Annotated in this window: 96 protein-coding genes, 1 tRNA gene, 4 pseudogenes and 1 riboswitch (2 of these 102 cut by a window edge); of the genes and pseudogenes, 28 read left to right on the top strand and 73 right to left on the bottom strand. The window is 58.5% G+C overall.

Going from position 1 to position 115,343, the window contains the following annotated elements; all coding sequences use genetic code 11:
* The 4 genes from N4R57_19890 to N4R57_19905 form a co-directional block, all read right to left on the bottom strand.
* On the bottom strand, positions 1-207 hold the 5' portion of the coding sequence (locus N4R57_19890) for a hypothetical protein (protein ID UYV37190.1). Its footprint begins 108 nt before the window's first position; 207 of the gene's 315 nt are visible here — the first part of the coding sequence; its start codon is at positions 205-207; its stop codon lies off the left edge, out of view.
* The gene (locus N4R57_19895; protein UYV37191.1) at positions 194-523 is read right to left on the bottom strand and encodes a hypothetical protein; all 330 of its coding nucleotides are present in this window, start codon (positions 521-523) and stop codon (positions 194-196) included. The genes N4R57_19890 and N4R57_19895 overlap by 14 nt, the downstream gene beginning before the upstream one ends.
* A gap of 14 nt (positions 524-537) precedes the next feature.
* Positions 538-1,929: a DUF2793 domain-containing protein gene (locus tag N4R57_19900; GenBank protein ID UYV37192.1), complete on the bottom strand. Its 1,392-nt coding sequence runs from the start codon at positions 1,927-1,929 to the stop codon at positions 538-540.
* A 172-nt stretch (positions 1,930-2,101) separates the two neighbouring features.
* On the bottom strand, positions 2,102-2,770 hold the full coding sequence (locus N4R57_19905; protein ID UYV37193.1) for a class I SAM-dependent methyltransferase: 669 nt from the start codon (positions 2,768-2,770) through the stop codon (positions 2,102-2,104).
* A gap of 500 nt (positions 2,771-3,270) precedes the next feature.
* On the opposite strand from N4R57_19905, the pseudogene wecB reads away from it, so the two are divergent.
* Together wecB and wecC are read left to right on the top strand one after the other, a co-directional pair.
* Positions 3,271-4,391, top strand: a pseudogene (gene wecB / locus N4R57_19910) (UDP-N-acetylglucosamine 2-epimerase (non-hydrolyzing)).
* 57 nt (positions 4,392-4,448) lie between these two features.
* Positions 4,449-5,705 (top strand): UDP-N-acetyl-D-mannosamine dehydrogenase, encoded by a 1,257-nt coding sequence (wecC, locus tag N4R57_19915; GenBank protein UYV37194.1) that lies wholly within the window; start codon positions 4,449-4,451, stop codon positions 5,703-5,705.
* 85 nt (positions 5,706-5,790) lie between these two features.
* Here wecC and N4R57_19920 read toward each other — a convergent pair whose 3' ends face one another.
* From N4R57_19920 to N4R57_19945, 6 genes are all read right to left on the bottom strand, one after another.
* Positions 5,791-8,214, bottom strand: coding sequence for a hypothetical protein (locus N4R57_19920; protein UYV39627.1), 2,424 nt, complete (start codon positions 8,212-8,214; stop codon positions 5,791-5,793).
* Entirely contained in the window at positions 8,112-11,096 is a 2,985-nt protein-coding gene (locus N4R57_19925; GenBank protein ID UYV37195.1) for a heparin lyase I family protein, read from the bottom strand. Before N4R57_19925 ends, N4R57_19920 begins: the two co-directional genes overlap by 103 nt.
* Before the next feature lie 297 nt (positions 11,097-11,393).
* Positions 11,394-13,373: a CAP domain-containing protein gene (locus N4R57_19930; protein ID UYV37196.1), complete on the bottom strand. Its 1,980-nt coding sequence runs from the start codon at positions 13,371-13,373 to the stop codon at positions 11,394-11,396.
* Between the two features lie 132 nt (positions 13,374-13,505).
* On the bottom strand, positions 13,506-16,232 hold the full coding sequence (locus N4R57_19935; GenBank protein UYV37197.1) for a hypothetical protein: 2,727 nt from the start codon (positions 16,230-16,232) through the stop codon (positions 13,506-13,508).
* Positions 16,233-16,498: 266 nt separating this feature from the next.
* Positions 16,499-17,437 carry a hypothetical protein gene (locus N4R57_19940; protein UYV37198.1) on the bottom strand — a complete coding sequence of 313 codons (939 nt, stop codon included), beginning with the start codon at positions 17,435-17,437 and terminating at the stop codon, positions 16,499-16,501.
* A 7-nt stretch (positions 17,438-17,444) separates the two neighbouring features.
* Positions 17,445-18,587 (bottom strand): hypothetical protein, encoded by a 1,143-nt coding sequence (locus N4R57_19945; GenBank protein UYV37199.1) that lies wholly within the window; start codon positions 18,585-18,587, stop codon positions 17,445-17,447.
* A gap of 356 nt (positions 18,588-18,943) precedes the next feature.
* Here N4R57_19945 and N4R57_19950 point away from each other — a divergent pair, with 356 nt between their 5' ends.
* Together N4R57_19950 and N4R57_19955 are read left to right on the top strand one after the other, a co-directional pair.
* Positions 18,944-19,927, top strand: coding sequence for a hypothetical protein (locus N4R57_19950; protein UYV37200.1), 984 nt, complete (start codon positions 18,944-18,946; stop codon positions 19,925-19,927).
* A 67-nt stretch (positions 19,928-19,994) separates the two neighbouring features.
* Entirely contained in the window at positions 19,995-22,871 is a 2,877-nt protein-coding gene (locus tag N4R57_19955) for a hypothetical protein (protein ID UYV37201.1), read from the top strand.
* A 129-nt stretch (positions 22,872-23,000) separates the two neighbouring features.
* Here N4R57_19955 and N4R57_19960 read toward each other — a convergent pair whose 3' ends face one another.
* Together N4R57_19960 and N4R57_19965 are read right to left on the bottom strand one after the other, a co-directional pair.
* Positions 23,001-23,291 carry a LuxR C-terminal-related transcriptional regulator gene (locus N4R57_19960; GenBank protein ID UYV39628.1) on the bottom strand — a complete coding sequence of 97 codons (291 nt, stop codon included), beginning with the start codon at positions 23,289-23,291 and terminating at the stop codon, positions 23,001-23,003.
* A 38-nt stretch (positions 23,292-23,329) separates the two neighbouring features.
* Positions 23,330-23,665, bottom strand: coding sequence for a response regulator transcription factor (locus N4R57_19965; protein ID UYV37202.1), 336 nt, complete (start codon positions 23,663-23,665; stop codon positions 23,330-23,332).
* Between N4R57_19965 and N4R57_19970 the strand changes: the two genes are divergently transcribed.
* From N4R57_19970 to N4R57_19985, 4 genes and pseudogenes are all read left to right on the top strand, one after another.
* Positions 23,633-25,714, top strand: coding sequence for a sensor histidine kinase (locus N4R57_19970; protein ID UYV37203.1), 2,082 nt, complete (start codon positions 23,633-23,635; stop codon positions 25,712-25,714). The two genes, N4R57_19965 and N4R57_19970, sit on opposite strands and share 33 nt — an antisense overlap.
* 668 nt (positions 25,715-26,382) lie before the next feature.
* Positions 26,383-27,021: pseudogene (locus N4R57_19975) on the top strand (hypothetical protein).
* Between the two features lie 30 nt (positions 27,022-27,051).
* Positions 27,052-27,915: a hypothetical protein gene (locus N4R57_19980; GenBank protein UYV39629.1), complete on the top strand. Its 864-nt coding sequence runs from the start codon at positions 27,052-27,054 to the stop codon at positions 27,913-27,915.
* The gene (locus N4R57_19985) at positions 27,804-31,466 is read left to right on the top strand and encodes a hypothetical protein (protein ID UYV37204.1); all 3,663 of its coding nucleotides are present in this window, start codon (positions 27,804-27,806) and stop codon (positions 31,464-31,466) included. Before N4R57_19980 ends, N4R57_19985 begins: the two co-directional genes overlap by 112 nt.
* 67 nt (positions 31,467-31,533) lie before the next feature.
* Here N4R57_19985 and N4R57_19990 read toward each other — a convergent pair whose 3' ends face one another.
* From N4R57_19990 to N4R57_20000, 3 genes are all read right to left on the bottom strand, one after another.
* Positions 31,534-33,225 carry a hypothetical protein gene (locus tag N4R57_19990; GenBank protein ID UYV37205.1) on the bottom strand — a complete coding sequence of 564 codons (1,692 nt, stop codon included), beginning with the start codon at positions 33,223-33,225 and terminating at the stop codon, positions 31,534-31,536.
* A 129-nt stretch (positions 33,226-33,354) separates the two neighbouring features.
* Positions 33,355-34,023, bottom strand: a complete 669-nt coding sequence (locus tag N4R57_19995) for an ABC transporter ATP-binding protein (protein ID UYV37206.1) — start codon at positions 34,021-34,023, stop codon at positions 33,355-33,357.
* Positions 34,024-34,095: 72 nt separating this feature from the next.
* Positions 34,096-35,211 (bottom strand): sugar transporter, encoded by a 1,116-nt coding sequence (locus N4R57_20000; protein ID UYV37207.1) that lies wholly within the window; start codon positions 35,209-35,211, stop codon positions 34,096-34,098.
* Positions 35,212-35,304: 93 nt separating this feature from the next.
* On the opposite strand from N4R57_20000, the gene N4R57_20005 reads away from it, so the two are divergent.
* The 3 genes from N4R57_20005 (at position 35,305) to glmS (ending at position 39,454) form a co-directional block, all read left to right on the top strand.
* Positions 35,305-36,102, top strand: coding sequence for an ABC transporter permease (locus tag N4R57_20005; protein ID UYV37208.1), 798 nt, complete (start codon positions 35,305-35,307; stop codon positions 36,100-36,102).
* A 160-nt stretch (positions 36,103-36,262) separates the two neighbouring features.
* On the top strand, positions 36,263-37,615 hold the full coding sequence (gene glmU / locus N4R57_20010; protein ID UYV37209.1) for a bifunctional UDP-N-acetylglucosamine diphosphorylase/glucosamine-1-phosphate N-acetyltransferase GlmU: 1,353 nt from the start codon (positions 36,263-36,265) through the stop codon (positions 37,613-37,615).
* Between the two features lie 15 nt (positions 37,616-37,630).
* Positions 37,631-39,454, top strand: coding sequence for a glutamine--fructose-6-phosphate transaminase (isomerizing) (glmS, locus tag N4R57_20015; GenBank protein ID UYV37210.1), 1,824 nt, complete (start codon positions 37,631-37,633; stop codon positions 39,452-39,454).
* 7 nt (positions 39,455-39,461) lie between these two features.
* Here the strand turns inward: glmS and N4R57_20020 are convergent, their stop codons facing one another.
* Complete coding sequence (locus N4R57_20020) at positions 39,462-40,610, bottom strand: glycosyltransferase (protein UYV37211.1); 1,149 nt, start codon at positions 40,608-40,610, stop codon at positions 39,462-39,464.
* Here N4R57_20020 and N4R57_20025 point away from each other — a divergent pair.
* The 4 genes from N4R57_20025 to N4R57_20040 all read left to right on the top strand — a co-directional run bounded on the left by N4R57_20025 (position 40,609) and on the right by N4R57_20040 (position 43,963).
* A complete protein-coding gene (locus N4R57_20025) occupies positions 40,609-41,355 on the top strand; it encodes an allophanate hydrolase subunit 1 (protein UYV37212.1) in 747 nt (248 codons plus the stop codon). The genes N4R57_20020 and N4R57_20025 overlap by 2 nt on opposite strands.
* Positions 41,352-42,371: a biotin-dependent carboxyltransferase family protein gene (locus N4R57_20030; protein ID UYV37213.1), complete on the top strand. Its 1,020-nt coding sequence runs from the start codon at positions 41,352-41,354 to the stop codon at positions 42,369-42,371. Before N4R57_20025 ends, N4R57_20030 begins: the two co-directional genes overlap by 4 nt.
* Before the next feature lie 3 nt (positions 42,372-42,374).
* Positions 42,375-43,133 (top strand): LamB/YcsF family protein, encoded by a 759-nt coding sequence (locus N4R57_20035; protein UYV37214.1) that lies wholly within the window; start codon positions 42,375-42,377, stop codon positions 43,131-43,133.
* 86 nt (positions 43,134-43,219) lie between these two features.
* The gene (locus N4R57_20040) at positions 43,220-43,963 is read left to right on the top strand and encodes an SDR family oxidoreductase (protein ID UYV37215.1); all 744 of its coding nucleotides are present in this window, start codon (positions 43,220-43,222) and stop codon (positions 43,961-43,963) included.
* Positions 43,964-43,972: 9 nt separating this feature from the next.
* Here N4R57_20040 and phnN read toward each other — a convergent pair whose 3' ends face one another.
* The 9 genes from phnN to N4R57_20085 form a co-directional block, all read right to left on the bottom strand.
* A complete protein-coding gene (gene phnN / locus N4R57_20045; GenBank protein UYV37216.1) occupies positions 43,973-46,012 on the bottom strand; it encodes a phosphonate metabolism protein/1,5-bisphosphokinase (PRPP-forming) PhnN in 2,040 nt (679 codons plus the stop codon).
* Between the two features lie 36 nt (positions 46,013-46,048).
* On the bottom strand, positions 46,049-46,885 hold the full coding sequence (nadC, locus tag N4R57_20050) for a carboxylating nicotinate-nucleotide diphosphorylase (GenBank protein UYV37217.1): 837 nt from the start codon (positions 46,883-46,885) through the stop codon (positions 46,049-46,051).
* Between the two features lie 69 nt (positions 46,886-46,954).
* A complete protein-coding gene (locus tag N4R57_20055) occupies positions 46,955-48,865 on the bottom strand; it encodes a TRAP transporter fused permease subunit (protein ID UYV37218.1) in 1,911 nt (636 codons plus the stop codon).
* Positions 48,866-48,971: 106 nt separating this feature from the next.
* Positions 48,972-49,958, bottom strand: a complete 987-nt coding sequence (locus tag N4R57_20060; GenBank protein ID UYV37219.1) for a TAXI family TRAP transporter solute-binding subunit — start codon at positions 49,956-49,958, stop codon at positions 48,972-48,974.
* A gap of 358 nt (positions 49,959-50,316) precedes the next feature.
* Entirely contained in the window at positions 50,317-50,763 is a 447-nt protein-coding gene (locus N4R57_20065) for a MarR family transcriptional regulator (protein ID UYV37220.1), read from the bottom strand.
* 84 nt (positions 50,764-50,847) lie between these two features.
* Entirely contained in the window at positions 50,848-52,611 is a 1,764-nt protein-coding gene (locus N4R57_20070; GenBank protein UYV37221.1) for an AMP-binding protein, read from the bottom strand.
* 20 nt (positions 52,612-52,631) lie between these two features.
* Entirely contained in the window at positions 52,632-55,040 is a 2,409-nt protein-coding gene (locus tag N4R57_20075; protein UYV37222.1) for an amidase, read from the bottom strand.
* A gap of 3 nt (positions 55,041-55,043) precedes the next feature.
* On the bottom strand, positions 55,044-55,760 hold the full coding sequence (locus N4R57_20080; GenBank protein UYV37223.1) for an ATP-binding cassette domain-containing protein: 717 nt from the start codon (positions 55,758-55,760) through the stop codon (positions 55,044-55,046).
* On the bottom strand, positions 55,753-56,784 hold the full coding sequence (locus N4R57_20085) for a branched-chain amino acid ABC transporter permease (protein ID UYV37224.1): 1,032 nt from the start codon (positions 56,782-56,784) through the stop codon (positions 55,753-55,755). Before N4R57_20085 ends, N4R57_20080 begins: the two co-directional genes overlap by 8 nt.
* Positions 56,785-56,814: 30 nt before the next feature.
* On the opposite strand from N4R57_20085, the gene N4R57_20090 reads away from it, so the two are divergent.
* Positions 56,815-57,000 (top strand): hypothetical protein, encoded by a 186-nt coding sequence (locus tag N4R57_20090; protein ID UYV37225.1) that lies wholly within the window; start codon positions 56,815-56,817, stop codon positions 56,998-57,000.
* On the opposite strand, the gene N4R57_20095 is transcribed toward N4R57_20090, so the two are convergent.
* From N4R57_20095 to N4R57_20115, 5 genes are all read right to left on the bottom strand, one after another.
* A complete protein-coding gene (locus N4R57_20095) occupies positions 56,972-57,694 on the bottom strand; it encodes a branched-chain amino acid ABC transporter permease (GenBank protein ID UYV37226.1) in 723 nt (240 codons plus the stop codon). The genes N4R57_20090 and N4R57_20095 overlap by 29 nt on opposite strands.
* Positions 57,695-57,733: 39 nt before the next feature.
* Positions 57,734-58,897: a transporter substrate-binding protein gene (locus N4R57_20100; protein ID UYV37227.1), complete on the bottom strand. Its 1,164-nt coding sequence runs from the start codon at positions 58,895-58,897 to the stop codon at positions 57,734-57,736.
* 122 nt (positions 58,898-59,019) lie between these two features.
* A complete protein-coding gene (locus tag N4R57_20105) occupies positions 59,020-59,151 on the bottom strand; it encodes a hypothetical protein (protein ID UYV37228.1) in 132 nt (43 codons plus the stop codon).
* Positions 59,127-60,632: an SPFH domain-containing protein gene (locus tag N4R57_20110; protein ID UYV37229.1), complete on the bottom strand. Its 1,506-nt coding sequence runs from the start codon at positions 60,630-60,632 to the stop codon at positions 59,127-59,129. The genes N4R57_20105 and N4R57_20110 overlap by 25 nt, the downstream gene beginning before the upstream one ends.
* Before the next feature lie 127 nt (positions 60,633-60,759).
* Positions 60,760-61,896 (bottom strand): substrate-binding domain-containing protein, encoded by a 1,137-nt coding sequence (locus N4R57_20115; protein ID UYV37230.1) that lies wholly within the window; start codon positions 61,894-61,896, stop codon positions 60,760-60,762.
* Between the two features lie 107 nt (positions 61,897-62,003).
* On the opposite strand from N4R57_20115, the gene N4R57_20120 reads away from it, so the two are divergent.
* Positions 62,004-62,429, top strand: a complete 426-nt coding sequence (locus tag N4R57_20120; protein ID UYV37231.1) for a MarR family transcriptional regulator — start codon at positions 62,004-62,006, stop codon at positions 62,427-62,429.
* 133 nt (positions 62,430-62,562) lie between these two features.
* Here N4R57_20120 and N4R57_20125 read toward each other — a convergent pair whose 3' ends face one another.
* From N4R57_20125 to N4R57_20145, 5 genes are all read right to left on the bottom strand, one after another.
* On the bottom strand, positions 62,563-63,159 hold the full coding sequence (locus N4R57_20125) for an SDR family oxidoreductase (protein UYV39630.1): 597 nt from the start codon (positions 63,157-63,159) through the stop codon (positions 62,563-62,565).
* Positions 63,160-63,186: 27 nt separating this feature from the next.
* A complete protein-coding gene (locus N4R57_20130) occupies positions 63,187-63,801 on the bottom strand; it encodes a glutathione S-transferase (GenBank protein UYV37232.1) in 615 nt (204 codons plus the stop codon).
* Positions 63,798-65,174 (bottom strand): NAD-dependent succinate-semialdehyde dehydrogenase, encoded by a 1,377-nt coding sequence (locus tag N4R57_20135; GenBank protein ID UYV37233.1) that lies wholly within the window; start codon positions 65,172-65,174, stop codon positions 63,798-63,800. The genes N4R57_20130 and N4R57_20135 overlap by 4 nt, the downstream gene beginning before the upstream one ends.
* Positions 65,175-65,438: 264 nt before the next feature.
* Positions 65,439-66,212, bottom strand: a complete 774-nt coding sequence (locus tag N4R57_20140; protein UYV37234.1) for an SDR family oxidoreductase — start codon at positions 66,210-66,212, stop codon at positions 65,439-65,441.
* Positions 66,213-66,306: 94 nt separating this feature from the next.
* Positions 66,307-67,266, bottom strand: coding sequence for a TAXI family TRAP transporter solute-binding subunit (locus N4R57_20145; protein UYV37235.1), 960 nt, complete (start codon positions 67,264-67,266; stop codon positions 66,307-66,309).
* Positions 67,267-67,503: 237 nt separating this feature from the next.
* Here N4R57_20145 and N4R57_20150 point away from each other — a divergent pair, with 237 nt between their 5' ends.
* Positions 67,504-68,247: a GntR family transcriptional regulator gene (locus N4R57_20150; GenBank protein UYV37236.1), complete on the top strand. Its 744-nt coding sequence runs from the start codon at positions 67,504-67,506 to the stop codon at positions 68,245-68,247.
* Here the strand turns inward: N4R57_20150 and N4R57_20155 are convergent.
* On the bottom strand, positions 68,244-69,200 hold the full coding sequence (locus tag N4R57_20155) for an NAD(P)-dependent oxidoreductase (protein UYV37237.1): 957 nt from the start codon (positions 69,198-69,200) through the stop codon (positions 68,244-68,246). The two genes, N4R57_20150 and N4R57_20155, sit on opposite strands and share 4 nt — an antisense overlap.
* A 330-nt stretch (positions 69,201-69,530) precedes the next feature.
* Between N4R57_20155 and N4R57_20160 the strand changes: the two genes are divergently transcribed.
* Positions 69,531-71,276 (top strand): TRAP transporter fused permease subunit, encoded by a 1,746-nt coding sequence (locus N4R57_20160; GenBank protein ID UYV39631.1) that lies wholly within the window; start codon positions 69,531-69,533, stop codon positions 71,274-71,276.
* A 1-nt stretch (position 71,277) separates the two neighbouring features.
* Positions 71,278-72,756 carry an aldehyde dehydrogenase gene (locus N4R57_20165; GenBank protein ID UYV37238.1) on the top strand — a complete coding sequence of 493 codons (1,479 nt, stop codon included), beginning with the start codon at positions 71,278-71,280 and terminating at the stop codon, positions 72,754-72,756.
* A gap of 84 nt (positions 72,757-72,840) precedes the next feature.
* Here the strand turns inward: N4R57_20165 and N4R57_20170 are convergent, their stop codons facing one another.
* From N4R57_20170 to hisI, 10 genes are all read right to left on the bottom strand, one after another.
* Positions 72,841-74,556 (bottom strand): ATP-binding protein, encoded by a 1,716-nt coding sequence (locus N4R57_20170; protein UYV37239.1) that lies wholly within the window; start codon positions 74,554-74,556, stop codon positions 72,841-72,843.
* Between the two features lie 231 nt (positions 74,557-74,787).
* Positions 74,788-75,483, bottom strand: a complete 696-nt coding sequence (locus N4R57_20175) for an adenylate/guanylate cyclase domain-containing protein (protein UYV39632.1) — start codon at positions 75,481-75,483, stop codon at positions 74,788-74,790.
* A gap of 17 nt (positions 75,484-75,500) precedes the next feature.
* The gene (locus N4R57_20180) at positions 75,501-76,049 is read right to left on the bottom strand and encodes a response regulator (protein UYV37240.1); all 549 of its coding nucleotides are present in this window, start codon (positions 76,047-76,049) and stop codon (positions 75,501-75,503) included.
* Positions 76,046-76,438, bottom strand: a complete 393-nt coding sequence (locus N4R57_20185; GenBank protein UYV37241.1) for a response regulator — start codon at positions 76,436-76,438, stop codon at positions 76,046-76,048. Before N4R57_20185 ends, N4R57_20180 begins: the two co-directional genes overlap by 4 nt.
* Positions 76,439-76,452: 14 nt before the next feature.
* Positions 76,453-78,345: an ATP-binding protein gene (locus N4R57_20190; GenBank protein UYV37242.1), complete on the bottom strand. Its 1,893-nt coding sequence runs from the start codon at positions 78,343-78,345 to the stop codon at positions 76,453-76,455.
* Positions 78,346-78,416: 71 nt separating this feature from the next.
* Positions 78,417-78,809: a DUF3307 domain-containing protein gene (locus N4R57_20195; GenBank protein ID UYV37243.1), complete on the bottom strand. Its 393-nt coding sequence runs from the start codon at positions 78,807-78,809 to the stop codon at positions 78,417-78,419.
* Positions 78,809-80,671 carry a patatin-like phospholipase family protein gene (locus N4R57_20200; GenBank protein ID UYV37244.1) on the bottom strand — a complete coding sequence of 621 codons (1,863 nt, stop codon included), beginning with the start codon at positions 80,669-80,671 and terminating at the stop codon, positions 78,809-78,811. The genes N4R57_20195 and N4R57_20200 overlap by 1 nt, the downstream gene beginning before the upstream one ends.
* Positions 80,672-80,990: 319 nt before the next feature.
* Positions 80,991-81,245: a hypothetical protein gene (locus N4R57_20205; GenBank protein ID UYV37245.1), complete on the bottom strand. Its 255-nt coding sequence runs from the start codon at positions 81,243-81,245 to the stop codon at positions 80,991-80,993.
* 7 nt (positions 81,246-81,252) lie between these two features.
* On the bottom strand, positions 81,253-81,930 hold the full coding sequence (gene ribD / locus N4R57_20210) for a bifunctional diaminohydroxyphosphoribosylaminopyrimidine deaminase/5-amino-6-(5-phosphoribosylamino)uracil reductase RibD (GenBank protein UYV37246.1): 678 nt from the start codon (positions 81,928-81,930) through the stop codon (positions 81,253-81,255).
* Positions 81,931-81,953: 23 nt separating this feature from the next.
* Positions 81,954-82,427 carry a phosphoribosyl-AMP cyclohydrolase gene (gene hisI, locus N4R57_20215; GenBank protein ID UYV37247.1) on the bottom strand — a complete coding sequence of 158 codons (474 nt, stop codon included), beginning with the start codon at positions 82,425-82,427 and terminating at the stop codon, positions 81,954-81,956.
* A gap of 92 nt (positions 82,428-82,519) precedes the next feature.
* On the opposite strand from hisI, the gene N4R57_20220 reads away from it, so the two are divergent.
* The 5 genes from N4R57_20220 (at position 82,520) to N4R57_20240 (ending at position 88,384) form a co-directional block, all read left to right on the top strand.
* Positions 82,520-83,668, top strand: a complete 1,149-nt coding sequence (locus N4R57_20220; protein UYV37248.1) for a GTP-binding protein — start codon at positions 82,520-82,522, stop codon at positions 83,666-83,668.
* A 166-nt stretch (positions 83,669-83,834) separates the two neighbouring features.
* Positions 83,835-85,757: a threonine--tRNA ligase gene (thrS, locus tag N4R57_20225; protein ID UYV37249.1), complete on the top strand. Its 1,923-nt coding sequence runs from the start codon at positions 83,835-83,837 to the stop codon at positions 85,755-85,757.
* Between the two features lie 83 nt (positions 85,758-85,840).
* Positions 85,841-86,314: a phosphoribosyl-AMP cyclohydrolase gene (locus N4R57_20230; GenBank protein ID UYV37250.1), complete on the top strand. Its 474-nt coding sequence runs from the start codon at positions 85,841-85,843 to the stop codon at positions 86,312-86,314.
* A gap of 44 nt (positions 86,315-86,358) precedes the next feature.
* Complete coding sequence (locus N4R57_20235) at positions 86,359-87,063, top strand: DUF1826 domain-containing protein (GenBank protein ID UYV37251.1); 705 nt, start codon at positions 86,359-86,361, stop codon at positions 87,061-87,063.
* 226 nt (positions 87,064-87,289) lie between these two features.
* The gene (locus tag N4R57_20240) at positions 87,290-88,384 is read left to right on the top strand and encodes an HPP family protein (protein UYV39633.1); all 1,095 of its coding nucleotides are present in this window, start codon (positions 87,290-87,292) and stop codon (positions 88,382-88,384) included.
* Between the two features lie 574 nt (positions 88,385-88,958).
* Here the strand turns inward: N4R57_20240 and N4R57_20245 are convergent.
* From N4R57_20245 to N4R57_20270, 6 genes are all read right to left on the bottom strand, one after another.
* Entirely contained in the window at positions 88,959-90,128 is a 1,170-nt protein-coding gene (locus tag N4R57_20245; protein UYV37252.1) for a CoA transferase, read from the bottom strand.
* Positions 90,121-90,306 carry a hypothetical protein gene (locus N4R57_20250; protein ID UYV37253.1) on the bottom strand — a complete coding sequence of 62 codons (186 nt, stop codon included), beginning with the start codon at positions 90,304-90,306 and terminating at the stop codon, positions 90,121-90,123. Before N4R57_20250 ends, N4R57_20245 begins: the two co-directional genes overlap by 8 nt.
* Complete coding sequence (locus tag N4R57_20255; GenBank protein ID UYV37254.1) at positions 90,299-92,224, bottom strand: TRAP transporter fused permease subunit; 1,926 nt, start codon at positions 92,222-92,224, stop codon at positions 90,299-90,301. Before N4R57_20255 ends, N4R57_20250 begins: the two co-directional genes overlap by 8 nt.
* A 42-nt stretch (positions 92,225-92,266) precedes the next feature.
* The gene (locus N4R57_20260; GenBank protein ID UYV37255.1) at positions 92,267-93,250 is read right to left on the bottom strand and encodes a TAXI family TRAP transporter solute-binding subunit; all 984 of its coding nucleotides are present in this window, start codon (positions 93,248-93,250) and stop codon (positions 92,267-92,269) included.
* A 63-nt stretch (positions 93,251-93,313) separates the two neighbouring features.
* Positions 93,314-93,769 carry a MaoC family dehydratase gene (locus tag N4R57_20265; GenBank protein UYV37256.1) on the bottom strand — a complete coding sequence of 152 codons (456 nt, stop codon included), beginning with the start codon at positions 93,767-93,769 and terminating at the stop codon, positions 93,314-93,316.
* A 13-nt stretch (positions 93,770-93,782) separates the two neighbouring features.
* Positions 93,783-94,262: a MaoC family dehydratase gene (locus N4R57_20270; GenBank protein UYV37257.1), complete on the bottom strand. Its 480-nt coding sequence runs from the start codon at positions 94,260-94,262 to the stop codon at positions 93,783-93,785.
* Positions 94,263-94,424: 162 nt separating this feature from the next.
* On the opposite strand from N4R57_20270, the gene N4R57_20275 reads away from it, so the two are divergent.
* Complete coding sequence (locus N4R57_20275) at positions 94,425-95,075, top strand: helix-turn-helix domain-containing protein (GenBank protein ID UYV37258.1); 651 nt, start codon at positions 94,425-94,427, stop codon at positions 95,073-95,075.
* 405 nt (positions 95,076-95,480) lie between these two features.
* Here the strand turns inward: N4R57_20275 and N4R57_20280 are convergent, their stop codons facing one another.
* The 13 genes and pseudogenes from N4R57_20280 to N4R57_20340 all read right to left on the bottom strand — a co-directional run bounded on the left by N4R57_20280 (position 95,481) and on the right by N4R57_20340 (position 105,656).
* Complete coding sequence (locus tag N4R57_20280) at positions 95,481-96,224, bottom strand: ABC transporter permease (GenBank protein UYV37259.1); 744 nt, start codon at positions 96,222-96,224, stop codon at positions 95,481-95,483.
* Positions 96,221-96,874 carry a TenA family protein gene (locus tag N4R57_20285; GenBank protein ID UYV37260.1) on the bottom strand — a complete coding sequence of 218 codons (654 nt, stop codon included), beginning with the start codon at positions 96,872-96,874 and terminating at the stop codon, positions 96,221-96,223. Before N4R57_20285 ends, N4R57_20280 begins: the two co-directional genes overlap by 4 nt.
* Positions 96,871-97,553, bottom strand: a pseudogene (locus N4R57_20290) (ABC transporter ATP-binding protein). Before N4R57_20290 ends, N4R57_20285 begins: the two are co-directional and overlap by 4 nt.
* Positions 97,554-97,567: 14 nt before the next feature.
* Positions 97,568-98,236: a thiaminase II gene (gene tenA, locus N4R57_20295; protein ID UYV37261.1), complete on the bottom strand. Its 669-nt coding sequence runs from the start codon at positions 98,234-98,236 to the stop codon at positions 97,568-97,570.
* Positions 98,233-99,168, bottom strand: a complete 936-nt coding sequence (locus N4R57_20300) for an ABC transporter substrate-binding protein (GenBank protein UYV37262.1) — start codon at positions 99,166-99,168, stop codon at positions 98,233-98,235. Before N4R57_20300 ends, tenA begins: the two co-directional genes overlap by 4 nt.
* Positions 99,169-99,178: 10 nt before the next feature.
* Entirely contained in the window at positions 99,179-100,135 is a 957-nt protein-coding gene (locus N4R57_20305) for a HesA/MoeB/ThiF family protein (GenBank protein ID UYV37263.1), read from the bottom strand.
* Positions 100,132-100,727: pseudogene (locus N4R57_20310) on the bottom strand (thiamine phosphate synthase). The gene N4R57_20305 and the pseudogene N4R57_20310 overlap by 4 nt, the downstream one beginning before the upstream one ends.
* Positions 100,724-101,494 (bottom strand): thiazole synthase, encoded by a 771-nt coding sequence (locus tag N4R57_20315; GenBank protein UYV37264.1) that lies wholly within the window; start codon positions 101,492-101,494, stop codon positions 100,724-100,726. The pseudogene N4R57_20310 and the gene N4R57_20315 overlap by 4 nt, the downstream one beginning before the upstream one ends.
* Before the next feature lies 1 nt (position 101,495).
* On the bottom strand, positions 101,496-101,693 hold the full coding sequence (thiS, locus tag N4R57_20320) for a sulfur carrier protein ThiS (GenBank protein ID UYV37265.1): 198 nt from the start codon (positions 101,691-101,693) through the stop codon (positions 101,496-101,498).
* Positions 101,671-102,660, bottom strand: a complete 990-nt coding sequence (locus N4R57_20325) for an FAD-dependent oxidoreductase (GenBank protein UYV37266.1) — start codon at positions 102,658-102,660, stop codon at positions 101,671-101,673. Before N4R57_20325 ends, thiS begins: the two co-directional genes overlap by 23 nt.
* Positions 102,657-103,436, bottom strand: a complete 780-nt coding sequence (gene thiD, locus N4R57_20330) for a bifunctional hydroxymethylpyrimidine kinase/phosphomethylpyrimidine kinase (GenBank protein ID UYV37267.1) — start codon at positions 103,434-103,436, stop codon at positions 102,657-102,659. Before thiD ends, N4R57_20325 begins: the two co-directional genes overlap by 4 nt.
* Positions 103,437-103,493: 57 nt before the next feature.
* Positions 103,494-103,597, bottom strand: a riboswitch (TPP riboswitch).
* Positions 103,598-104,175: 578 nt separating this feature from the next.
* Positions 104,176-105,072 (bottom strand): serine protease, encoded by an 897-nt coding sequence (locus N4R57_20335; protein UYV37268.1) that lies wholly within the window; start codon positions 105,070-105,072, stop codon positions 104,176-104,178.
* A gap of 377 nt (positions 105,073-105,449) precedes the next feature.
* Positions 105,450-105,656 carry a hypothetical protein gene (locus N4R57_20340; protein ID UYV37269.1) on the bottom strand — a complete coding sequence of 69 codons (207 nt, stop codon included), beginning with the start codon at positions 105,654-105,656 and terminating at the stop codon, positions 105,450-105,452.
* Between the two features lie 324 nt (positions 105,657-105,980).
* Here N4R57_20340 and N4R57_20345 point away from each other — a divergent pair, with 324 nt between their 5' ends.
* Both N4R57_20345 and N4R57_20350 read left to right on the top strand, forming a co-directional pair.
* Complete coding sequence (locus tag N4R57_20345) at positions 105,981-106,796, top strand: sugar phosphate isomerase/epimerase (GenBank protein UYV37270.1); 816 nt, start codon at positions 105,981-105,983, stop codon at positions 106,794-106,796.
* The gene (locus N4R57_20350) at positions 106,793-107,578 is read left to right on the top strand and encodes a phosphodiesterase (protein UYV37271.1); all 786 of its coding nucleotides are present in this window, start codon (positions 106,793-106,795) and stop codon (positions 107,576-107,578) included. The genes N4R57_20345 and N4R57_20350 overlap by 4 nt, the downstream gene beginning before the upstream one ends.
* A gap of 86 nt (positions 107,579-107,664) precedes the next feature.
* On the opposite strand, the gene N4R57_20355 is transcribed toward N4R57_20350, so the two are convergent.
* The 8 genes from N4R57_20355 to N4R57_20390 all read right to left on the bottom strand — a co-directional run.
* The gene (locus N4R57_20355; GenBank protein ID UYV37272.1) at positions 107,665-108,519 is read right to left on the bottom strand and encodes an ABC transporter permease; all 855 of its coding nucleotides are present in this window, start codon (positions 108,517-108,519) and stop codon (positions 107,665-107,667) included.
* 9 nt (positions 108,520-108,528) lie between these two features.
* Complete coding sequence (locus tag N4R57_20360) at positions 108,529-109,458, bottom strand: ABC transporter permease (protein ID UYV37273.1); 930 nt, start codon at positions 109,456-109,458, stop codon at positions 108,529-108,531.
* A 13-nt stretch (positions 109,459-109,471) separates the two neighbouring features.
* Positions 109,472-110,455: an ATP-binding cassette domain-containing protein gene (locus N4R57_20365; protein UYV37274.1), complete on the bottom strand. Its 984-nt coding sequence runs from the start codon at positions 110,453-110,455 to the stop codon at positions 109,472-109,474.
* Positions 110,452-111,441, bottom strand: a complete 990-nt coding sequence (locus N4R57_20370; protein ID UYV37275.1) for an ABC transporter ATP-binding protein — start codon at positions 111,439-111,441, stop codon at positions 110,452-110,454. The genes N4R57_20365 and N4R57_20370 overlap by 4 nt, the downstream gene beginning before the upstream one ends.
* Positions 111,442-111,503: 62 nt before the next feature.
* Positions 111,504-113,141 (bottom strand): ABC transporter substrate-binding protein, encoded by a 1,638-nt coding sequence (locus N4R57_20375; protein UYV37276.1) that lies wholly within the window; start codon positions 113,139-113,141, stop codon positions 111,504-111,506.
* A gap of 503 nt (positions 113,142-113,644) precedes the next feature.
* A tRNA-Thr gene (locus N4R57_20380) sits at positions 113,645-113,720 on the bottom strand.
* A 59-nt stretch (positions 113,721-113,779) separates the two neighbouring features.
* Positions 113,780-115,303: a tetratricopeptide repeat protein gene (locus N4R57_20385; GenBank protein ID UYV37277.1), complete on the bottom strand. Its 1,524-nt coding sequence runs from the start codon at positions 115,301-115,303 to the stop codon at positions 113,780-113,782.
* A gap of 16 nt (positions 115,304-115,319) precedes the next feature.
* Positions 115,320-115,343: the final stretch of a hypothetical protein gene (locus tag N4R57_20390; GenBank protein UYV37278.1), read on the bottom strand. It continues 1,377 nt past the right edge of the window; only the last 24 of its 1,401 coding nucleotides appear in the window; its start codon lies off the right edge, out of view; it ends in the stop codon at positions 115,320-115,322.

A 115,343-nucleotide genomic window follows, 5' to 3' on the forward strand; every position in this document is an offset into this window, starting at 1 on the left:
AACCCTCGCCGTTTGAAAGGACTTCAGCTGGTCCGCGGTCAGCCCCCCCGCGATCGCCGCGCCCTGAATGTTGAGCAGGCTGTGCTCACCCAGGACTTGAAGGATCCGTTTTCTGCATTCGGCTTTAAGCTGTGCCGCGCGCTGTTGAAGGGATTGTTCGGCCACGGCCTCGGCGGTTTTCGTTTTGGTGAAATCAATCTTGCTCATCGGCGGCTTCCTTTTTGGGCTGGCAATAAGGCGGCAGGGTGATCGGACCATCCGCGCATGAGATGATCGGCGCCGGGCGTCGTGTTTCTTCGGGCGGGCTATCGCCATGAGGCAGCAACAGAGTGAGGTGCAAAGCGCCCTCCTGTCGTGTGACCGCGCCACAGAACCACGCGCTGTCTATTGCGTCAGCAGGAAGCTCTGCGCCCTCTTCCAGCGTCGAGAAGTCGAACTCTTCGCCATTGACGACCAGGACATCGCCAAGCCGCGCGAGAGTAAGCCCCTCGTCATGGCGAATGGGGGAAAATGAAATATGCATGCTCTTTCTCCTCATCAGAACCAGCGGCCAATGGCCCAGAGCTGGATATCCAGCGTGCTGGTTTGCGCCGTCGTCACGCGAAAATTCCATTGGGTCGTATTGCGGCAATAGGCCATAGCGTGGCCGTTGTGCCATTCGTTGATCTCGGACGAGGAATAGCTGACCAGCGATCCGCCGCCGACCGGCGTGGCCGCAAATGCCGCCGGATAGGTATAAAGCGCGCTGCCCGTGCTGGAAAAATCATGTGAAACTTTGGCGGTGCAAATCTGCGTCCCATCAGCAAAGCGCACGTATTCTCCATTGGCATTGCTGCCACGTTCGATCACTGCTCCGGTTGGTATGCCGCTAGATTGGCTGACCGTTCCGAGAAGATTCTCGTTATGGAAAAGCTCTGCCCAATCCCCCCAGACGTCGGCATGTTTTGTGCGAAACCCGATGCTGAGATCGCTGTCTTGCTTGATCGCGAGCTGTGCTTTGTATTCGTTGGCTGCATCGAAATTGAAATCAACCACATAGCCATTGGCGGATTTGAATTTGTTAACACAGGACGAAAAGCTGTAGTAAATCCCGCATGGACGGGCGTTATCGAGATCATCTGACACCAAAGATGCCGATGACGCTCCAAGACCGAACGCGCCAACTTTCATCAACCGCCCGGCGGTGGCATCCGTCGCGCTGGCCTGGACTGCGTCGCCGGTCACTGGGACATCAATGTCAAACGCAGCCCCGCTTAGCCGTGCACGCACCGTGCCATCCGGCGCAAGCGTGGTTTCACCCGTTACGGGATCAAGCTTGAGCGCCTCGTGCCAACTGCTTCCATTGGCGCTGATTTTGATCGAAAACCCGGTGTCCCCGGCAAGCCCCATTTCGGCATGGCCGGTCCAACCTGATTGAAACAACAGGCTCGCGGTGTCCCCCGCCATGGCCTTATTGATTTTGATCTGGTGGCCGCCGCTACCTGCGTGGCTGAACAGGCTGGCTTGGGCCGCGACCGACAGACGGTTCACCGCATCCCATTCAGCGCCGATACCGACCCCGTCAAGGCCGTTCAGATCCGGCAGTTCAGGCACCCAGGCACCGCCATCAAAGACAATCGCGCGCTGTGTCGTCAGGTCGTAGCCAAGCCAACCCGCAGCTGGCGCTAGAAACTGCCATGCGATTCCATTGAACACCGCCAGCTTTCCGGCCTCTCCCGCCCATACCCCCAATGGCACCGGTCCGAGCGCGTGGACCTCTCCCGCAACCGGGCTGACAGGTGGGTTCTCGGCGTCCACGGCCTGAATGCTAAGCTGCACCAGCGTATCCAATCGCTGTAGCGCTTCATTGTGGGTGACGTGTTTCTGCGCTTGGGACGGCAACAGATACGGCAAGGCCAGCCGGGGCGAAGTCTCTGAGGATGGGGGCATCGGAGGGATCCTGTGCTGTTCGTAGGTCTCCCCGTTATTGTCGCCGCCGATTAAGACCTCTCTAACGGTGCGTACGCCGCTGCGCCGGACACGCAACACCCCCTGCCCGCCGCTTGGACGGTTTGTATCGGAATAGAAGCCGGATCACCGGTTTGCCGCAGCCCGAATGCCCTTATTCGCGCACCAGCATGACGTCATTGTACATCATCGATTGCATCGACATATAGCGGAACTTCCACGGGTGCTTGAGACAGAACTCATGGACCGCCCGCGCCACGCCGCAATGGAACATGCTGAGCGCGGACCAGACCGTGTAGTCATTAAAGATCATCACACCATTCGGTTTCAGCTTGGGCAGCACCGCCTCGATATCGCGCACGACGCCCTCATAGGCGTGATCTCCGTCGATATAAACCATGTCAAAATAGCTGTCCGGCAGCTTGGACATATTGGCGGAGCTATCGCCCACATGGGTCGTCAGACGGCTGTTCTCGGCCTCAAGCCCGGCGCGTATTTTGGGGTTCACCAGCCGCGAGATATCGATATCAAACAAGTGTAGCGCTTCGGGCTTGCAACGGTTGAGGATCTCCAGCGAGAAATCGCCACGGTCGACCCCGATCTCTGCCATCACGCCGCCCTTGGGAAGCTTGCCCAACAATGTCAGGCGATCCGGCAAAATCTCGCAGCCCTCCAGCTTGGAGGCAGGAAGCTCAGGCGCGGGGTTGTGATAGCTGCCTTTGACCTCACGGAATTCCTTCAACGCTTTGGCAAAGGCGCGGCGTTTCTGTTCGACTTCTTCGAACGTGATCTTGGGCTTGGCCATGTGGATCCTCTTACTCATTCAATGCGTCTCGGACAAAATTGTCGTCACTATGACCCGGTATTTCCAAAGCCGCGCTGCCACCGAAAACGCAAATTCGACATGCGCGGCTTGGGCCAAATGGCGGTGAAATCCGCCGGTTTAGTCATGCCCTCCACCTGAACCCCGCTCGGTTTTCAGACTGGAGCTAAATGGCCTTGATTTCCGAAAAAGTAAAGGAAAACTCAGACTTCCAACCATGCCTATTCCGATCTCCTGACAGTAAACCGAAATCAATTCGGCATCAAAGAGAACCTCTTTTGCTGCGCGACGGGCTGCGGCCGCTGACCACGGCATTGCGCAATCAATACTTCTGCTGTCAAACACCCAATGTGGCGAACGTCTAAGCCCAGCCCGGCAAGGCTCTGCCAGAAGGCAATTTCCGACGCGGCGACTTGATGGTAAGCTCTGAAAAAGGTTGCAATCCAACCTGGTTTCGCTACGACCCGGACAGTGCCATTTTCATCAAGAGAGACTTTAGTTTGAAGATTTTGATAGTATTCGGCACGCGTCCAGAGGCGATCAAGATGGCTCCGGTTGTGAAGCGTTTGCAGGGTATTGCGGGGCTTGAGGTTGATGTCTGTGTGACGGCACAGCACCGCGAGATGCTGGATCAGGTCTTGCGGTTGTTCGACATCACGCCGGAGTTTGATCTCAACATCATGAAGCCGGGGCAGGATACCTGACGGATATCACCGCCAGCATCCTTGTGGCGCTGCGCGATATTCTGGCCGAGGGCGGCTATGACCGGCTGTTGGTGCATGGCGACACGACCACCACGATGGCCGCGGCTTTGGCCGGATTTTACGCGCAGGTGCCGGTGGGCCATGTCGAGGCCGGGCTGCGCACCGGCGACATCTATGCGCCCTGGCCCGAAGAGATGAACCGCTCGCTTGTCGGGCGCATCGCGGCCCAGCATTTCGCCCCGACCGAGACCGCCCGCGCCGCCCTTCTGGCCGAGAATGTCGCCGACGAGACGATCGTCGTCACCGGCAACACCGTGATCGACGCGCTGCAGGACGTGGTGGCGCGGTTCGATGCCGATGACGCGCTGGATGCAGAGATGCGCGCGCGCTTTCCGTTTCTGGATGACGCCCGCCGCATGGTGCTGGTCACCGGCCACCGCCGCGAGAACTTTGGCCAGGGGTTCGAGAACATCTGCAACGCGCTCAAAGCGGTCAGCCAAGAGGCCAATGTCCAGATCGTTTACCCCGTGCATCTGAACCCCAATGTGCAGGCGCCGGTGAAGCGCATTCTGGGCGATGCTGGCGATGTGCATCTGATCGAGCCGCAGGATTACCTGCCGTTTGTCTGGCTGATGCGGCGGGCGCATATCATCGTCACCGACAGCGGCGGCGTGCAGGAAGAGGCCCCCAGCCTCGGCAAGCCCGTGCTGGTGATGCGCAACACCACCGAGCGCCCCGAGGCGGTGGCCGCCGGCACCGTGCGCCTTGTCGGCACCGACCCCGAGACAATCCGCGCCGAGGCGCTGCGGCTGTTGCGGGACGACGCCGCCCATGCCGAGATGGCCCGTGCGCTCAACCCCTATGGCGATGGCCGCGCCGCCGAGCGGATCGCCGCCGCGCTGACTGCTGACATGTGATTTACACGCTTCTTTAACCCAGCCCGTTTACTTATCCCCGAAAGGGACCTTTTCCAGATGTTCGAGCGTATTTCGATGATCGGATTGGGCTATATCGGCCTGCCCACTGCTGCGCTGTTTGCGGCCTATGGCCACCGGGTGATCGGTGTGGATGTGTCGCCGCATGTGGTCGACACGATCAACGCCGGCAAGATCCACATCGTCGAGCCCGAGCTTGACGGTCTGGTCCACAAGGCGGTGCGCGAGGGCATGCTATCGGCCAGCCTGACGCCGGAACCGGCGGATGCGTTTATCATCGCTGTGCCGACCCCGTTCAAGGCGGGTTATGAGCCCGATCTCAGCTATATTGAATCCGCCGCCGCGATGATCGCCCCGGTGCTGGCGCCCGGCAACATTGTGATCCTCGAAAGCACCTCGCCGATTGGCGCGACCCAGCAGATGGCCGAATGGCTGGCCGAGGCGCGTCCCGACCTCAGCTTTCCGCAGACCGCGGGCGATGCGGCGGATGTGCAGGTGGCGCATTGCCCCGAGCGGGTGCTGCCCGGCCATGTGGTGCGCGAGCTGGTCGAGAACGACCGCATCATTGGCGGCATGAGCGCCCGCGCGACCGAGATGGCGACCGCCATGTACAAGCTGGTGGTCAAGGGCGATTGCATTGCCACCGACGCCAAAACCGCCGAGATGTGCAAGCTGGTCGAGAACTCTTCACGCGATGTGCAGATCGCCTTTGCCAACGAGCTCAGCATCATTTGCGACAAGTTCGACATCGATGTCTGGGAGCTGATCAGCCTCGCCAACCGCCACCCGAGGGTCAACATCCTGCAACCGGGGGCCGGTGTGGGCGGGCATTGCATTGCGGTCGATCCGTGGTTCATCGTCGCCTCCGCCCCGGAGGAGGCCAAGCTGATCCATGCCGCGCGGCTGGGCAATGATGCCAAGCCCGACTGGGTGCTGGCCAAGGGCAAATCGGCGGTGATGGATGTGCTGTCAGCCAACCCGTCGCGCGCGATGGGCGATATCAAGGTGGCCTGCCTTGGCCTCGCCTTCAAACCCGACATCGACGACCTGCGCGAGAGCCCCGCGCTCGACATCACCCGCCGCTTTGGCGAGATCGGCTGTCAGGTGCTCGCGGTCGAACCAAATATCGACACGCTGCCCGCAACCCTCGACGGGCTGCCCATCACCCTGACCCCACTGGACGATGCTATCAACGCCGCCGATGTGATCTGCGTCCTCGTCAAACACTCCGCGTTCGAAACCCTCAAAGACGCAATCCCAAACACCAAACCAATCGTCGATGTCGTCGGAATTTGAGACGGGGAAAGGCAGATTGGACAAATTAGTGCCTGCATGACTGCGGGCGCCCTTAAACGCCCGCAGTCTGGTGTGGTATCGCTGATCAGAGATCCCAGATGGTCACGTCGCCATCGTCGAAGCGGAAGTACTCGACATCGATCAACTGGTCCGTGCCGTCAGCGCCTACAACCGTCACGTTGTTGCCAGAACGGGTCAGGGTGTAATCGGCCGCATTGCCTGTGAACAGCGCATAGTCCGAGCCGCCGCCGCCGTCGATCACGTCGTTGCCAAGCCCGCCCATCAGGTAGTCGACACCGCCATAACCGAACAGGAAGTCGTCGCCTTCAAGCCCGCTCAGCTGGTTGCGCTCGCTTGAACCGCGCAGCTCGTCGTCGAAACGCGAACCGACAAGGTTCTCGATTTCGACATAGAGGTCGCTCCGCGCGTCCCCGACCGAGCCGTAGCCTGTCTCGCGGCCGTTCGTTACAGCACCGTTCGATAGGTTCGCCGTTACCCCCGAAGAGGCGTTGTAATAGGTCACTGTGTCGGTGCCGCTGCCGCCGTAATAGCGCTCACGACCGCCGGTCGAGCTGACGAACCAGTCGTAGCCGCCCAAGCCACGGAAGTCGTTCTCGCCATCGTCGCCATAGAACACATCCTGCCGGCTCGACCCGGTGATACGCTCCACCGACGTCAGGGTCAGACCCTCGGCCAGGGCGGTGTTATTGGCCGAATTGGCCAGATCAATCACCACGCCCGTCGCTAGTGCCCCGCTGGGCGGGAGGCCATTGGCCGAGAACACATCGGCGACCACGGTCACCTCGCTCGACTGATATTCGAGGAAGGAAATCATGTCCTGCCCCGAGCCGCCATCAATCGTGTCGTTGCCCTCGGTCGCGATGATCCAGTCGTAGTTGCCCAACGCGCGGATCTCGTCATCGCCATCAGTGCCGCGGATACGGTCGGCATAGATGGTGGTGGTGATCCGCTCGACGTTGGAAAAGGCGATCTGTTCGGAGCCATCGTGGTTGACCGCCGTGCCGGCCTGCATGTCGATATCAAGGCGATAGTCAACATTGGTCCGCCCCGGCGTGTCGGCGAGGTTGTAGAACGAGATCATGTCCGTTCCGCCGCCACCGTCGACCGTATCACTGCCTCCGCCGGGGCTGATCCAGTTGTTGTTGGGCGTGCCGTTGATGATCTCCGATGCGCTCGTTCCGTCGATATTCGTGCCAGTGCCGTTGATTACGGGGGTGGCCGAGACGAGCGCCGCGGCTTCGGCGAAGGTCATGATGCGATCATCGAACTCGACAAATTCGATGTCGTTCATCACCAGATCGCCACCGAGCATGATCGCGCCACCGGAGGCAGCCTGTGCGGTGAACTGGGTGCTGATGCCCTGGAAGACGGCGACATCATCCGCACCGGCGCCACCCGACAGCGTATCATTGCCTTCGCCGCCCGCCAGATAGTCTTCTCCCTCGCCGCCGGACAGGTTGTCGTTGCCTGCACCGCCCAGAATCACATCATCACCCGCAAATCCAGACAGCGTTTCGTTCGCGTCGGTGCCGATCAGGAAATCGTCATCCGACCCGCCATTGAAGACGGTGGTCGAACCGGTGAAGCTCTGCCCGTTCAGGGCAGAAAGCTGGGCATAGCTTAGGGTGGTGTCGGTGAACTTGAAGTTCTCGATATCGTTCGAGAGCGATTGAGTTCCCGTGCCGAGCGTCAACAAGGCCGAACTGGCGCCGACCGAGACGCCGACCTCGGTGCTGCTCAGCATGAAGACCGCTGTATCCGTCCCGTCACCGCCGAGGATGGTGTCATTGCCGGGGCCGCCGTAGAGGGTGTCATCACCGCCTTTGCCGTTGATAAAGTTATCCCCCGCATCGCCGACGATTCCATTTGACACATCGTTGCCCACTAGGATCAGACCGGTGGTCGCCGCAGGGTTCAGCGCGACGAGTGCTTCGATTTCCAGTGTCGAACCGAGCGTGAAGTCGACCGCAGTATAGATGGTGTCGTTCCCGCCTCCGGCAGCTTCGACGACACGGTCGCCTGCGTCGCGCACGAAGAATGTGTCATCACCACCATAGCCGTAAAAAGTGTCGTCGCCCGCTCCACCGTCAAGGTGGTTATCGCCATCATTGCCGCGCAGGATCTGGTCGGCATCGGATCCGAAAAAGTCCATGCTGTTGACGGTAGAAACACTAGCTGCGCGAATTTCCTCGACCTCAGAATCGGCCGCGAGACGGACAGTTGTTGTGGCTCTGATCACATCGTGGCCACCGCCGGTCGCCTCGGTGACGGTGGTGTTATAGGCGTCGACATAATAGGTGTCATTGCCGCTGCCACCTTCCAACAGCCCACCATCGCCTGCGTTGGTGTAAAGCAAGTCATCGCCCGCGCCGCCAAGGATGGTATCTATGCCGTCCTCGCCACGCAAAGTGTCATTGCCCGCGCCGCCGTCGATGCTGTCGTCTTCCGACCCACCATAGACCAGATCGGCACCGTCACCGGCGAGGATGGTATCGTTCCCTGCCTCACCGCGAAGGTTGTCGTTGCCCTCGCCGCCGTCGATTTCATCATTACCGGAACCTGCCCAAGCAGTGTCATTGCCAGTGCCGCCCAGAAGGGTGTCATCGCCAAGATAGGAATACAGCTGGTCATTGCCGCCACGACCATCAAGGCGGTTGGCGCCGTTGTTGCCGCGAATCTCGTTGTTGGTGTTGTCACCGGCAAGATTGAGGTCGACATAGGAGGACACGTCGATCGCGTTGATAACTTCGATCTCGCCAGTGGTTCCAGCGTCGAAATCACCCCCGCGCGAACGGTGTCAGAGCCGCCGCCCGCAAGCTCGACAACCGTTTCACCGTTGTCGGAGACGGTATATTGATCGTTGCCATCGCCGCCGGTCATGTGATCGACGCCCTCGCCGCCGTTCATCGTATCATCCCCGGCCCCACCGATCAGAATGTCTGATCCGTCGCCACCCGAGAGGTTGTCAGCATCGGCGCCACCGTCGAGCGTATCATCGCCGTCGCCGCCATATATCGTATCGCTGCCGTCGTTACCGAACAGGCTGTCATTGCCCGCTTCGCCCTGTATGCTGTCGGCACCATCTTCGCCGTGCAACGTGTCGTTGTCATTGCCACCGAACATAGTGTCATTGCCAGCGCCGCCAGTGAGGCTGTCGTCGCCGGCTTCGCCCTGCATGCTGTCATTGTCGCCGAAACCGTTCAGCGTATCGTTGCCGTCGCCGCCGAACATCGTGTCGTTGCCCGCATCGCCCGACAAAAGGTCATTTCCGGCAAAACCCTGCATGCTGTCGTCGCCGCCCCGCCCGACGAGGGTGTTGGCGCCATTGTTGCCGCGGATTTCATTGTCGATATCCGTACCAGTCAGGTTGATCGCATCGGTTGCGGATTGGTTGGTGGTGTTGAGAACTTCGATCTCAGCCGAAGCCGTCGCCTGAAAGGACACCGAGGCGCGCACTGTGTCGCGTCCTTCGCCGGCGGCTTCGATGACCACATCACCGCTGTCCGTGACAACATAGTTGTCATCGCCCAAACCGCCACGCATCGTGTCGTCGCCTGCGCCGCCTTCGAGCGTGTCGTTGCCGGTGTCAGCAATTAGGCTGTCATTGCCAGCCTCGCCATAAAGCTGGTCATTGCCTTCGCTGCCACGCAGCGTGTCGCTACCATCTCCGCCATAAAGGCTATCGGCCGAGTCACCGCCATCGATGCTGTCGTTGCCGGCTTCGCCCTGAATGCTGTCGGCCCCGGCTTCGCCCAGAATGGTGTCATTGCCGGCACCGCCGAATAGGCTGTCATTACCGGTACCGCCATATAGGGTGTCATCGCCGTCAAAGCCCTGCATGAAATCGGCGCCGCCGCGACCATAGAGCGCGTTGGCCCCGTTGTTGCCACGCACTTCGTTATCTTGGTCGGATGCATAGAGATTGATCGCCGTGGTAGCGTTCTGATCAATAGTGTTCAGCACCTCGATATGGCTGTCCACACCGATGTCATAGTTGAAGGCGACGCGTGCGGTATCGCGCCCCTCGCCGGCATTTTCGACCACCACGTCCGTGGCTTCGGTGACAACGTAATCGTCATCGCCCAACCCGCCGATCATTGTGTCGGACCCGTCACCGCCTTCGAGCGTGTCGTTGCCCGCGCCGCCGATCATGCTGTCGTCGCCGTCTTCGCCGTAAAGCTCGTCGTCGCCGTCGCCACCAAAAACGCTGTCATTCCCGGACGAGCCGTAGACCTTGTCATTGCCGCCGTCGCCGTACACCTCGTCGTCACCGAGATCACCGAGAACCTCGTCGTCGCCATCTAGGCCACGCAGCACGTTGTTGCCGGTGTTCCCCTGGATCGTGTTGTTCTTGGCATTGCCGGTACCGTTGATATCGGCCGTATCCCAGAGGATTAGGTTTTCGAGATCATCACCGAGCGTGTAGTCGATATAGCTGCGCACCTGATCGGTGCCGCCTTGATCGACTCCGCCATCGCGTTCGTTGACCACGTCACCGACGTGGTTGACGACATAGATGTCATCGCCGGATCCGCCATTCATCGTGTCGGCACCAAAGCCGCCGTCAAGCGTGTCGTTGCCGGCGAAACCGTTCAGAACTTCGTCTTCCCAGAAGCCGATCTGGTTCGCTGCGATGTTGTCATCACCTGCGGTGCCGTCCATCGCCGGAGGCAAGCCGTCCGCCGTCACTTCGAGGTTGCGGAACTGGGCCGCCATGGTTTCGGGAATGGGACCGGAGAGCTTGCCGCGATAGAGACCCATCTGAAGATAGGGGCCAACATCGTCGTTATAGCCAAGCGGGCCGTTGTAATCGACGATCATCACATCGTCGCGATAGACGCGCAGCTCGCCCTCGCCGTTGTAATCGAACACCACCTCAAAGCGGATGTTGATCCATGTATCACGCGGCACAGGGTCCGAGTCGATATACATCGTGCTGGTCGTGGGCGTGTCGTACCCGGGCACAACGATCCGGTCAGGGGTGCCGGTCGTAATCTCGTTGGGATCGGTCCGTGCGGAAACTTCCAACCGGTCGCCACGCAATTGCAGCGCCACCGGCGGGCTGGCCGCGGCATCGAGTGTATTACCGTCTTCATCGCGGTCTTCGGTCTGGTGGAATTGTGCCAATAGCAGGAAATCAGCGCTGTTGGATGGGCCCGCTTCGAGGAGGAAATCGAACTCTACCGTAAATTCGCGGCCGAACTGCATGCTTTTGAGTGAGCCGATCTCAGAGCGGTTCTTGCCTTGAGACTCGTCGTCCTGGGCCGGATCGGTATTTGGATTGTCATAGAAATCGTCCTGGCGCACCTCGAAGCGTCTGATGTCACCGGGTTGCTCGGAATAGCTCCAAGTCTTGTTGGCATTGGCCAAATTAGAATCTTCTGGACCGAAAAAAGGCATTAAGTTCCCCTGTATGTAAAACTGATAGTTCCTGCGCAATGGAGCCAATCAAGTGCCACCTTACGCTTCATCCTCGAATACGCTGGCGATCTTCGTTGTATTGGGCCGCGGTGACATTGCGGAATATCCGAACCGAATAGAACCCAGTAAGTCTGCTTTTTGTAATAATTTTATTAACATCCAATGAAATGTTGCATCTTCGACAACTTGTTGACCAGACAGACAGATTCCTACTGATCATAACCGCCATTCGGTCGGCTGCCCGGTTTACAGGTACATTAAGTCGTCAGCGAACTGGATGGCTTCGAAGTTGTATAGCTCGTCTATGCCTTCGCCACCGCTCAGCGCAGAGACGGTCACGCCCGACGCGTTCTGTGTAACGGTGTAGTCTGCGCGGTTGCCGCTATAAATCGCGGCGTCCCAGCCCGAGCCTCCATCGAGGTAATCATCGCTGCCGCCGCCGGTGATATAGTCAACTCCGCCACCGCCAAGGATCGTATCCTCGCCATACATGCCGCGCAGGATATTACGGCCGCTGTCACCCGTTAACATATCGTCGAAACTCGATCCGGTCAGGCTTTCAATTGAGGTATAAAGGTCACTTTCAGCATCACCGCCGGAGCCGCGCCCAAGCAGGAGCGAAGCGGTAACGCCAGAGGTCGCAGACGAATAGGCAACCGTATCATAGCCGCTGCCGCCGTCATAACGATCCCGACCACCGTCCGAGCCGACAAACCAGTCATAGCCGCCAAGACCGCGGAACTCATCTTCGCCCGACGAGCCATAGAACAGGTCGGAATAGACCGAACCGGTGACGCGTTCGATGCTTTCATAACGGTCGCCATCCGCCTGACCCGCGCTGCCACGTCCTGCACCCAAATCAACGGTAACGGCCGCATCGGAATAGACATAAGACACCATGTCACGCCCGCTACCGCCATCAATGTAATCCGCGCCCTCGGATCCGACAATCCAGTCATAATTGCCCAGACCGCGAAGCCGGTTGTCGCCGTCATCGCCGCGAATGAAATCGCCGTAAATCGTGCCGGTGACATTCTCGATATTGGTCAGCAGTTTGGTGTCGGCCCCTGATTGAGCTGTGTTGTCTTGCAGATTGACGATCACCCCGGCGCCCAGATCGACAAAGCTCACCATGTCCGAGCCCGTGCCGCCATCAACCGTGTCATTGCCCGCACCGGGCGTGATCCAGTCGTCATCGTCCCCGCCTAGCAAGCTGTCATCACCATCCAACCCGTTCAGCGTGTCATTCCCGGCCAGCCCGTCCAGCGTATCGTCGTTTCCGGTGCCAGTTAGGTCATTGTCCCCGGCGTCTGCGCCCTGCGCTGCATCTGCTGCAAACGCGTCAAGCTTGAGGTTTTCTGATCCCATCGTGATCTGGTGCTGGATCGAGCCGCTCAGGCCTGCGCCGCTGAAATCAACGGTATAGCTGCCCGGTGACAATGAAACCTGATAACCGCCGCTTGACCATGTGGTGGTTGTGGCAACTTGGCCTCCAGAATTGGTGATGGTCACCGTGATTCCGCCAAGGCCTTCGCCAGCGTCGTAAAAGCGGTCGCCATCCTGATCTTCGATCACAACCCCAAGGAGTTGCGCGGCGTAATCCCAACGGCTGCCGAAATCCTGTGTGACCACATAGGGGCCGACGCTGGTGCTGTTGTTGTTTTCGGCAACGGCGGCGATGCCGACCTCGGTCAGGGTGGCCGACATGATCGTGTTGCGGTGTCCAGCGGGATCTTGCATGCCGTCGCCCAGAGTTTGCCAATCTGACAACCGGCTATTGCCGCTATAGTCTTCGTCGTCATAGCCCCAGTCGATTACGAAACCCGCATGCCCATACAGAGCCGATTTGGTATAGGCATAGACGTTCTCGCTTAGATTGGTCCAATTGTTATAGCCTGCTGCGCTGATGCGGTCGCCGAGACCCGACTCACCGGGCAACTGGTGAGACTGCGCATCGGCGGCAATCATTTCGTCGCTGTGATCCTGTGCCGCCGAAGACAGCGCCAAATTCCATGCCAGCGGCGCGACGGCATCATAGGCCGCCATCTGTTCACCAAAGGCCGTGGCATCCACACCGAAATAGCGCAAAGCGTTCGTGATCTCGGCACTTGCCCCGGTTTGGCTGGCTGCATCAACGATCAGCGCGTCAAATTCTCCGGCCGGGTCCAATCGGGCCCGGTTTATCATTTCAAGCAGTTCCTGTTCGAACGCAGTTGGTGTCGGCATAATAAACTGGTCTCCTCTGCCCGGCTCACAGAGCCGAGTTTTCTTGGCCGGACAGGCCGGATCGAGGGGAGTATCCGCGCGGATTGGGCGAAATTAAGCCATCTCTGCGACGATTGTGCAGGAAGGCGTCTCTTACAGAGACCAAATGTTGCGCATCGCATCGTCGAACAGGAAGTATTCGACGTCGGTCAAAGTATCGATCCCGTCAGGGCCTGTCACTTGCACCGTGTCGTCAACGCGGGTCACCTCATACTCGTCAAAATCGCCGCTAAAGACCGCGTAATCCGACCCGGAGCCGCCATCAATCAAGTCATTGCCAAGTCCACCGGTGATATAGTCGACACCGCCATTGCCAATTAGAAGATCATCCCCGGCCAACCCGCGCAGCTGGTTGCGCTCGTGATCGCCGGCCAGAATATCGTCAAAGCTGGTGCCGCCTAGGTTTTCGATTGAGGTATAGAGATCACGCGCAGCATCCCCTTGCGATCCATAGCCGCGCAAGAGAGACGCTTCTACACCCTCTGTCGATTGAAAATAGGCAACGGTGTCGACCCCCGAGCCCCCGTCATACCGCTCGCGCCCGCCTTCAGAACCGACAAAGACGTCATACCCGCCCATTCCGCGAAAATCATTCTCCCCGTCATCCCCATAAAACGTATCGGCATGAGACGAACCGGTGACCCGCTCAACGCTGATAAAACTGTCGCCCGCAGCAAGGCCCTGGGTGCCCTGTTGCGCCGAAAGGTCAACAGTGATGCCGGAGGTGGCCTCGACGTACGAGATCATGTCGCGACCGGTGCCGCCGTCATAGCTATCGCTGCCGGGTGTGGCGATGAACCAATCGTAATCGCCAAGGCCGCGAAGTTCATTATCCGCGTCATCACCTCTTATCCGATCAGCATAGATCGTGCCGGTAATCCGCTCGATATCGGTCAAAACCGTGGCTTCCGATCCGGTGTGGTTCACCGCTTGGTCGCTGGCCAGATCAATATTCAGCCGGTAATCCAGATTGGTTCGCCCGGGCGTGTCATAAAGATCAACAAACGATGCCATGTCCCAACCGGCACCACCATCAACCACGTTGCTGCCATTGCCCGGCGTGATCCAGTCAGATCCGTCGCCGCCGAAAATCGTATCGTCACCTTCCGCACCAATCAGCAGGTTGGCCCCGCTGTTTCCGATGAGAAGGTCGCCGAAAGCCGACCCGATCACCCCTTCAATACTGTTCAGGACATGGCCCGCGGCTGCACCGTCATTCAGGGCAGAATTCGACAGATTCACCACGGCCTGATTTGCGGCAAAGTGATAGGTGAGGGTGTCGAATCCGCCGCCGCCATTGACCGTATCGGCGTGGACGGAAGCTTCAAAGGTATCGTTGCTGTCGCTGCCGGTCTGCGGCAGGGGCTCTGGCATAAGCACATGATCGGCGGCGCCATCCAGAGACTGGGCCAGTTCGGCCAGGCTCAATGACCGCCCGCTTTCTGACAGGATCGTCAGGCTGTCCTCGCCAAAGCTTAGCGCCGCACCGTTCCAGAGCGACTGATAGTGAAGAGCCGTGATATCGTGAACCATGTCAAAGCCGCTGAAATCAAGCCGGTCTTCGCTCGGGTCAAAATCATTAATTGTATCGGGCTCCCCGTCCGGGATCAGGATAAAGCTGTCAGCACCATCGCCGCCGCTGAACGTGTCCTGTCCCGCCCCGTCAACCAACACATCCGAGCCGCTGCCACCCTGTAGATGGCTGCCGTTTGCCCCGGCGCTCAGCACATCATTGCCGCTTGTGCCGCTTCCCCCTGTGCTTGACACGCCGAGAGCATTGTCATCGAGTCGGAACCGGCTCATCCCGCCATCGCCTGCGGACAGAACAAACAGGTCAACCGCGCCATCTGACGTTTCGACAAATTGCAAACTGTCGACGGTGCCAAGCGCGGTTCCGGCCTGATCCGTGATCGTCTCGCGGTGCAGCAGGTGACCGCTGGGCAGCACCTGCATCACTGTGACGCCGCCGTCATTCCCTGCCACCGCCACCAGCGCCAGATCACCACTGGTGAACGCCGCTATTTCGCAGGCACCGGCAAAGCGTGTCTCCAGACTGTCGTTGATCTGGTCGCGAAACTCCAATTGGCCGTCGACCGCCTCCATCACCGTCAACGAGGATGTTCCAAAGGCACTCAGCAGCACATAGGTATGCCCCGCAATCGTAACCGACGTCAGCGCGGTTGGCGTGGTCACCGGCAATTGCTGATCAAACCCGAAAGAGCTTTGCAGGGTGATCTCTCCATCGGTGTCGATGGCAAAAAGGCTGATCCCGTCTTCGCCGCTTGATGCCGTAACCAGCCATGATTGGCCGTCGTTTTCAAAAGCCGTCATCGCGCTGACGGTTTTCAGATGGCTGGCCTCGGTATCCGCAACAATCTGTACTGGGGTCAGGCTGCCGCTCTCTTCCAAGCGATAGACTTCCAGCCCGAAACCGGATTTGCGTGCAAGATAGAGATAGTCGGACGACCCCACCTGAAGCGAGGCCATCGTGACCATATTGCCGTAAAACGTTGAGGCATCGAAAAAGCCTTCGCCTTCGCCAGAGTTTTGGGCAAGACCGTCAATGATCGCGCTATCCAGACTGCGCTCGGTGCCTTTGAAATCAATTGAAACGGTGTCATTCGATTGCGCGCGATCTTCGATACTGATGTCACTTTGGCTGATCGCCGCATCATCCAGTTCAATACGGACCATGCTCTGATTTGCCGCATCATGGATCAGCAAGTCACCGGAAAGCGGATCAACATCCAGAGCAACCGCTTCGCCAAGATTGGGCAGGGCGCCCTCAAAAACGGTTTGAATATGCGAAAGATATGACACGCTTGGTGCTCCAACACTATTTCGGTTGGAGATTGGAATACCCACGTGAGCAAAAGTTTTGCGGTGCAGAAAAATGGCTGTTTTCTGGTCTTAAACGCAGAATTTAGCAATATTTTAACAAGCTGGCGGACGATCTCGTGACCTGACCATCGGCGCAAAGCGTGGATCAGGACAGCAGCCCCAATAGTCGCCCTTTACTCGTGCTGCTTTCCTTGTGCATCCGGTAGACTGTGGCGGCGATACGCATCCAGAATTTGTCGTCGAGGTCATCGCGAAACACCAGTCCTTCGGGCTGGGGCCCCTTCATCAAAGGTGAAGCCCGGCTGATAGCGTTGCACCTTCTCGACCAGCGACTGGTTGCCGTGTTGGAAACGGTGGCTCACCCGGGCATATTCGTGTCGGGCCAGCAGGGTGCGGGTGGGGCCGACGATCTCATCCAACTGCGTTTCGATATAGCGTGTCAGCGCCGGATCGGGCGGTTGGCTGTTGTCGTCACACACCACACCGGCGACAAACAAGGCGAGCGCGTCGGGCGAAATATTGGCTTCGGTCTCGCTTGGGGGGGCCATCCGTTCAATCGGCAAATCTACGCCCATCAGATCGAGAAAAACGCCCACCACCCCGCCAGGATGGTGCCGGAAATCGCTGTAATCCAACAGGTGGATCTGTTCCGGCGCAAAGCTCTGGCGCAGCTCTTCGTAAACCATGTTGTGATCCACGGGCACACCCTTGGCGCGGCGTTCGTCAATCACGGTGTGCATGAAACTCCAGATACTGGGCTGATAATTGACCTTGGTGATCTGCGACCAGACAGACGGCACCAACTCGACCTGACGGCGCATGGTATAGACGATTTTGATCTCGTCGAACGCCGAAAGCCGTGCCGCCAGATCGGCCCAATCGACCTTCTCGGGAAAGCAACGGGTAAAATTCTCGGCCGATAGGAAAAGCGTGCCCGGCTGGTCCGCGTATTTCTCGATCAGGTCGTTCCAGATCCCCTCGGGGCCACGCGGACCATAGAAATTCTCGGGTAGGTCGTTGATTTTGATCCATTGCCCAGCCAGCGCATGATGGGCGTTATTTGGTCCGATGTGGGGATAACAAAGGCCTGCGGATTTCAGCAGCTTGCGGTTCGCATAAAACGACCCTTGCAGGTAACTGGTCGCCGTCTTGTGCGCCCCGACATGTAAAAAGACCCTCGCCATATCGCAGCTATTGGCCAATCTGTTCGGCTTTGTCCAGCCCTGCCGCATCAAAGCTGCTGCCGGGGGCAAGCGTGCGACCGGCCTGTTCGGCGATATGCCCCATCAGCCGCTCAATCACATGCGCGGTGGTGCCATCCACCAGCGCCTGTTCGGGCTCGAAATCCGCGGCGGTCAGGTTGAGCGCCCCAAGTGCGTCCAACACCTCGGTCCGCACCCAATAGATCGACCCGGCAGGAAAGCGCAAAGGATCGGAGAACGGCGCCATTCCGGCGCGTCTGCGCAAAACCTCGGCCCGTGGGCGGTTTGCCCCCCACCAGTCGTTGCCTTCATTCAAATGTCCGTCAGCCACCCATATCCCGGCCTCAGGATCGGCCAGAAAAGCGCGCAAACGCGCTTCGGTCTGCTTCGGCTCGCCCAGAACACCGCACACCAGATCCTGTCTCCAATCATCGCCATCCGCCCGATGCGGAGACCGTTTGCCATGCAGCTTGCAGACCGCGCGATAGGGCGCAAACACCCCTTGGCTCAGCAGATGCAAAAACGGCAGGATGTCTCGGCCGTGATTGGGCAGAGTCCAGACCTGTGCCTTTGGGAATTGCGCCGTGATCTGCGTTTTCAGGCTCTGCGTTTCTTCCTGTGACAGGTCAGAGCGCGCAACAAGGGTCATGTAGAGATCAAAGTCAAACCGCTGCGCAGCCAGCCGTGCCGCGAATTCGTCCCAAAGCTCGGGGTAATAAAGATGCAGCGCCACCGCGACAGGCGCTTTAGGTGCACTACGCGGAGAGAGCGACGGCAACTGCGGCACCGTCTCGGGAACAGGTGCCGCCAGCACAACACGCCCTTCGCCGCGCCCGACCTCAATATAGTGCCGCAACGGCTGCCTGATATCGCCAAGGTCAGGGTTGTGAAACAAATATGCACGCGGCGAAAAGCCCGGATTTGGGCATACGCCGTTGGCCTCTCCCAATTGAACGTAATGCCGTTCGGGCCAGAGCCGGAATAACGGGTTCAGCCGCGGATTGCTGTCTAGGTAATAGGCCCGGTCAAACTGCCCACTGCTACGCATCGCGGCCAGATAGGCGCGATCCCCTGCGGTTGGAAAAAGATAGCGCAGAACAGTTGCAGCTTTCCTGCGAAACTTGTTGAACATCACGCCCCATACCTGTTTTCGCGCGTCACGCAAAGCTTTGAACAGCCGAATAACCGCCCCGCTTAGCCAACGCCGTACTTAAAAATCTTAATCAGGCTGATAAAGACAGCTACCCACTTGGTCCAACTCATTTTTCTTACGCTGGAAGTTGCAACGTGTAGTTTTCCATGTAGTATTTCTTAAAAAGAAAGCGATTGAATCACGACGGTTTCCGTCATTTTGGCACAGTTCATTTGACTAACATTTGGGGAGTACGACTTTTGACTACAGTTACAATGCAAGGTTTTTTTCTGGAATTCGAACACCCGACAAACCTGGATCTCGCAAGTTTTTTTCGTGAAGCTACAGTGGGCGCTGTGTTCACTCCAAACACGACCAGCTTTACTTATTCATATGATGAACCCCAAACCGCCGGTGAATCCACATCCGTTGATGTGACTGACCCAAGTTTCCTTGGATTGGAATTTGATGGTGTTCCCGTCACGACGGACGAGCTCGATACACGCGTTATGCAAGTAACTTGGGGTGGCGGCAATGTGACCACTGTCTTGGTGGTCGATGATGATAGGCCGGGTCAGGGCGAATACGTTATCTATCTGGACGGCGCGGAGTATTCCATTAATAGCGCCGCCGAGTTCAATTCGTTCAACGCAACGATCACCTCTGCACTAGACGTCCCTGCAGGCACCACCTATGCCGCGAACACAGCAATCCCGTTTTCGGCGTTGGGCGACAGCAGCGTAACAACAAATGACAGTGACACGCTGATCGGGACGGACGGCAATGATGTGCTGAACGGTGGCCCGGGTGACGATTTTATCAACCCGGTCGATAATACCGATTATGACGAAGTGTCAGCCGGGACAGGCAATGACACAGTGAGCTTTGTTGATATCGTGGATGGCTATGTCGCGTTGCTTCACGATGACCTGAATGCCGGGATCGACGCCGACATTGATGGCGTGAACAACACCGGCACAATCGACAAAGGTGTCAATGGCACTACCACGCTGATTGATGTCGAAAACCCGATGATCTCGGGTGCCATCAATGGTGGTCTTGGTTTGATGGGCACCGACTTCGCCGATGAGATGACCCTCTCTGTCCTTGCGGGCGGCTGGATGCAGGTCCGCGGTCTAGGCGGCAACGACACGATCGAAGCGTCAGCCAGCAATGCCGGGACAATCCGGCTTGATTATCGCAACGGCACAACCGGATTGGTGGCGAACCTCAAAACCGGCGAGGTTTCCAACGATGGCGCTGGGGCAACAGACACGCTGATCGGTCATTTTCAAGAGATCCGCGCCACCGACTACAACGATTCTGATCATCGGATCTGACAACAACGACCGGGTCATTCTGCGCCAAGGCAATGACACCTTCGATGGTGGTCTCGGCCATGATACCGTGCGTTATGACCGCTCCGAAATTGGCGCCGTCAATGTCGATCTCAGCACCGGTACGGCAACAGGCGCCTGGAATGGCAACGCCTTCACCCATACGCTGCTGAATGTCGAAGAGGTGCGCGGTTCACGCAATGACAATGACACGATTACCGGTGGCAGCGAAAACAACGTCTTTTACGGACGCGGCGGCGACGACAGCCTTGTCGGCAACGATGGCGATGACGTTCTGAACGGCGAGGACGGCAGCGATACGCTGCTGGGCGGTGCCGGCAACGACACTATGCACGGCGGAAATGGCGACGATTTCATCAATCCCGGTGACAACACCTACTATGACGAGATCTTTGCCGGAGCCGGGAACGATGTCGTTGATCTTTCCGAAGTCAACTTAGGCTACGCTGGCCTGCTGCATAGTGATCTGAATGCAGGGATCATTGCCAATATTGATGGTGTGAACAACACTGGTACGATCAATAAGGGCGCCAATGGTGTCACAACGATAATCGGTGTCGCAAGCCCGATGGTTGTCACGACAAATTACGGTGGTTTCGGACTGGAAGGCACCGCATTTAACGACAGCATGAACCTGTCTGTTGTCGCTGGCGGTTGGATGTTGGTCCGAGAAAGCGGCGGCGACGATACAATCGAAGCCGCCGCTAGCAACGCTGGCACAATCCGGTTGGATTACTTTTATGGCACGAATGGCATGGTCGCCGATCTGTCGACCGGTGTGGTGTCTGACGACGGCACCGGCGGGACCGACATGTTGATCGGCCACTTTCAGGAAGTGCGCAGCACGGACTACAACGATTCAATCATCGGCTCCGATCTGGATGACCGGGTGATCCTTCGCGAGGGCAATGACACATTCGATGGCGGGCTTGGCTTTGACACCGTGCGGTATGACCGCTCGGGCGTCAGTGGGCTCAACGTTGATCTTGGCACTGGTACGGCGACCGGCACATGGAATGGCAACGCTTTCAGCGATACGCTGCTCAACGTCGAAGGGCTGCGCGGCTCATATCTTGGCAATGACACGCTCACCGGCGGGGCAGAAGATAACGCCTTTTACGGACGCGGCGGCGATGACAGCCTCGTCGGGAATGGCGGCAATGACACGCTGAACGGCGAAGACGGCAACGATACGTTGATCGGCGGCGCGGGCGATGACGATCTTACCGCTTATCTCGGTGACGACAGGCTTGAGGCGGGCGACGGCGACGACACAATTAACGTCTTCAATGGTGCCGGCGACTACATGGATGGCGGCGCGGGCCGTGACATCATGTTTTTCGATGCAAGCGGCACGCCTGCCGGCTCCTATGCGGTGACCTTCGATCTCACAACAGGGTTCCTCTATAATACGGCGGACCCTTCGGAATCGGACCGTTTCTTCAACATTGAAGAGATCCAGTTCACAGGTGCCATTGACACCACGATCATCGGCAACGGAGCGGCGAACTATTTCTTCACCGGCGATGGCGACGACACGATCACCGGCGCCCTTGGCGATGACTCCATGCACGGCGGCGGCGGAACTGACACCGTGGTCATCAACGATGACTACAGAACCGCTTCGGACGATCTCAATGTTCAACTCAGCATGAGCGCAACCGGTCTCATGCTCGGGTCGGCTGATGGCAATGATCTGATCGGCGAAACCGTAGAGTTCGTGATGTTCAATGACCAGACCGTCACCCGCGACGCTCTGGTTGCCGAAATCGGAACCCCCATAATCAACGGCACTGGCACGAATATCAACGGGACGAGCGCGACGGAGATTATCAACGGCACGCCCTTCGACAACTGGATCAATCCCGGCGGAGGCAGTGATACCATCGACGGTGATGACGGACGCGACATGGTCTCGTTCTACAACCTCGCCGACACGCCGGGGCGGACCAATGTCGACTATCGCCTTGATATCGACATGCAGGCCGGCACGGCGGTTAACCACGATGGCTCCGAACAGATCGCCTTTTCCAACGTCGAGCGGATCACCACCACCATCTATGCCGACCGCATTCGCGGCACTGATGGCGATGACGAGATCCGCGCGCTGGGCAACTACGATTGGATCATCGCGACCGAGGGCAATGACACGATTGATGGCGGCTCGGGGCAGGACATGATCTCTTTCCTCGAATACCAGTCGAGCGAGGTGACCGTGGTCGCCGATGTGTTCTCGGCCAATGGCCTCCCGCCCAGCGGGGCACAAGCGACGGGCGTGGTGATTGATCTGGCCAATTCGGCCAATAACACCGCCCTGGCCGAGGGTCTGACCCTGACGTCGGTTGAACGCATCACCGGGTCGAGCCGGCAGGATGTATTCTATGGCGACGATGGCGAGAACGACTTCCGCGGCTTGGGCGGCTATGATTGGTTCGTCAGCTCGACCGGCGGTCGTGAGCGCTATTACGGCGGCAGCGGCACCGACACGGTGACCTATTACAACGCCTCTTCGGGGGTAACGGCGAACCTATCGAACGGTGCTGTAACGAACGGCCGCGAGACAGGCTACGGCTCGGTCGGGGACGCGCGGAGCGACCTCTATGTCGAAATCGAGAACCTTGTCGGTTCGCGTTTCGACGACGAGCTGCGCGGTTCAAGCGAGCGCAACCAGCTGAGCGGGCTTGAAGGCGACGACTTCCTGTTCGGTTATGGCGGTGTCGACTACCTGATGGGCGGGCTTGGCAACGACGTGATCGACGGCGGCGGCGGCTCGGACTATGCGCTGTTCACAGGCAATGCTGCCAATTACACGCTGACCCGTTCTGGCAACAACGTGACGGTTGTGGGCGCGGATGGCACGGACCAGTTGATCGATGTCGAGTACTTCCGCTTCGACGATGGCGACGTGACCATCTGGGATCTGTAAGCGGCCTTCTGAAAGCCAGCAAATCACAACCCCACGGGCGATACATTCGCCCGTGGGGTCGCGCGACGGGCAAAATCCCACGATGGAAAACGACCCTATGCGTATCTAAATCCGTTGATATGCTGTAGGCTATGGATCGCGTTCAGAATTTTCGTCACGGGCCGAGGCGTCAGCGGCGCCAAGGTCAATCATCCCTTCGCGGATTGCAGCCACCAACAGCGCCGCAGTCGAGGACGTATTCATTTTGCGCAACAGGCTGGCGCGGTGGTTGTCCACCGTCTTGGGGCTGAGATGCAAAAACTCGGCGATTTGAACCGTGGTCATGCCACGGGCAACGGCATGCAGAACCTCAAACTCTCGCGGGCTAAGACGCGGACGCCCTTGTCGATCACGATAGAGCGCGGCTGCCGCAGGCGAGATCGCACGTTCTCCGGTGGCGACGCGGCGGATCGTGTCGATCAGCTCTTCCGGGGGGCGGATTTCAGCATGAGTCCTGCGGCACCGGCGCGGTCAAGCTCATCGAGCAGAGTGGGTTGGATCGTCCCGGTCAGCACCACGCAGGCGGTGTCGGGCGACCAGCGGCGGACCTCGGAGAATACCTCGAACCCGTTGGCACCGGGCATTGTCAGGTCAAGCAGGGCGACATCGGGCTGGTGCCGCTTGATCACGGCGATGGCCTGTATCCCGTTGTGCGCGGTCGCCACGACCTCCATTCCTTCAGCGCCAGCCAAGAGCGAAGTCAGCCCGGACAGAAAAAGCTGATGATCGTCGGCGACAACAAGACGGATCGTCATAGACTACCTCGTTTTGATTGGCTGCAGGTGCTGCGACTTGGCGTCCTGCTGTTTTGGGTCAGCTTATCGGTCTTTGCCACATCCGCCAACTCGCAAAGCCCGGCGCCGGGTGCGGATACGATTCCCGATCTCAGGCTGAGCCAGCCGCGCGACATTGCCGATACGGTTGCGCATTTTGGCTATCTGTTCGACCCGTTGCATGTGCTGACGGTGGAGGAGCTACATAATGCTGGATCGGGCGCACCGGTTTTTCGTCAGATCCCGAAGGGCAGCATCGACTTCGGCTATACCAAGAGCGCGGTCTGGCTGCGCATGGATATTTTGAATGACGTTGAGAATACGCAAAACTGGGTGATGCGGTTCCACGAGAATTTCAAACAGGAATTCGACATGTGGGTGTTCAAAGCAGAAGGCGATGCCGCGCATATCGTGCATCAACGTCGCTACAGCTCCTTTCACACGCGACCGGTAATGTTTGGTCAGCTTGCCGCACCGTTCGAGCTGTCACCGGGAGAAGAAGCGACGGTGTATGTGCGGTTCTGGTCCGAGGGAAGTTCGCTGTTGCCCGTCTCGATCGCGACGGCGGATGAGTTTGCCAGAGCGTCGGGACGAATCCTCGCGCGAAACTTTACCTTTTACGGCATCATCGCTGCGATCATCGTTGCCGCGCTGATCGGGGCGATATTTTTCTCAAGCATAGTGGCGGCGGTGTTTGCCGGGTATCTCGGGTTCGTTCTGATGTTCGTGATGCAGAGTGACGGCACCGCCTTCCAGTATATCTATCCGGCGTTTCCGGGATTTAACTCTATTGCCTCTGTGGTCTGGGGCGGCGGGTTTATCCTGTTCAGCGCGATTTATGCACGGACATTCCTGCGGACCAGGCAAGAGTTTCCGATCATTGATTTCTGGCTCAAGGCGCTGATGGGCACGGTTTTTGCGCTGTGGCTGGGGATGCTGTTTGCCGATCGTCAGCAGATCAAGCTGTTCTTTGTGATGCTGTCGCTGATTACGATCCTGTCATGTTTGGGCGCATCGCTCGTCGTGGCGCGGCGGCATTTTCGCAAGGTGCGGTTTTACGTGTTCGGCTGGAGCGCGGCGGTTGGATCATCGCTTTTGTTCAACCTGATCCATGTGTTCGGGCTTGAGGTGAACCCAGAGGTGCAGACCAATACCATGCGTGCGACCATGGCGATTGACGCGCTGTTCATGGGGCTGGCCATTGTTGATCGGTATAACCAGATGCGTCAGACCCGGCAGCAAGCCTTGCACGCAAGTCTTGAGGCGGCGCAACGCAACCTCGAACTAACGCGTAGGATGGCCAATCTCGAACGACAGCTTGACCTGCTCGACACCGCCTCGCGCCAGCGGGATGAAGCCTTTGCCAATACCATCCATGACCTGCGTCAGCCCCTGCATGCGCTGCGCCTGAGGGTGCTGGGCGAGGCGGACGGGCGGCTGGCGAAAGGGGCCGAGCGCGAGAAAACCAACCAGAGCTTCAACTATCTTGAGACCCTGATTTCAGAGCATCTGAGCGCGGTTCAGGGCGGCGTGGGGAGCCTTGAAGGGGCGGGCGAGCCGGTAGTTGAAGTGACGGACAGCGCACAGGACATCACGATGGGTAACGTGCTTTCCGGCGTTTACGAGATGTTTCTGCCCGATGCCGCGGCCAAGGGGCTGGACTTTCGCATGGTCTCGACCAGTCTCAAAACCCCTGTCCCGCCTTTGGTTCTGATGCGTGTGCTGTCCAACCTCGTCTCGAACGCGATCCGCTATACCGAAGAAGGGCGCGTCCTGCTGGGGTGCCGCCGATATGGCGATATGATCAGCATCGAAGTGCATGATCAGGGCCCCGGCCTTGACCCGGCGGAATTTGCACGGGCGCGCGAGCGCGACGTGCGATTGGTGCGCGAGGATCACCCGGCCGATGGCTTTGGCTATGGCCTCGCTATTGTTGGCAATCTGGTGGCCGAGCACGGTGGCACGTTGGAGCGGGTGACACGCTGTTCCAGCGGTCTTGGGGTCGCGGTGCGGCTGCCGATGTCGAAATAGGGGTTTTCCCTGATACTCGGAAAACTGCATTCGCGCTAAAATCACGTCAATTCATACTACCCGGCGGCCCCGATTCACCGCTGCCGGATGCTTTTTATTTAAGCTAGATTTGAGGAGGCCTGATCGTGCCCACCCGCCTAGAAGCCTATAACTCCGCCCTGAATGCCGCCCGCACGGCCACCGCTGTCACCCTTGTTCAAGCCGAGCTGAGCGCCGAGGCCCTGAAATGGGCAAGCCGCGCGGTGGGCTATCTGAAAAGCATCGAAAACGACTCCCAGAAACTGGAAAACCTGGCTGAAAACCTGAAATCGGTGGCCAAACTGTTGTCCAAGGTTGGACCGATCAAGCCGGTGATGGTCCCGCTGGAAAAGCTGATCAAACAGATCGAGGAGCGGGCGGAGGATGTCCGTCAGGCATCCGGCAAGCTTGAGAGCAAATTCGGACCGATCAAGGACGATATCGATTCCGCCCGAGATGAACTCAAGCGGCGCATTTCAGATCTCGAAGAGACGCTGGAAGACATCGATTCGGTCAAAGCGCCGATCAATGACGCCACTGCGGCTTCGCTTCTGGCGCATTTGCCGGGGTTTGCCGATGATGCGCTGGCCGCAGCCGACGATACGGTGCTGCCAGCCCAGATCGAGCCGCTGTTGACCGCGATCGAGCGGATGCAGAGCCTGACGACGCGCCTGAAGGCCGACATCGACGGCATCTTTAACCCCGCCAAAGCCATCGTTGATGTTTTCAACACTGTTTCCAAGCTGAGCAGCAATCTCGATTTTCTCGAAGGACCGCTGGAAGCGGTTGCGGATATCATCCGCCCCGTCGAATGGGCGTTGGACGCGGTGGCGTTCGTCTTTGACGCGGTGGTCAATCCGGTGCTGGACCCGATCATCGAGGCCTTGGGTTTCAACAAACTCATCGACCGGATCATCGACAAGCTGGGTCTGCCCTCTCTATCGCCGTTTTCAGCCATCGAAGCCGAGTTGAACAAGGTTCTGAATGCCATCGAGGTCGGCACCGGCATTTTCGAAGACGTCACCAACTGGATAGACGAGGTGCTGGCGCAGTTTACCCAGAACGACTTTATCGAAGTGCTTGTCATCAACGGCACCGAAGCGGCCGAGCTTCTGGTCGGCGAAGACATCAACACGGGTAACACGCCGGACAATCTTCTGAATGCAATGGCGGGGGCCGATCTTGTTTCGGGTGGGCTTGGCGATGACACGCTGTTTGGCGGTGATGGCAACGACGTTCTGGTTGGCGGGCGTGGCAATGACGACATGGACGGCGGCGCCGGTCAGGACGCCGCGGTCATTCTGGCCGAGTTCTCGCAAATGTCGTTCAGCTATATCGAGGCAACCGATACGCTGATCGCCACGCATACAACGGTGCCGAGCGGTGCCAGCGACCAAGGCACCGATACGATCCGCAATGTCGACAGCGTTGTTTTCCTCGACCGGGCGTTGGACTTCAGCGATTTTGGCCAGATTCGCTATTCCGGCTCGACCCCGACAACACCGGCGGTTTTGAACGGGGATGAAGGCGGCGTGCCAACGCGCGATTTCCTGTTCGGCGGCGCGGGGATCGACACGATTAACGGGCTGTTGCTGGACGATTACATCGAAGGCCGCGAAGGCTTTGACTCGATCAACGGCGGCGCGGGCAATGACTTTCTCGACGGGGGACCGGGGCGCGACTTTATCGATGGCGGCACCGGCAATGACACCGCCGTCTACCGGGCGGGCGACGGGGTGGTGAGCGATTATAACCGCATCGACCTTGGCGATGATCCCAGCCGCCGGCCATTCAACCCGGATGAGACCCTCCTCAACATCGAGAACCTGACCGGCGGCGACGCAATGGACTGGTTCTGGGGTGATAGCGGGGGCAACCGGCTTGAAGGCAAGGACAACAACGACAAGCTCGTCGGTCTGGACGGCGATGACACGCTGTTGGGTGGTGACGGTTACGATCAACTGGTCGGCGGGCGCGGTAATGACGAAATGCACGCGGGTCAGGGCCGCTCGATCCTGATTGGCGGCTGGGGCGATGACCTGCTGACCGATGCCGACAAGCAAAGCTGGGCTTGGTACGGGGGGGTGATCTGGCGATCTGGGGCGACGCCTATGTTGCGCGCGGATCGAACACTGCTGACTATGCCGGCGTGCCGGATCTGGGATTTACCGCTGAAGAAGTGACCACCGAACTGCCCGGCAGCGTGCATGTCGACATGAGCACCCGGACCATCCGTAAATTCGCCGATGACGGCACCGATATGGGCACGGATACGCTGGAAAACATGATCCGCGTCATGGGCAGCCGGGGCGACGACACCATGCTCGGCTCGATCCATGAAGAGTTCCTTTATGGCGGTGATGGCGATGATGTCTTCGTAACCCCCGATGCGATCGAGGAAACCCAGAGCGATTTCCTTGAGGGTGGCGACGGGAATGATGTGTTTGACCCCGGGCGCGGTCTCAACCGCATCTTTGGGGATGGCGGAAACGACCTGTTGCGCACCAATGACGATGATGTCGAATACTTCAGCGGCGGCGACGGTTCGGACACGGTTAGCTTTGCCGAAAGCGAGCGGACGTGGTTCATCGACCTTTACAATGGCCGCGCCGAGGGAACGCTGGAAGGGAACGCCGAGGACACGGATGACATTCAGGCCTTTGCTATCGTCGAGACCGAAGGCGTTGTCGGCTCGGCGCTCGACGATGAAATCCGTGGCAATAGCGGCGTCAACCTTCTTTGGGGTGCAGATGGCAACGATACATTGCGCGCCAGCGCCCCGTCGAGCAGCGGACCCGGGGATTCGCTGTTTGGCGGCGACGGTCGCGATATCCTGGTCGGCTCGCGCGGAGACGAGTATCTGAGCGGTGGAGACGGCGCGGATTCGATTTCTGGGGGCGAAGTGGCGGACGGTAACGACACGATGATCGGCGGCGCCGGCAATGATGTCTTTACGGTCGAGGCGGGCGGCCGTTACCTGATTGACGGGGGCGAGGACCGAGACGAGTTGAACCTCAATAACTGGGTCGGCCCACTCAGTATACGAAGCGTGTCTTCCTATTCGTCAAGCTTGTTGGAAACTTACCCGGATCAGGATGTCATTCTGGTCGGGATCGAGGTAATCCGCGGCGCGAATTTCGCCGACACCCTGAACGGCAGCAGCCTTGCCAATCGCTACATCGGTGAGGGCGGCGATGACGACCTGAACGGCAATGGCGGCGATGACGTGCTGGTGGGCAACGCGGGAGATGATAGCCTCAAAGGCGGCAGCGGCAGCGACCTGCTGTTCGGCGGGATCGGGCATAACACTCTCGACGGGGGGACCGGTATCGACACCGCTTCCTTTGATCCCGAAATGGAAGGCGATATCGACGATGGCACCGAAAATTATCAGGTGCGTCGCGTGCCCGGCATGCTGGATGCCGACCTCGTGCGCGGTCAGGCGAGTTTTTACGCCGATCTGGACCCGACGGCCTATTCCAACGTGCTGCGCAATGTTGAAAACCTGATTGGCACCAACGGCACCGATGTGCTGCGCGGTGATGCGGCAAACAACGTGCTGACCGGTGGCGAAGGTATCGGAGACGATACGCTGGTGGGACGTGGCGGCAATGACACGCTGACCGGCGGCAACGGCGCAGATGAATTGTTCGGCGATATGGAGGCCTTTGACGGCGTCGCCATGGTCCGGCTGAACGAAGGTGCTGCCCGTGACGGCAGCTTATCGGCCCAGAATTTCGCAATGCCCACGGGCGGGCGGCTGACGGTTGAGTTTGTGTTGCAAACGCAGCAAATCCAACTGGCCAGCGGGATCAAAACCCTGATGTCCTACGCGGTGAGTGGGTCTTACAACGAGGTTCTTGTCTATCTCGAAGACGGTGGCAACTTGTGGGTTGGCGGAAACAACGTCGCCGCATGGGAAACGAACATCTCTGCATCCGATCTTATGAATGGCGATATGCACCGGCTCAGCTTCTCGTTTGATGCGGCAAGCAACTTTATCGAAGTGTATGTCGACGGCGCCCTACGTCAGACCCATGTCAACGCGTCAATCACAGATGCGCTGACCGCGGGCGGCTCGCTCTATTTCGGTCAGGAACAGGATGGCGTGAACAGCAATTTTAGCGCAGACCAGGTCTTGCAGGGCGGTTTGGGCGACATCCGCATTTTCGATGACATCCGCACACAGCGTGAGGTCGCCGACCATTGGAACACCATGCTTTCCGATCCCGCCAATACCGCCGGTCTGGTTGCCAACTGGCAGGCCAACGCCGCGACCCAGACGATGGCGGACGCCACTGGGCAGCAGGCGGCGCTGACCCTCACTGGCTCGGCGCGGGTGATTGATGCGGGCACCGCTGGCGATGACTATCTGCAGGGCGAGGCCGGCAGCGACACCCTCGACGGAGGAGCGGGGAATGATACGCTGGCCGGGGGCATCGACGATGACGTTCTGATCGGCGGGCTGGGGGATGATGACCTTCGCGGTGGTGACGGTATTGACGATCACGCCGAAATCGCCGCCACACGCGCGGCGACCCTGATCGACGAAATCGCTGGTGGCGTCCGGTTGACTTCGATCGACGGCGTCGACCTTCTGCGCGATGATGTCGAATTCATCGAGTTCAGCGATGTCGAACAGACCTATGCCGAGCTCGCCGCTGTTGCGAACACCTATGTGATCCAGGGCAGCAACAATGCCGAGAACCTCACCGGCAGCATCGTGTCCGAAGACTTGCGCGCAGAAGGGGGCTCCGACTGGATCACACCGGGCGGCGGCAATGACACCATCAATGCCGGTGACGGTAATGACATGGTCAGCTTCTTCAACCTGACCGATACGATCGGGCGCACCGCCTTTGATTACCGTCTCGACATCGACCTCGCGGCCGGTACCGCCGTCAGCTACGATGGCAAGGAACAGATCAGGCTGGAGAATGCCGAGCGCATCACAGGTACGATCTATGCCGACCGTATCAAGGGTGACGATGGCGACAACCAACTGCGCGGTTTGGGCGATTACGACTGGTTCATCGGCAGCGAGGGCGCCGACAGCTATGATGGCGGTACCGGTCGCGACATGGTCTCCTATGCCGAGGCAACAGGCGGTGTCACCGTCGATCTCGCCATCGCGCGTGGCACCGCCGGACAGGCGCTGGGCGATCAATATACCGATATCGAGCGGATCACCGGGTCGGGCTTTTCTGACCTTTTCTATGGTGGCGATGGTGAAAATGACTTCCGCGGGTTGGGCGGTTATGACACGTTTGTCGGTTCTTCTGGCGGACGCGAACGTTATGATGGTGGCAGTGGGATTGATACAGTCGCCTACTACCTCTCCACTGAGGGCGTTGAAGCCTCGCTACTGCGTGGCTACGGCTCGCGCGGGGACGCGGCGCGCGATCTCTACACATCAATCGAAAACCTCGGCGGGACGAGCTATGACGACGTCCTCACCGGTGATAACGAACGCAATCAGTTGCGCGGGCTTGCCGGAGACGATTTCATCTTCGGCGGTGGCGGCTCTGACTATATCACAGGCGGACGCGGCAATGATGTGATCGATGGTGGGTCGGAGTCCGACTACGCGGTCTTCTCCGGCAACTCCACCGATTACACGCTGACACGCAGTGGCAATAGCGTCTCGGTCGTGGGGGCCGATGGGGCTGATCTTCTCATCAACGTGGAATATTTCCGCTTTGATGACGGCGATATCAGGATCTGGGATATCTAAAACCGGCCTCGGCAAAGGTTGACTGCGGGCGTCTCTAAACGCCCGCAGTCTGGTGTGGTATCGCTGATCAGAGATCCCAGATGGTCACGTCGCCATCGTCAAACCGGAAGTACTCGACATCGATCAATTGGTCCGTGCCATCCGCGCCCACAACCGTCACGTTGTTGCCAGAACGGGTCAGCGTGTAATCGGCCGCATTGCCCGTGAACAGCGCATAGTCCGAGCCGCCGCCACCGTCGATCACGTCGTTGCCAAGCCCGCCCATCAGGTAGTCGACACCGCCATAACCGAACAGGAAGTCGTCGCCTTCAAGCCCGCTTAGCTGGTTGCGTTCGCTTGAACCGCGCAGCTCGTCATCGAAGCGCGACCCGACGAGGTTCTCGATCTCGACATAGAGGTCGCTCCGCGCGTCCCCGACCGAGCCGTAGCCCGTCTCGCGGCCGTTCGTTACAGCGCCGTTCGACAGGTTCGCCGTTACGCCCGAAGAGGCGTTGTAATAGGTCACCGTGTCGGTGCCGCTGCCGCCGTAATAGCGCTCGCGACCGCCGGTCGAGCTGACGAACCAATCATAGCCGCCCAAGCCGCGGAAGTCGTTCTCGCCATCGTCGCCATAGAACACATCCTGCCGGCTCGACCCGGTGATGCGTTCCACCGACGTCAGGGTCAGACCCTCGGCCAGGGCGGTGTTATTGGCCGAATTGGCCAGATCAATCACCACGCCCGTCGCCAGCGCCCCGCTGGGCGGGAGGCCGTTGGCCGAGAACACATCGGCCACCACGGTCACCTCGCTCGACTGGTATTCGAGGAAGGAGATCATGTCCTGCCCCGAGCCGCCATCGATCGTGTCATTGCCCTCGGTCGCGATGATCCAGTCGTAGTTGCCCAGCGCGCGGATCTCGTCATCGCCATCAGTGCCGCGGATACGGTCGGCATAGATGGTGGTGGTGATCCGCTCGACGTTGGAGAAGGCGATCTGTTCGGAGCCATCGTGGTTGACCGCCGTGCCGGCCTGCATGTCGATATCAAGGCGATAGTCGACATTGGTCCGCCCCGGCGTATCGGCGAGGTTGTAGAACGAGATCATGTCGCGTCCGTCACCACCGTCGACCGTGTCGCTGCCACCACCGGGCGTGATCCAATCCGCACCCTCACCGCCAAGGATCGTGTCGTCTGCGGTCCCGCCCCGCAGGTTATCCGCCCCGCCACCGCCATCTATCAGGGTTGCGACATTTGCGGTGACGATCGTCTCACCATCATCGTCACCAAACAGTCTGAGCTCTGACGGTCCCGAGCTACCGGTCCACCAAGAACCAAAGATCATATTGCTCAGATCGAGCGATGTCTGATCTTCCATGAACACATCCAGCACGGCATTCTGTTGGTCCCCGTAGTTTAGAATTTCATCGAACAGCATTTGCCCGGCCAGAATGGAAATCTGCATCCGATTGGCACCGGTATTCGTAAACGCAAGGATTTCGACATCGGTAATCGTGTCGTCTCTCAGGTCAAAACTGCCAGTAACATAGTTTCCGCCGCCGTTGTTGCTGCTTAGGATGAGCGTATCACTCCCCTCGCCGCCATCCAGGATCTCTCCCGTCTCATCCAATGTCGCGCTCAACCAGATCAGATCATCCCCGGCGAGCCCCGACACCTCGTCTCGACCGCCGTACATGAGAATATAGTCGTTGCCAGCGGTGCCGGTCAGTGTGTCATCATCTTGGCTACCATTAATATAGTTGAACTCGGGAGCACTCGCCATTTGAAGAATCCTATTAATAAAAAATTGTATGCTGCAGAATAGCACAAACCCTTAATCGCGGAATATAATCTTTCGTAGCCCCAATCCGGATCGAACAGGGTCAGCAACCTCATCCCATACGCAACACGGTCAGCCCGGCGGTGCCCTGCGCATGTTGCGCTCATGCTGTGCGATGCCTTCTTCAAGGTCGCGGTAGTAGCGCATGGATCCGTTTTCCAGCACAACAGCCGCGTCGCATGTATTGCGAATATCGTTCAGAGAATGCGAGACAAAGACAGCGCTGGAATGCCGCATCCGGTCGCGGAAAAGCGCGGTGCTCTTACTTTTGAATGCGGCGTCCCCCACGGCGGTGACTTCATCTACCAGATACCAATCAAACCGGATCGCCATCGAACAGCCAAAACCAAGCCGCGAGCGCATCCCTGATGAATAGGTCCGCACCGGCTGATGGAAATGATTGCCAAGCTCGGCGAATTCTTCGACGAAATGCATCATCTCGTCCGTATCCACGCCATAAACCCGTGCCAGAAACCGGGTGTTTTGGGCACCCGTCAGATCCCGGTGGAAGCTGCCCTGAAAGCCGACCGGCCATGAAACGGTGCCCTCAATCACGATTTGACCTTGGTCCGGCGCAATGGACCCCGCCAGCATGTTGAGCAATGTCGATTTGCCTGCGCCATTGCGCCCCAAAAGGCCAATCGACTTGCCGCGGGGGAAAGTGATCGTTACCCCGCGCGCGACATGTTTGACAGTGCCGCGATAGTGAAAAGCCTTGTGCAGATTCTCTAGCCGGATCATGCGGTTAGCGCCGGTCTCGCAAGCTGTAGTAAACCAAAACAAGGATGGTCCAAACGCCGAACAACAGGGTTGTCAACACCGCAAGGATAATCCCGCGCTGCGGGTAGCGGGAGTCTCGGCCAGCGTTGGCTCAAGATAGGCGGCCAGATAACGGCTTTGCCGCCGTGCTTCGGCAACCGCTGAATCATAGGCCGAAAGCGCCGAAACATAGGCTTTCTCGGCGAACTCAAGATCGACCTGCAACACTTCAAACTTGCCCACCAAATCGGCAAAAACGTCCTTTTCACCATCAGAGCCGCTGACCACACCAAGTTTGCGACGCTCTTCGTCGATCCGCTTTTCGATCACTTTAGTGCGGCGTTGGGCCTGTACGACCCGCGGGTCGGTGCTGTTGGTCGTGGCCGAGATCAGATCAAGCTCGATCAATGCTTCGGCAAGCTGTGCCTGAAGTGAATTCAACAGGCCCATTTGGCCCTGAATATCCGCCGTCGGGTCGACAATCTGGGTTTCGTTGCGAAACAGCGTCAAAGCCTGGCGCGCCGTCTTAAGGCGTGAGATCGCCTGATCCAGCTCTTCTTTGGCATAACGCGTAACGTCGGATCTCGCGATGCTGGACAGTTCGTTGATCATGGCGCTGGACCGGGTGAACAATTCACCCGTGATACGCTGCGCGTCCAACGCGTCAAACGCCCGCACTTCGATCTCGATCAAGCCAGATCCGGGATCATAATCCACCCGCACCATGCGCTCCCAATAATCCAGCAAGTCTTCGATGCTGGCATCCTCAGGCAAGCGGAAAATGAAATCTTCGTCGGGCTTGCCATAGATCTCTTTTAGGTCAAGCGATTGGTCGATTGCACGCACCAGCTTCTGGCTCAGAATGAACTCATAAAGGATATCCGTATCTGACGAATCCGACCCGGAAATCTGCGTCAGCCCACCCAGCAAATCCATGGCCGAGCTTGATTCCTCACGTCGTACGGTAAACCCGACTTTCGACGCATATTGATCGGCGGCAAACGTATAAAGATAATACCCCGCTCCCACGGCGGGTGTGACCACGAACAAAACAAAGCTGATCATGATCAACCAGTGCCGCACACGCATCCGCGCAGGTCGTGCTGGCCGCGCCACGGTTTTTGCTGAAGGGACCTCCGGCGCGGGTGCCGGGCTCGCTGTTTCGCTCAAATGAATTCTGCCTTCAAATCATACGTCGAAGTCTGTAGCTTATATCAGACATGCCCCGTGGTCACGAGGCAATCAGTGGCAGGTATCGCGCAGATGACACTCCTTCCGGCACAACGCCCCGGCGGTCGCCGTTTTCGGCTTTTTCGCTCTGTCACAGCTCTTATCTTGCGTGAAATGTCGACGACATATGGTCGGTCTCCGGGCGGTTATCTCTGGATGATCCTCGAACCTGTGGCCGGTATCGCGTTGCTGTCTTACGTATTTGCTCTCGTGGCACGTACGCCGCCTTTGGGGCAGAACTTCGCGCTGTTCTTTGCTTCCGGCGTACTGACCTTTCAATTGTATTCCAGTGTCAGCGGGCTAACCGCGCAATCACTGAAGTATTCCAAACCCTTTCTGGCATATCCTGCGGTGACCTATCTGGATGCGCTGCTTGCGCGCATTCTTCTTACTGCACTGACCCAACTTTTGGTCGGGGTCACCATCATCAGCGGCATTATCCTGATCTATGATCTGAAACCGATCCTGAACTGGCCTGCTATCGCCAACGCTATTTGCATGACGCTGGTTTTCGCCATCGCCGTTGGAGTGCTGAATTGCTACCTTTTTACAATCCTCCCCCTTTGGGAGCGGTTCTGGGTGGTTCTAAACAGACCCATGTTCATTCTATCGGGCATTCTCTTTATACCTGAAAATGTCCCGGCCCGGTTGCGTGACTATTTTATGATGATTCCCTTACCCCATATGACAAGCGAAATGCGCAATGGCTTTTATTCGACCTATGACGCGGTGCATGTGAACCCTTTGTATATCTATCTCACTGCCGTAATTGTCATGGCGCTCGGCATGGTCTTCCTCCTGCGCAATCACAAACTGTTGGTGCAACTCTGAATACTAACACTATGCGATCCGCCACTTGGCCTTCGCTGGAATTGTCTGCACCGCCTGAGTGTGACGGCCTGCCGCGTATCGTGAAGTTTTTCTAACAATACTTGGCTTTTCAAGGATGAGCTCTTATGACGAGCGGGATAAACAACCAGCGTATTAATTCATGTCATTATCTCTGATTATCCTCGCTGCGGGCAAAGGCACCCGCATGCAATCCGAACTGCCTAAAGTCCTGCACCCCGTTGCCGGTGCGCCGCTTGTGATGCATGCCATCCGTGGCGCACAACCGCTCAACCCAGAGCGCATTGTCGTCGTCGCCGGACATGGCGCCGAGCTGGTCGAAGCGCGCGTGCGTGCCGATGTGCCCGATGTCGTTGTAGCGCTTCAATCTGAACAGCTCGGGACCGCCCACGCCGTTGATCAAGCCCGCTCGGCCCTCGACACAACCTCGGGCGATGCGATCGTGCTTTACGGCGATACACCCTTCGTCGGAACCGACACGCTTAAAGCAATCCGCGCTGCCCGACAGGATGGTGCCGATGTCGTCGTGTTGGGATTCGCGGCCGCAGAGCCGGGCAAATATGGCCGTCTGGTCGTCGACAATGGCCGGCTCGAACGCATTGTCGAAGCCAAGGATGCCACCCCCGAAGAACTGGAAATCAACCTCTGCAACTCCGGGGTTGTAGCGGCGGACCGCGCGGTGCTGTTCGACCTGATCTCAAACGCCGATAACGCCAATGCCAGCGGCGAATACTACCTGACGGATATTGTCGGTATCGCAAACGCGCGTGGCCTGCGCTGTGCTGTGGTGATCTGTGACGAAGACGAAACCATGGGCGTCAACTCCCGCCTTGATCTTGCCGCCGCCGAAGCCGTGTTTCAAAATCGCCGCCGCCGTCGCGCCATGGCCGAAGGTGCCACGCTGACCCAACCCGAATCGGTTCTGTTCGCCCATGATACCGTCTTGGGCCGCGACGTTATGATCGAACCCAATGTCGTCTTCGGGCCGGGCGTAACCGTTGAAAGCGGCGCAACGATCCGTGCCTTTAGCCATCTTGAAAATTGCCACGTCGGCCGCGACGCGGTGATCGGCCCCTACGCCCGCCTGCGCCCCGGAAGCCGGATTGGCGCCGGTGCCAAGGTCGGCAACTTTGTCGAAACCAAAAACGCCGATGTCGCCGCAGGGGCCAAGATCAATCACCTGTCCTATGTCGGTGACGCCGATGTGGGCAGCGGCGCGAACATTGGCGCGGGCACCATCACCTGCAACTATGACGGCGTGTTCAAACATCATACGCGGATTGGTGCCGGTGCCTTTATCGGGTCAAATTCTTCGCTGGTCGCACCGGTTGAAATCGGGGAAAACGCCATTGTTGGCGCGGGCTCCACTGTAACGGAAAATGTGCCGGACGCGGCGCTTGCCCTGACCCGCGCGCAACAACAGACAAAGCCGGGCCTCGGAGCCCGCATTCGCCAGCGCCTGCTGGCGCTCAAAGCCGCCGGAAAGCGGCCGTAAGGAAGGACAAGTAAGATGTGTGGTATTGTCGGCGTCTTGGGTCTGCATCAGGCAGCCCCCATTCTTGTAGAGGGCCTCAAACGGCTGGAATATCGCGGCTATGACAGCGCAGGCATCGCCACGGTGCATCAAGGCCGGCTCGACCGCCGCCGTGCGCTTGGCAAGCTGGTGAACCTCGGGGATCTGCTGGTGCATGAACCGCTGCAGGGAACATCAGGCATCGGCCATACCCGCTGGGCCACACATGGCAAACCGACAACCCTGAACGCCCACCCCCATGCACGGGGCCGCGTGGCCGTGGTTCACAACGGTATCATCGAAAATTTCCGCGAATTGCGCGCCTTTCTCGCCAAGCATCAGATCACGCCAGAATCGGAAACCGACACCGAAACCGTCGCCATGCTCTGCGATTGGCACCTTAATCAGGGTGTCACGCCAATCGAGGCCGCAACCCGCACCATCGCCCAACTCGAAGGTGCCTATGCGCTGGCCTTTTTGTTCGACGGAGAGGAAGACCTGATGATCGCCGCCCGCAAGGGCAGCCCGCTTGCCGTGGGTTGGGGCAATGGCGAAATGTTCATCGGCTCCGATGCGCTGGCGCTCGCGCCCATGACCTCTGATGTCACCTATCTCGAAGAAGGCGACATCGCGGTGCTGACCCGCGCCGGGGCCGATTTCTTTGACGCCGACGTCACCCCCGTGACCCGTGAACGGCGCCAGCTACAGCTTGAAAATGCACAAGTCGACAAAGCCGGCCACAAGCATTTCATGGCCAAGGAAATCGCCGATCAACCCACCGTTCTGGGGGTCGCCGCAAATTACTACCTAAGCGACCGCGAAGGCGCGCGCCTCCTTGCCGAAGAGATCAACTTCAAGGACATCGACCGCATTGTGATGGTCGCTTGCGGCACCGCCTATCTGGCTTGTTTCACCGCGAAATATTGGTTCGAACAGATTGCCGATGTTCCCGTCGAGGTCGATATCGCCAGCGAATTCCGCTATCGCGAACCGCCGGTCAACGCGCGCACCTTGGCGATTTTCGTCAGCCAGTCGGGCGAAACCGCCGACACGCTGGCGGCCCTGCGCTATTGCGCGGGCAAGGTCGCTCAGATCGTCTCGGTCGTTAACGTACCCGAAAGCTCGATTTCACGCGAAAGCGACCTTGCGCTGCAAATTCTGGCTGGGCCGGAAATTGGCGTCGCCTCGACCAAGGCGTTCACCTGCCAATTGATGGTGCTGGCGGCGATGTCTCTGTCCGCCGCCCGTCAACGCAGCAGCAACGACGCCGAAACACTCGCGGGCCATGAACAAAGCCTGCGCCACATGCCCAACGTCGTCGCCGAAGCCCTGCAGGGCGACGCCCAGATCCGCGAAGTCAGCACCCATCTCGCCCGCTATGACGACGCGATCTTCCTTGGCCGTGGCGCGATGTTCCCCCTCGCCCTCGAAGGCGCACTCAAGCTCAAAGAAATCAGCTATATTCACGCCGAAGGTTACGCCAGCGGTGAGCTCAAGCATGGCCCGATCGCCCTGATCGACGAGAATATGCCAGTGATCACCATCGCTCCGCATGACGCGATGTTCGATAAAACAGTCTCTAATATGCAAGAAGTTATGGCCCGTGGCGGGCAAATCGTCATGCTCTCGGACGAGACCGGGATCGCGGCCGCCTCGGGTGACGAACTGTGGCATACCATCCCGATGCCTGCGCTCGATACGCCGTTTGCCGCCATCGCCTATGCTGTGCCGCTGCAATTGCTGGCCTATCACACGGCTGTCGAAAAAGGCACTGATGTGGATCAGCCACGCAACCTCGCAAAATCGGTGACGGTGGAATAAGCCGGGCTCAGATCCGGCGCAAAACCACGGACAGCCAAAGCGCCAGCGTCCCGATCATCGACTGACGGTAAAGCGCAAGCCTGTGGAACTGCTTGATCCGGCCCCAAAACCCGGCTTTGCGCATCGCCGCAAAATCCTCTAACCGCGCACGGTTTTCCGGCGTCAGTCGCGCACGCGACGCCCTCAGCGCCGCGATGTTGATCTCGTTCCAGTCGCGATAATCGCCGCTTAGCAGCATGGCAATCCGCTTGAATTGGGCGCGGAGGGTGTCATTCGCGCCAATCTGGTTCGCCCCGTGCTGGCGATAATAAATCGACGGCGTGTCGTCATGAACAACCCGTCCGCCCGCACCGGCAACAAGCTGATACACCCACCAGTCATGCACCACGACGCGAGGGACCTCATGCGCCGCCTCACAGACAAGCCGCGCCGCCGCCGGATTCAACAACGTAGTATTGCCCGACGCGATATTCTGCACCAGCGCATTGCGAAATCCCGCTGGTTTCGGGCGCGGCGGCGACGGGCGAGGGTTCGACATATCACTGTCGGTAATCACCAAAGTGCTGCAATACATCGCCGGTGGCATATCTTCGGCACCCGGCCCTGAGCTTAGACCCGCAATCCCATTTCGCAGCTTATCCGCCATCCAGACATCGTCCTGATCGCTGAAGGCAATAAACGACTGCCCCTGCTCGACCTCTGGAACAGCGCGCAAAAGCGACAGGAAATTCTCTGCCCCTTTGCTCCCCGGCCCCTCCAAAATACGGGTCCGCGGATGGGCACGGGCAAACCTTTCAAGTATCTCGCGGCTATTGTCATCTGACCCATCATCGCTTGCCCATAGGGTCCAGTTGGCGTGGCTCTGCGCTGCAAAACTGTCCAGCTGTTCCTGAAGGTGATCCGCCCCATTCCAAACCGCCATCAGGATAAGCACATGCGGTGCGCCCTGTGCCGGATCGTGGGCGTGGGATAGATCTGGGCTGTCGTTGGTGGTCACGGTCTTACTTGCCCCGGCCTTTGTCATCCCGGCCTTGCGCCGGGTCAAACTGCGATACCGCACTCGCACCCGTCCCGTAAAGGAAAAGGCAGCATCGGGGTTTTCATCTCGCGACAGATACGGAATGATCGCGCAAACCCCAAGCCGAGCGCCACGCATGACCAACACAGCTGTTTCACCCGATCTCTTGCCGCTTGGCGCGGATGGTGTCCTCGTGCGGTTTTCGACCCGGCTCGAAGACGCCGCAAACCGCGCGGTTTTGGCGTTTTCCGCAGTGTTAGAGACTGATCCACCCCTCGGCTGCGTCGAAATCTCCACCGCGCTCGCTTCGGTGTTTGTCCGGTTTGATCCCGATCTGACAACCCGCGCGGTGCTTATCGACACGTTGCAAAACCGTCTTGGCACGCGCGACTGGACTGCCGAAACCTCTGCCGCCCCCGCGCGGCATTGGCATATCCCCACGGCTTTCGGAGACGACCTCGGTCCGCAGCTCACAGAAACCGCTGCTTTGCTGGGCATGAGCGAGCAAGACGCCGTGGCCGACATCGTTGCCCATCCGCTGCGCGTTCTGGCCATCGGCTTTGCGCCGGGTCAGCCCTATCTCGGCATGTTGCCTGAGAGATGGGACATTCCCCGCCTGCAAGAAATGACCCCTTCGGTGCCCGGCGGCGCGCTGGTCGTGGCTGTGCGACAGCTCATCGTGTTCTCTGGCCCAACACCCACGGGCTGGCGCCATATCGGGCAAACCGCGTTCCGCCCGTTCCGCGTAGACTCTCCTGAGCCCTTCCCGCTTTTGCCCGGCGATGTTCTCCATTTCGAGCCTGTTTCCGCCGAAGATTACGATCGTATCCTGCGGTCTGACACCGACGGCTCCGGTGGTGCACGCCTCGAGGTGGCGCAATGACCCGCCTCACCATCCACCGCGCCGGACCGGCTATGACAGTTCAGGATCTGGGCCGGACCGGCACCCTGAAACTTGGGTTGTCACGCGGCGGTGCGGCCGACCGCCTTGCAATTCTCGAAGCCACCGCGCTTCTTGGCTGCGCCACACCTGTTGCGGCTATCGAAATGGCCGGCATGGGTGGACGGTTCAGCGTCGATGCCCCCACCCGCTTCGCCCTCACAGGCGCGCCGATGCGGGCCACGCTGGATGGCACGCCGCTGGTCTGGGGCGCGACGTATCTTCTCCCACCCGGCGCAATGCTCGATATTGGCCCGGCCACCGCCGGGGTCTATGGCTATCTCAGCTTCGCGGGCGGGGTCATGGCGACGAAAATACTCGGAAGCCGCGCAACCCACCTCACAGCCGGGATCGGGAAATTGCTTCAAACCGACGGCACCCTTGCCTTGGGCGAGGATCCCAGCCCAGACACGGTTTCCATGAAGCTAGATGTTCAGGACCGCTTCTCCGGCGGTGATATTCGGCTTATGCAAGGTCCTCAAACCAGTCTCTATTCAAGCGAAACTCGCGAAAGATTCTGCCAAACCACCTTTCGTCGCTCACCCCACGCCAACCGTCAGGGCGTGCGCCTCGACCACGACGGCGCCCCGTTCCAAGCCGTAGATCAGCTCGGCATCGTCTCGGACGTGATCGTGCCCGGTGATATCCAGATGACCGGCGATGGCATCCCCTTCGTGCTGCTTCCCGAATGCCAGACAGTCGGCGGCTATCCCCGGATCGGCGCAGTCATTCCCGCCGACCTTCCCCGTGTGGCACAGGCCGCGCCGGGGGCCGAACTCCGGTTCTCCTTCATCTCGCTGGACGACGTCGACAGCAGCCTCAAAACCAATGCTGCTCAACTCAAAGAACTGCGCAGCAAGGTCGAGCCGATGTTGCGCGACCCGCATGACATTGCTGACCTGCTCAGCTATCAACTGATAAGCGGCGCAACCGCCGGTGACGACTTGGAAAGGCCCTGAACCATGGTAAACACGGTCGATCTCAACTCCGATATGGGCGAAGGTTTCGGTCCTTGGACCATGGGCGACGATTCCGCCCTTCTCGATATAATCACCTCCGCCAATATCGCCTGCGGCTTCCATGCAGGTGACCCCGATGTGATGGCCAAAACCATGGCTCAGGCGATTGAAAAGGGCGTTGGCATCGGCGCGCATCCCGGTTTCGATGACCTCAATGGCTTTGGCCGTCGTCGTCTACCGCGCAGCCACACCCAACTCGCCAATCTGGTGACCTATCAACTGGGCGCAGCGCAGGCCATGGCGCGTGCAGCGGGCGGCACCGTGCGGCACCTGAAACTGCACGGCGCGCTGGCCAATATGTGCGCCGAAGATATCGACATGGCGCGCGCCTGCTATGCCGCCGCTTTGGCCGTTGACCCTGATATCACTGTCATGGTCCTCGCCGCGACCGCGCAGCAGGCCGCGATCGAGGAGTTGGGCGGCACATGGGCCGGAGAGATTTTCGCCGACCGCGCCTATAATGACGACGCCACTCTGGTTGACCGCTCCCTTCCCGGCGCGGTGCTGCATGACGCCGAAACCGCCGCGCCACGTATCCTCAACATGCTGCGTGAGGACGCGATCATCGCCGAATCGGGCAAGCGTATTCCGGCGAAAATCAACACAATCTGCCTGCATTCCGATACGCCCGAAGCTGTCGAAATGGCACGCGAACTGCGCCGCTTGCTAAGCGAAGCGGGCATCCAACTTCGCAAGCTCTAACGGCGCAGGGTCTAAACGACACCGCGTCAGTGTTTCCTATCGCTCGGCCTTCGCCTAACCTTCCTGTGAACAGGGAGGAAAACATCATGACCACACTCAACGGCAAACGCGCATGGATCACCGGCGGCGGAACAGGCATTGGCGCGGCCTCTGCCCGGATACTGTCCGAAGGCGGCGCCGAGGTGATCGTCTCGGGCCGCCGCCAAGAGCCGCTGACCGAGGTTGCAAGCGAGATCACCGCCAATGGCGGCACCGCCAGCACCCTGCCGCTCGACGTCACAGACTCCGCCGCCGTCAATCGCGCCGCTGAATCGCTCGGGCAAATCGACATTCTCATCGCTTCGGCCGGGCTGAACGTGCCGACCCGCTCCCTGACGCAAATCAGCGACGCGGATTGGGACACAGTGGTCAACGTAAACCTGAACGGAGTGTTCTATCCTGCTCGCGCCGTGCTAGCCGGGATGCGTGAACGTGGCGGCGGACAGCTTATCCTCGTCTCCTCATGGGCCGGGCGTTATGCCTCGCGGCTCACTGGCGCGGCCTATAACGCGACAAAACGCGGGCTGATTGCCCTGTCCGAGTCGATCAACGACGAAGAAGGTGCCAACGGCATCCGCTCAACCGTGGTCATGCCCGGCGAGGTGGTCACCGATATCCTCAAGACCCGCCCGACCCCGCCAAGCGAGGACGAAATGGCCCGTATGTTGCAGGTTGACGACCTCGCCGCGACAGTGCGGTTCCTGACCGAGCTACCGCCGCGGGCCTGCATCAACGAGATCCTGATTTCGCCCACGTGGAACCGCTTCTACCAAGGGTTCGGCGAAGCCTGAGGCCCCCGCTTATGCCCAGGCGCTGACCACCGGCGCGGCCAGCCCGGCGCGCTCGCGCGCTTCCTGCAGACCCCTCTGGCTCGAGGAATGCACGCGCAGGATCGGCTGCCCGGCAGTCATCTTGCTACCGACATTGGCCAACAGGTAAATCCCCGCCGCCTTGTCACGCGGCGCCCCTGCGGCGCGGGCAATGGCCGAAACGGTGCGTATGTCGATCGCGGCGATCTCTCCGTCGCGCTCCGCGGTCATTTCCCACGAAAATTGCCCCGGAACTAGGTCGCTCTTATGCGTGCCCTGATGCTCGGAAATCTGGCGCAGTTTTTCCAACGCCGCACCCGATGTAACCAAATCACGCGCCACATCGCGTCCGCTGCCCGGCGCGACGCCGCCAGCCCACTCAAGGATCTTCGCAGCATAGTCCAGCGCCTTGTCCAGCAGGTCTTGCGCTGCGTCCTCGGCGTTTTCCAACACCTTGAACACGTCACGCGTCTCAAGGATCGGACCAATCCCCCGCCCAATGGGCCGCGTCCCGTCTGCAAGGTTGACGCGCGTCGAAAGGCCAACACCCTCGCCCACTGTTTCGAATAACAGCTTGAGCCGCTCGGCCTCTTCCATCGTTTTGGTCTTGGCCTGCGGTCCCACCGGCAGATCAATCAACACATGGGTCGATCCTGCGGCGATCTTCTTGGACATAATCGACGACACATCCAGCAGCGATGAAGACAGCCCAAGCGGCCGGTTAATCGCATTCATCACGTCATCCACCGGCGAATGGGTCAAGCGTCCGTTCCACGCGATGCATGCGCCGGTCTCGCGCACCACACGCTGCATTTCCTCCGGCGTCAAATCAACCCGCGCGATCACCTCCATCATATCCGCCGTCCCCGCCGCCGATGTGATCGCGCGCGACGATGTTTTCGGCATGGTCAGGCCAAAGGCCGCCACGATTGGAATGATGATCGGCGTAATCCGGTTGCCCGGAATGCCCCCCATGGAATGCTTGTCGACGACAACATCAGCATCCCACACCTGTTTATGGGCATAAGACGCCCGCGCCTTGGTTAGCGCCACAACCTCCTCAATCGTCAGGTTGGTCGAGGCTGAAACAAGAAACCCGGCGATCTCGGAGGCACTGAACCGCCCGTTCACAAGGTCATCCACAAACCCCGTCATTTCACCGGGCGAAAGCTGGCCACCGCGCACTTTCTTTTGCAGAACTTCACGGCTTTTGGGCGAAGGAGAGCGTTCAATGCTCACAACATCACCCATGTCGATCCCCAGCGCAGTGATGGCGGACCCCGACAAGGCGCATTGATCCGGGCCGACCAACTCGGCCTCTGAGGTCCAGCCCAACTCGGCCACGGTGGTCTTGCCAGCGGCACAGATGCTCACCCGCTCCGACCCGGCCAACAGCCGCGCGGCAATCGGATTGCCGCGATTAACAAGGCATACTGGCTTCGCACCAAATTCCACCGGGAAAGAGCGCACATCAGCATGCAGGTTGCACGAGCCCGCAATCAGATCAACCAACCCCGCGATACCCTCTTCCACGGTGCCGTCATTGAGGATCTCAAGCGCGCCATCCTGCGGTGTGGGGTGCTCGACCATCCGCGCCAACCGCTTGGCGATTTCTGCCTCGTTCTCACGGCCCCGCGCGCGCAATCGCGTTTCAATCACCGATGGCGACGCCGAGATATAGGCAACCACCACGTCGTTTAACTTGTCGCGAAACGCCTGAACCTCATTGCGCGAGGTGTTGAGCACCACGTTGATCCCGGCGGCGAGGTCATCCTCGACATCCGCCGGAATTCCATAGCGCAAGCCATGCGCGCCCCAGTGATGCTGGAACGCGCCATCCGCCAACTTCTGGTCAAACGCCGCATCGGTCGCGGCGATATGATCCTCGCCTCCGGCGTCCTCGGGCCGGGTGATGACCCGGCGCACAAAGCGGAACCATTTGCTGCCAGACAGCCGCGCCCGCGCTCCATCAAGCAGGGTGTCTTTCCCCACCCCGCTTGGACCCACAACAAGAAACAGCGTTCCCGGCACGTTCCCTCCGCTCAGCTTTGGTTCATTCGTTTGCGTTCACACATCGTCCAACCCAATATCAACACAGGTCGCCGATTGCGTGATGCGCCCGACCGAGATGTAATCAACCCCGGTTTCCGCCTTGCCGCGGATCGTATCCAGCCGCACACCGCCCGAACATTCCAGCGGGATACGCTTGTCGACGATCTCCACCGCTTCGGCCATGTCCTCGTTGCTCATGTTATCCAGCATGATGACATCCACACCCGCCGCCAGCGCCTCTTCGACCTGATCCAGCCGGTCGCATTCAACCTCGATCTTGGTCAGCATCGGAGCATCCGCCTTGGCGCGTTTCACCGCAGCTGCAATGCTGCCCGCCACGGCGATGTGGTTGTCCTTAAGCATGATCCCGTTATCAAGCCCCAACCGGTGGCTCCGCCCGCCGCCACAGACAACGGCGTATTTTTCGATCATCCGAAGGCCCGGCGTGGTCTTGCGTGAATCGAGCAGGGTCACTCCCGTGCCCTCGATTTCCTTGACGTATTGCGCGGTCAGCCCGGCAATCCCGCACATCCGCTGAACAAGGTTCAACGCCACCCGCTCGGCCGTCAAAAGCGCCTGCGCGTTGCCGGTAATCACGGCAAATGTCTCGCCGGTGGCGACCAGATCACCGTCTTTCTTGCTCGTCTCAAATGTGCAATCAGGGTCCATTTTGCGGAACACCATTTCGGCGATCTTCAACCCCGACAGGATGATCGGCTCGCGCGCATTCATGCCAAACTTGGCCACCGCATCGTCATCCACCATGATTTTCGCGGTCAGGTCGTAATAGTTCACGTCCTCATCCAGCCAGAGGTCAATCAGCTGATTGATCTTTCGAAGGTCCAGCAACATCCTGTCGTCCTTTCGTTTGTATACTAACGTAATTATCAAAGTTCATCGTGCGATCAAGCATCGTCTTTCTTATGCATGTCGAAGTTTTCGTACCTGTCCAAAACACACTACCAACAGCGCACCCCCCACAACCGCACCAGCCAGCTTGAACATCGGGTCCGGCACAGTCAGCGCCGCCGCGCTGGCAAACATCGCCAACCGCACTGGCATCGAGCTTGCACCCTGCCAGCTAATCTCGCTCGCCGTGGCGACGATCACACAAGCCAGAACTGTGGCAAGACAGATCACAAAAGCCTCTAGGCTGGCGAACGGGCTTAGCACCTCGGGATTGATGACAAACATGAACGGCACGACAAAGGCGACCACCGAAAAGCGCATCGAAATCACGGCAATTCGTAACGGATTCGCCTGCGCAATCGCCGCCGCCGCATAGGCCGCCACCGCCACCGGCGGCGTCATCGCTGACATCACAGCAAAATACAGCAAGAAGAGATGCGCGTTCAGCTCCTGAAACCCGTAGTCATTGACCAAGGTCGGCCCCACAAGAACAGCGGCAAGGATATAGGCGCTCGGCGTTGGCATCCCAAGGCCAAGGATAATCGTAACCACCGCGCTCAGCATCAAAGCCAGCATCACGCTGTCTCCGGCAAGCGAGAAGGCAATGAACGAAAACTTCGCCGCCAAGCCGGTCATGGTGATCCCGCCAATGACAAGTCCCGCCGCAGCACAGGCACCCGTCACGCTCAGCATCCTGATTGCCGTATCCGACAAGGCCTCGATCGTGCCCTTGATCCCCAACCGCGTTTCGCGCTTGAAAAACGACACGGCCCAAACCGCAATCGCGCTCGCTGCGGCCACCATCGTCGGCGAATAGCCCATCACCAAAAGGGTCACCAACGCGCCCAGCGGCAAGAGAAACTGCCAGCCCTTGCGCATCGTCTCGGCCAGAGTCGGCACCTCGCTCGTATCCAGTGGCGCAAGGTTCAGCGCGACCGACCGCAAATGCACTTGGATAAAGATCCCAACGTAATACAGCACCGCCGGAAGCAACGCCGCCAGCACGATCTCGCCATAGCCCAGCCCCGTGACCTCGGCCATGATGAACGCCGCCGACCCCATCACCGGCGGAAGCAGGCTCCCCCCGGTCGAGGCCGCCACTTCGACACCCCCGGCCAGCTCGGGCTTATAGCCCAGCCGCTTCATCATCGGGATGGTGATCGACCCGGTCGCAACCACGTCTGACGTGGGGCTTCCCGACATGGTGCCAAACAGCGCTGATGACGACACCGCAATCTTGGCCGGTCCGCCCACAGACCGCCCCGACAAGGCCGCCGCAAGCCCAAAAAAGAAATCCCCGCCGCCTGCTTTCTCAAGGAACGTGCCGAACATCACAAAGAGAAACGCATAGGTCGCCGCCACCCGCACCGGCACACCGAACAACCCGTCAGTGGTATAGATATTGATATCAACAAAATGCCCGAGCGAGATAAACCCGTGCCCCAGCTGACCGGGGATGAGATGGCCAAACAGGTTGTAGAAAATGAACGACACCACAATCAGCGTTAGGAAAACACCCACTGTCCGCCGTGTGATCTCTAACGTCAAAAGGATCAGGGCGCCCGCCATCACAAACTGATCCATACGCAGCTCGTCCAACAGGCTGATCCGGCTTTCCGTCTCTGGTATCTTGATGATGAAATAGGCCGCACAGGCCGCTGCCACCGCTGACAAGGCCCAATCAATGACCGTAGGCTTTTCGCGGTGCGACTTGTCCGTTGCGCCGATCACAAGGAATGACGGCACAAAGATCAGCGACAGGAAAATCACCGTCAGAGATAGCGCATCAACCCGCGAAATCGTCGCCGCCCACAACACCCAAAGCGTGAACATCGCGGTGTATAGGCGCACTGCCAATTGCGTCCACCCACCCAAGGTGCGGCGGCGTCCGGTCGAAAACAAAAGAGAAAGAAGACTGCTCATCTGGGCCTGATCGCTCTGTTCTTGCGCAGGATTGCGCGGCCTGGATTTAATCAGCCGGACCCCCAAGGGAGATTGCAAGCCCGGCTGATGTCACGTCGCGTTTCGTTTAGTGACCCGCGCTCTTGATCAATTCCGCCGAAACCGGATGGTACGGGAACTGGTCAATCGACGCGGCAAGCTCAAGCGTGAAGGCACCCATCGCTTTGTGGACACCTTGAATCTCTTCGGGATGCTGCAAAATCGCGGTCGTAACCAGCTTGATAAGCTCGGGATCGGCCGTTTCCGACGCGATCAATGCCGCCTGCGCGCCAAAGGTTTTCACGTCGTGATCCAGCCACTCATAGGCCCCCGCCGGAATGGTCACAGCCTTCGAACCATAGTCCTTTTGCATCTGGGCAATCACATCGTCCGGCACGGACAAAAGCGTCACCTCGCGGTTTTTGGCAATCGCCTTGATGCTGCCGCTGCCCACGAACGTGGCGTTCACCCATGAGTCGGCCTTGCCGTCCTGCATGATCTCGGATGCGGTTTTCGACCCTTGGAACTGAACGCTACCGCCGTTCTTTTCCAGCATGTCAAAGGTAACGCCCGCAGCGCCCAGCGATTTCTCGGCCAGGATCGACGGCAAAATCCCGCGCCGGTTCACCACAAGGTCAAAGCTGCCACCGAATTTCGCGAAATCCGCGATCGAGGTGATTTTGTTGGTTTCGGCATAGCCCTTGTCGGTCACCCATTGCATCGGCGCCCAATCATAGAGCATCGACACCGCGGCCACACCGCCGGTTGGCTCTTTGAACGGCGCTTCGCCGCGACCGGCAATCACCACCTCGCCGATATGCACGATGGCAAGGTCGCATTTGCCCTGCTTGACCTGCACGATATTGGCAAACCCGCCGCTCGACGTTTGATACGTCACGGTCGAGGTTTCGTCGATCTTGCGCACGGCACCGTCAAGCCCGGCACCAAGAAGCGACCACAAGCCACCGGGGCTGCCACCGCAAAGCGTGATATTGGTTCCGGCCCACGAGGCCCCCGCCGTCAGCGACAAGACCGAGCTCAGCGCGATAACGGAATTCCGAATTTTAGCTTTCATGTTTTTTTACTCCTGTTGGCTATGGAATTTATTTTCTTATTATTATCGTTAGTATACGAACGGTCCTTCCCGACCTGTCAATGGTTTTCTTGATTGCCCGCTGTCCATAGATCGAACATCGTGAAAATTAACGATTTCGCCCATTCCCTAGGCGCACAACACCATCAACGGTCTAAAATCCGCCTATGACGGTGCACGCCCGCTGATCGGAAATTCCCGTGCTGTTTCAACATCCGAAACAAAACGCCCCGTCTCGCACGCTACGCTGCGCGCCAAATTTCGAATCAATGTGCTATCTCGGGCCGTCTACCCTAACCGCCACATCCTGCCGGGCATTCACTCCGGCCCGCCGCGCTGCCTATCCCAGTTTCTTGAGCAGGCGCAGGAACACCTCCTGCTCGCGCGCGGTCAGCGGCTTCAATGTCTCGCGCGAAATCTCATGCCCCGCAGCGCCCAGCGTTGTCATCAGGCCCTTGCCCTTGTCGGACACCGACAAAAGCGACCGGCGCTTGTCGTTCGGGTCGGCCTTGACCTGCACAAAGCCCTTCTTGTTCAGCCGGTCAACCACGCCCTTGATGGTGGCAACATCCATCGCCGTCCGCCGCCCCAACTCGTTTTGTGAACACTCACCCAGATGCGCCAGCCGCACCAAGGCGGCGAATTGTGTCGGGGTAAGCTCGAACGGCGCGTGTTTCTGAAAGATGATCGCGTGTTTCTGAACCGCCAGCCTCAGAAGATAGCCAACCTGCTCATCCAGCCGATAGGGCGCATCAGCGCCGCTTTTCTGCTCCACATCGCTGCCCAAGCCCGTTCTCCACCAAGTAACTCCACGCGCCAATACGCACGGCGCTCGATACCCTATGCGTTGCACAGGCATGGATACAAGCGTTCAAACCGACGCATCCCCCGATAGAACCGCGATCATCTCGTCGCGCATGACAAACTTTTGCGGTTTTCCGGTGATGGTCATCGGCAGTTCATCAACCACGTGAAAATGGCGCGGGATTTTGAAATGCGCGATCTGCCCCTGACAATAGCCCCGCAGCTCCTCCGCGCCGACGCTGCTGCCCTCCTTGGCCACGACCCATGCGCACACCTCCTCACCGAACTTTTCGTCCGGGATGCCAAACACCTGCGCCTCGCTCACCTCCGGGTGGCGGAACAAAAACTCCTCGATCTCGCGCGGATAGATGTTTTCGCCGCCGCGAATGATCATGTCCTTGACCCGCCCGGTGATCGCGCAATAGCCCTCGTCGTCGATCACCGCCAGATCGCCGTTCATCATCCAGCCATCGCTAATCGCCTCTTGGCTCAGCGCCGGGTCATCCCAATAGCCCTTCATAACGGAATACCCGCGCGTGCACAGCTCGCCCTGCTCACCGGGGGGCAATATCGCGCCCTCGGCGCTGACGATGCGCACCTCGACATGCGGGTGGATGCGTCCCACAGTGCTTACCCGTTTTTCCAACGGATCATCCGTATGGCTTTGGAACGAAATCGGCGCTGTTTCCGTCATGCCATAGCCGATTGTAACCTCGCCCATGTTCATCCGGTCCATCACTGCGCGCATCACCTCGATCGGGCATGGCGCCCCCGCCATCATTCCGGTGCGCAACTGGCTTAAATCGCGTCGCTTCCGGTCCAACTCGTCCAGCAGGGCAACAAACATCGTCGGCACACCATAAAGCGCGGTGCAGCGTTCCGCCGCACAGGCATCCAGCGTGCTCGCCGCCTCGAACCCCTCACCGGGCAGGACCATCGCCGCGCCCTTGGTGATACAGCCGAGCGTGCCCAGAACCATGCCAAAGCAATGATAAAGCGGCACCGGAATGCACAACCGGTCAGCCTCGCTAAACCGCATCCGGTCGACGGTGAAAAACGCGTTGTTGATGATGTTGTAATGGCTCAGCGTCGCCCCTTTCGGCGCGCCAGTGGTGCCCGATGTAAACTGAATGTTGATCGCGTCATCCGGGCTCAAACTCGCGGTAATCGCATCAAGCCGAAGCTGCTGTGCCGGTCCGCCCAGCTCGGCCAATTGCGCAAAACGCCACGCGCCTTCGACCGGCTCATCCCCCATCACCACCACATGCCGCAAATGCGGCAGCTTGACCGATCTAAGCCGCCCCGGCGCACAGCTTTCCATTTCCGGTGCCAGCGTGCGGATCATCCCAAGATAGTCTGACGACTTGAATGTCCTCGCAAGGATCAACGCCTTGCACCCCACCTTGTTCAGCGCATATTCCAGCTCGGACAGGCGATAGGCCGGGTTGATCGTGACCAACACAACCCCGATCCGCGCCGTAGCGAACTGCGTCAGCACCCATTCCATCCGGTTGGGCGACCAAATCCCAAGCCGGTCCCCCTTTTCAAGGCCCATCGCCAACAGACCCGAGGCCAGCTTGTCGACCTCGCGATCAAGGTCATAATAACTCATCCGCACGCCTTGGTCGCAAAACACCGCCGCATCGCGCGGACCAAACCGCGACACCGTATCGCGCAATACCTGCGGAATGGTGGCATAGCGCAGCGCCGGCACATCCGGCCCCCGCACATACGACCGCCCGTCGCGCGGGGTCAGGTCGGCCTCGGCACCACTACGATCGCTGCCGAACCCGGCAATCCGGTCTGCAAGGCTTTCGTTCAGAATGGTCATGGCACCGTCCCTCCCCTTGGTTACATGTTGCGCCAGTCACCGCTTTGCTCAAACGCGTGCGCCGCCTGGTAAATCTTCATTTCCGTGTAATTCGCCCCAACCAGCATCATGCCAATCGGCAACCCTTCGCTCAGCCCACAAGGCACGCTCATCGCGGGCAAGCCGCCATTGAACGGCGCAGTGTTGGGCACCATCTCGAACGCCCGCTGCACATAAAGACTGATCGAACAATCGGCTGGCGGAATCTCCTGTGGCTTCTGCGGCACGGTCGGCATCAACAGCAGATCATATTGCTTCAGCGCGGCCGCATAGCGCTCGTTCACCTTGCGCATGATGTTCTGGCCCTTGCCATAGAACCGCCCGCGATATTGCGTCTGGAAATGCTCGCCCACGAACATGCACGCTTTAAGCGAATGGCTCAGCTCATCGGCGCGGTTCTTCCACTGCGCCATATGGTCCGTCATCGACGGAAGGAACAGACCGCGATAATTCGTGCCGGTCGAATTGCCCCACATCATCGCATCCTGAAGCCCCTCCAGCGTGATCGCGGTCCACGCATCCATCGCGGTGTAATGCTCGGGGATCGACACCTCTTCGACTCGCGAGCCCAACTCGCGGAACCGCTCGGCGGCCTGCATGACCTTGTGATCCACATCGGCCTCGGAATTGGGATGGGCGAACCCTTCCTTGAGAATGCCAATCCGCAAGCCCTGCGCGCCCCGGCCCAGCGCCTCGGTGTAACGATAGGTCTTGGGCTTGTATTGCCGCGGGTCCAACCCGTCTTCACCCGCCAACACTTCAAGCAAGAGCGCATTATCCGCGACCGTGCTTGTCACCGGGCCAAGGTGGTCGATCGTCTGCTCAACCGACATCGCGCCGGTGTATGGCACCAAACCATGTGTCGGCTTCATGCCGTAAACACCACAGTTCGACGCCGGAATCCGGATCGAGCCGCCCTGATCCCCTGCGATGGCCATGTCCACCTCGCCCGTAGCGACCAAGGCCGCAGACCCGCTCGAAGACCCACCGGCCATATATCCGCGCTTCCATGGGTTATGCACCGGCCCTTTGGCATTGGTGTGCGACCCACCGGAAAGGCAAAAGTTCTCGCAATGGGACTTGCCCGCAATCACCGCACCGGCATCCAGCATCCGCGTCACGATGGTCGCGTCGATTTCGGGGGTATAGCCCTCCATGATCGACGACCCGTTCATCATCGGCACCCCGGCAAGACAGATCGTATCCTTCAAGGCAATCCGCTTGCCGCGCAACGGGCCGTCCGGTGCACCGCGCACTTCGGTTTTGACATACCACGCGTTCAGCGGGTTATCCGTCGGGTCCGGGAAATGCCCCGGCGAGCGGGGATAGCGCACTTCGGGCAGGTTGTCTGGCATCGCATCCAGCCGATCATAGGCCTCCATATAAGGCTCGATGATTTGCGTGTATTCCATCAGGTCCTGATCCGAGAGGCTCATGCCAAAGCGGTCAGCCATGCTGCGCATCTGCGCAAGTGTCGGGCGTTTGATACTCATTGCGGTCCCCGTTGAGGTGGTGTGCATTTGTGGTTGTGACGGCGCGCGCGCCGGGGCCGATTGCGGCCCTGTGCCTGCCGGAAATGTCGGAATGCTCTCTGCGGCGCGAACCGCGGGTTGCGACACGGTCGCGCGCGCTGGCCCACCGCTGCCCGCCCGCGTGGCCCGTGCGGCCCCAAACCCAAGGAACTGATCCACCTTGGCCTGATCTCCCAGATCGGCACGGCTCAACGCGCCGCTGATCCGGCCGCGTTCCAACACCAGAACCCGATCGCTCAGATCGGCGATGAAATCGAAATTCTGCTCGACCAGCAGGATCGACAAGCCCCGCCCCTCGCGCAGCTTGTGCAGAGTCTCGGCCATCTCCTCGATGATCGACGGCTGGATCCCCTCGGTTGGTTCGTCCAGCAACAGGAAGTCGGGATCGCCCATCAGGCACCGCGCCAGCGCCAGAAGCTGTTGCTCGCCCCCCGACAGCGCCCCGCCCTCGCGGTCGAGCAAGCGTTTCAGCCGGGGAAAGTCGCTTAGAACCGCTTCCATCACATCATGCTCGGAGGCACCCGCATAATCATGCCAGGCAAAGCGCAGATTGTCCTTTACCGACAGTTGCGGAAAAATCCCGCGCCCCTGCGGCACATAGCCAAGGCCAAGCCCTGCGCGCTCATAAGGCGACATTCGGGTGATATCCGTCTGGCGGTATCGCACCTGCCCCGACGTGGCTGGCAAAAACCCCATCACGGTCTTGAGCAGGGTCGTCTTGCCCATGCCGTTGTGGCCTAGAATGCCAACCACTTCGCCTTCGCGCACCTCGGCATCAATCCCATGAAGGATCGGCACGCGGCCATATCCACCTGACAGGCTCTTGATCTCCAGAACGGTGGTTTGCTCGTCACTCATCGCTCACGCCTTCTTGCCCAGATACACGTTGCGCACCGTCTGATCGGCCATCACCTTGTCGACGTGATCCTCCATCAGAACCGCGCCTTGGTGGAACACCGTCACCGTCTCCGCGATCGAGCGGATGAACTGCATGTCATGCTCAACGATCACAACGGCGGCGCTTTTGGTCAGGTCGTGGATGATCCCGGTCATCCGCTCCACATCCTGCGCACTCATCCCCGCCGCTGGCTCATCCAAAAGCACCAGCCACGGATCACCCACAGTCACCAAACCCAGCTCAACCCGCTGCCGCTCGCCATGCGCCAGGCACCCCAGATCGGTCCGTGCAATCGACCCTAACGCTAGGCGATCTATCATCTCATCCGTGCGCGCCCGCGCCTCGGCCGCGTCGTGAAACCGCCGCGCCGCCAGCCAGATGTTCTCATGCACGCTCAGCGCATCCATCACGTTGGGCGTCTGCGTCTTGATCCCAACGCCCAGCGCCGCAATCTGGTGTGGCTGCCAGCCCGTCACCTCATCCCCGCGCATGAAAATCTGCCCCTCGGTGGGTGTCAGCAGCCCGGTCACGCATTTGAAGAACGTCGATTTCCCCGCGCCATTCGGCCCGATCAAACACCGCAACTCACGCGCGCGCAGTTTGAAATCCACGTTTTCGCTCGCCACCACGCCGCCGAACCGCATGGTCAACGCATGGGTCTCCAGCACAACCTCAGCCATGTCGCGCCCTCCGCACCCGCCGCGCCGCATGCACCTTGCCCAATGGCCTCCGGCCAAAGCTGATCTTCCACAGGCTCGCCAGCGCGGGCACCACGCCTTTGGGCAGGAACAGCACGAACAGCACAAGAATCAGCCCGGTGATAAGCGTGTTATCCACCATCGACTGCTGCCCCAGCATGAACTTGAGATAAGCCAGCCCCGCCGCGCCCAAAATCGGCCCGAACCGCGTGCCAAGCCCGCCAACAATGCACCAGATGATGATCTCCGCCGACTGCCCCAGCGAGAAGAGGTTTGGGGTGACGATCTCACCCCAATTGGCAAACAACGCGCCAGCCAGCCCCGCAATCGCCGCACCAACCGCAAACAGCACAGTTTTGCGCGCCGCCACGTCATAACCCATCAGCGCCATGCGGGTCTCATTCTCGCGAATACCCACGGCAATCCGTCCAAAGGACGAGCGCAAAAGCCATGTCACCAACAGGTAAACAATCACCAGCGCCACGGCACAGACATAGTAATAGGGGTCACCCCAAATATACGCACCTGGGTCGCCCGGCACGTTCAGCGTCTGAAACCCCGGTATCCCGTTAAACCCGCCCAACCGCGCGTTACCGATCACATATTGTGGTCCAGCGGTCGAGTTAATGAACTTGAACAGGATCAGCGTCACAACCAGCGTAATAACGCCGAGGTATACATCCGTCAGCCGCCCGTAAAACATCATCGCACCAAGCAGCGCGGCAAACAGAGCAGGCACCAAAACGGCAAGGATCATCGGAAGCGTGCTCTCGCCAATATTGATCGCCGCAATCGCATAGGTATAGGCACCCAAGCCGAAAAACGCCGCCTGCCCGAAACACAGTATCCCGCCAAAGCCCCAGATCAGCCCAAGGCTGAACCCCAGCATCCCGTAAATCACCAGCACGGTCAGGGTGTAGGTGCTGATCGCATAAGGCAGCAGCCAGATCAGAACCGCCGAAACAATCAGGGTGGTCACGATGTCTTTGCCCAAACGCCCGCCCATCACAGCTTACCCTTGAAAAAGCGCCCGGTGATGCCTTGCGGCATAAGGCGAAGCAGAACCACGGCGGCGATCAACAATGCGACCTCGCCGATTACCGGCGATATGGCGAAGGTGAACACTTGGCTGACCACGCCAAACGATGTGGCCGAACTCACCAAGCCCGCGATCAACGCAGGCCCGCCCGCGATTACCGTGATGAACGCCTTGGCGATGTAGGCCCCCCCGATGTCGGCACCAAACCAACAAGCGGCGCAAGAACCGCCCCCGCCAAACCCGACAAAGCCGAGCCACAAAAGAACGTCGCCATGTAAATCCGGTCTGGGCTATAGCCCAGCGCCGCCGCCATGTCAGAGCGTTGCATCGTGCCGCGTGCGACCAACCCGGCGCGCGTGCCTTTCAGCACGGCCAGCATCGCAATGATCAAAACCACCGACACGACGATAATGAAAAAGTTGTAGCCGTTGATCTGATACCCACCAACCGCAAAGCCGGGGATCGGCGTTGAAATCCCTGTGGTGGTATTGCCGAAAATCATCGTCGCTAAACCGACGAAAAACAGGCTCAAGCCCCATGTCGCCAGCATGGTATCAACCAACCGCCCATAAAGATGCCGGATCACCAACCGCTCTACGATCAGCCCGATCAAGCCGACAACCAGCGGTGCAATCACCAACATGGCCACAAACACATTTATCCCTGCGTTCACGGCGGTGATGGTGGCATAGCCGCCCATCATCATAAACTCGCCATGGGCAAGGTTGATGACCTTCATCATCCCGAACACCACAGCCAACCCGGCGCTGATAAGCACCAGCGAGGCAACTGCGTAAAGCATCTCAATGAATATGACGAAACTCAGGTCCATAATCTCCGCCCGGTTGGTCAGAAGGAAGGTAATGCGCGGGGCCACCAAAAGGCCGCCCCGCCAAGATCAGTTTTAGGGAGCAACCTAGATCTTGATTTCGTATTGCGTGTTGTCGTTCGGGTTCTTCTCCAGATCGCAAACCGCCTGCGTGTCGATCGGCGGACGCTGCGCCAGCGAGTCGATCACCTGCATCTTTTGATCTTGGAACTTCATCAAATGCACATCGACCGTCGAATGGTGGGTTTTCGGGTCAATGGTGTATTTACCCGCCGGGCCATCCACCGAAATTCCGGTTTCCAGCGCGGCAATCACCGCATCGCGCTCTACCGACCCGGCCTGTGCGACCGCTTTTGCCCATGTCTTGATGCCGTAATAGGTCGACACAGCCAGCTCATGCAGCGCGCTCGGGTCGCCATATTCCGCGCTCCACGCTTTTTTGAACGCAACATTCGCGTCGGTCTCAAGGTCTTGGGAATAGGAATAGGCCACCATGATCCCGTTGCCTTCTTCCGGCGTCAGAACTTTATGCTCATTACCAACACCCAAGGTGGTCGAGGCCAACGGGATCTTGTCCTTCATCCCCGATGCCGCCCATTGGCGGAAGAAGCTCAGATGCGCCCCCCCAACCAGAGGTGCAATTACAAGGTCCGGTCCGGCGGTCTGAATCTTGGCAATCGTCGCGCCAAAATCCGCCACATCAAGCGGGAAGAAGTCGGTGGCAAGAACCTCGCCCCCGGCGTCGCCAACGAATTTCTCGATCCAGCGTGCGGTGATCTGACCATAGTTGTAATCCGCGGCAAGCGTATAGACCTTCTTGCCACCGGCCTGTTCCATCGCCCAAGGCACCAGAACCTGCGCCTGCTGCGCGGGGGTCAAACCGTTGCAGAAAACATTGCGGTCGCATACGCCGCCCTCATACTGGACGTTGTAAAAATAGAGCGTGTTGGTCTTGCGCATCGTCTGGCGGATCGCCTCGCGGCTGGCCGACAAGATGCCACCATGCACCACGTCCACCTTGTCCTGACGGGTCAGTTGCTGACCATATTGCGAATAAAGCGCCATGTCGGATTGCGTGTCATAGGCCTTCACTTCGACCTGCTTGCCCAGCAATCCACCGGCTGCGTTGATCTCTTTCACCGCAAGGCGCATCGCCATGTCCATCGGTTTTCCGTAGGCATCGAAAATCCCGGATGTATCGAGGATCGAGCCAAGCTGGATCGTGTCTGCGGCCATCACTGCGCGGGGCAAAGGGCCGTTGCGGTTGCGGCTGCTGCGCCGCGGCCAAGGAAAGCTCTCCTGTTCAGAGACATGTGGTAGTCCTCCGTTCGTTGGGGTTTGTTGGAATTGTCAGGGTCGGTGACCTTGGGCGGTCACTCTTTGGGTTTTTCGTCTTTTGGTTTGATCCGGTTGGCGTAATCGGCGGTGCGTCCGGCGGTCTGTGCGTCAAAATCCAAGCCGATCTCCTCGCCCATCTGCTTCATCGCAGGCAGGCGCACAGCCATCGACAGGATTTGATCCATCGCCGACCCAAAGGCGCTGTCGATCCCGCCGCCACCATCGCCGGGAAGCCCCCGCCGCTGCTGCCAATGCCGCCGATCTGGTTGATGCGAATGCTGTCGATCTTCTCGACCGGCTTCATCATCTGCGTCATGATCTCCGGCATCCGATCCAGCTTGCGTTCTTCAAGACGCATTCGGATCACCGCATCACTCAACGTGTTCTCGGCTGAATTCAACGCTGCTCGCCCGGCCGCTTCGGCCTCCATCGCGGCTTTCTGCGCATTGGCGGCGGTTGACTTGGCCGAGGCATCGGCTTGGGCCCGCGCCAGTAAGGTTTCGACATCGCTTTTGACCTGCACGGTCTCAAGCTCGACATCGCGCTCTTTCTTCATCTTGGCGATCTCGCGTTCCCGCTCGGTTGCGGCGCGTTCCTTCTGGGTCTGGACCTGTTCAGAGGCCATCAAGACCTGCGCTCGTGCGATTTCTTCCGCCGCTTTGGCTTCTGATTCTTCCGCTCGCTTGCGGCTCAACTGAATGTCGTTGGCAATCCGCGCCTCTTCCAAAGCCAACAGCGCGGCCATTTCCGAGCGGCGTAGCGCCTCGTCATTCTCAACCTGCGCCGATTTGGTCAAACGCTCTTTTTCGATCCGCGTATGTTCTGCAGCGCTACTGGCTTCGGCCTTGGCTTGCGCGGCGCGGCTGTCGGCTTCGGCTTCCAAGCGGGCCAAATGCTCTTTCTGGGAAATTTCGGCCTCACGCTCGGCGCGCTGCAATTCCAACTGCCGCTGATGCTGGGCAAGGCGATGCTCACGCACAGCCACTTCCGCACCGGTCTCTGCCTTGACCCGCGCCTCGCGCTCCGCCGCGATTAGCTCGGCCAACCGCCGCATTCCCTTGGCGTTGAAGGCGTTGTTTTCATTCATCTGGGTCAGGTCACTCTGATCCACCGACACCAACGATGACGACAGCAACTGCAAACCCATCTGCGCTGCGCGGCTTTCCACCGCCTGCGCCACCTCTGCTGCAAACCCGGCACGGTCCAGATGGATCTCATCCAAAGTGCGTTTCGCCGCCGCCCCTTGAAGCGCATCAATAAGCGGGCCGGCCAACACATCTTCAATCGCCTCGCCACTGCGAGCGATCCGCGCACCCAGCGTCTGCGCGGCGGTCGCCACGGCTTCAGGGGCGGGGTCAACCCGAAGCTCGAATTCCATCTCGATATCGGCGCGCAGCTGGTCCTTGGTCAGCGCCGCTTCGCGCCCTTTGCGCGCGGCGCTCATCCGCGCCGACTGCATCGAAACCTTCTGAACCCGGTGCAGGATCGGAAGCGCCAGACACCCGCCATCCGTCACCACGCGGCGCCCACCCAAACCGGTGCGCACCAACGCCGTTTCCAACGTCGCCTTGGCGTAAAACCTTTGCAAAAACCAGATGCCGACAAGCAGCACGATGATGGCGGCAATAATTGCGATAGCCCAATACAAGGCACATCCCCCTGATCAATTTTCTTGTTGTCAGACCGCACCATTCAAGCGGGCGGTCCTTATTAATCAAACGGTGTGTGAATTTGATTTCCTTTTCAAGTATTTTATTTGAAATGGAAAAGAAAAATCATAAGTAACTGTTTTTGAACTCTTTTATGATGTGGAATTGAAGGCCGTCAGCCCGCGCAAGATAGATCGGCTTGTGCTTCACCGCACTCTGCTGACCATTTTGCCGCCCACTTTTGTACAGCACCGGCAGCGGATCATGCCCGCCTTTCAGATGCCAACTCTCGTGGTGCTCACCCATCAAACCGGCCAGAAACTGCATCCCCTCATAGGTCGACTGCCCCAGCGCGTTCAACACCGGCGCCTGCTCGCCATGCATGGTGTGATACCGCTCTTTGAACGCCGAATTCGCCTCGGTCGGCAGCACCCCGAAATAGGATGACGCCGTGAACAACCGCTGCAGATTTTTCGCTCCACAGGCCAGCAACCCGTTCTCTTCCATCGCACAGGACAGGCGCACCATCTTCTGATGCATATTCGCCCGCCCGAAGGCGCGGTTGAAATTGACCGCGTCCTGTCCGACCAGCGTCATCAAAACCGCCTCCGCACCCGAGCGGTCCAACTCCTCCATCAACGGCTCCATGCTCCGCAGACCAAACGGCACATAGCGTTCCATCGCCAGTTGAATGCCCATGTCCTTGAGCAAGCCCTTGGCATAGGAATGCGAACTGCGTGGCCAGACGTAATCATTGCCGATCAAGGCCCAGCTTTTGGGCCGATATTCGCTCTGCAACATGGTCATCGCCGGGGCCAATTGCTCATCCGGCGTCTCACCAATGGTATAAAGCCCCGGTGTCCTCTCCCCGCCCTCGTAAAGCGGGGTATAGATATAGGGGATCCGTTGGCGCACCACTTTGCTCAGCCGTTGTCGAATGGCGCTGATGTGCATCCCGACGATGGCATCAATCGCCTTGGTTTCGATCAGGTCATTCACGATCACTTCAACCGGCTCGGGCGCTTCGACGGCGGCGTCGACCATGATCAACTGCACCTTGCGACCCAATATGCCGCCCGCTTTGTTCAACTCCGCCACCGCCACCTGCGCGCTCGAAATGCATGACGGCGCCCAAAGCCCGGCAGACCCGCACAGCGGGATCATCAACGCCACACGAAAATGGTCGGACTCGCGTAACCACCGCCCCGACCGCAGGTCAGACAGTTCCATAGGCAAGACTGTGCCGCGCGGCATGTTCGTCATAAGGCGCTCATCCCCGGCGCACCCGAAAAGGCGCAAAGATGCTACATAGCAATTGAAAATATTTTCCAAGTCAACTAAATTCACCCCTGCAGACATGCAGGTGATCAATGAGTAAGCAAACAACACCCTTTGACGGTCATATTTCCTATGCCATCGCCGCCGCGCACCGTGCGGTGACGCAATCCTTGTCCGAACGCCTCAAGAAACACGGTGTTCAGATCGAAGCATGGCGCATCATGGAAAGCCTTGATGGACAGGCCCGCCTGACCATGGGCGCGCTGGCGCGGATCGTGCTGATCAACCCGCCGACGCTCAGCAAACTGGTTGATCGCATGGTCTCGGATGGTCTGGTCCACCGGCAGGCTGCAACCGGAGACCAGCGACAGGTGAACCTCCTGCTCACCGATCTTGGCCGCCACCGCATGTTGCAAATCCGCGCCGATGTCGAAGCACAGGACAAACGCCTCGCCGAACAACTCGATGGCGAAGACGGCGAACAGCTGATCGCCCTCCTGTCACGGCTGGCCAGCTGACGGGCGCAAGCCGCGCCACAAATGCGGGCCTTCCCGTTGGCGACCCGGATCGCGGGTTGGATCACCCGCCGCCTGTCCTATCCCGGCGGCGAATGATCGCCCGGCCCAACCGGGCCCCGCTCTTGGGCCCCGTTCACGCCGATTGCATATCAAGCGCCTTGCCGTCCAATGTCCCGCTCGTTGCGGCATCGGCCAGCACGGCGGCCACATCGGCACGGCTCGCTTGGGCCGATGGGTCGACCTCCTTGCCCATGACAATCACATCGCTGCGCCCGTCATCGGACAACGCCACCGGCCGCAGGATCGCATAGGTCAGCCCCGAAGCCTTGAGATGCTCGTCAGCCGCATGTTTGGCCTTCAGGTAATGCGCAAGCTCACCCGACGGGTCAGTTTGATCCGCCCCGATGGTGCTCAGCATCACGAACCGGCCAACCCCGGCGTCCTGCGCATAATCGACAAGGCGTTTGGCGCCATCCCGGTCGACCTTCTCGGTCATCTCCGGCCCGGTCGACCCTCCCGATCCTGCGGCAAAGATGACGGCATCCATGCCCTCGCAAACACCTGCCTGCAGGTTGTCCAGATCACCGTGGCGCAGCGCGGTGCCTTCGGGCAACGCAGTAGTGTCCGAGCTTTCGCGGACAAGCGCGGTCACGTTCTGCCCCTGCTCCCGCAGGTTGCGCGTCAGGATCTGACCGGTTTTGCCGGTGGCACCGGCGATAAGAATATTCATGGGCATCTTTTTGTCCTTTCATAAGTTTCAAGCGGGCGGCGCCATCGGCCCCGCGGCCTCGGTGGCGGCGGCGTAACCGGGTTGCGCCTGCAAGGCGTCCCAATAGGCCGCGATCTTTGGATGGTCGGCGAGCAGGCCCAACCGCGCCAACAGCGCGATGATGTAGGAGAGCTGGATATCCGCCAGCATCGCCTTGTCGCCAAACAACAGCGGCCCGTCTCGGATGGCGTCGGCAATATAGTCCAGATGCGTGTCCAACGCCGCCTTCGCCGCCTCCGGCACGGGCTTGCCCCCGAGCGCAGGCAGGATCGCTTGCAGCGCCACCTCGGCCAAGGACGCCTCGACATAGTCGAACAGCGCCTCGTGCCGCCAGAACTCTGGCGTGCCCTGTGGCGGCACGTGGCTGTCATCACCGTATTTCGCCGCGAGATAGCGCAGGATCGTCGCGGACTCGGCAATCTGCGCGCCGTCATCCTCGATCACGGGCGACTTGCCCAAAGGATGCACGGCGCGCAACGCCTCAGGCGCGCGAAACGCATCGGTGCGGTCATATTCAACGCGGTGGCACGGCTGGCCCAGATCGGCCAACAGCCACAACACGCGCGTGGCGCGGGAATATTTCAGAGCATGTAGCGTGATCATGGCAAAAAGATCGCTTTTGCATTGGCAAATTCCTTCATGCCGAACCCGCCATGTTCGCGGCCATAGCCTGAATCCTTGACCCCGCCAAAGGGCATGTGCGGATCGGCGGCCCCAAAAGAGTTGATGCGCACCATGCCCGTATCGAAATGGTCGCGGGCCAGCGTCAGGGCATGCTCTTCATCCTTGCAAAAGATGCCACCGCCCAGACCATAGCGGCTGTCATTTGCGATCCGCATCGCATCCGCATCGTCCCCGGCACGGATCACGGCGGCGACCGGTCCGAAGATCTCGTCGTCATAAGCCGGCATACCGGGGGCAACATCGACCAGAACGGTCGTCGGGTAATAGGCGCCCGTGCGGTCGGGAACCCGCCCGCCGCACGCGACGCTGGCACCCTTGGCGACACTCTCCTCGACCTGGGCTTTGACGGTGTCGAACTGATCCGTGCTCGACAGCGGGCCAAGTTGCACGTTCTCGTCCGTCGGATCGCCCATCGTGATCGCCTCCATCTGCGCGACATAGGCGGAAACAAATGCGTCATAGACCTTGTCAGCGACAACAAACCGCTTGGCCGACACACAGGTCTGACCATTGTTATAAAGCCGCCCCATGACCGAGAATTTCACAGCAGTCTCGATATCGGCATCTTCCAGAACGAGGTACGCGTCGTTCGAACCCAGCTCCAGAACCGTCTTTTTCAGCGCCTCGGCGGCCTTGCCCCCGATATGGCGCCCGGCCCCGTCGCTCCCCGTCATCGTGACGCCCCGCACAAGCGGATGGGCAATCATCGCGTCGCTGGTATCGTGCTCAATGATGATCACCTGGAACAAATCCTCGGGCAGACCCGCCTCGATACAAAGCTCGCGCAGGCGCAGCCCGGACCCGGTGCAAATCGACGCGTGTTTCAAAACACAGGCATTGCCGGTCATCAGGTTGGCGGCCAATACCCGGACGGGCTGATACAGCGGAAAGTTCCACGGCTGGATCGAATAGATCACGCCAATCGGTTGATAGCTGACAACTCCGCGCGCTCCATCCCGCCCGTGGGTGCGCTCTTCATCACCCAGAACCGATGGGCCGTTGCCTGCGGTATAATCGAAAATCGCAGCACAGATTTCGACCTCGGTCTTGCCGTCCTTCAACAACTTGCCAGTCTCGCGCGTCATCAGCGCGGCCAGTTCATCGGCATTCTCGCGCAGCTTCTCCGCGATTTTCGTCAGATAGGGCGCGCGCTCTTCGTGGGACAGCTTGCGCCACTCAAGAAAGGCAGAATGCGCCGCCTCAAGCTTCGCGGTCGCGTCCTCTTCGGACATCATCGGATGGGTCTCGATACGCTCGCCGGTTGCGGGATTTATTGTGGTGATCGTGGACATGACGACTCCTGTGGTTTCAGGCGGTCAACCAACGAAGTCGTGGATAAGTTCCATAAAACGCACAGCGCAATCAACGCGCCTCCAACGCCACGTTGCGGGGTTGGCTCTGCTGTGTGGATAGGTGGCGGCGCAGATGGCGCCGATCAACTTGTCGATATGGAGTATGTCCTCGTCGACACTGCTTTTCTCTCAAACACCGTCGTTTAGCTTTCCGGCGAGCACCGAAAACATACCCACATCAGGCCCAAAGCAGAGTCCGCGTCACTAATACGTCGCCCGACCGCCAGAAATATCAAACACCGCGCCAGTAGAAAACTGGCACATGTCTGTGGCAAGAAACGTCACGAGCCTTGCAATTTCCTCTGCCTTGCCAAGCCGACCCATCGGAATCTTGGCGGTGACAAGCCGGCGATGTTCCTCCGGCACCGTGTCAAAAAACGGCGTATCCACAGCCGCAGGCGTAATGCAGTTAATCAAAACACCCGTCTGCGCAAGCTCCTTGGCCTGCGCCTTGGTATAAGCGATGACACCTGCTTTGGCCGAGGAATAGGCAGCCGCATTCGCGTTGCCCTCTTTTGCGGCGACCGATGCAATGTTGACGATACGCCCCCAGCCTAGCGTGATCATATCGGACGCAAATTGTCGGCTTGTGTAATGAACACTGTCGAGGTTCAGCGCATGGATCGCACGCCATTCTTCGGCGTCGATTTCAGAAATAGGATGGGTCGGACCCGCTGCTCCGGCGTTGTTGACCAGAATGGAAACCGGCCCGATCTGGCCTGTGGTATGCAAAGCAGCGGCCACAACAGCCGCCTCATCAGTGACATCACATGCACAACCCAGATGCTGCGGCCCTAGACTTGCTGCCTTGTCCTTTGCTTTCTCGGCATCAATATCCCAAATCGCCACCCGCGCACCCAACATCGCCAGTGCATCACAAATCGCAAAGCCGATCCCGCCGCAGCCGCCAGTCACAACCACGTTTTTTCCACTGAGATCAAGCCCAAGCCTTTGCTGTGCCGAGATATCTCTTGTCATCTAAGTATCCAACTGCTGAGAAAGAAAACGCCGCAGCAAATTGAACATGCTGCGGCGCAATTTATGTAAGCCAAAGGCATATAACGTTTGGGCCTTACTCGGAGATATTGATGCCGGCTTCCTTGTAGTATTTAGCCGCACCAGGATGAACCGACGCGCCAAGAAGCCCAACAAGCTCCGGGCTAACGCCATTCCACCAAGCCTGTGCACCAGCAAGATTATCTTTGGCTTCCCAGAAGGTTTTGGTGATCAGATAAGCCGCGTCATCTGACATGTTGGTCGTGCCATAAGCACCAACAGGGACACCCACGGTGTTCACATCGGCGGTCATGCCCGCATAGGTCCCTTTCGCAATGCTGATCGGGCCGGAAAGCGGGTCAAGGTCAATGATAGTTGCACGTTCCGCGTCAGTCATCGGAATGATCGTAAGATCGGTCCCAGAGGCAAGCTCAACAACAGAAGGCGATGGGTGCGACGAGCATGTTGTGAACCCGTCAACCTTGCCATTGCGAATGGCGGCGTTTGTGGCGTTAAGCTCAACTTCGACAAGGGTAATGTCGTCCGTCATGCCAAGCGCCTTCAAGATTGCCTTGGTGCGCGATTCACAAAACGTCCCCGTTCCGCCGCCAATGATGGTCTTACCCTTGAGGTCAGATAGCGATTCGATTCCAGAATCGGCGCGGGCCACGAAGTGAATTGTGACAAACGGCATAGGAAACAGCGTTCGGCTGTTCTCAAATGGCTCGACATCCTTGAAGGGCCCTTTGCCCTGTGCAGCGAGCGACAGAAGACTTGGCGGTGTCGTGAACAGAAAGTTTCCGGGGCGGACACGGGACTCCATTACGTTTTGAACAGAGCCTTGGCTTTCTTCCACGGTCGGTGAGAACTCACCGGAATTTTTCAGGATTTCGGACAACTGAACCATCATCACATAATACGATGAGGTCGATTTAGCAGACTTCAGGACAATGCGTTCTTCGGCTGCGGCAGTAAACGGCAGCATAGTAAGAAGCGCGGCAGACGTGATCGAGGTCACGAGTTTCTTGATAGACATGGTTTCCTCCCGTTGGGCACCCGCTGCGTCTGGAAAGAGCACAGGGTTGCATCTTGCAATACTATTAAAGTACGTACATAATATCGCTAACATGATCGACCCACTACAGCAATAGGTTATTTATTGCTTTGGACGCGCATACCTGTTTTCTACTTTCTGCGATGGAATTGAGCGGTCTGATCAAATCAGACCTCCCCTTTTCCCCGCCGATACCCTTTGGAGGAGAACCGCACGACCGTGGCTGAGAAACTATACATAACCGTCTCCAACAAGCTGTTGGAGCGCATCAGCCTCGGCGAATGGAAAACCGGCGATGTGCTTCCTTCGGAATTGGAGTTGGTCGCCCAATACGACGTTAGCCGCTCAACCGTCCGCCTTGCTTTGGGCCGGCTTGAGGGGCTGGGAATGATTTCACGCAAGCGCAAGCGCGGGACGTTGTTGGTGTCGACAAAACCGAAACAGGTTTTCCAACGCCAAATAGGCTCGCTTGACCAGCTTGAACAGTTTGCCCAGCAAACCAAGCTGCACATTGTCGAATTCAGCGAAACGACCGGCGAAGAACTGTCCAAACAACACGAGATCGAACCCGAAATCAAAGGGCGCTGGATCGAGTATTTGGGCTGGCGCAGTTGGGCCGATGACGAGACGATCCCGGTGTCATGGACACGGTTTGCCTTTGATGGTCTCTATGAGGGTGCCAAGGATTTGATGGGCAAAAGCCAGCGCCCGAATTTCAAAGTGATCGAGGATGCGTATCGCCTCAAGATCGTTTTGATAGATCAGAAAATCCGCGCAACATCGGTCTCTGGCCAAGTCGCGGAAATGCTTGAACTCCACGAGGGAGCGCCCGCACTAGAGGTGCGACGCCTGATGTTTGACGAGCGCAGCAATCCGGTCGTGCATGCGCATTCAATCCACAAAGCGGACGCCGTCTCGATGCGAATGCGCTTGGCCGTGGGTGAATCCCCGGAACAGAGTTAAACAAGCGCCCCAGGCAGCGCCAATTGCATGATTTTGCGAAGTTCTTCACGGCTTTTCCGGTTATTCGCAACACCAAGCAGATCACTCGCGCAAGACACAAGAGACCCCGGCCAGAACCCTGTGAGAGACAGAATACGTTCATTGTTTTCATCAGGATAGCTAAGAGAGCAGTCGCGGAACTCTCGAATGACAGCCAGAATATCGGCCGGCGTTGCGGAATACGCCGGCAGGTTCAAGACCGCAGGCGTCCCTTCTGGAATTGGCTGGGTCGCAAGCCTGATCAGCGCGCGGCTCGCATCCGCGATGGATGCGACGGCAACCTTATAGTCTGCCCGCATTGGTGACATCGCCTGACCGTCCGTAAAAAGCGCGCGGCTGATATCGCTCAGAAATCCTGTTGTGGGCAGGCCGGTCCGTGCTTTCTGACGCAGCAAAAGGGTCGGAAGTCGCAACGCCCAACAATCTTCGCCATCGGCGTTCTCCTGACCAATGAACTGTTCGCTTTTGTGCTTGGTCTGACCATACTGCGACCTTGGCGCACAGGGGGTTGTTTCGTCAGCAACGCTGATGCCATTCGCGTCGCCGATCGCACCGATAGAGCTGGTAAAAACGAACCGGGTGTCAGCAGCAGCGCAAAGCGCCTGCAAATTCCGCGTCGTTTCGAAATTCAGCGCAGTTGTATAAGCAGGGTCGTCTTCGGCAGCCTGACCTGTGATCGCAGCCAGATGCAGTACCGCATCAAAGCGCGTCGCCCTAAAAAACGCTGCAATATCGCCTTGGGTAAGGTCAAACCCATGCCAGTTGACCTTACAATTCTCGGACCCAAGCGTCGCCCCAACCTCGCGATCAAGAGCGGTAATTTCAACCGGCGTGTCGCCTGCACCTTGCATGAAATGCGCAATGATATCCTGACCCAAGCTGCCATTTGCTCCGGTGATCATAAAACGCTTCATGGGTCTTCCTCATCTCGGCCGTCAGGCAAAATTACAGTTGAAGGTCTGCCCGGTGTCATATATTGTCCGCACAAAATACTCAAGTACGTACTTAATGTGAAACAGAAATCTTTCCAAACGAATCTTCCGGCACACGCCGGGCCGTGAAAAAGATTTTCAGTTGAGCGAAGCACCGGCATAGATCACAGCTTGTGGCGCGCCGATGGTGCAAAAAAGCGGGAGGGAAGAAATGAGTGACGGGTTGATCGTGTTTTCAGAGGAGCGGGGGTTCCCGCGCGCTCGCCCCTGGCCGAGGGGATAGCAAAGGTCGGCTGGTTCCGCTGGGCCGTCCTGCTCTTTGCGCTGCTCTCTGTCGGCTTTCACATGTTTCTGGTCTACTCTGGCTTGATCCCGGCGCTGGTGTCGCGCCCGATCCACTTCATGCTGGCCTTGCCATGGATCTTCTTCCTTTTGCCGCAAAACACCCGTTTTGACCGGATCAGCGCGCCGGTCTTCTTCCTCATCGGCCTTGTCGGCGCGGGCTGGATCATGCTCGGTCACAGCGATATCACCCGCCAATACGGCTCCACCCGCGGCACATGGCAACTCTGGGCGACGGGCGGGCTGATCCTTGTAACGCTCGAAATGGCGCGGCGCGCTATTCAATGGGTCTTGCCGCTGGTGGCGCTGATCGTGCTCATCTACGGTGCCTTCGGGCATTTGCTGTCGGGGGACTTCGGCCATGCCGGGCTTCCGGTCGACTATTTCCTCGGCACGCTGGTGCTGACCGAAGCCGGGCTCTGGTCCGAACTCACCGGCATTTCTGCCGAAGTCATCGCCCCCTTCATCATCCTTGGCGCGTTCATCTCCGCGGGCACTGCCGGCACTGGTTTCATGGCCGTCGCAACGCAGGTGGCCGGCCGGTTTCGCGCCGGTGTGGCCAAGATCGCGATCATCTCTTCGGCGCTCTACGGCTCGCTCTCGGGCGTTGCTGCGGCCAACACGGCGTCCACCGGGATTGTGACGATCCCGGCGATGATCCGGCTTGGCTATCCGCGCTCTCTTGCCGCCGCGACCGAAGCCGTCGCCTCGACCGGCGGACAGATCATGCCGCCCTTGATGGGCGCTAGCGTCTTCATCATGGCCGAGCTTTTGACGATCCCCTACACCACGATCATGGTCGCTGCGACGCTTCCGGCTATCCTGTTCTTCGCCACCGCATGGATCGCGGTGCATCAATACGGCATCAAATACGACCTCAAAGGCATCGACCGCAAAGACCTGCCCGGCTGGGGCTTTGTGGCGCGCACACTGCCCTTCTTTGTCGTGCCGATGGGCATTCTGATCTATTGTCTGGCCTTCACCAGCTACACCGCCCCGTATTCGGCCTTCTTCGCGATCTTCACCATGATTGCGCTCTTGCTGCTCGACTCGACCGGGCGGATGTCCTTGTCTCGCTGGGTCCACCGCATGTGGCTCGCGATCGAGGACGCCGCGACGCAAATCGCCAAGATCACGGCCATCATCTGTTGCGCCGCCCTGATCGTCGGCGTGTTCAGCATGACCGGCCTTGGCGTCAAGATCACCTCGCTGGTCCTGTCCGTCTCCGGCGAAAACCTCTGGCTCGCGCTGGCTCTGACCGGACTTGCGGCGCTTATTCTGGGGATGGAGCTACCAACACCGGCGGCCTATGTGATCTGTGTAGCGGTGGCCGGCCCGGCGCTTGTCGAGCTTGGGCTGGAACCCCTCTATGCGCATCTCTTCGTGTTCTGGTACGCGTTGCTCTGCACCATCACACCGCCGGTTTGTGGCAATGTATTCATCGCCGCTGGCATCGCGCAAACCCCGTGGCTTGGCGTGGCATTCCGCTCGATGTCGATCGGCGTCGGCCTCTTTCTTGTGCCAATGGCCTTCATCGCCAACCCGTCGCTTCTGCTGCTCGGATCACAACCCGCCTTCGCTTTCCTCGCGATGGTCAAGATCCTGATCGGGCTGACGTTCTTTTCCTTCGGCGTGGTCGGAACCAAGCCGAACATCCTGTTACGCATCGCATCCGTGGCCCTCGGCTTCGTCGTGATCTTCTTCTTCGGAGTCTAATATGAAACGCTATGGTCCCTTCATTGATGGAAATATGGAATCGCCTGAAACGGCCACCTATTTCACAAGCGATAACCCTGTAACGGCCAAGCCATGGGCCGAGGTGATGGATTGCCAGCCCGATGATGTTGACCGCGCCGTGCGCTCGGCTGACCGGGCTTTCCGCGCGCCGGAATGGGCAGACATGCTGCCCCACCAGCGCGGCGAATTGCTGCGCCGTTTGGCGCAGGTGACACAGGATCACGCACAAGAGCTTGGCCAGATCGAAACCCGTGACAATGGCAAACTGCTCACGGAAATGGCCGCACAATGCCGGTATCTCGGTCAATGGCTGACCTATTATGCCGGTCTGGCTGACAAGGTCGAAGGGCGGGTCATACCCGTCGATAAACCGTCAACTCTGGTTTATACGCGGCGCGAACCTTTGGGCGTTGTCGCGGCCATCGTACCGTGGAATTCCCCGCTTTTGCTGGCAATGTGGAAAATCGCCCCGGCGCTGGCTGCCGGAAACACGGTTGTCATCAAGCCCTCTGAATTCACCAGTTCGTCTATACTCCACCTGATGGAGCTTTGGGCCGATGTGCTCCCCAAAGGGGTCATTAACGTCGTCACAGGCAAGGGGCCAACAACAGGTCAGGCTCTGGTCAATCACCCATTGGTCAGGAAGATCGCCTTTACCGGCGGCGAAATGGCCGGCATCGCCATCGGAGAGGTTGCCGCGCGCCGCCTCGTACCTGTGACGCTCGAACTGGGCGGAAAATCCGCCAATATCGTTTTCGAAGACGCTGACTTGGACAACGCTGTCAAAGGCGCCTGCGCGGGCATCTTTGCCGCGTCGGGACAAACCTGCATCGCAGGGTCGCGCCTTTTGCTGCATGACTCCATCGCAGAGCCGTTTTTGGAAAAGTTTCTTGATCTGGCACGCTCGGCCAGAATCGGCGATCCCGCCGACGAAAACACCCAAGTCGGCCCGGTCACGACCCGCGCGCAATACGATCGCATCCTTGCATTCATTGACCGCGCCAAGGCCGAAGGCGCAGAACTGTTGCTAGGCGGCGGGCCATATAAGGGCAAAGGATGCGAAGACGGCTGGTTCGTCGAACCGACGGTTTTCCGCAATGTTACCCCAGACATGGAAATCGCAAAGCGCGAAGTCTTCGGACCCGTTCTGTCAGTGATGACATTTTCTACCGATGACGAGGCGGTCGCGATTGCCAATGACGTGGACTATGGCTTGGCCGCCGGAATTTGGACCCGCGACCTAAAGCGCGCGCATCAACTCGCTGCAAAGGTCGAAGCCGGAAATGTATGGGTGAACACCTATCGAACCTCCGCGCCCCAAGCCCCCTTCGGCGGGTACAAAAATTCCGGGCTTGGCCGCGAGGGTGGTCAGGCTGCGATTGAGCAATTTCTCGAAACCAAAGCCGTTTGGATCGACATGAACGATGAGTTCCCGTCGCCCTTTGTAATGAGGTTATGAAGCTATCAGGCTATCGTTCGGTGTCTGTTGGTCTTCAAATCAACGACATCGAAGCGATAGCCGCAACCGCAAGATCAGTGGTATCTAAGCGCCAATTTGTTCAAGCTCGGTAACGTCTTGATGCGCCAAATCGAATTCAATATGAAACGTCGTCCCGACGTCGATCTGGCTTTCATAGAACATATCGCCCGACATCTGATCGGCCAGCAGCTTGGAAATATGCAATCCAAGACCAGACCCTTGAGTCGCAGCTTGCCCACTGTGTTTAACCTGTTCAAAGCGGCCGAAAACTTTGTCCTCCATGCCATCAGGAATACCCCGGCCCGTGTCCTTGATGGACAGCCTGACGCGACCCTCGGAAACCACAATGCGTCCCTCGATGACCCCGTCTTTGTTGGAAAACTTGATTGCATTCGAGATCAGGTTGTCAACGATCTGACGGATGGCGAAAGCATCCCCCAGGACAATTGCCGACTCATCCGTTTGTTTTCTAACCAGTTGCACAGCCTGCTCGACGGCGAAAATCCTGTTCTCCTCAAAGCTCTCTTCCAGAAGGCTGCAAAGATCGACGGGAGTGCGATCTAAAGACAATGCGTTGATGTCGATCTTTTGCGCCAGCAAAATGTTGTCAACGAGGCGAGACAAGCGGTTGCTGTTACGCTCTGCAATCACCAATAGCTTCTTGGCGCCGCCTGAAATGTCTCCGGCGTGGCCGCTCATCGCAAGCGCGAGCCCACCGCGAAGAGAGGTCAGCGGCGTCCGCAACTCATGGCTGACAGTTGAGATAAACACATCCTTTGCGCGATTGGCTTCATCAGCAAGCTCAAGCGCTTTGGTAAGGGCCGAAGACGTTGCGATCCGCTCCGTGATGTCCACAAACGTCAAACTCCACCCAAGCGCAGCGTCCGCAGGGTTCAGCGGATTTTCAATTTCCTGAACCCGCGGCTCATAAACCCGTTGCCCGACGCACAACTGGATAGGGCCTTCTTGGGTGCCAGAGCCTTCGATCGTCGCGCGTATCACATTCGCAATAAGATCGGGTTGATCCAAAAGATTGCTGCGTTGCGCAGTCGCGTTCTGCAAAACGACATTCTTGTGCGTGTCCACTAGAATGACTGGCTCGCTCATGGTGTCGAACAGGATCGACCGACCAACAGACGCCATATCCATCGTTTTGTTCGTCAAAAGAAGCCATGTGAAGGCAAGAATGCCTAACGTGAACATAAACGCCGTCGGATCTAGGCCGAAAACAGTGAAGCCAAAGACGACGTAGGCAACATTCGCAGTCAATGGGGTCAGCGTAATGGCAATCAGCATGCTCAAAAGCAGCCAAGAGGCCCTTTTCGCCCGCGTGAATGCCCGTCCAAGGCAAATGAGAGCGGCAAGCACAAAAACGTATAGAGTTGCGATAATCGCATAGAATCCCGGCCCATGCACATATTCGATGGCAACGGCATCACGCGGGAGATTTGTTGCTTCGGTGTATACCAAGTGGTGCCACTGGTTGCTGGACGCAAACGCAAAGACCGCGACAGGAACAATCACAAGAACCGCTCGGACCCAGCGTTTGCTCAACCAAGACGCATTATCAACATAGGCATAAACAAAGAAGCACCACGCAACCGGCACCAACGCATTTCCCAACCATGCCAAAATAGCGAATTGGAACTTGCAAGAATAAGAGCTTGTTGCAACTTCAAGCCCGACCATCAACAAAGTCCAGGTCATAGCGATGAAAGTAAGTGCATAGAAAAGCTTGCCGTGAAATCTCTGGAATCTAACCATCCAGAGCATCACCAAAGTGGCAATTAGGCCAAGCCCCGCAGTACCCAGGAAAATAGGCCCTCCAAAACTCCTTCAAAGCACGTCATCGCCGCCTCATCTAATGCTGTTCTCTCGGCGGGGTAACACCACTCCGGTGTGTCTAAAGTTTGTCCTGCGTAAGGAGACAATGTCATCTTTACGGAACTGTGCGGTTGGTGCCACGCAGCAGGCACAGGCGATCGCCCCTGTGTCGCAGGCTTGGCGCACCTATTTAACGACCTCTGTGATCGTGTCCGTACATGTCCCACCCAGCGTGCGCTTCAGGTGCAGCAACACCAATGGGTCTTCGGGCATCCGTGCCATTAGGGCGGCAAATGCGCTTTTGGCATCCTCGTCGCCGGTCGCCATCTTTTCATAGGCCTGCCGGTATTGCGCAATGTCCTCTGACTTCGCACGTTCATCGCGCAGCGGCTCAAACGCCATGATCGGCTCGGACTTGCCCGCGATGTTAAGCTTGCCAGCGGGGCGGCCGCAAAACCCTTCGATATGCTCAACGACGCTTTCACTAATGCAAATCCGCGTCCCGAGCACTTTGTTCGCGGCTTCAAGCCGGGCAGCCAGATTGACGGCATCCCCATAGGCGGAATAGTCGAAATAGGACTCGCCGCCAAAATTGCCGATGATTGCATCACCGGTGTTGATCCCGATCCGCGTTGCCCCCAGATCGACACCTTGCTTGATCCAATCAGCCCGGAACGCTTCGGAAAAATCGTCAATATCCAACGCGCAGGCAACAGCCCGCGCCGCATGGTCCTTTTGCGAAACAGGTGCGCCAAAGATCGCATGGACCGCGTCGCCGATCACCTTCATCACCGTGCCATCATGGGAAAAAATGATCTTTGCAACGCCGTCCAGATAGCCATTCAAAAGGCGCATGACGATCGCGGGGTCTGTCCCTTCGATCAGCTTGGTAAACCCGGCTAGATCGGTAAACAGAAACGTCGCCTCGCGGCGCTCTCCCCCAATTGAGACCCCGCGCCCGCATCGGCCAGCGCCTCGGCCACCTTGGGGGAAAAATAGCGTGACAGAAGAACCTTTGCCAATTCTGCCTCTGCCTTGTCGCGTTGCAACGCGCGGTAATCCTCCAGATGCGACAGCGTTTTTCGGATGGTGGCTTCCAGATCCCCGAAATCCAGCGGCTTGGTCAGAAAATCAAAAGCACCCCGGTTCATGGCCGTGCGGATGTTGCCCATATCGCCATAAGCCGACACAACCACCGTCTTCAGGTTTTGATGGCTTTCATGCAGCCGCGTGAGCAGGGTCAAACCATCCATCCGTGGCATGTTGATGTCTGACAAAACCATCAAGACATCCGGATTTTCACCCAGTTTTTCCAGCGCGTCCTCGCCGTCATAGGCAAAGACGAACGACATCTCGTTTTTCCGTATCTCACGCCTGAAACGCTGTGTGATAAGCGCTTCCACGTCGGGTTCGTCATCGACGACAAGAATTTGGACCGGGCCGCTCATCCCCGGGCGCCTGCCGACATCTGCTCTAGCTGCTGTTTGAGAAAGTCGAAATCAACGGGTTTCGTAACCAGATCCTGAGCACCCTTTTGCTTAACGCAGGCCGCTGTGCCGGGATCGGCGTAAGCGGTGATCATCATGACAGGTAGCTCAGGCCAGCGTTCCTTCACTTCACCCAGCAATTCGACGCCGGACATGCCGGGCATGTTTATGTCGGACAACAAGGCCAAAACATCCGGCAGTTCCATACCCTCCAAAAGGGTCAACGCGTCACCGCCCGACTGAGCAAAGAAGAAATCATAGACCCCTTTGCGAATTTCCCGCCTGAAATTCTGCCGGAATAGAATTTCTGCATCTGGTTCGTCATCAACCATCAGAATCTTCAAAGACACGTCACTTTCCCCAATCAGCCCTTGGTCACCAGCGGCAGCTCTACCGTAAAGCTCGTTCCCACGCCGACCTCGCTTTCGACAGACAGCGTGCCACCGTGTTGCTTGATAATGTCAAAGCTCATGGACAGGCCCAACCCCGTCCCTTCGCCCGTTGGTTTGGTCGTGTAAAACGGCTCAAATATTTTTGTCTGAACATCCTTCGGAATGCCACCGCCATTGTCTGTCACCATTACAAACGCACGATCCTCGTTGGTCCATGTCGCGACAGACATAACCGGGCCTTGGCCCTCCGGATGCGTTGTCTCTCTAACGGCGGCATACATTGCATTGGAACACAGGTTCAAGATAACCCGTTGAAGCTCTTGCGGTAAACAGCGGATCGAAACGTCTTTCGCGCCAAAATCCGTTTTGATTTCGATGTTGAAAGCGGGATCAGCAGCGCGCGCGCCATGATAGGCAAGGTTCACGCTTTCTTCGACAAGTGGATCAAGCTCGGCGCTGTCCATTTCCGTCCTGCCTTGGCGCGAATGCAACAGCATATTCTTGACGATGCTATCGGCGCGTTTGCCGTGCTCGTCGATCTTGAGCAGGTTGGATTTTACCGTCGTCAGGATGTCTTCGGCGTCCTCGCGCGCGTCTTCGTCAAGCGACTGGATCGGGTCTTGCACAATCTCGGCAAGCTCTTCCATCATATCGGCCGAGAGTTTGGCAAAGTTGTTCACAAAATTCAGCGGGTTCTTGATCTCATGCGCAATACCAGCCGTCAGTTCGCCGAGCGAGGCCATCTTTTCCGCATGAACCAGAGACTCCTGCGCGGTCTTCAACTGCACCAAGGTCTTCTCGGCCTCGTCCTTGGCCCGCGCGAGGTCTTGTTCCATGCGTTTTCTGGCGTCGATCACATAGATCGAGTTCAACCAACACGCCCTCCCCTTATAGACCAACGGGCGCATGGACACGGCACACCAAAAGGCCGTGCCTTCCGTGTCCTTCATCACAACCTCATAGTTGTCGACACTCCGGCCCGCTTCCACTTCTGCGGCAAGGGCAAATTGGTCCTTCGGGTCGGCGAAAAACTTGCTGAGCAACACCCCGTCCAGCGGGCCTTCGGGCACCTTGAACACGACCCGACCCGCTGGCGTCACTTCCAGCGCCTCGTTTCCGTCGGAAATCACCATCGGAAACGCAATCGCATTGATGATATCGCGTTGCAGTTTCACCGCTTCGTTCTGGCGTTCCCGCTCTTTTCGGGCGGCGTCGGCCTCGGCTGCGCGCAAACGCTCCTCGGCGTTCAACTGTTCGCTCAACGCTTTGCGGCTTTCAAGAACATGTTCCAAACTGGCCAGCGTCGCCCGCCGCGTCCGCAGGACAAACTGGCTAACAGTGATCGACACCGTCGCGAATGTGATCAAGCCCGTGGCAGGCGACAACGTGCCCGTCGCAATGATCCAAGTCGCCGCGCAAAGAATACTCGGGATCGCGAATGCCAACGCCACGCTGGTCGAATAGATCCCAACAGTTCCCAAGATCGAGATAATCGCGAGGGTCAGAACATAGAGCCGGCCACTGTGATCGGTATCAACGGCCAACCCCAGCAAAAACAAAGCAAACAAGCTGCCCTGAATCGCCGAAGCAATGGTCAGGTTGCGAATCCGCCGTTTTGACACAAACTCCGGTCGCGGCAGACCTCGTAGCTTGGCCCAGTTCAACAAGCCAACGATCGAAAACGCGGTGAGCAGCAAGAGCGGCACACCAACCTTCCATGTCAGCAACACGCCAATGCCCGAATGCACCACCATGACAAGCGGCGCAAATGTATAAGCCAGAACAACACCGGGCAGCGAGGCCACAACCTCAACGCCTTGGTGGATTCTAAGCTCGCGGGAAAGCTCGGAGTCGGTCTGCTCCATCTCGGACATTGCTATTTCGACCCCATATTCTTTGCTAAGATTTTATTTCCAGAATACAAAAACAAGAAAACTCACCCGCCGACCAAAACCGCAATCATCGCCACATACGTCAACTGATGCAGCCATTGATCGAGCCCTTGAAGATGCCAAAACCGCGCCATTTCAGGGGTTAAACCATTGCGTTTGTTTATAAACTCTTTCGTCCAATCAATGTGATAGTGAACAAGCATCTCAGCAATCACGACAACAGCAACGACGCCCCATGCCGTTCCGGCCACCCCCAGAACGCCCACCCAAAGAACGCCCAGCGTAAGCGCCCCATGTAAAAGCACATGAAGCAGACCACCGGGATGCAAATAGGTGCCTTTGTTGCGAAACATATAGGGCGTCTGAAACAGATAATCCGCAACCAGATGCTTCGTCTGAAGGGCGATCAGCAGAACAAGGGCCGCGCCAAGGCTCATCAGCGCGCGTCCGAAGACTTGCTATTGATCGCAGCGGCAACAAGCCTCAACTGCTCGGTTTTGTCGTCACTCTGCTTTGCGGCCTCGCTCAATGCGGCGCTAATGTCTTCATAGGCCTTATGGAACAACCGGCTGCCTTTGGTCCAATCCAGAAACCCCATGCCCTTCAGGGTCGAGATTTCCAGCAGGATGTCACCCTCCATCGACGTCTGTTCCAGCTGTCGACGGGACGACACAATCATCGCACGGGTCAGAATGGAAAAGATGGTCGGGTGCCGTGGTCGTCCGCGCTTGCGCCAGAACATGCGCAAAAACGCCTCGAACCGTCCCGGCAAATCCGCGTATTTCGCCTTAACCCGCCATTCCCGGCCTTGTTTGAAATTCAAAACAAGGTTCGGACCCGGCTTCAAATCGCGCATCGCAGAGATCGGCACATTGTCAAACATCGCACCGTCAACCAAAACCTCGCCTTCGTCTGTCACCATCGGTGGAAACACAGCAGGGATCGAACTTGACGCGCGCACGGCTTGCCAGAGCGGGCCACTGCGTGCGATATGCATGTCGTTTTTGGTCAGGCTCGTCGCCACAGAATAATAACTAATCGGCGTGTCTTCGATCCGCGCATCGCCGAATTGCTCCTTCAAGGCCGCGTCAATCTTGCGATGGTCGATCACGCTGTGCAAAGGCACCATCAGCTTGGACATCGCTTTACTTTTGACGAAGATTTGCTCGCATAGTTTCATGACCTCGTCAGGCGAATAGCCAAGCGCCAAAGCCGCAGCTATCGCTGCCCCGACCGACGTGCCGCCAACCATGTCGACGGTATGCCCGTGCTCCTGCAACGCCTTCAGCGCGCCCAAATGTGCGGTCCCAAACGCGCCACCCCCGCACAGCACCAAGCCGACAGCGTTCCCCGTGACAAACCGGGCCAATCGCGCGGCATCCTCTGGCGCGTCCAGCGCAAAGTGGTGATGCAAGGCAACTTCGCGCCCCGTAAGCCACGCTTGCGTGTTCTCGATCGGCGCCTCAGAGCGGTCGCGGACCAACACCAGATGTTGGTGATCCTTCAACATCGCGCCCGCCAAACCACGTTCGGCATCCGAGAGAGGCAAAGGGTCGCTCGACTCCGCCTGCTTGCCCACTAGATAAACGGTGTCGCTGTGCCCAGCGATCTGTACTGATGTCGATGCGGCGTCTGGACCTTGATCGCAAATGATCAAAGTGCGCCCATCGGCGGCATCAATCTCGGCCATCCGGCGCGCTACATCGTGGCCATCTCCTGACATCAGGGCCGTCTCTTCAGACGCATACCTGACGATCCAGTCGGAATGTGCGGCCATGGCATCGGCAAGCTTGGCACCAAATCCCTCTGGCAACTCATACCCCGGAACAGGCAGAACCACCACAAGCTCACCCGCTCTGGGGCGCAGCTTTGGGCTGGTCACAGTAACACGCGCCAGTCGTTCCGCAATGGACGCCAGAATGGTTTTATCCATGACGGGCACTTCGCGTGACAACTGATTGTATTGCTCATTCGAGAGCACCAAAACTTCACTGTCCCGCGCCGCAACAACGGTTGCCGTTCTCACGCCTCCCGCAAAGAAAGCCAGCTCTCCGATGGGCTCACCAACCCTAATCTCGGCGATTGGCCGCGCTCCGGCCGCCAAGACCGAGAACCGACCCTGCAGAACGATAAACAGATCATCCGCCGGCGCTCCTTCATGGATAAGGACCTCGCCGCGACTGACTGATCTACGGGACGCAACGGCCAGAATACGGGCCAAAGTCGGTTCATCCAGATCGCAAAATGCCGGAACATTCTGAAATATATTGATGTTTTGAACGTGCTCAGAAGTCGTCATGATTGCGGACAGCCCTGACACCAAACAGCAGGGCACAGTCGCAAGACGTCCTTTGTCGTTTTCATAGGCTAACCCTTAAAATCTAATTTGGATAACTAAGCACAGGCAAAAAGCCAGCGCCACCCGTTTTCCGATGATCTCCGTTGCGTAATGTTGCGCCATAACGCAGTGACTTGATCTTAATATTCCATCGACAAGTGAAGACTATGTGACCCAACCCCTCAAAGGTCCGAAAGATGGCTTTGGCTTCGATAGAGATGCAGTTCGTCAGGTTAGAGTCACCGCTTTCAGCATCTCAATCACCGAATTTTCTAAGCAGTCAAAGCATCTCGGCAATGTCTGAATAGGACACTTCGGAAACGGGCTTGTGGAGTGTGAAGCGGGTTTCGTGGAAGCTCAGGTTTGTTATGCGAACCTCGGTCGCCAGTCCGGGGCAAGCAGGGTCGGTGCAAACCGTTTCGCGCACCGAAACAAGACAGGCCGCCCCGCCGCCAAGGCGTTCCCTGACCAACCGCTTGATGCGTTGCGTGTGCCACAGGGTTTTTGCGGTTTGCATCGGAGTGCGCTCTGTCATGCCACCCCTATTCAACCTCGGCGCTCTCGGTGCGCAGCAATGCTCTGGCAACGCGGTCCTGAGCAGAGACAGCAACGCTGGTCAGCCCGATATCGGCCAATCTGGCGAGCAGACCCAACTCTGCACCGCTGGGGATCGCCTCCGTTTTAACGCCCTCTGGGGTTCTGCTATGCAATGAAAGACAACCGCCGCGCGTTGAAAGCAGCGCGTCTGCGCCCTCGGGGATGGTCTCGATCTCGCGCTCGATCACCATCACCTCCGGTTGCCCTGTTCGGATGCGATGGAAGAACCCCGACATCACCTGCGCTGCCTCCTCTGCACCAAGCCCGACCGAAACCTCGATCCCGGCGTTTCTAAGCCGCTCAAACCCGCCGCCGTTTACCCGTGGATCGGGGTCTTGAATGGCACAAACGACGCGGCGCACAGCTGACGCGATGATCGCATCCGTGCACGGCGGGGTTTTGCCCCAGTGACAGCAAGGTTCCAGCGTCACGTAAAGGCTCGCACCTTTGGGGCTCACGTCGCGCCGTGCCGTGGCGCGCTCGATTGCGGCGCGCTCTGCGTGGGGGCGGCCACCGGGATGGGTGGCTGCCTCTGCCAGAACCGCACCATCTTTGACCAATACGCAGCCCACCGGCGGATTGGGCCAAACATATTTGGCCCCGCGCACCCTTAGCCAGCGCAAGGGCGCGTTGCATCCAACGGGTGTCAGAGCTGGGTTGGGTTCGGCGCATCGCCATACATCGCCACCGGATCGAATGTCTTGTGGTCTTCGCGGAAAGTCAGCGCATCACCCGCCTGCGCACCATGCGGCACCGCCCGATAAAAGCAGGACCGATACCCAACATGACAGGACGCACCGGACCCGCTTACTTCAACCCGCAGCCATAGCGCATCCTGATCGTCGTCAATACGTGCTTCAACAACCTTTTGAACCAACCCGGACGAGGCCCCCTTGTGCCACAGCACCTGCCGCGAGCGGCTGAAATAATGCGCCTCACCCGTGTCTATGGTCAGCCGAAAGGCGTCCTCGTTCATCCAACCAAGCATCAGCACTTCACCAGTAGCGGCATCTGTCGTAATGCAGGGCATCAAACCATCTTCGCCAAACTTGGGCGCAAGATCCGTGCCTTCTTCGACCTGTTCAACGGTCTGGCGGGGGTGAAACTCCAATTTCGTCATTTCGGTCTCTTTGGCTCCCTTGCAGTGCAGAATGTTATAACATATCACTGCGTGACGGAAAGCGACTATATTGTAAAGAGGCACGCTCCAGAATGGCACCAGAAGATAAACGCATTCCAGTCACCTTGTTGACGGGGTTCTTGGGGGCCGGGAAAACAACGCTGCTCAACCACCTGATACGCGATCCCGAGGCCGGGCGGATTGCTGTCATAATGAATGAATTCGGGGATGTCGGCCTTGATCACGACCTGATCGAAGAGCTCACCGAAGAGGTCGTATTGCTGCCCTCGGGGTGCCTCTGTTGTGCGGTCTTGGGCGATCTTGCCAAGACGTTCGAAGCATTGCTCGACAAACGCGATGCCGGAACGGTCGATTTCGACAGGATCGTGATCGAAACCAGCGGCATCGCTGATCCGGGGCCGATCGTTCATAGTATGGTCACAGAGCGTCTTATCGCACAGGCTTTCCGCTTGGATGGTGTTGTGACGCTGGCCGATGCGGCAACGGGCATGAAGACGCTCGACCAACAATTCGAAGCGGTTCACCAAGTCGCTATCGCCGACCTTTTGATCCTGTCCAAAACCGATCTGGTCGATCCATTTGATCTATCCCGCTTCGAAAACCGGCTAGAGGGGCTTAACGCCTCGGCCCGGCGCATCCATGCAGACCACGGAAAAGTGCCCGTCGGGGCGCTGTTCGGCCTGTCCGCGATGCGCGAAGGCGTGACATCCTCGGATGTCGATAGCTGGCTCGGGCTGTCGTCGGAACCGGCCAAACCCGATCCGCTGGCGGGTCTTTCGGGCTTCGCGGCCAAGCCCGCGACACAGGCAACCTTTAGCCCCACGCCGTCCACGGCGCATGACCGGCACGATCACAAAATTGCTTCTGCGTCCATCGAAGTGACAGACCCCATTCCCGCAGATGTTTTTGACTTCTGGCTCGACACGTTAATCACACTCAAAGGCCCGGACATCCTGCGAATGAAAGGCATCTTGCATGTCGAAGGCTTGCAGTATCCGTTTGTCTTTCACGGGGTCCAGCACATCTTCGACACGCCGGTGCCGCTCAAAAGCTGGTCAGGCGACGACACCACAAGCCGCGTCGTTGTCATCGCGCGCAACATTGAAGAGCCAGAGCTCAAGCGCAGCCTTGATGTGCTTCTGATGCGCCCCGAAGAAGGCGCCGCCGGAGAGAGCCTACCCGGCGGCATGATGGTCGACACCGCCAGCAAGCAGGTCTGAGCGATGCTTGCCCGCTTCACCCACCCCAAGACACCCGACTGCGCCAGCGGCACTTTGCGGCCTCATCGGCGGTTTTTTCGTCCGGGCGATGACCCTGCCGCTGCAATCAACCGGGCGGGAAAAGCCATAGCCCGCGATCCTAACTCTCACTAAGAAAGCCCCCGGAATGATCCAAATTCGCCTGCCCGATGGCGCAACCCGCGCGCTTGATCCTGCCAGCACTGCCGCCGATCTTGCGGCATCCATCAGCCCGAGCCTTGCCAAACGCACGGTGGCCGCAGTTGTAAATGGCGAGGTCTGCGATCTGGCGGCAACGCTGCCCGATGGGGCAACGGTGGAATTGATGCCGCGCGATGATCCGCGCGCGCTGGAGCTGATCCGCCACGACCTCGCCCATGTCTTGGCCGAAGCAGTGCAAGCCCTCTGGCCCGGCACCAAAACAGCGATCGGCCCCGCGATCGAACATGGCTTTTACTATGATTTCGAGCGCGACACGCCGTTCACCCCCGAAGACCTGCCCGTCATCGAAAAGAAGATGCGCCAGATCATCGCAGCCAAGACGCCGTTCACGTGCCAAGAATGGTCCCGCGAGGAGGCACAACAGCATTTTGAAGCAGCAGGCGAGCCTTACAAACTGGCCCTGCTCGACGCGATCCCCCAAGGCGAGGCGGTCAAAATCTACCGTCAGGGCGACTGGCTTGACCTTTGCCGTGGTCCGCATATGCGCAGCACCGGCGACGCGGGCAGCGCCTTCAAGCTGACCCGTGTGGCGGGGGCCTACTGGCGCGGTGACAGCAACAACCAGATGCTCAGCCGGATTTACGGCGTGGCCTTTGCCGACAAAGCCGCACTCGATGCGCATATGGTGATGCTGGCCGAGGCCGAAAAGCGCGATCACCGCAGGTTGGGCCGCGAGATGAACCTGTTTCATTTTGAAGAGGTCGCGCCCGGCTCGGTCTTCTGGCACCCCAAAGGCTGGCGGTTGTTCCAAACGCTGATCGGCTACATGCGCGACCGTCAGGAGGACGCAGGCTATGTCGAGGTAAACTCCCCCGACATCATGGACCGCGCCCTTTGGGAGACCTCCGGCCATTGGCAGAACTATCGCGAAAACATGTTCCTCGCCAAGACCGAGGATGACCGCGACTATGCGCTAAAGCCGATGAACTGCCCCGGCCATATGCTGATCTACGGACAAGGCGTCAAAAGCTATCGCGACCTGCCTTTGAAGATCGCCGAATTCGGCAAAGTGCATCGGTATGAGCCCTCGGGCGCGCTACACGGCCTCTTGCGGGTGCGCAGCTTCACACAGGATGACGCGCATATCTATTGCACGCCCGAACAGCTGACCGAGGAATGCCTCAAGGTTAACGATCTGGTCCTGTCGATCTATCGCGATTTCGGGTTTGACGATGTGCGCATCAAACTGTCGACACGCCCTGAAAACCGCATCGGCAGCGATGAAAGCTGGGACAAATCCGAAGACGCGCTGCGCGAAGCGCTGGATCAAGCGGGCCACCCCTACACGATCTTCGAAGGCGAAGGCGCGTTTTACGGGCCCAAGCTGGAATACGTCCTGCGCGATGCCATCGGGCGCGATTGGCAATGCGGCACGCTTCAGGTCGACTTCAACCTGCCGGAACGCTTCGGCACGACCTATGTTGCCCCGTCGGGCGACAAGCTGGCCCCGGTCATGCTGCATCGGGCGCTCTTTGGCTCGCTCGAACGCTTCACCGGCATTCTGATCGAACACCACGCCGGACACCTGCCGCTCTGGCTCGCGCCGGTGCAAGCGGTGGTGGCCACCGTGACGGGTGCCGCCGATGATTGGGCGAACGAGGTCACAGCCGCGTTGAAAGCCGCCGGGCTCAGGGTCGAGGCCGACCTACGCAACGAAAAGATCGGCTACAAAGTGCGCGAACATGCGCTGCAAAAGATCCCCGTGCAGATCGCCCTCGGCGGGCGAGAGGCCGAGGAACAAACCGTCACCATCCGCCGCCACGGCACCGACAAAACCCAAACCGTGCCGCTGGACGTCGCGGTGCAGGCACTGGTCGCCGAGGCGCAACCGCCCAGCGGTAAAAACTAATCGCCGCCCCCACAAACCAAGCCGCGCCCCTCACGCAACTCAACGCAGGCCAACTGAGCCATAACAGTAAACAGGAAACCCTCTTGCAGATCACCCAAACCGAGATCGAACAAGCCCTCACCATCTGGGGCAATGGTAAAATCACCATTTCAAAGGCATTCGAGGAGGGCGGCATCGACGCCGCCCGCAAGGTCGCTTCATCCAATATCGACACCTATTATGGCTACAACCTTGGGCCGGTCCTTTTCAAACCGACCATGGCAAGCGGCAAACAGACCTTCCGCCCGACCAAAGCAGGTGCGCTGGCCTATTTCTGCGGCCACTCCGAAGACTACCCGCTCGACAACGGTTTCGCGATCATGGGCTGGCGGGCATGCGAAAGCATCACCTCGACCACATTCATACAGGGTGATGTCGCGATGTGGATGGGCTGGATCAAGCTGACCAACAAGGACGGTTCCGTCACCACGGTCGACAAAAGCTTCGGCTACAAAAAGGACGCGGCAGGCACCCTGCGCATCGTCCTGCACCATTCATCATTGCCCTACCAGCCATAGGTCAAGACGCCCGAAGCCAATACCCAGACAACGGAGACCGCCCGATGTTTCTCAAAAAGATTAGCAGCAGTCTCGCAAGGCCCACACTCGACGACTGCACAACGACAGTCTCCGCGCCCGAAGGCCTCTCTGCCATTCACCAACCGACCTGCGCCGCAACGGTTTGGCAACGTGACCCGCTACCGCGGTTCCAGCGTTGGATTGATGCTCTGCCGCCGGAGCAATTGCCAAAAACGCGCATGATCCTTCGCCCCGAAGCCGTCTGTGATGCGCTGATTCATGCCACCCGCGAACAAGGCATGCCGGAGTGTTCCGACCGCAACCTCTTGATCGAAGACGCCTCCGCACTGTCCTCTATCTTTGCAAGCGTTATGAACAGCGCCTACATCAGGCTGCGGCTTGATGTGGTTAACACAAATGCCTGTCGCAAATTCCACATTGATGCCGTAACGGCCCGACTGGTCTGCACCTATCGCGGAACCGGGACGCATTATGGCCTTTCCGAAAACGGCCACGACCCTCAAGAGATCATGACCGTGCCGACCGGCTCAGCGATTGTCCTGCGCGGAACACGCTGGCCGGAATCACCGCTTTCGGGCTTGCTGCATCGCTCCCCCCGATTGCCGGCACAGGTGAAACCAGACTGCTGTTGGTGCTCGACCCGGTTGAAACCCCGGACGAAGACGCCGAGAGCGCATATTTGCACTGATTTAGATGTCATAGGGCTGTCGCCCCACAGCCCGCCATGAGCCGCCCCTAAAAGCCTAGACACCAGCCTCGCTCATTTCTTTTGCCTGTTTAACAGTCAACCGGTTGCCCCCTCCACGCGCGCCCGCAGTTATCTGATCCAAACCAAAAGAGGCTCGACCTAACAATCTGTCTGTGCTCATACCAGCCGTGACAGATGGAGCCGCGAAATTGCATATTCTAAGATCACTCGGCCCGGTCGTAGCCCGCGTTTCAGTCATCGAAGCCATGCGGGCAGGGCTAGGGGCATTTATCAGTCTGCTGCTCATCGGTCTGTTGCTTTTGTCGCCCCATATCGACCCGCAACTCGGCCTATACCTCGTTGCGCCCTTCGGCGCTTCATCGGTGCTCCTATTTGCCGTGCCAAACTCTCCTCTGGCCCAGCCATGGTCGGCGATTGGTGGCAACACTGTCGCGGCGATTGTGGCTGTGGCGGTCTGCCTTGCCGTAACCGATCCGACCCTGCGGGTTGCGCTCGCAGTTGGCCTCGCAATCACCGCCACCATCCTGTGCCGCGCACTCCATCCCCCGGCCGGTGCCGTCGCCATGACAGCCGCCATGTCCCCGGATGCGATTGCAGAGTTGGGCTTTTGGTTCGCGCTTACGCCCATCGCCTTGGGAACCACTGTCCTGGTGGTGCTCGCAACACTATATGCGCGGCTCACCGGACGGCGTTACCCATTCCGGCAGTTCGATGATCCAAGCACACACGGAACAGAAGACCGCAATCCCGCAGAACGGCTCGGACTATCAGAAGACGAACTCACCGGTATCCTCGAACGATATAGCCAGTCGTTCAACCTTGGCGTCGAGGATCTGGCCCGACTGATCGGCGCGGCAGAGCTACAAGTCGCCGCGCACTCTTCAAGCCCCCTCACAGCTCAGGATATTATGTCCCACGACCTGGTCATGGTCCGCCCAGACACCCCTTTGGGCGAGATCGCAGACCTGTTCAGACAACACCGGTTCGCTTCCCTTCCTGTCGTCGGGCCGGACAATACGTTCTTGGGTATCATTTTTCAGATGAACCTCATCAGCAAGGCACGCTCCGATGCTCTACGACTGGACCGGGGATATCGGGCTGCGCTCCGGCGTCTTCTAGACTCAAACCGTGATAAACCTATGAAAGCTCGCGACATCATGAACGTCACTGGCCCCCGCGCCAACAGCGATACGGCGATTGGCGCCTTGCTCCCTATGATGGCGGACGGAGAAACAGATGCGGTTCCCATTCTAGAGCACGAAAAGATCGTCGGCATCGTTACTCGGACCGACCTCATCGCAGCGCTCGCACGAAGCGCCGCACGAGGCGATCACGCCTGAGCGTCTAAGTCGCTGTTGGGCGTTTCGTTTTCCAGCGAGGCGCTGATGTTTTTCACGGCATTGCGTTCTTGATATGGATTGCCGCGCGAATGTTGAGTGCCATCCGCGCCCCACCTGTGCCCCGCTTTTCCAAGCACTGCATCTAATTTGGCTACAACCTTCCCCTCAGTCGCTTCCGTGAAGTGATCAAACAAAAACTGAGACGCGTACAAAGCGAATTAGTGTTAACTCGCGCGGCTGATCGCTAGAGGCGCCCATCGCTCGGAGCGAGCCTGCGCGCCGAGCTGCGGTTGCCACAGCAGATCGTCTCGGAATGCTGGTTGTAGTGTATCTCAGCTCGAAAAGCCGTTTCCCAGGCCTCCAAAAGCTCCGGTTGAGCGGGCGGTGCGTCAGTAGCGAAAACTCGGGCCGAAGCCAGTGACACGGTGTGATACAACCATGATCGTGGATCAAAATCGAGTTTTCTAAACAGCCCAATGTTTGAGGAGCATCAGTCGCGGCAACGGGCTCGATTCTGCTATACGTCGTGAGTCTAAAGTTGGGCATGGTCTGACGTCGGAGTCATCGGGGATTTTTATGTTCCGCAATTGATTGCTCTTTGCTTGAGCAGAATTGCAACCTCCGACTCTGATAGGCCTGCGGAGCGCAGAGTTGCCTCTGTGTGGGCACCTACGGCAGGGCTGGGGCCGAGGTTGTCCGATGCGCCCGGCATATGCGGGGCGGGCACGCGACCAACAACGGGGTGATCGAGCCACAGGAAGGACTCCACCGCGTTGGCATGCGGGTCCGCGAGGTAGTCAGCATAGCTGTTGACGACGGCGTTCATCACATCGGCTTGCGTTAGCCTCTCGGACCAATCGGCAGAGTCGCGTTTGGCGAATTCAGCATAGAGAATTTCGTTGAGCGCGGTCTCGTTTTCGAGCCGCTCGCGGCCTGTCAGAAAGCGCGCATCGTCGATCAGCTCGGCGCGGCCCAGTACCTGACAAAGAGCAGCGAAGTGATCGTCGCGCATGGCGGTGATGTTAATTTGACCATCGCGGGTCGGATAGGCGCCGACCGGGGCATAGAGGTTGCCGATCTCGCCATTTTGCAGGTGGTATTCGATGATTTTCGGGGTTTGAAATGCGGCGGCCGCCTGCATGAGATTGCAGTCGATCCAAGCCCCGCGGCCAAAGCGCAGCTTGGCGATCATCGCCATGGCGACGGCATTGGCGCCATAGAGGCCGGTCATCACGTCCATGGCGACCATGCGCGATCTTTGCGGCGTGCCCTGGTCATTGGCATTCATCGTCATCCAGCCTGAAAACGCCTGAATCACAGCGTCGGTGACGGGGCGGTCTACATAGGGGCCTTGCTGACCAAAGCCGGAGATCGAAAGGTAGATTAGGCCGGGATTCAGAGCCGATAGCGCCTCATAGGACAGCCCGAGCCGCGCCATCACGCCGGGGCGAAAGCTCTCGGCGACAACATCAGCGGAGCGCACGAGGGTTTTCACGGCCTTGAGAACCTCGGGGTTTTTCAGATCGACGGCCATGCTTTTCTTGCCCCGGTTGAAGGCGATCGAATGGGCTGTGTGTTCTTCGTAAGCTCGGCCGAGCGTGCGGCCCCATTCCCCTTGTAATGGTTCGATCTTGAGCACCTCGGCGCCGTGGAGCGCCATGATCTGGGTAGCATGCGGTCCAGCGACCCCAGCGGTGAAATCCAGAACCTTCAGCCCGGAGAACGCACTCTGCAAATCAGTCATCGTTTTGGTCCGGTTGTTTGCGCGCCTGATGTAGCCAGACGAGGGCGACAACGGCGAAGAAGACGATACACCCGAGGTAGTACAGGAAGTCCCGGAAGTGGATACCAAGCCATGCCGGCACCACAGCGAGAGCCAGAACCGGCAGGAAAGTGAGCCATTGGAGAAGAAAATTAGGCAATCGTTTGCTCCCTGTCTGTATGGCGCAGCCGGACCCACAGCCCCGAGAGAACGACGGCTGCCAGCAACATTGTTTGCCATGTCGGCACGATGAACAGCAGCGCAACCGCGCCTAGGAGGAGCCGCTCCCAAGGGTGCAGGAGACGCCGGTAGAAGCCCTGTACCGCCGCGGCGAGGCAGATGATGCCGATGGCGGCGGTGACGCTGTCGATGAGGATGAGATACCATGCTCCCTCGAGCAGGAGGCCGGGGGTGTAGATGAACATAAAGGGGATCAGGAAGGATGCGATGCCGACCTTCACGGCCTCGATCCCGGTTGACCAGGGGTTCGAGCCGGCGATGCCGGCGGCGGCATAGGTGGTCAGCGCGACGGGCGGGGTAACGCCGGACAGGCAGCCGAAGTAGAAGATGAACAGGTTGGCAGCCATCACCGGCGCGCCCATTTCGGTGATCGAAGGGGCGACCAGAGCGGCGAGCGTGATATAGACGATGGTGGTTGTCATCCCCATGCCGAGGATTACGCAGACGATAGCCGTGATCACCAGCGCCAGCGCGAGATTGCCATCTGCCAACAGCGTCACGGCGCCCGAGACCCGCCCCGCAAGGCCGGAAAGGTCCATCGACCCGATGATGATACCGGCCGCGGCACAAGCCATCACGATCGGAATAGTTGCCCGGATACCGGTTTCGAGCGCGGCGCAGAGATCGCCGGGTGTGAGGCGTGTTTGCGCGCGAAAGAGCGTCACGATCACGGTCAGCACCAGCGCCGTCGCCCCGGCGATCATCGGAGTAAAGCCGAACAGCAGAAAGCCGATGATCGCGCCAAAGGCGATGAGGATGGGCCAGCCTTCGCGCAGGGTGATCCATGCGCTGGGCAGGTCCTTGCGCGGGACGCCGGTCAACCCGGCCTTGCCGGCCTGAAAATGGATCATGGCGAGGATCGAGATGAAATAGAGCAGCGCCGGGATCGCCGCCGCCAAGACCACATCGCGATAGCTGACCCCGGGGATATACATCGGGATGATAAAGGCCGCCGCGCCCATCACCGGCGGTACGATCTGGCCGCCGTTTGAGGCCATCGCCTCGACCGAGGCGGCAAATCGGGGGGTGAAGCCCGAGCTTTTCATCAGCGGGATGGTGAAGGAACCGGTTGTTACGACATTTGCTGTGGTGCTGCCCGATAGCGTCCCATAGAGGCCAGAGGCCAGCGCCGCCGCCTTGGCCGCGCCGCCGGACATCCACCCAGTCGCGGCAAAGGCAATGTCGGTAAAGAAGGTGCCCGCGCCGGACCTGACCAGCACCGCGCCATAAAGCATGAAGATGACGATGAAAGAGGATGATACGGCGATGGGCACCCCGAGCATGCCGTCAAGGTCGACGGTCAGGTAGCCGATCAGCGAGGAAAACCGCGTTGGCGCGGCAAGGAATATCGAGGGGAAATGATCCGAGTAGAGGGCGTGGAACATGAAGAGCGCCGGCAGGATGACCAGCGCGATGCCAACCGTGCGGCGGACCGCTTCGAGCACGAGGAGAACGAGGATCGTGCCGCTCACCACGTCGCCGCGGTTGGGAAAGCTGGAGCGCGAGGCGAGGGCATCGACGTCTTGCATCCGGTAGAGGAGCACGCCCACGGCACAAGTGATCAGCGTTAGGTCGATGACGGAGGTCCAGCGGAGTTTATCGTGCCATGCGCGCCGGCCCAACGGATAGAACAGGAAGGCGAGCACGAGGAACAGGGTGATATGCACCGTGCGGTGGCGAAACGCTTCTGCGGTGCCGAACAAGCCGCCGAGCACGTGATACATCGCGGTCCCCAAAGAGACCGCGATGATTAAGGCGACCAACCAGGTTGGCACGGGCAGGGCCTGGCGAGACAGGTAGGCGTCGGTTGCCGATCCGGTTTCTTGTCTTTCTACCACTTTATTGGCCCTCTATCCGCTCGCGGGTTGGCGAAGGGCGCATTAATATGCGCCTTTCTCCTCCAGATACTTTTGAGCGCCCGGATGGAAGGGGATTGCCCCGCCTTTAAGCCCGACCGTCGCGTGCTTCAGCGAGAGGGACGGATCCGCACCCATGAATTTCTTGAGATCGGCGTCTTCGTAGAGGATCTTGGTCAACTCATAGACGACGGCATCGGGCACGTCCTTGTTCACAACGAAGATAGACCACATTGTCGGCACTGGGAAGTTCCCGGCGCTGCCCTTGTAGGGGTCGGCGGGATAGGTCATTTCGACATAGGCGCCAGCCGGAGTAAGCTTGGGCAGGATGCGGTCGACCTCTTCCTGAGTATAGGGGACAATCTTGATCCCCGGCTGTTCGTTGAGCTTTAGCAGAAGCGGGCTGGGCGCAGAGGCGTAATACATGAACGCATCAAGGCGGCGGTCGGCCATCATGTTGGTCACATCGCCAAAGCCGAGAAACTGCATCTGGCCGCCGTTTGCCGACAGACTCTCTTCGGTGATGCCGAATTCGTTCAAGATCTGCATTGCGATTGCGGCGGTTGACCACGCGCGCTTGCCGGGGCTGACGACCTTGCCTTGAAGGTCCTGCATTTTTTCGATGCCCGACCCGTCACGGGCCACGGCGTGCAGATAGGCCGGATAGAAGGTGCCCACGACACGCGCGTCCTGCCATTTCTGGTCGAAGCTGCCCTCGCCGTTCCAGGCCTGAATGGAGGTGGGTGAGAAGCTGAAGCCCATTTGAGCGTCGCCCGAGCTGACCAGCTTGTGATTCACGTTGGAGCCACCGGGCACATGGCTGACGGCCATTCCGGGAAAGGCCTTGCCGAGCTTGTCGGACAACTGGGTGCCGAATGTGTGCCACAGCCCGCCAGGTGAGGTGGAGACGATCTTGAAGAATTTCGGCACGTCTTCGGCCATGGCCATGGCCGGAAGTGTCGCGATAGCCAGCGCCATAGCGCCGCGTTTTGCAAGTGTCTTGATCATTGTATTTCCTCCCAATTTTGTTTGTGTCTATCCCTGACAGGCAGGCATGCGCCTGCCTGCTCCTCATCCAGGGATGGTCTCTCGAAATTCTGCGAGCGCATGACCGGTTGCGACCGGCTCTCCGTTCTGGTTGCGAACGACAACGTCGAACTGGACCCACTGGCCGCCGTCGGTCGGGTTTTTTCGGCTAACGGTGGCTTCGGGCGTGATTGTATCGCCCAGTTTGACCGGTTTGATCCAACGCGTTTCGAGCCGCCGGTGGTATCCGCCGCGCGGGATCAACCAATCGGTCAGCGTGCGGGTGATCAGAGCAAAGTTCTGCATGCCATGCATGATCACGCTGCCGAAGGACGTGCCGCCGAAGTCGTTTTTCTCCATCCAGTCGGGATCGAAATGCAGCGGGTTATAGTCCAGCGAGGCGTCGCCGAAGTCCTGGATCGTGTCGGTTGTGACTGTGAAAGAGCGGCCCTCAACGACCTCGCCCAGTTCGATTTTCTCGAAGTTTTCCATAACGGTCATGCTGTGTGCCTCCTTATACCGGGCGAATGGTTTGGCCACGGCCAGAGCAGACGACCTGACCATTCTGGTTGGTGAAGAGGTTTTCGTGAACTGCGAACAACCTGTCTTTCTTGATGAATTTGTCCAACGCCGAGCCGCGCATTTCAATCGTGTCGCCGGGACGGATAGGGATATGATAATACCAGTTCTGCCCGGCGTTGATGGTCCCGGGCGAGCGCATCCAGTCCTTGGATGTCGTGCAAGCGAACATCAGCAGGATATGGATGGAGGGGGGCGCAACGATGCCTTTGTAGGGGGTGGCGCGGGCGTATTCCTCGTCGAAGTAGAGCGGATTGTCTTCGCCCACCTTGCGGGCGAAGTCCTGAATAATCTGCTTGGTCAGCGTGACGGGACGGGTTTCGCGCAACTCGCCCGGAACGATCATGTCCCATGTCGATCTGTCGTTCACCTCTTTCCAGAAATCCGTTTCGAAATCTTCGCCCATGACGTTCATGCGCATCTCCTCGCGTTGAAAATGTTTGATATTCGAACACATATCGATGTATTCAAACAGTTCGCTAGGAGGGTGCGGTGAGGTTCTACCGTCCGTCAATCCGTCGAAACGGGACAAGTTGGGAAAACGGATCATTTGTTTGAATAGAGAACAGGCGGGCCCATGACAGAGGTTGAACCATCAAATACATATGCCCAGACGTTTGCGCGCGGTCTGAAGGTCATTACGACCTTTGACGAAGGGTCGCGAATCCTGACGCTTTCTGATGTAGCCGAGCGCACGGGGGTAACGCGTTCGACGGCGCGCCGGCTTCTTCATACGCTGGTTACGCTGGGATATGCCGCGACCGACGGGAAGTACTTTTCTCTGACACCGAAGATACTGGATCTGGGGTTTGCATATTTGGCGTCCTCGGAAATCTGGCGGTTTGCCGAGGCGGATATTCAGGCGCTTGCCTCGAAGGTTGGAGAAAGTTCTTCGATTTCGGTGCTGGACGGGCATGACATCGTCTATGTGCTACGGGTTCAGACACAGCGCATTCTACGGAACTCTCTCAATGTAGGGAGCCGCGTGCCGGCGCATGCCAATTCGATGGGACGGATCCAGCTGGCACAGTTGCCTGATCGTGAACTACGCCATTACCTCGACACCGCTTATCTAGAGCCTTTTACGCCGTGGACGATCACCGAGCCGAAACGGCTTTATGAGAAGATCCGGCGCGATGGCGAGCAAGGCTGGTCCATGGTTTACCGCGAACTGGAAGAGGGGATCGCAGGGATTGCCGTTCCGATCCGCGCCGCCGGGGGCGGGTGATTGCGGCGGCGAATGTATCTCTGGCGCCGGTCCGTTTGAAGGACGCTGGCAAGCAGGAGCAGTTGATCCAGACGCTCACGGAAACGGCCGAGCGCATCCAGGGGCGGTTGTTGCAGGGGCGTAAGTGACACGGAAAACCGGTTTTCTTGTACAAAGGATGGCGACTTGGGTACGCAAATCAACAGCTTTCGCTATGTAACAACGATGCCTCATCTGTGCGGAAAAGCAATTTGTGAACCGGAATCATCAAACCTGCGCTCGACACATCTCGAGGAACGTTGGGAGCAAATCCGTCCGCCTCGCAGGTGCGTGCCACGGCAATGGAGACTTCAAACTGGCCAATTTCTTGCGCGAGCGCGTGACGACGGACATGAAGCCGAAGAGCGCGGGCAAAAGTAGGGCAGATTACGAGACCTCCGGACGGTCCAGTGTCTTTTCGCACAGCTTGTTCACGGCTGCGTGCAACAGGATCGCCAGAACCGCAAGCACGATCAGGGCGGCAAACATCAGGTCGGTTTTGGCGCGTCCATTGGCCAACAGCATCAAATACCCCAAGCCCTTCGAGGCTCCGACCCATTCGCCGATGATAGCCCCGATGGGTGCGTAAACCGCGGCCAATCGCAGACCCGATGCAAAGCCCGGCAAGGCCGCGGGTATGCGAATGTGCCACATAATCCGTGCGGGGCTTGCGCCCATCACCTTGGCCAAACCGATCCAGTCACGGTTCGTGCGCATCAGGGAGTCAAAAAATGATGACGTAACAGGAAAGTAGATGATGATGACGGTCATTGTGATCTTGGACCATAGGCCAAAGCCAAGCCAAAGGGTCAGGATCGGCGCCAAAGCAAACACTGGAACGGCTTGGCTAAAAACTAGGATGGGGCGCACCAGCGCGCGTAATGTTGGTGATGCGACCAGCCCAATGGCCGACACGAAGCCAAGCGCGGCACCCAGCACGAGGCCGATGAGCACTTCGGCCATCGTGACAAGCGCATGCTCCGCCAAAAGTGCGCGGCTTTCCCAGATTGTTTGCGTGACCAATGCAGGAGGCGGCAGGATGAAACGGGCGACACCTGTGGTCCAGATCACCGTTTGCCATAGCACCAACACCAGACAGGTCGCCGCGATGCCTGCTCGCCAACCCGTCATTTTGCGACCGCAAAACCAGCCCAGGACGCGTCAAAGAACGCGCGCTCCAATCGTACGGCTTCTGAGAAGGTCGCGGTGACCTGCGTACGTGCGGCGTCGTCCAGCGTGTCCCAAGAGGTATCCAGTTGATCGCGCAAATAGGAGACGACCTGCGCAAATCCGTCACCGGTATGGAGCGTTATCCACTCCCCCAGCCAAAACGGCAGACCCTCTGCGCGGTCTTCAAACGGAGAGGCCCAATCAAGATACATCCATTCGGCAACCACGAGAACCGACAGCATTATCTCATAGCGCCCCGAGTGGCGGGCTTGATCCATCAACTGTTGGAACGCGATCGTCTCAGGTGCAGAGGGCGCGTTTGACGGAACCTCAAGCGCTTGCAGAGATCGCAGGAAGTAGGTGTTTTCAGGACCACAGATCAAACCCAGAAATTGCGCGCCGGGCACGGCATCGGCCAATGTGGGCGCATGGGCCACGGCGGATGCCAAAAGCCGCACAAACCCTTCGATAAACTGGTAGTCCTGTTGCAAGTATCCCGCCATCTTTTCACGGCTTAGCGTCCCATCAGCCAAAGCATTGGTGAACGCATGATGCGTCGCGGCGTGCCAGTCCTCTGCGACAAGCGATTGCAGATGGTGTGTGGCGCTCATATCGGTCTCCGAAGTTGATCAAACAGATCTGTCTGCGTGCGCAGCACATCTGGCGCGTGGATGTCACGCGGGATGGGGGTAAAAGGGGCGGCAACCTCGACAAATCCTGATGGCGTCATGATCAGAATTTTCTGGCCCAAGCGCGCGGCCTCGTTGGGGTCATGGGTAACCAGCAGCACCGTGCGCCCGGCCAACAGTTCTGCGGTTAACTCCTGCATTTGGGCTCGGGTCAGCGCGTCAAGCGCCGAAAACGGTTCATCCAGCAGAACAACCGCGCGGTCTTCCATCAAGGTGCGCGCCAAAGCGACGCGTTGGCGTTGACCACCCGACAGGGCCGCAGGCGACTTATCCGCGTGATCCGCCAATCCCACCTGTGCCAGCCTGTCTCGGGCAAGGCCTTGTTCGGACGCTCTCCCCGCACGCGCGCCCCCAGCATGACATTTTCCAAGACGCTGAGCCACGGCATCAGCAAATCTTGCTGCGCCATCATAGCGACGCATCCGGTATCGCTAAGAACCCCGTCAAAAGTAACGCCCTTGGCCAGACCAGCAAAGAGGCGCAGCACCGTGGATTTACCCACACCACTCGTCCCCAAAAGGCAGGTCCAACTTTGCGGTAGCAGGGTCAGGTCCAACTGGGAAAAGATCGGCGTCCCGTCAATCGTCGCCGAACCTGTCATTCTCAGGGGCTGGTTCACGGATCCAGCCCCATGTCCCAAAATCCGACTTCCAACTGTGTGGCCATCGCAAACCGTGCCTGAAGGCTGATCCAACGCGGGCTAGTCGTTGCACCGTCGCCAATGCGCCGCGCAACCGCCCCATCCATCAGCGCGCCCACATCGCGACAGAGCTGCTGGTAGTCGTCGCTGGCATAGGTGTCGATCCAGTCGCCGTAGGTGTCCGACGTTTTTGCGGCGGCCAGATGCGCACCGATTTCACCGTAGCCCATGACACAAGGGGCCAAGGCCGCCAGCAAGTCCAGCAAATCGCCGGAATGTCCCGCATCCAGCACATAGCGGGTGTAGGCCAGATTTTCCTGGCGTTCTTGCGTTGCAAACAGCGTTGCCTCGTCGATGCCTGCCGCAGCACAGGTTTTGACATGCAGGGCGATTTCGTCGTTGATCAACCCGTTCACCGTCCCCGCAGCAAGCCGCATTTCTTCGACCGTATCGGCCTTGGTGATCGCCAAAGCCCAAGCGCGCGAAAAATGGATCAAAAAGACGTAATCCTGTTTCAGATAATGCAGGAAGGCGGCGTGCGGCAGCGTGCCGTCGCCCAAGCCCTGCACAAACGCATGACGGGTATAGGCGAGCCAAGCGGGCGTGCTATCCCGCCACGCCGCGAAGGTGGTCCCGAAGCTCATTCCGCCCCCAGATCGACCGCAAGCGCCGAGACAGGGCGCGTGCCCTCAACCAGACCGCTCTTGGCCAGAAACGCCTCGAACCTTGCGTATCGCCCTTGATCCAGCGCTTCAGGGCGCAGGGCAAAACGGGGCAGCGTGTCGACCCAAGCCTTGGCGTTTAATTCGTTGTCCAGCTCGGGCGCGTAGCCTTTGAACAGCTCCCATGAGGCGTCAGGGTTGTTGACAATGTACTGCGTCGCAAGCTCTGTGGCACGAAGGAAACGACGGACCTGACCCACATCCATGCGGTCGGGGTTCGCCACATAGATCAGCTCGTCATAGGTCGGCACGCCCTCTTCCTCGACGTAAAAACAGCGGCCCTCAACGCCTTCGATCTCCATTTGGTTCAGCTCGAAATTGCGGTAAGCGCCGATGACCGCATCAACCTGACCTGACATCAATGCCGGGCTGAGCGAGAAGTTCACATTCACCATCTGGACATCCTCCAGCCTGATACCGTGGCGGTTCAGCATAGCACTCAGAACGGCCTCTTCGACGCCCGCAACAGAGAACCCAATTGTGCCGCCCTTAAGCTGGCTGATCTCTTGAATGGGGCCGTCTTTGAGAACCAGCAGACAGTTCAGTGGCGTCGCCACCAACGTACCCACACGGATCAGCGGCAAACCCTCGGCCACGTGCAAATGCAGGCTGGGCTGATAGCTGACAGCAATGTCGCCTCGGCCCGCCGCCACCAATTTCGGCGGGGCGGACGGATCAGCGGGGGGGATAATCTCGACCTCGAGACCCTGATCGGCGAAATAACCCAGCTCTTCGGCCAAGATGATCGGCCCGTGATCGGGATTGATGAACCAATCCAGTAATAAAGTCATCTTGTCCTGAGCAAAGGCTGGTGTCGCGACGCAGATTGCCGCCGCGATGATGAGGTGTTTCATTTGGGTCTCCTTACCCTCCGAGAGCGAGAAGTTTGATCTCGCCCCGCCAGTGGCGTGAAAGCCGTTCTGCCGCTTGCCAGGCCCGCAGGCCCGACCGACAGGCCAGAACGGCACGTTGGTTTTGGTGTGGTGTGGGGCCATATGGTCCAAAGTCGGACACTGCATGGCGAGTTGCGTGTGGCAGCTCGGGGCCCTGTTCGCCTACAGCCCGCAGGTCGATTAGAAAATCCGTCGCGGCGATGTCGCGCTGGGCGATAAAGGCGGGGTTGGGTGCGGGATCAGCGGCCGCGTCAAAGCGGAACCCGCCAAACCGCAGCGCGCGCGCGTCATATGTCACAAGCTGCCCCAAGCCTTGTTCATCGCCCGTCAGAATCGCCATCGCCATTTGGGCCTGAAGGCTGCCGATCACACCGACACTTGGCCCCAGCACACCGTCGGTGTCACAAGACCCAAGCTGGTCCGGCAGATCGGGAAACACCGCGCGCAGCCCAGGTTTGCCGCCGCAAAATCCCCCGACATAGCCGTTACAGCCCACCACGCTGGCGCTGATCAGCGGTTGGCCAGTTTCAAGGCAATGATCGGACCCCATATAGCTGACCGCAAAGCTGTCAGCGCAATCAAGGACCAGCGTCATGCCATCGCACAGGGCCGCAATGTTGGACGGGTCGACGCGCTGTTGAACAGGCTCAAGGGTGGTGTCGGGGTTCAATGCGGTCATCGTACGTGCGATCACGCTGACCTTGGGCTGGCCAATGTCAGCCTCGCGAAACAGTGTTTGGCGGTGCAGGTTGGACAGACTTACCACATCTGCATCCGCGATACGGACATGCCCGACACCCGCGCCCACAAGGTATTGCATCACGGGTGCTGCCAGGCCGCCGCCCCCAATGACAAGAAGAGATGCGCTAGCAATGCGGGCTTGCGCGCCGTCCCCCAGCACCGCAGTTTGGCGGGCGTAACGGCTCATCCGCAGGCCTTGAGCCACTGCGTGACGCGGCCTTCTGGATCGTCGTGCAGCGTGATGTCTGTGACCGCCGCGACAACATCCGCCCCTGCATCAAACGCTCCCTTTGCGCGGTCCGTACTCATCCCGCCAATCGCAACGAGGGGAATATCCCCTACAATATCCTTCCACACGCTGAGTTTCTCAATGCCCTGCTGGTGCCATTTCATCTTTTTCAGGATCGTCGGATAGATCGGGCCAAGTGCCACATAGTCAGGTTTCAACATCAGTGCGCGGGCAAGTTCGGCCTTGTCATGTGTCGAAATCCCAAGCTTGAGACCAGCCGCACGTATCGCAGACACATCCGCCCCATCAAGGTCCTCTTGGCCCAGATGGACCCAGTCACACCCCAGTTCAATGGCCAGTTGCCAATGGTCATTGACCACCAGCAGTGCACCATGGGCACGGCACAAATCGCGGCCTTCGGTCAGTTGGGCGCGCAGCGCGTCTTGCGGCTGGTCCTTGATGCGCAGTTGCACAAGCTTGACCCCAAAGGCAACATGCGCCGCAGCCACGCCACGTCATCAAAGATCGGATAAAAGCGGGGCAAACTCATAGGATCGCCTTTCCAAAAACGGGTGTGGAGGGGGCGGCCATATCGCGGGCATCCATAGGGTCGGCACCCGCGGCCAGCGCGCCCGCCTCGACCGCCAGCGCAAAGGCGCGTGCCATCGCTGCAGGATCGCCCGCCTTGGCAACCGCAGTGTTCAACAGCACTGCATCATAGCCCATTTCCATCGCTTGGGCTGCGTGCGAGGGCAGGCCCAAACCTGCATCCACGACCAAAGGAGTGTCAGGGAAATGCGCTCGCAAGCTGCGCAAACCGTAGATATTGTTCAGCCCCAGCCCCGTGCCAATGGGCGCGCCCCAGGGCATCAAGACTTTGCAGCCGACCTCAACCAGCCGCTCGCACAGCACCAGATCTTCGGTGCAATAGGGAAAGACATTGAACCCGTCCTCGACCAGTTGCTCAGCGGCGTCCACCAGACCAAAGGGGTCGGGTTGCAAGGTATCGGCGTGGCCGATGACCTCAAGCTTGATCCAGTTGGTGTCGAACAGCTCGCGCGCCATTTGGGCTGTCGTCACGGCCTCGCGCACCGAATAGCAGCCTGCGGTGTTGGGCAGCACGGCGACGCCCAAATCCCTGATCAATGCCCAAAAATCCTGTCCCGCCTGATCGCCGCCCGCCTCGCGACGTACAGATACGGTGGCGATCCCAGCGCCTGAGCGGCGAAACGCATCCGCCAGAATAGCGGGCGACGGGTATTGCGCGGTGCCCAGCATCAGGCGCGATGCCACTTCGGTGCCGTAAAAGTTGGGCATTCTAACCTCCTTGGCGCGGGGCGACGATTTCGACGCGGTCACTGTCTTGCAGCCTGTAATCCGCGCGCTGGGCTTTGGGCACAAACGCCTCGTTGACCGAGGTGGCCACTTTGGCGTCGCCCTTACCCAGTTCCTCCAACAGCGCGGCCAGCGTTGACGCAGGGGTCTCAAATGCTTCACCGTTCACGATGATCTTCATACCAAACCTCCGGTATTTTGCCGTCTAACAACAGGTCCGCCGTCATCTGCGCCACGGCAGGTGCAAGCAGAAAACCGTGCCGAAACAGGCCGTTTGCGTAAACCACATCCCCGATCCGTCGAATGCGCGGTTGGTTGTCGGGAAAGGCGGGGCGCGCGTCCACGCCGATCTCCAACAGCTCTGCCTCGCCAAAGGCGGGGTGCAGGGCGTAGGCGGCATTCATCAGCTCCATCACGGATCGCAGGGTGGCGCGCCCGCGTTCGCCGGTTTCGATCTGGGTCGCGCCCAGCATGAACACATCGTCGCCGCGCGGCACGATATACAACGGAAACCGCGGATGAAGCAGCCGAACAGGGCGCGACAGTGTCACGTCGGGGCAGCGCACCACCAGCATCTCACCCTTCACACCGCGCAAATCTGTGAGGGTGTCGCGGGCGGCAAGGCCACGACAATCGATCAGCTGCCCTTTGATGTCACCGATGTCAGCGGCGAAACGCAGGCCTCTTTGGTCCAGTCGCGCATGCAGCCCAGTAAGGGTCGCGCGGGGGTCAAGATGCCACTCGTCTGCCAAAAACAGCGCTTTGGAAAAACGCTCGGCCAGATGCGGTTCATGCGCGGCGATCTGCGCTTTGGTCAGAGGTATCGCGCTCGGCGCACGGCGCGCAAAGGTTGCCAGATCGCTTTGGTCGCGCCCCAGTGCAACGACGATGGTGCCCGCGTGGTGCACTGTGCCGCCTTGGCTTTCCCACCATGCGGCGGCTTTGCGGCCTTGGCGCACGATCTCGGGCTCGGCGCTTACCCCTTCGCAATCGGGAGCCAACATGCCGCCCGCCCACCATGAACAGGCATGATCGCCAGGCGCGCCATTGGGATCAATGACCGTGACTTGCGCGCCGCGCTCAGACAGCTCTGCCGCCATGGCAAGGCCACAAACACCGCCGCCAATGATGGTGAACGGGTCGCTCATGTCCAAAGCGCGTGAAAGTGGTGAACAGGCCCGTGACCTTGTCCAACGTACAATTCATCCGCATGCAAGATCGCCAGATGGAGCCACGCGTGCGCTTGGGCCACCGCATCGTTCAACGTCATGCCTTGCGCCAAACCCGCAGCGATTGCAGAGGAATAGGAACATCCCGTGCCGTGGGTGTTGCGGGTGTTCACACGTCGAGCCGAAAAGTCCTGCGTTCCCGTTCGCGACACAAGATGATCGGTGCAGGTCTCGCCGTCTGCATGGCCGCCTTTCATCAAAACCGCACCGGCGCCAAGGTCCAAAAGGGCCTTCGCCTGCGCTTGCGTGCTGCCCTCGCCCACCAGTTTCGCCGCTTCGGGTAGGTTAGGGGTAAGCAGTGTCGCGCGTGCGAAAAGGACCGATTTCAAAGCATCTATCGCGCTATCGGCCAGTAGCGTGTCGCCTGATTTAGCCACCATCACGGGATCAATCACAACCGGCCCGGCGTAACCCGCCAGTGCCTCCGACACCGCTGCAATCAGCGACGGTGTCCCGAGCATCCCCACCTTGATCGCATCAATCTGGATGTCATCCAGAACGGCTTTGATCTGCGCGGCAACAATGTCATCCGGGATTGGATGAATGGCTGTAACAGCTTTTGTGTTCTGTGCCGTAACCGCCGTCACAACAGAAGCACCATAAACACCCATTGCCGAAAACGCCTTGAGATCGGCCTGAATACCAGCACCGCCACCAGAATCGGACCCGGCAATCGTTAACACCCTAGCTGCCATGTCATAGCACCTTGGTTCTGGGATCAGGATAGGAAAGGGCGCAGGCCATAACGGATGCGAGGTCCGTAAGCTGTTCCCTCCGCCGGTCCTAACCGGTTCAGGTTCAATGGGTTTGCAGCTTGTGCATCTCAGCCCGGATAAGGGCACCCCAACAGATATTAACGGCATTGCTAAATTGATAGCACGGACGCGTCAAACAGATAAATGAGCGCAGACTAAATGACAGCGTGATTCTGGAGAACGCGCCAAGTGAATAACAAAACGGTATTCGTCCATAAGATGCGCGACAGTGCCCTTAATCTGAAAGTAACGAGCATATGAGCTATAGCTTGCGCGGTAGATGAGAAGAACAATAAGGGCTGCTTGTTGAGTAACCAGATTGTTCGACCCGCTCACACCAAAAGAGTAGTTTGGATTTGGTCCCCGAGATCGTATTCTAATGACTACAATGGTACATTGTAGAGACCGACTTTCTGCACCTGCAAGAGAATGCTGCGTCAGCAATAGCTGCGCGTGCAAAGGGCGGTTTTGTCCGCGTAACGGACCTTCAAACGTTAATGTTCTTATGCCGCTTCCGGCCCAAAGCTGCCGCTCGCGCAAAACCGTCTAATGGCCGCTCCCAGCCCAAAGCAGGCATAGCTTGCCAGCATATCGTGATATGTACGGACTATTACTGCTAGCGCACAATCGGGCTAACCGAACTCGAAAGGCGGTCATTCGCATTTAGCTAAAAGATTGCTCAGCTTTCTGATGTTGCCCTACCGGCTTGTGGATTGTCAGCCAGATACTTCTCAAGCAGAGGTACAAAATCATTCAGTTGACTTACTTTCGCGCAGTAACCCAAATGCATCATCAAACTTGTCTTCGTAATCTGTCGCGAAGTTGGGATAGGGGCAGGTACGACATCACCTTCTGCTGAAAACACTGGACCAGAGTGTAAAACGCCTATGAGATATATTCGACTGCTACCAAGTGTATTACCACCATCAGCCGTAGGTACCATGCCTTCAAAATAAGCTAATACAGGCGAACCTGATGAACCACCAAATGCAGCAATATCAACAACAAAGTTCTTTGCACCATTGTGGTCCGCGAAGTAAAGCGTCGAAAGGATACCACGGCGAGAGATTGGCAGATTATTTGCAACATCCATCAGTCCGTTCGGAAATCCGATCATTATGACATTAGTGAACGCCGTTAGCTTGGGAATGAGCCATCCCGGCGGAAAGTTGTCTCTTGATAACGACAAAAAATATGGTTTCTTTCCCTTCTTTCCAATCTCGTCAAGAACGGGAAATGCGGGAATCATCGCCAAATCTACGTTTGGATCAGGATGGCGAAAGACGGGGTAACCTACCATGCTGAAATCTACAGTCTCAGCTGGCGCTAAAATTCGTTTTCCATTGTCATCCATGAGCGACATATGAAAACGCAGCACATCCAAATCGTCCACTACATGCTTGTTCGTCGCAATCATTAGGATTGGCCCAGACTTAGTATCGAGCCTGAAGAAAAAACCTGTCCCTGAACTAACCGCCCCCGGCTGTGCGACACTCTCTCCCTCGATCTTCACTACAGTGTACGGCAGAGCGTGAAGACCATTTTCGATCTGAGTTGCACCAGTTGAAACGGCCATAAATCCTGTCCTCCTTGCCTCTGGTCTATGCCCCGCTTGCAAGTAATTCAAGCGTCGTTCAGGTGTGGTTTTGCTACCAATTTTGCGACACCAACACCTTTTTTCCCAGTGTCATTCCGTCCCACAGCGACCCGGTAATACGGCTACGCGCTTTCCCGTTCTTTAATCGGCTTGTCAGCTACCTAATGTCCGCATAGGGCCGTTCGCGTGACTTTGCAAAAGTCACTTTCTGCGCATCGCTGCCGTTCGCCCAGGATGCATCGAACGACCGCAAACCGCCCGATGTGTCGAACATTTCCAATTTTTGGCATTCCTTGGAAAGGACTGACACGTCGGTGCACATGAATCTCATTTCAACATCTTTCTGTGGATTCTGTTTAAACCTCTAGGCCAACATCTGAAGTGAGCCAGTCTTTCCTGACAGATTTGCAATGTTTCAGAGGTTTATCGGTTTTTAGTTTCATGTTGCCTTTGCTTGCTGCAAGCCGCGCCAAAGTAAATCGTCCGGCGTAAAGAGATTTGGTGAACACCCGATCAACCTTTTTCATCATGTCCAGCATAGCCGCATCGACCCTGACCGGCATGTTGTCGAAAGCCGTTAGGGATACGTTCACAATCTCACATAGGTCACTTTTTCAACCAAGAGTCGTAGCGCTGGTTCATAGGGTTCGCATCAGGGTTTTTGGAACCAAAGGCGGCCTGAACTAAGAGAGTATCTAGTTCATCTTGTTGGTTTTATTACGCGGCGCGTTCCCGTTACGCGAGAAGGCTGCGAGAGGCTCACATAACCCGTCAAAGCTAAACTGCATCTGTTTGGCCTCGCTTAACGAAACCTTCACTGAACCTTCGCTCAGTCATTACATAACAGCCGCAAGGAAACGGGATAATTCTCAACAATAGGACAAAACATGACCCCTCCCGTCATCGGCGCGGCGCTCGGCACCGCAGACCTAGAAACTCACCGCGACTGGATACTCGAAAAACAGCGTGACCTTGAACTTCAATCTTTTCACGCGCCTGATGTGCTGGGAGGAGATTGGCAGCCTGAAGCAGACCGGATTAATGCGCTTCTGGACGGCTATACTGGTCGTTTGGGCATCCACGGACCCTTTTGGGGCTTCACCCTTCATTCAATTGACCCGGACGTTCGCGCGGTGGTGACCAAACGGGTTAACCAAGGGCTGGATGTCTGTCGGGCCGTTGGGGCAACACAGATGGTACTCCATTCGCCCTATACGACATGGGACTATAATAACCTCGACAACCTTGAGAACGCCCGCGACAGGGTGATCGAGAACACGCATGCAACGCTCTCAGCCGCGGTGAAACGTGCTGAAGATCAGGGTGTTACCTTGGTCATTGAGAACATCGAAGATATTGCACCACTGGATCGTCGGCGATTGGTGGAGAGCTTTAACTCTTCCGCGGTGCGTCTGTCGATTGATACGGGCCATGCCCATTATGCCCATGGCACCAATGGCGCACCGCCTGTTGACTACTACGTCGGCGCCGCTGCTGGATTGCTGGATCATATCCATTTGCAAGACGCCGATGGCTATGCTGATCGGCATTGGGCGATCGGAGAAGGAACAATCTGCTGGCATGCGGTTTTTCGCGCTCTCGCCAAACTGGAAGAAAAGCCACGGCTGATCATGGAACTCCGCGACAAAGCCGGCATTCCAGCATCGATTGATTATCTGACACATGAAGGACTGGGCCAATGACACTCAAGATCGTTGTGCTAAGCGACTTACATATCGTTCGCGAAGGTGAGACAACCCACACGCTCGACACTGCAGACCGATTGGCGCGCGGCGTGGCAGCCATCAATGCCCGCCATGCGGATGCGGACTTCTGTGTTCTGGCGGGGGATCTGGCCGACCTGGGAGAAGCTGAAGCTTATGTCCGGTTGAAGGCGATCCTTTCGGACCTAACCATTCCCTGCCACATCACCATAGGCAATCACGATGATCGGCCTGTTTTTCTTGAGGTCTTTGGGAAAGACTATGAAGCGGAGACCGGCTGCATTGATAAAGTCATAGATCACAAAGGGTACCGGACCATCTTGCTCGACTCTTCAGAGCCTGGCATCCATCCGGGTGTGCTCACCGATGCTCAATACGACTGGCTTGAGGAGCAGTTGCTAGAGGCCCATGACAAGCCCGTCATCGTCATTTTGCATCACCACGCAAACCCTCTCTTCACTCGGGTCGACAGCATCATCCTGCGCGATGGCGCGCGATTGGCTAATCTGCTCGCATCACACGGCAACGTTCGGCAGGTGGTTGCTGGCCATGTTCATTTTAACTCCACTGCGCTGTGGCGGGGCATTCCCTTCACCACCATGTCGGGAAACCATTACAATGTAACTGTAAACCTCGATGGTGGTGCATTCGAAGAGCTTGACGGTCCAGCACAGATGGCGTTGATCCTTGCCGATGCGGATCAGACCTTGGTGCATTTTGACAACTATGTCGACAGCAACGATGTGATCCTCACGCGTTAACTGTCAGGGGCGGCCCGCGGGGCCGCCCTTATCCTCTCCCTGAACCGCTATGCAAGCCGACCAATCGGGAGCTTTGAACTCTGACGTTAGAGCGTCGGGTCCAGACGGTCGCGCAGCCAGTCTCCGGCCAATGAGATCGCTAATGTTGTCAGCACAATCACCACGGCGGGCGACAGCATGATCCAAGGTGCGGTGGTGAGGTACTCACGCCCAAAGCCTATCATGTTCCCAAGGCTGGTATCAGGCGGTTGCACCCCAAGCCCAAGGAACGAAAGACTGGACTCCATCAGGATGATTTCGGGGAAAGTGAGTGTCATAGAAACGATCAGCGTCGATGCCACATTGGGAAGAATGTGGCGTAGATAGACCCGGGACGGCTTTGCCCCCAGTTGAACGACAGCAGCGGCATAGCCCTGCGCACTTGCTGAAATCGCAAGTCCCCGGGTGATGCGTGCATAGCGCTCCCAACCGTAGAAGCCCATCAAGCACACGAGCAACAGCATCGACGATCCAAAGAACGCAAGGACCGCCAGCGACATAATCAGGAAAGGGAGCGCGGCTTGGAAATCAGCTAGCATAACCACCACGTGCTCCACTACGCCGCGAAACTTGGCTGCCATGAACCCCAGCAAGGTGCCAAAAAGCGCTGAAAGCAAGGTCGCCCCAAAAGCGATAATCAGTGAGGATCGTACAGACTGGATCAACCGCGATAGGACGTCGCGGCCCAATTCATCCGTGCCCAGCCAATGCCCCGGCGTGCCGGGTGCGGCGAGCCTTGAGCTGAGGTTCATCTGGGTGATCGGATAGGGGCGCAGTAAATCTGCAAAAAGCGCGCAAATGACCACAGCTAAGAGCCAAAGCAAGGCCAGCTGCACTATGAAGGGTGACCGGAGCCGGCGGCGTTTGGCAAATTGCGGGGGGGTGACAGTAGTGACAGCCATGTCAGTTCCTTAATGTGCGGGGGTTGTCTGACGCAGTCGCGGATCAAGCCAACCGTAAAGAAGATCAACTGTCAGGTTTGACACGACCATAACGGCGGCGACCAAAAGCAGGATGCATTGCACCACCGCCAGATCCCGATTGGTAACCGACACGATCAGCAACCGCCCCATGCCCGGCCAACTAAATATTGTTTCGACGATGATGGCCCCCGCGATCAACGAGCCCACCATGAAACCTACGATTGTCACGATTGGCACAGCTGCATTCGGCAAAGCGTGGTTGCGGACAACATTGCGCCAGCTAACCCCTTTGGCAGAAGCCGTGCGGATATAAGGCTGGCCCATGACTTCAATCATCGCGGACCGTGAAAAGCGGGCCAGAACGCCGATGCCGCCGATGCTCATGGTCAACACAGGCAAGATCGCATGTTGCCAACTGGTGGCACCACCGGAAGGCAAAGCCCCAAGGGTGACGGCGAAGATCAAAACCAACAGCAAACCCATCACAAAGGAAGGGACAGTGAACCCGATGATCGAGGCAACAATCACACTTCGATCCGCCAGTGTTCCGCGTTTTAGCGCGGCATAGATCCCTGCCGGGATGCCGAACGCCAATTGCAACAGCAACGCAGGGATCGTCAGCTGTAGCGTTGCCGGAATGCGCTGCATCACAAGGTCAATGGCGGGCGAGCGGTCGCGCATCGAAAGCCCGAAATCGCCTTGCATCATGGCTTGGAGATAAGCGAGGTATTGGCGCCAGATCGGGTCATCAAGCCCCCAACGGTCGCGGAAATCCTGCACTACATTTTGCGGGACATCCGGCCCTAGCAGCACCTGTGCCGGATCGCCTGACATGCGCAGCACAACAAAGGCAAACGTCATCACGGACAATACCGTTAGCCCGGCCCGAAAAAGGCGGGAGGTTACGAAATGTATCACTTAAAGCTCCTGTTCAAACCAGTTCCGCCTGCACAACATGGCCTGTGAAATGGCAGGCTGCGCGGCACTCATCGCTGGTAGTCCGGGTTTCGGGAACGGTGTGGCGGCAGATGTCCTCGGCCTTGTGGCAACGCGGATGAAACGCGCATCCGGACGGACGATTGCCGGGGTTCGGCGGCTCCCCCTGAAGAATGATGCGGCTGTTAAGCGCACGACCGGGTTGCGGCACCGAAGAGACCAAAGCCTGCGTATAGGGATGCTGCGGGTCGGAGAATATCGTATCCGCGGGGCCCTCCTCGACGATGCGGCCCAGATACATCACAGCCACCCGATCGCAGAGATTGCGAACGACCTTCAGATCATGGCTGATAAAGACCATGCCAAGGCCTCGGTCGCGCTGTAGGTCAGCCAACAGGTTCACCACCTGTGCCTGAATGGATACGTCAAGGGCTGAAACCGGCTCGTCACAAACCAGCAATTCGGGTTCGGTCATGAGGGCCCGCGCGATAACGACACGCTGCCGCTGCCCCCCTGAAAGTTCGTGCGGAAATTTATCAGCTTGGTCGAGACGCAGACCCACCGCTTGCATCACTTCACGAACGCGCGCCATGCGGCTTTCAAAATCACCGATGCGGTGAATATCCAATGGTTCGCGCAGTTGTTCTGCCACATTAATCCGCCGATCCAGCGCGGCGAGGGGATCTTGATAGATCATTTGTATGCGCGCCCGCAGAGACCGCCATCCGGCGGAGCCAAAAGCAGGCATGGCTTCCCCGTTGATATAGACAGCGCCGCCTTGAGACGCATCAATTCCCAACAACATACGCCCCAGCGAAGACTTGCCCGATCCGCTTTCGCCAACCACCCCGAGCGTTTCACCGCGTCTAACCTCAAGGCTGACCCCATCTACAGCCCGCACATTCGAAGAACGTCCCAGCAGGCCACGGCGGGTTTCATAGATGCGCACCAGATCGCGGGCCTCTAACACAGTGCTCATTGATTTTCTTTCTCTCGCTCAACTGCGTCATGCGCCACCGGCACTGGATAGGCGCAGGCCAACTGGCGGCCCTCCGGCTGTGGGAGCAGTTCTGGTTGGTGCTGCGTGCAAAACTCGCGGGCGCGCCCGCAACGGGGCTCAAACGCACAGCCTGCGGGCAACTGGCGAGGGTCTGGCACTGTGCCGGGGATCGGCACCAACCGCCGCCGTGGGCCCAAAAGAGAAGGGATCGCGTCAAACAACCCGCGCGTATAGGGGTGACGCGGTGTATCAAAGAGCTGCGCGACAGGGCCTTCTTCGACGATCTTGCCCGCATACATCACGCAGACCCGTTCACAGACTTGGGCCACAGCCGCGAGATCGTGGCTTATAAAAACTATCGCCATCGACATTTCGCGACGCAAAGTGATCAACAGGTCGAGAATTTGCGCTTGTATCGTAGCATCAAGCGCCGTTGTCGGCTCATCAGCAATCAGCAGGTCAGGCTCGCCTGCAAGGGCCATGGCGATCATCAGGCGTTGTGCCTGTCCGCCGGAAAATTCATGGGTATAGAGGTTGAACCGGTTGTGCGCGTCGGGAATGCCGACAAGCTCCATCAACCGCAAAGCCTCGGTTTTGGCTGCAGCCCCCGTCAGACCACGGTGCAACCGCAATGCCTCAAGGATCTGTCGGCCTACCCGGATTACGGGGTTGAGCGCGCTTGACGGGTCTTGGAAAATCATAGCAATGCGTTTTCCGCGCACGCGCTCCTGCGTCTGACGAGGCGCAGCCGCCAGATCTTGCCCTTGTAATTTGACCGAGCCGCTAACAGTGGCTTTACCCGGCAACAAGCCAAGGGCCGCGAGCCAAGTCACTGATTTGCCGCAACCGCTCTCCCCGACAAGTCCCAAAGCTTCGCCCGGAGCCACATCAAGATTGATGCCATGCAGCACCGGCACGCCGTCAAAGGCAACCTGCAGGTTTCTAATCTCGACCAGAGTGTTCATGGATAAGACGTCCTTCGCATGAGCATAGGGCGCGCACCCGGATCGGGGCGCGCCGCTACAGATTAGGATTGGCCAGGCCAGTTCGAAGCGCGGAAATCCATGGCAAATGCGGGAGCCGCCTTCCAATTCAAGTCCGAGCGCATGCCTGTGAAGACCGCGTTCTGATGAAGGATATTATAGGCCGGGTCTTCGCGCTCGGCGATCATCAGCATCCGTGCGATGGCTTGTTTGCGTTTTGCACGGTCTGTTGACGTCTCCATGACTTGGCAAAGATCGTTGAACTCTGCGTTTGTCCACTCACGGTACTGCTGGGCTGAACCATTCGGTCCAAATTGCACCACCATCGGTGAGATCGGATCGTTGATCGTGTTAGAGGCAGACCAGTCACGTACCCCACGTGGCGTGTCTTGGGCGAGGATCTGGCCCCAGTTCTCTTTCATCTCGATCTCGACGTTAAGACCAACCTGGTTCCACATCTCGGTGAGAATCTGCCCGTTTGGCACCTGATTGATGTAATAGTTATTCAAAAGGCGGAAGGGGATCGGATCGCCTTTGTAGCCGGCCTCTTTAAGCATTTCGCGGGCCAGTTCCGGGTTGTATTCGGGTGCGGCCCAGCCTTCGATGAACATATCAGAGGTCCGGAAGCTGTCGAACTGAAGACCGGCAGGCACTTCTGTCAGATTAGCCCAAAGCGCTTCGACAATGGCCTTGCGATCAATCGCATGGGTCATTGCGCGGCGCACAAGCGGGTTTTGTAGCTGCTCATGGTCTTGGGTAAAAACATTAACGCGGTGGTTCCAGATGGTGGAGTTCTGCACTTCCAGGCCGGGCGTATTCATTACGGTTCCAATCTGGTCGGGCGGCAGATCGCAGGCGAAGTCGTATTCGCCGGACAAAAGACCATTCACGCGACTTGCGACCTCGGGCACTTCTACGAAGGTGATCGTTTCCAATGGGGGTCGGCCACCCCAGTAGTCGTCATGCGCCCGCAAGGTGAGCGAGACGTCCGGCTGAAAGTCTTCAACGTAATAGGGGCCAGTTGTGACCGGCTTTTTTGCCCAGACGTCATAGGATGCTGCTTCATCCCAAGCCCGGCGGTTGGCCACAATGCTGCCGCCAGCATAAAGACGGCCTTCCATTGTGACATCGGGCGTCGCGTTGTGAAAACGCACGGTATATTTGTCGACGGCTTCGACCCCGGCCAGCGAGGGCCATTTGCGACGCGCGATACCGGGCATGGCGGCCGGGATGTCTTTGCCTGTGGAGCGGCTATAGTCTTCCCTATAAATGGTCTTGCCACCCGCCGGTTGTGTGTCTCCAAACAGCCGTTCGGGAGAGAGCGAAAAGACCACATCCTCGGCGGTCATCTCATCACCATTGTGGAATTTCACACCCTCCCGCAGCTTAAGCTCGACGGTCTTTTCGTCTAGGCGCTTCCACTCCGTCGCCAGACCCGCGACTGGGCCTTGGTTGCCCATCCAATCGCGCAGAAGCAGACCTTCCCAGAGGTTTGGAAAAAGCGCGCGTTCGCCAACATTCGACTGCTCGTTCCAAGGGTCGAGCGTGTTGTTGATGACGACTTGCTGTACCGCAATTTTTATCGAGGGGCGGTTTTGCTGGGCGCGCAGATGGCTCGGCAGGAAGAGCCCAGAGGCAGTTGCCCCCATCAGGCCCATGATATGGCGTCGGTTCATATTCATCGTGCAGTTCTCCGATCGGTTCGCGATTTGCGAGGCGGGTGTGATTCAGCGGAGAACATATCTGCTCCCCGCGGCTCGCTTCCGTAAACCACCGGACGACTACAGCTATGTGATGCTCACATGACATCTGCATGAAAGTGAAAGCTCGGTTCTCATATCTTCAGATCGCTGCATTCCAGAAAATCTCGGGAGCAAGTATAGCACTCGCAAAACTCAGTCGCAGTCGACTAAGAACGCGCATAAACCGGTGAAACGCACGTCTATACGGACTCAACCGGTTGCCCCTTCCTCGCGCGCCCGCTGTTATCTGATCCAGACCAAAGTGTGAAAGTTTGGCGGTGGCGGTTTCAGGACCGGCGTGGGCAGGCAAATTCGTGCGTTCACAAAACAAGAAATTGGCAAAATGAAGCCTATCATCACCGGCAGCAAGGTGGTTTCAAAGGTGGATAGGGCACCGATATAAACCGTTAAGTAACCGTAAAACTCAATATTTTGGGTTTAGATGGTGCCGGTGATAGGACTCGAACCTACGACCCCATCATTACGAATGACGTGCTCTACCAGCTGAGCTACACCGGCACAGGAACCTAGGTTCCGTGGGCCGGGGCTATAGCACCGCGCCCGGACTTGGAAAAGAGCTATTTTTTGCCCTGTTCCTCACCCGCTGAACCGTCCGTTTCGGGCGCCGGATCGGTCAAAACTTCCTCGGCATCCAGAATTTCAACCGTGTCGCCATTGTCCGCCGGATAATCGTCGCCCTCTGGCGCCTCGTCCGAGCGATCCTCGATTGCGCCAACGATAAGCGGCAGCATCTCGGTGCCTGCGGGCATCGCCACATCCGCTTGCGGCGGAGTGGTCCAGCTTAGCGTATCCAGCGCGCCGCAATTGTCACAGACCGGGCGCCATTCGGCATGGATATGGTGGCACTTGTCGCACACCCACTGCGGGCCGCGCGGGGCGGTCAATGCCCGCGCCAACCAGCCTTTGACCACCGCGTCGGACTTGCCTTCGCCGCGCTCAATCGCCGCCATGATGGTGAACACACGCGCATCCGCATCGGTTTCCAGCAAATCGCCCAATTCTCGGCGCGCCTGTGGGAAATCCTCGGCGGCGATGTTCAACTCGGCCAAAAGCAGCTTCGCCTCGCGGTGCTCCGGGCGCAGCTTGGTCAGCTGGCGGAACCGTTTCAGGCGTTCGGCGGGCGTCTCATCCGGTGCGATCTCGGCAAATGCGGCGGCAAGATCGGGGTGTGGCCGGGCTTCCCACGTTTTCTTGATGACCCGCACGGCATAGCGCGGCTTGCTCTCCTCGATATAGCCCCGCGCCGCCATCACCGCGGCCGGGATCAGATCGGGCGACAGGCGGTTCGCCTCGATCGCCGCTTCGCGGGCTTCCACGGTCGAGCCTTCTGCGACCACGTCCTTGGCTTCGGACAAGGCCAAAACCGCTTCGCGCCGCTTGTGAACATCGCGCGGCAGGGTGCCGTGTTTCAACTTCGCCGCCAACGTCTCGCGCGCGCCTTTCCAATCGGCAGAACCGGCTTGCAGCTTGAGCAGAATGTCCTGTGTCTCGGAATGCGCAGGCTTTAGCGCAAACGCCGTTTTCGCCAGCTTCAGAGCCACATCGGTCTCACCCGCTTCCAGCTTCTGCTTCATGATGCCACGCACGCCGACAAACCGCGTCGCGTCGTTTTTCAACAGCCGCTTGTAAACCTCTTCCGCCTTGGCCCGGTCGCCCGCCATTTCGGCGGCTTGCGCGGTCAACAGGTTGGTCAACGCCGGTTTCTCAAGGTATCTCTCAGCCTTGCTCGCCTTGGCCAACGCCACTTTCCCCTCGCCCGAGGCCAGCGCCATCATCCCATCGGCCAGCGCCTGAAGACCCTTCTTCTCGCGGTTGCGGTCAAAGTAGCGCGAGATCGCGGTCTCATCTCCGTTCAGGAAATGAAACGTCGCAATCAACAGCTTGAGCAGCTTGAGCAGCAGGTAAACCGCGACCACCATCACTACCAAGGCAACCACCGTCTGCAGCGCCGTCAGCGTGTATTCCTTGCCGGCAAAGGCGATACGCACACCGCCTTCGGTTTCCAACAACATCCCCGCGCCCATGGTCGCCGCAGCAACGAGCACAACAAAAACGATAATCTTGATAAGCGACCAGAGCATTCTGTTATCCTCGACTTCAGTTCAATTCAGCGGCAAGCGT

The sequence above is a fragment of the Rhodobacteraceae bacterium D3-12 genome, assembly GCA_025916135.1.
Lineage (GTDB): Bacteria > Pseudomonadota > Alphaproteobacteria > Rhodobacterales > Rhodobacteraceae > JAKGBX01.

Bases quoted from the DNA above. Each gene is read 5' to 3' on its own strand.
- nadC (UYV37217.1), bottom strand. From the start codon at position 46,885: ATGTTGCTGGACCTTCGAAAGATCAATCAGCTGATTGACCTCTGGCTG.
- N4R57_20350 (UYV37271.1), top strand. From the start codon at position 106,793: ATGACACTCAAGATCGTTGTGCTAAGCGACTTACATATCGTTCGCGAA.
- N4R57_19970 (UYV37203.1), top strand. From the start codon at position 23,633: ATGATCGTCGGCGACAACAAGACGGATCGTCATAGACTACCTCGTTTT.
- N4R57_20070 (UYV37221.1), bottom strand. From the start codon at position 52,611: ATGACCATTCTGAACGAAAGCCTTGCAGACCGGATTGCCGGGTTCGGC.
- N4R57_20060 (UYV37219.1), bottom strand. From the start codon at position 49,958: ATGAAAGCTAAAATTCGGAATTCCGTTATCGCGCTGAGCTCGGTCTTG.
- N4R57_20025 (UYV37212.1), top strand. From the start codon at position 40,609: ATGACCAACACAGCTGTTTCACCCGATCTCTTGCCGCTTGGCGCGGAT.
- N4R57_20140 (UYV37234.1), bottom strand. From the start codon at position 66,212: ATGACAAGAGATATCTCGGCACAGCAAAGGCTTGGGCTTGATCTCAGT.
- N4R57_20245 (UYV37252.1), bottom strand. From the start codon at position 90,128: ATGACTGATTTGCAGAGTGCGTTCTCCGGGCTGAAGGTTCTGGATTTC.
- N4R57_19895 (UYV37191.1), bottom strand. From the start codon at position 523: ATGCATATTTCATTTTCCCCCATTCGCCATGACGAGGGGCTTACTCTC.
- N4R57_20115 (UYV37230.1), bottom strand. From the start codon at position 61,896: ATGACGAACATGCCGCGCGGCACAGTCTTGCCTATGGAACTGTCTGAC.
- tenA (UYV37261.1), bottom strand. From the start codon at position 98,236: ATGAGCTTCGGGACCACCTTCGCGGCGTGGCGGGATAGCACGCCCGCT.
- N4R57_20315 (UYV37264.1), bottom strand. From the start codon at position 101,494: ATGCCCAACTTTTACGGCACCGAAGTGGCATCGCGCCTGATGCTGGGC.
- N4R57_20305 (UYV37263.1), bottom strand. From the start codon at position 100,135: ATGAGCCGTTACGCCCGCCAAACTGCGGTGCTGGGGGACGGCGCGCAA.
- N4R57_20280 (UYV37259.1), bottom strand. From the start codon at position 96,224: ATGACGGGTTGGCGAGCAGGCATCGCGGCGACCTGTCTGGTGTTGGTG.
- N4R57_19965 (UYV37202.1), bottom strand. From the start codon at position 23,665: ATGACGATCCGTCTTGTTGTCGCCGACGATCATCAGCTTTTTCTGTCC.
- N4R57_20355 (UYV37272.1), bottom strand. From the start codon at position 108,519: ATGGCTGTCACTACTGTCACCCCCCCGCAATTTGCCAAACGCCGCCGG.
- N4R57_20055 (UYV37218.1), bottom strand. From the start codon at position 48,865: ATGAGCAGTCTTCTTTCTCTTTTGTTTTCGACCGGACGCCGCCGCACC.
- N4R57_20190 (UYV37242.1), bottom strand. From the start codon at position 78,345: ATGGAGCAGACCGACTCCGAGCTTTCCCGCGAGCTTAGAATCCACCAA.
- N4R57_19990 (UYV37205.1), bottom strand. From the start codon at position 33,225: ATGGCGAGTGCTCCCGAGTTCAACTATATTAATGGTAGCCAAGATGAT.
- N4R57_20130 (UYV37232.1), bottom strand. From the start codon at position 63,801: ATGATCACGCTACATGCTCTGAAATATTCCCGCGCCACGCGCGTGTTG.
- hisI (UYV37247.1), bottom strand. From the start codon at position 82,427: ATGACGAAATTGGAGTTTCACCCCCGCCAGACCGTTGAACAGGTCGAA.
- N4R57_19945 (UYV37199.1), bottom strand. From the start codon at position 18,587: ATGTTCAACAAGTTTCGCAGGAAAGCTGCAACTGTTCTGCGCTATCTT.
- N4R57_20270 (UYV37257.1), bottom strand. From the start codon at position 94,262: ATGAACGTCATGGGCGAAGATTTCGAAACGGATTTCTGGAAAGAGGTG.
- N4R57_20035 (UYV37214.1), top strand. From the start codon at position 42,375: ATGGTAAACACGGTCGATCTCAACTCCGATATGGGCGAAGGTTTCGGT.
- N4R57_20275 (UYV37258.1), top strand. From the start codon at position 94,425: ATGACAGAGGTTGAACCATCAAATACATATGCCCAGACGTTTGCGCGC.
- N4R57_20040 (UYV37215.1), top strand. From the start codon at position 43,220: ATGACCACACTCAACGGCAAACGCGCATGGATCACCGGCGGCGGAACA.
- N4R57_20235 (UYV37251.1), top strand. From the start codon at position 86,359: ATGTTTCTCAAAAAGATTAGCAGCAGTCTCGCAAGGCCCACACTCGAC.
- N4R57_19940 (UYV37198.1), bottom strand. From the start codon at position 17,437: ATGGCGAGGGTCTTTTTACATGTCGGGGCGCACAAGACGGCGACCAGT.
- N4R57_20105 (UYV37228.1), bottom strand. From the start codon at position 59,151: ATGGCTGTGCGCCTGCCTGCGATGAAGCAGATGGGCGAGGAGATCGGC.
- N4R57_20085 (UYV37224.1), bottom strand. From the start codon at position 56,784: ATGGGCGGGCGTTTGGGCAAAGACATCGTGACCACCCTGATTGTTTCG.
- N4R57_20080 (UYV37223.1), bottom strand. From the start codon at position 55,760: ATGGCTGAGGTTGTGCTGGAGACCCATGCGTTGACCATGCGGTTCGGC.
- N4R57_19995 (UYV37206.1), bottom strand. From the start codon at position 34,023: ATGATCCGGCTAGAGAATCTGCACAAGGCTTTTCACTATCGCGGCACT.
- N4R57_20220 (UYV37248.1), top strand. From the start codon at position 82,520: ATGGCACCAGAAGATAAACGCATTCCAGTCACCTTGTTGACGGGGTTC.
- N4R57_20375 (UYV37276.1), bottom strand. From the start codon at position 113,141: ATGAATATGAACCGACGCCATATCATGGGCCTGATGGGGGCAACTGCC.
- N4R57_20125 (UYV39630.1), bottom strand. From the start codon at position 63,159: ATGAATATTCTTATCGCCGGTGCCACCGGCAAAACCGGTCAGATCCTG.
- N4R57_20195 (UYV37243.1), bottom strand. From the start codon at position 78,809: ATGAGCCTTGGCGCGGCCCTTGTTCTGCTGATCGCCCTTCAGACGAAG.
- N4R57_20370 (UYV37275.1), bottom strand. From the start codon at position 111,441: ATGAACACTCTGGTCGAGATTAGAAACCTGCAGGTTGCCTTTGACGGC.
- N4R57_20385 (UYV37277.1), bottom strand. From the start codon at position 115,303: ATGCTCTGGTCGCTTATCAAGATTATCGTTTTTGTTGTGCTCGTTGCT.
- N4R57_19930 (UYV37196.1), bottom strand. From the start codon at position 13,373: ATGCCGACACCAACTGCGTTCGAACAGGAACTGCTTGAAATGATAAAC.
- N4R57_20075 (UYV37222.1), bottom strand. From the start codon at position 55,040: ATGAGTGACGAGCAAACCACCGTTCTGGAGATCAAGAGCCTGTCAGGT.
- N4R57_20030 (UYV37213.1), top strand. From the start codon at position 41,352: ATGACCCGCCTCACCATCCACCGCGCCGGACCGGCTATGACAGTTCAG.
- N4R57_20020 (UYV37211.1), bottom strand. From the start codon at position 40,610: ATGCGTGGCGCTCGGCTTGGGGTTTGCGCGATCATTCCGTATCTGTCG.
- N4R57_20180 (UYV37240.1), bottom strand. From the start codon at position 76,049: ATGAGCGGCCCGGTCCAAATTCTTGTCGTCGATGACGAACCCGACGTG.
- N4R57_20325 (UYV37266.1), bottom strand. From the start codon at position 102,660: ATGAGCGACCCGTTCACCATCATTGGCGGCGGTGTTTGTGGCCTTGCC.
- N4R57_20260 (UYV37255.1), bottom strand. From the start codon at position 93,250: ATGATCAAGACACTTGCAAAACGCGGCGCTATGGCGCTGGCTATCGCG.
- N4R57_20365 (UYV37274.1), bottom strand. From the start codon at position 110,455: ATGAGCACTGTGTTAGAGGCCCGCGATCTGGTGCGCATCTATGAAACC.
- N4R57_20265 (UYV37256.1), bottom strand. From the start codon at position 93,769: ATGACCGTTATGGAAAACTTCGAGAAAATCGAACTGGGCGAGGTCGTT.
- wecC (UYV37194.1), top strand. From the start codon at position 4,449: ATGTTCGAGCGTATTTCGATGATCGGATTGGGCTATATCGGCCTGCCC.
- N4R57_20340 (UYV37269.1), bottom strand. From the start codon at position 105,656: ATGCCGGTCAGGGTCGATGCGGCTATGCTGGACATGATGAAAAAGGTT.
- N4R57_19905 (UYV37193.1), bottom strand. From the start codon at position 2,770: ATGAGTAAGAGGATCCACATGGCCAAGCCCAAGATCACGTTCGAAGAA.
- N4R57_20240 (UYV39633.1), top strand. From the start codon at position 87,290: ATGCGGGCAGGGCTAGGGGCATTTATCAGTCTGCTGCTCATCGGTCTG.
- N4R57_20285 (UYV37260.1), bottom strand. From the start codon at position 96,874: ATGAGCGCCACACACCATCTGCAATCGCTTGTCGCAGAGGACTGGCAC.
- glmU (UYV37209.1), top strand. From the start codon at position 36,263: ATGTCATTATCTCTGATTATCCTCGCTGCGGGCAAAGGCACCCGCATG.
- N4R57_19980 (UYV39629.1), top strand. From the start codon at position 27,052: ATGTCGTTCAGCTATATCGAGGCAACCGATACGCTGATCGCCACGCAT.
- N4R57_20200 (UYV37244.1), bottom strand. From the start codon at position 80,671: ATGACGACTTCTGAGCACGTTCAAAACATCAATATATTTCAGAATGTT.
- N4R57_20165 (UYV37238.1), top strand. From the start codon at position 71,278: ATGAAACGCTATGGTCCCTTCATTGATGGAAATATGGAATCGCCTGAA.
- N4R57_20205 (UYV37245.1), bottom strand. From the start codon at position 81,245: ATGACAGAGCGCACTCCGATGCAAACCGCAAAAACCCTGTGGCACACG.
- N4R57_20005 (UYV37208.1), top strand. From the start codon at position 35,305: ATGACACTCCTTCCGGCACAACGCCCCGGCGGTCGCCGTTTTCGGCTT.
- N4R57_20300 (UYV37262.1), bottom strand. From the start codon at position 99,168: ATGAAACACCTCATCATCGCGGCGGCAATCTGCGTCGCGACACCAGCC.
- N4R57_20120 (UYV37231.1), top strand. From the start codon at position 62,004: ATGAGTAAGCAAACAACACCCTTTGACGGTCATATTTCCTATGCCATC.
- N4R57_20335 (UYV37268.1), bottom strand. From the start codon at position 105,072: ATGGCCGTTTCAACTGGTGCAACTCAGATCGAAAATGGTCTTCACGCT.
- N4R57_20145 (UYV37235.1), bottom strand. From the start codon at position 67,266: ATGTCTATCAAGAAACTCGTGACCTCGATCACGTCTGCCGCGCTTCTT.
- N4R57_20135 (UYV37233.1), bottom strand. From the start codon at position 65,174: ATGTCCACGATCACCACAATAAATCCCGCAACCGGCGAGCGTATCGAG.
- thrS (UYV37249.1), top strand. From the start codon at position 83,835: ATGATCCAAATTCGCCTGCCCGATGGCGCAACCCGCGCGCTTGATCCT.
- glmS (UYV37210.1), top strand. From the start codon at position 37,631: ATGTGTGGTATTGTCGGCGTCTTGGGTCTGCATCAGGCAGCCCCCATT.
- N4R57_20090 (UYV37225.1), top strand. From the start codon at position 56,815: ATGCCTTGCGGCATAAGGCGAAGCAGAACCACGGCGGCGATCAACAAT.
- N4R57_20155 (UYV37237.1), bottom strand. From the start codon at position 69,200: ATGAAGCGTTTTATGATCACCGGAGCAAATGGCAGCTTGGGTCAGGAT.
- thiD (UYV37267.1), bottom strand. From the start codon at position 103,436: ATGGCAGCTAGGGTGTTAACGATTGCCGGGTCCGATTCTGGTGGCGGT.
- N4R57_19900 (UYV37192.1), bottom strand. From the start codon at position 1,929: ATGCCCCCATCCTCAGAGACTTCGCCCCGGCTGGCCTTGCCGTATCTG.
- N4R57_20345 (UYV37270.1), top strand. From the start codon at position 105,981: ATGACCCCTCCCGTCATCGGCGCGGCGCTCGGCACCGCAGACCTAGAA.
- thiS (UYV37265.1), bottom strand. From the start codon at position 101,693: ATGAAGATCATCGTGAACGGTGAAGCATTTGAGACCCCTGCGTCAACG.